Annotated in this window: 106 protein-coding genes, 6 tRNA genes and 2 pseudogenes; 44 read left to right on the forward strand and 70 right to left on the reverse strand. The window is 65.0% G+C overall.

All coding sequences use genetic code 11. The features are described from left to right. From pstA to QCE64_RS08720, 7 genes and pseudogenes are all read right to left on the reverse strand, one after another. Window positions 1-261, reverse strand: a pseudogene (gene pstA, locus QCE64_RS08690) (phosphate ABC transporter permease PtsA); the annotation flags it as partial. Continuing rightward, window positions 261-1,244, reverse strand: a complete 984-nt coding sequence (pstC, locus tag QCE64_RS08695; RefSeq protein ID WP_309809054.1) for a phosphate ABC transporter permease PstC — start codon at window positions 1,242-1,244, stop codon at window positions 261-263. The pseudogene pstA and the gene pstC, both read right to left, overlap by 1 nt. A gap of 123 nt (window positions 1,245-1,367) precedes the next feature. Continuing rightward, complete coding sequence (gene pstS, locus QCE64_RS08700; RefSeq protein WP_309917307.1) at window positions 1,368-2,399, reverse strand: phosphate ABC transporter substrate-binding protein PstS; 1,032 nt, start codon at window positions 2,397-2,399, stop codon at window positions 1,368-1,370. A 220-nt stretch (window positions 2,400-2,619) separates the two neighbouring features. Further along, window positions 2,620-3,981 carry a phosphoglucosamine mutase gene (glmM, locus tag QCE64_RS08705; protein ID WP_309917310.1) on the reverse strand — a complete coding sequence of 454 codons (1,362 nt, stop codon included), beginning with the start codon at window positions 3,979-3,981 and terminating at the stop codon, window positions 2,620-2,622. A 119-nt stretch (window positions 3,982-4,100) separates the two neighbouring features. Further along, complete coding sequence (gene folP, locus QCE64_RS08710; RefSeq protein ID WP_404987358.1) at window positions 4,101-4,901, reverse strand: dihydropteroate synthase; 801 nt, start codon at window positions 4,899-4,901, stop codon at window positions 4,101-4,103. Between the two features lie 194 nt (window positions 4,902-5,095). Beyond that, window positions 5,096-6,982 carry an ATP-dependent zinc metalloprotease FtsH gene (gene ftsH / locus QCE64_RS08715; protein WP_309809061.1) on the reverse strand — a complete coding sequence of 629 codons (1,887 nt, stop codon included), beginning with the start codon at window positions 6,980-6,982 and terminating at the stop codon, window positions 5,096-5,098. A gap of 186 nt (window positions 6,983-7,168) precedes the next feature. Next, complete coding sequence (locus tag QCE64_RS08720; protein ID WP_309811614.1) at window positions 7,169-7,831, reverse strand: RlmE family RNA methyltransferase; 663 nt, start codon at window positions 7,829-7,831, stop codon at window positions 7,169-7,171. 286 nt (window positions 7,832-8,117) lie between these two features. Between QCE64_RS08720 and QCE64_RS08725 the strand changes: the two genes are divergently transcribed. Then, window positions 8,118-8,654: a YhbY family RNA-binding protein gene (locus QCE64_RS08725; RefSeq protein ID WP_310003458.1), complete on the forward strand. Its 537-nt coding sequence runs from the start codon at window positions 8,118-8,120 to the stop codon at window positions 8,652-8,654. 64 nt (window positions 8,655-8,718) lie between these two features. On the opposite strand, the gene QCE64_RS08730 is transcribed toward QCE64_RS08725, so the two are convergent. The 7 genes and pseudogenes from QCE64_RS08730 to gloB all read right to left on the reverse strand — a co-directional run bounded on the left by QCE64_RS08730 (window position 8,719) and on the right by gloB (window position 18,626). Further along, window positions 8,719-9,234, reverse strand: a complete 516-nt coding sequence (locus QCE64_RS08730) for a DUF4149 domain-containing protein (protein ID WP_310003460.1) — start codon at window positions 9,232-9,234, stop codon at window positions 8,719-8,721. Further along, the gene (greA, locus tag QCE64_RS08735) at window positions 9,234-9,710 is read right to left on the reverse strand and encodes a transcription elongation factor GreA (protein ID WP_309809067.1); all 477 of its coding nucleotides are present in this window, start codon (window positions 9,708-9,710) and stop codon (window positions 9,234-9,236) included. Before greA ends, QCE64_RS08730 begins: the two co-directional genes overlap by 1 nt. A 120-nt stretch (window positions 9,711-9,830) precedes the next feature. Then, a pseudogene (gene carB / locus QCE64_RS08740) lies at window positions 9,831-13,082 on the reverse strand (carbamoyl-phosphate synthase large subunit); the annotation flags it as partial. 21 nt (window positions 13,083-13,103) lie between these two features. Further along, complete coding sequence (gene carA, locus QCE64_RS08745) at window positions 13,104-14,246, reverse strand: glutamine-hydrolyzing carbamoyl-phosphate synthase small subunit (protein ID WP_310003462.1); 1,143 nt, start codon at window positions 14,244-14,246, stop codon at window positions 13,104-13,106. A gap of 363 nt (window positions 14,247-14,609) precedes the next feature. Then, window positions 14,610-15,860, reverse strand: coding sequence for an MFS transporter (locus QCE64_RS08750; protein WP_310003465.1), 1,251 nt, complete (start codon window positions 15,858-15,860; stop codon window positions 14,610-14,612). 116 nt (window positions 15,861-15,976) lie between these two features. Beyond that, window positions 15,977-17,608, reverse strand: coding sequence for a transglycosylase SLT domain-containing protein (locus QCE64_RS08755; protein WP_309917328.1), 1,632 nt, complete (start codon window positions 17,606-17,608; stop codon window positions 15,977-15,979). 160 nt (window positions 17,609-17,768) lie between these two features. Next, window positions 17,769-18,626: a hydroxyacylglutathione hydrolase gene (gene gloB, locus QCE64_RS08760; RefSeq protein ID WP_309917331.1), complete on the reverse strand. Its 858-nt coding sequence runs from the start codon at window positions 18,624-18,626 to the stop codon at window positions 17,769-17,771. A gap of 27 nt (window positions 18,627-18,653) precedes the next feature. Between gloB and QCE64_RS08765 the strand changes: the two genes are divergently transcribed. The 4 genes from QCE64_RS08765 to QCE64_RS08780 all read left to right on the forward strand — a co-directional run bounded on the left by QCE64_RS08765 (window position 18,654) and on the right by QCE64_RS08780 (window position 20,871). Further along, window positions 18,654-19,487: a class I SAM-dependent methyltransferase gene (locus QCE64_RS08765; RefSeq protein WP_309917334.1), complete on the forward strand. Its 834-nt coding sequence runs from the start codon at window positions 18,654-18,656 to the stop codon at window positions 19,485-19,487. Continuing rightward, complete coding sequence (rnhA, locus tag QCE64_RS08770) at window positions 19,487-19,948, forward strand: ribonuclease HI (protein WP_309809081.1); 462 nt, start codon at window positions 19,487-19,489, stop codon at window positions 19,946-19,948. Before QCE64_RS08765 ends, rnhA begins: the two co-directional genes overlap by 1 nt. A 34-nt stretch (window positions 19,949-19,982) precedes the next feature. Beyond that, window positions 19,983-20,726 (forward strand): DNA polymerase III subunit epsilon, encoded by a 744-nt coding sequence (gene dnaQ, locus QCE64_RS08775; protein WP_309917336.1) that lies wholly within the window; start codon window positions 19,983-19,985, stop codon window positions 20,724-20,726. 70 nt (window positions 20,727-20,796) lie between these two features. Further along, window positions 20,797-20,871: transfer RNA gene (locus QCE64_RS08780), tRNA-Val, on the forward strand. An 87-nt stretch (window positions 20,872-20,958) separates the two neighbouring features. Here the strand turns inward: QCE64_RS08780 and QCE64_RS08785 are convergent. The 3 genes from QCE64_RS08785 to QCE64_RS08795 all read right to left on the reverse strand — a co-directional run bounded on the left by QCE64_RS08785 (window position 20,959) and on the right by QCE64_RS08795 (window position 23,653). Next, complete coding sequence (locus tag QCE64_RS08785; RefSeq protein WP_310003467.1) at window positions 20,959-21,441, reverse strand: DUF2214 family protein; 483 nt, start codon at window positions 21,439-21,441, stop codon at window positions 20,959-20,961. Window positions 21,442-21,516: 75 nt separating this feature from the next. Beyond that, entirely contained in the window at window positions 21,517-22,347 is an 831-nt protein-coding gene (locus tag QCE64_RS08790) for a hypothetical protein (RefSeq protein ID WP_309917342.1), read from the reverse strand. A gap of 241 nt (window positions 22,348-22,588) precedes the next feature. Next, window positions 22,589-23,653 carry a glycosyltransferase family 4 protein gene (locus QCE64_RS08795; protein ID WP_309917344.1) on the reverse strand — a complete coding sequence of 355 codons (1,065 nt, stop codon included), beginning with the start codon at window positions 23,651-23,653 and terminating at the stop codon, window positions 22,589-22,591. Between the two features lie 908 nt (window positions 23,654-24,561). On the opposite strand from QCE64_RS08795, the gene QCE64_RS08800 reads away from it, so the two are divergent. Beyond that, window positions 24,562-26,385 (forward strand): ABC transporter ATP-binding protein, encoded by a 1,824-nt coding sequence (locus QCE64_RS08800; protein WP_309917345.1) that lies wholly within the window; start codon window positions 24,562-24,564, stop codon window positions 26,383-26,385. Window positions 26,386-26,411: 26 nt separating this feature from the next. Here QCE64_RS08800 and otsA read toward each other — a convergent pair whose 3' ends face one another. Further along, window positions 26,412-27,815, reverse strand: a complete 1,404-nt coding sequence (otsA, locus tag QCE64_RS08805; RefSeq protein WP_310003470.1) for an alpha,alpha-trehalose-phosphate synthase (UDP-forming) — start codon at window positions 27,813-27,815, stop codon at window positions 26,412-26,414. Then, window positions 27,812-28,564 carry a trehalose-phosphatase gene (gene otsB / locus QCE64_RS08810; RefSeq protein WP_309809095.1) on the reverse strand — a complete coding sequence of 251 codons (753 nt, stop codon included), beginning with the start codon at window positions 28,562-28,564 and terminating at the stop codon, window positions 27,812-27,814. The genes otsA and otsB overlap by 4 nt, the downstream gene beginning before the upstream one ends. Window positions 28,565-28,828: 264 nt before the next feature. Here otsB and QCE64_RS08815 point away from each other — a divergent pair, with 264 nt between their 5' ends. Then, window positions 28,829-29,446 (forward strand): SCO family protein, encoded by a 618-nt coding sequence (locus QCE64_RS08815; RefSeq protein ID WP_309930462.1) that lies wholly within the window; start codon window positions 28,829-28,831, stop codon window positions 29,444-29,446. A 2-nt stretch (window positions 29,447-29,448) separates the two neighbouring features. Next, a complete protein-coding gene (locus tag QCE64_RS08820) occupies window positions 29,449-30,336 on the forward strand; it encodes a cytochrome c oxidase assembly protein (protein WP_309917351.1) in 888 nt (295 codons plus the stop codon). Here the strand turns inward: QCE64_RS08820 and QCE64_RS08825 are convergent. From QCE64_RS08825 to uvrC, 6 genes are all read right to left on the reverse strand, one after another. Next, window positions 30,331-30,831, reverse strand: a complete 501-nt coding sequence (locus QCE64_RS08825) for a GNAT family N-acetyltransferase (protein ID WP_309917353.1) — start codon at window positions 30,829-30,831, stop codon at window positions 30,331-30,333. The two genes, QCE64_RS08820 and QCE64_RS08825, sit on opposite strands and share 6 nt — an antisense overlap. Window positions 30,832-30,974: 143 nt before the next feature. Then, window positions 30,975-31,048, reverse strand: a tRNA-Cys gene (locus QCE64_RS08830). A gap of 75 nt (window positions 31,049-31,123) precedes the next feature. Then, a tRNA-Gly gene (locus QCE64_RS08835) sits at window positions 31,124-31,199 on the reverse strand. A 95-nt stretch (window positions 31,200-31,294) separates the two neighbouring features. Then, window positions 31,295-31,370, reverse strand: a tRNA-Gly gene (locus QCE64_RS08840). Between the two features lie 184 nt (window positions 31,371-31,554). Further along, a complete protein-coding gene (gene pgsA / locus QCE64_RS08845) occupies window positions 31,555-32,151 on the reverse strand; it encodes a CDP-diacylglycerol--glycerol-3-phosphate 3-phosphatidyltransferase (protein WP_309917355.1) in 597 nt (198 codons plus the stop codon). Between the two features lie 130 nt (window positions 32,152-32,281). Next, the gene (gene uvrC, locus QCE64_RS08850) at window positions 32,282-34,417 is read right to left on the reverse strand and encodes an excinuclease ABC subunit UvrC (RefSeq protein ID WP_309917359.1); all 2,136 of its coding nucleotides are present in this window, start codon (window positions 34,415-34,417) and stop codon (window positions 32,282-32,284) included. Between the two features lie 133 nt (window positions 34,418-34,550). Here uvrC and earP point away from each other — a divergent pair, with 133 nt between their 5' ends. The 4 genes from earP to QCE64_RS08870 all read left to right on the forward strand — a co-directional run bounded on the left by earP (window position 34,551) and on the right by QCE64_RS08870 (window position 38,780). Next, complete coding sequence (gene earP, locus QCE64_RS08855) at window positions 34,551-35,723, forward strand: elongation factor P maturation arginine rhamnosyltransferase EarP (RefSeq protein ID WP_310003472.1); 1,173 nt, start codon at window positions 34,551-34,553, stop codon at window positions 35,721-35,723. A gap of 308 nt (window positions 35,724-36,031) precedes the next feature. Continuing rightward, the gene (gene efp, locus QCE64_RS08860) at window positions 36,032-36,589 is read left to right on the forward strand and encodes an elongation factor P (protein ID WP_309917365.1); all 558 of its coding nucleotides are present in this window, start codon (window positions 36,032-36,034) and stop codon (window positions 36,587-36,589) included. 260 nt (window positions 36,590-36,849) lie between these two features. After that, window positions 36,850-37,191: a BON domain-containing protein gene (locus QCE64_RS08865; RefSeq protein WP_309917368.1), complete on the forward strand. Its 342-nt coding sequence runs from the start codon at window positions 36,850-36,852 to the stop codon at window positions 37,189-37,191. A gap of 182 nt (window positions 37,192-37,373) precedes the next feature. Next, a complete protein-coding gene (locus QCE64_RS08870) occupies window positions 37,374-38,780 on the forward strand; it encodes a sigma-54 dependent transcriptional regulator (RefSeq protein ID WP_309809117.1) in 1,407 nt (468 codons plus the stop codon). Window positions 38,781-38,861: 81 nt separating this feature from the next. Here the strand turns inward: QCE64_RS08870 and nagZ are convergent, their stop codons facing one another. The 22 genes from nagZ to QCE64_RS08980 all read right to left on the reverse strand — a co-directional run bounded on the left by nagZ (window position 38,862) and on the right by QCE64_RS08980 (window position 58,945). Next, window positions 38,862-39,890 (reverse strand): beta-N-acetylhexosaminidase, encoded by a 1,029-nt coding sequence (nagZ, locus tag QCE64_RS08875; RefSeq protein WP_310003474.1) that lies wholly within the window; start codon window positions 39,888-39,890, stop codon window positions 38,862-38,864. A gap of 37 nt (window positions 39,891-39,927) precedes the next feature. Further along, window positions 39,928-40,332, reverse strand: a complete 405-nt coding sequence (gene acpS / locus QCE64_RS08880; protein WP_309917373.1) for a holo-ACP synthase — start codon at window positions 40,330-40,332, stop codon at window positions 39,928-39,930. Between the two features lie 13 nt (window positions 40,333-40,345). Further along, window positions 40,346-41,119, reverse strand: a complete 774-nt coding sequence (gene pdxJ / locus QCE64_RS08885; RefSeq protein ID WP_310003476.1) for a pyridoxine 5'-phosphate synthase — start codon at window positions 41,117-41,119, stop codon at window positions 40,346-40,348. Then, window positions 41,116-42,015: a DNA repair protein RecO gene (gene recO / locus QCE64_RS08890; RefSeq protein WP_309917378.1), complete on the reverse strand. Its 900-nt coding sequence runs from the start codon at window positions 42,013-42,015 to the stop codon at window positions 41,116-41,118. The genes pdxJ and recO overlap by 4 nt, the downstream gene beginning before the upstream one ends. Before the next feature lie 30 nt (window positions 42,016-42,045). After that, window positions 42,046-42,909 (reverse strand): GTPase Era, encoded by an 864-nt coding sequence (gene era, locus QCE64_RS08895; protein WP_309811619.1) that lies wholly within the window; start codon window positions 42,907-42,909, stop codon window positions 42,046-42,048. A gap of 114 nt (window positions 42,910-43,023) precedes the next feature. Beyond that, the gene (gene rnc / locus QCE64_RS08900) at window positions 43,024-44,112 is read right to left on the reverse strand and encodes a ribonuclease III (RefSeq protein ID WP_310003478.1); all 1,089 of its coding nucleotides are present in this window, start codon (window positions 44,110-44,112) and stop codon (window positions 43,024-43,026) included. 168 nt (window positions 44,113-44,280) lie between these two features. Then, window positions 44,281-45,177 (reverse strand): signal peptidase I, encoded by an 897-nt coding sequence (gene lepB / locus QCE64_RS08905; RefSeq protein WP_309917384.1) that lies wholly within the window; start codon window positions 45,175-45,177, stop codon window positions 44,281-44,283. A 66-nt stretch (window positions 45,178-45,243) separates the two neighbouring features. Then, window positions 45,244-47,034 carry a translation elongation factor 4 gene (gene lepA, locus QCE64_RS08910; RefSeq protein WP_309917389.1) on the reverse strand — a complete coding sequence of 597 codons (1,791 nt, stop codon included), beginning with the start codon at window positions 47,032-47,034 and terminating at the stop codon, window positions 45,244-45,246. Window positions 47,035-47,181: 147 nt separating this feature from the next. Next, a complete protein-coding gene (locus QCE64_RS08915) occupies window positions 47,182-47,427 on the reverse strand; it encodes a glutaredoxin family protein (protein WP_310003480.1) in 246 nt (81 codons plus the stop codon). A 21-nt stretch (window positions 47,428-47,448) separates the two neighbouring features. Beyond that, on the reverse strand, window positions 47,449-49,008 hold the full coding sequence (locus tag QCE64_RS08920; protein WP_310003482.1) for a DegQ family serine endoprotease: 1,560 nt from the start codon (window positions 49,006-49,008) through the stop codon (window positions 47,449-47,451). Between the two features lie 22 nt (window positions 49,009-49,030). Beyond that, window positions 49,031-50,074, reverse strand: a complete 1,044-nt coding sequence (locus QCE64_RS08925; protein ID WP_310003486.1) for a MucB/RseB C-terminal domain-containing protein — start codon at window positions 50,072-50,074, stop codon at window positions 49,031-49,033. Window positions 50,075-50,078: 4 nt separating this feature from the next. After that, the gene (locus QCE64_RS08930) at window positions 50,079-50,708 is read right to left on the reverse strand and encodes a sigma-E factor negative regulatory protein (protein WP_309930474.1); all 630 of its coding nucleotides are present in this window, start codon (window positions 50,706-50,708) and stop codon (window positions 50,079-50,081) included. A gap of 84 nt (window positions 50,709-50,792) precedes the next feature. Beyond that, window positions 50,793-51,392 carry an RNA polymerase sigma factor RpoE gene (rpoE, locus tag QCE64_RS08935; protein ID WP_008342103.1) on the reverse strand — a complete coding sequence of 200 codons (600 nt, stop codon included), beginning with the start codon at window positions 51,390-51,392 and terminating at the stop codon, window positions 50,793-50,795. A 95-nt stretch (window positions 51,393-51,487) separates the two neighbouring features. Further along, window positions 51,488-51,955 (reverse strand): protein YgfX, encoded by a 468-nt coding sequence (locus QCE64_RS08940; RefSeq protein ID WP_309917403.1) that lies wholly within the window; start codon window positions 51,953-51,955, stop codon window positions 51,488-51,490. A gap of 29 nt (window positions 51,956-51,984) precedes the next feature. Continuing rightward, window positions 51,985-53,223, reverse strand: a complete 1,239-nt coding sequence (fabF, locus tag QCE64_RS08945) for a beta-ketoacyl-ACP synthase II (RefSeq protein WP_309917406.1) — start codon at window positions 53,221-53,223, stop codon at window positions 51,985-51,987. A 145-nt stretch (window positions 53,224-53,368) separates the two neighbouring features. Then, entirely contained in the window at window positions 53,369-53,608 is a 240-nt protein-coding gene (gene acpP / locus QCE64_RS08950) for an acyl carrier protein (RefSeq protein ID WP_004197638.1), read from the reverse strand. A 247-nt stretch (window positions 53,609-53,855) separates the two neighbouring features. Then, window positions 53,856-54,596: a 3-oxoacyl-ACP reductase FabG gene (fabG, locus tag QCE64_RS08955; protein WP_310003488.1), complete on the reverse strand. Its 741-nt coding sequence runs from the start codon at window positions 54,594-54,596 to the stop codon at window positions 53,856-53,858. A 20-nt stretch (window positions 54,597-54,616) separates the two neighbouring features. Next, entirely contained in the window at window positions 54,617-55,549 is a 933-nt protein-coding gene (gene fabD, locus QCE64_RS08960; RefSeq protein WP_310003490.1) for an ACP S-malonyltransferase, read from the reverse strand. A 129-nt stretch (window positions 55,550-55,678) separates the two neighbouring features. Continuing rightward, window positions 55,679-56,668, reverse strand: a complete 990-nt coding sequence (locus tag QCE64_RS08965; protein WP_309917415.1) for a beta-ketoacyl-ACP synthase III — start codon at window positions 56,666-56,668, stop codon at window positions 55,679-55,681. After that, complete coding sequence (gene plsX, locus QCE64_RS08970) at window positions 56,668-57,828, reverse strand: phosphate acyltransferase PlsX (protein WP_309917418.1); 1,161 nt, start codon at window positions 57,826-57,828, stop codon at window positions 56,668-56,670. The genes QCE64_RS08965 and plsX overlap by 1 nt, the downstream gene beginning before the upstream one ends. Window positions 57,829-57,966: 138 nt before the next feature. After that, window positions 57,967-58,146, reverse strand: a complete 180-nt coding sequence (gene rpmF, locus QCE64_RS08975; protein ID WP_035501683.1) for a 50S ribosomal protein L32 — start codon at window positions 58,144-58,146, stop codon at window positions 57,967-57,969. A gap of 127 nt (window positions 58,147-58,273) precedes the next feature. Then, entirely contained in the window at window positions 58,274-58,945 is a 672-nt protein-coding gene (locus tag QCE64_RS08980; RefSeq protein ID WP_310003492.1) for a YceD family protein, read from the reverse strand. Window positions 58,946-59,290: 345 nt separating this feature from the next. Between QCE64_RS08980 and QCE64_RS08985 the strand changes: the two genes are divergently transcribed. Both QCE64_RS08985 and QCE64_RS08990 read left to right on the forward strand, forming a co-directional pair. After that, a complete protein-coding gene (locus QCE64_RS08985) occupies window positions 59,291-59,908 on the forward strand; it encodes a Maf-like protein (protein WP_309917424.1) in 618 nt (205 codons plus the stop codon). After that, a complete protein-coding gene (locus QCE64_RS08990; RefSeq protein WP_309917426.1) occupies window positions 59,905-60,624 on the forward strand; it encodes an SAM-dependent methyltransferase in 720 nt (239 codons plus the stop codon). The genes QCE64_RS08985 and QCE64_RS08990 overlap by 4 nt, the downstream gene beginning before the upstream one ends. 27 nt (window positions 60,625-60,651) lie before the next feature. Here QCE64_RS08990 and QCE64_RS08995 read toward each other — a convergent pair whose 3' ends face one another. The 4 genes from QCE64_RS08995 to QCE64_RS09010 are packed head-to-tail and all read right to left on the reverse strand — an operon-like array spanning window position 60,652 to window position 63,687. After that, window positions 60,652-61,611 carry a S49 family peptidase gene (locus QCE64_RS08995; RefSeq protein WP_309917427.1) on the reverse strand — a complete coding sequence of 320 codons (960 nt, stop codon included), beginning with the start codon at window positions 61,609-61,611 and terminating at the stop codon, window positions 60,652-60,654. A 34-nt stretch (window positions 61,612-61,645) separates the two neighbouring features. After that, window positions 61,646-62,032, reverse strand: coding sequence for a Rieske 2Fe-2S domain-containing protein (locus QCE64_RS09000; RefSeq protein ID WP_309809164.1), 387 nt, complete (start codon window positions 62,030-62,032; stop codon window positions 61,646-61,648). Then, window positions 62,029-62,688 (reverse strand): HAD-IA family hydrolase, encoded by a 660-nt coding sequence (locus QCE64_RS09005; RefSeq protein WP_310003495.1) that lies wholly within the window; start codon window positions 62,686-62,688, stop codon window positions 62,029-62,031. Before QCE64_RS09005 ends, QCE64_RS09000 begins: the two co-directional genes overlap by 4 nt. Beyond that, entirely contained in the window at window positions 62,689-63,687 is a 999-nt protein-coding gene (locus tag QCE64_RS09010; protein ID WP_310003497.1) for an RluA family pseudouridine synthase, read from the reverse strand. 906 nt (window positions 63,688-64,593) lie between these two features. Here QCE64_RS09010 and QCE64_RS09015 point away from each other — a divergent pair. The 6 genes from QCE64_RS09015 to QCE64_RS09040 all read left to right on the forward strand — a co-directional run bounded on the left by QCE64_RS09015 (window position 64,594) and on the right by QCE64_RS09040 (window position 72,290). Continuing rightward, window positions 64,594-68,013, forward strand: a complete 3,420-nt coding sequence (locus tag QCE64_RS09015) for an Rne/Rng family ribonuclease (RefSeq protein WP_310003498.1) — start codon at window positions 64,594-64,596, stop codon at window positions 68,011-68,013. Between the two features lie 262 nt (window positions 68,014-68,275). After that, the gene (gene moaA / locus QCE64_RS09020) at window positions 68,276-69,382 is read left to right on the forward strand and encodes a GTP 3',8-cyclase MoaA (RefSeq protein WP_309917438.1); all 1,107 of its coding nucleotides are present in this window, start codon (window positions 68,276-68,278) and stop codon (window positions 69,380-69,382) included. 94 nt (window positions 69,383-69,476) lie between these two features. Then, window positions 69,477-70,031 (forward strand): molybdenum cofactor guanylyltransferase MobA, encoded by a 555-nt coding sequence (mobA, locus tag QCE64_RS09025; RefSeq protein WP_309919795.1) that lies wholly within the window; start codon window positions 69,477-69,479, stop codon window positions 70,029-70,031. Between the two features lie 121 nt (window positions 70,032-70,152). Further along, the gene (gene glp, locus QCE64_RS09030) at window positions 70,153-71,466 is read left to right on the forward strand and encodes a gephyrin-like molybdotransferase Glp (protein ID WP_309930491.1); all 1,314 of its coding nucleotides are present in this window, start codon (window positions 70,153-70,155) and stop codon (window positions 71,464-71,466) included. A gap of 66 nt (window positions 71,467-71,532) precedes the next feature. Continuing rightward, complete coding sequence (locus QCE64_RS09035) at window positions 71,533-71,808, forward strand: hypothetical protein (protein WP_309809175.1); 276 nt, start codon at window positions 71,533-71,535, stop codon at window positions 71,806-71,808. Then, window positions 71,805-72,290 carry a GNAT family N-acetyltransferase gene (locus QCE64_RS09040; protein ID WP_309930492.1) on the forward strand — a complete coding sequence of 162 codons (486 nt, stop codon included), beginning with the start codon at window positions 71,805-71,807 and terminating at the stop codon, window positions 72,288-72,290. Before QCE64_RS09035 ends, QCE64_RS09040 begins: the two co-directional genes overlap by 4 nt. Window position 72,291: 1 nt before the next feature. On the opposite strand, the gene QCE64_RS09045 is transcribed toward QCE64_RS09040, so the two are convergent. From QCE64_RS09045 to pncB, 5 genes are all read right to left on the reverse strand, one after another. Continuing rightward, a complete protein-coding gene (locus QCE64_RS09045; RefSeq protein ID WP_309930494.1) occupies window positions 72,292-73,761 on the reverse strand; it encodes a DNA recombination protein RmuC in 1,470 nt (489 codons plus the stop codon). Beyond that, window positions 73,758-74,741 carry a D-glycerate dehydrogenase gene (locus QCE64_RS09050; protein ID WP_309917448.1) on the reverse strand — a complete coding sequence of 328 codons (984 nt, stop codon included), beginning with the start codon at window positions 74,739-74,741 and terminating at the stop codon, window positions 73,758-73,760. The genes QCE64_RS09045 and QCE64_RS09050 overlap by 4 nt, the downstream gene beginning before the upstream one ends. 3 nt (window positions 74,742-74,744) lie before the next feature. After that, window positions 74,745-76,163, reverse strand: a complete 1,419-nt coding sequence (locus QCE64_RS09055; protein WP_310003500.1) for a sodium:proton antiporter — start codon at window positions 76,161-76,163, stop codon at window positions 74,745-74,747. 5 nt (window positions 76,164-76,168) lie between these two features. Then, the gene (locus tag QCE64_RS09060; RefSeq protein WP_310003502.1) at window positions 76,169-76,840 is read right to left on the reverse strand and encodes a lactate utilization protein C; all 672 of its coding nucleotides are present in this window, start codon (window positions 76,838-76,840) and stop codon (window positions 76,169-76,171) included. A 167-nt stretch (window positions 76,841-77,007) separates the two neighbouring features. Next, complete coding sequence (gene pncB, locus QCE64_RS09065; RefSeq protein WP_309917454.1) at window positions 77,008-78,198, reverse strand: nicotinate phosphoribosyltransferase; 1,191 nt, start codon at window positions 78,196-78,198, stop codon at window positions 77,008-77,010. A 373-nt stretch (window positions 78,199-78,571) separates the two neighbouring features. Between pncB and fdxA the strand changes: the two genes are divergently transcribed. The 4 genes from fdxA (at window position 78,572) to lpxO (ending at window position 80,361) form a co-directional block, all read left to right on the forward strand. Next, window positions 78,572-78,895, forward strand: a complete 324-nt coding sequence (fdxA, locus tag QCE64_RS09070) for a ferredoxin FdxA (protein ID WP_044041465.1) — start codon at window positions 78,572-78,574, stop codon at window positions 78,893-78,895. 134 nt (window positions 78,896-79,029) lie between these two features. Then, window positions 79,030-79,105 (forward strand) — tRNA-Asn (locus QCE64_RS09075). A gap of 102 nt (window positions 79,106-79,207) precedes the next feature. After that, window positions 79,208-79,283, forward strand: a tRNA-Asn gene (locus QCE64_RS09080). 175 nt (window positions 79,284-79,458) lie between these two features. Further along, complete coding sequence (gene lpxO, locus QCE64_RS09085; protein ID WP_309917458.1) at window positions 79,459-80,361, forward strand: lipid A hydroxylase LpxO; 903 nt, start codon at window positions 79,459-79,461, stop codon at window positions 80,359-80,361. 18 nt (window positions 80,362-80,379) lie between these two features. Here lpxO and QCE64_RS09090 read toward each other — a convergent pair whose 3' ends face one another. Genes QCE64_RS09090 through QCE64_RS09100 form a run of 3 tightly spaced genes read right to left on the reverse strand, consistent with a single transcriptional unit; the run spans window position 80,380 to window position 83,089 of the window. Then, window positions 80,380-80,961 (reverse strand): LUD domain-containing protein, encoded by a 582-nt coding sequence (locus QCE64_RS09090; RefSeq protein WP_309917460.1) that lies wholly within the window; start codon window positions 80,959-80,961, stop codon window positions 80,380-80,382. Then, complete coding sequence (locus tag QCE64_RS09095) at window positions 80,958-82,349, reverse strand: LUD domain-containing protein (RefSeq protein ID WP_310003504.1); 1,392 nt, start codon at window positions 82,347-82,349, stop codon at window positions 80,958-80,960. The genes QCE64_RS09090 and QCE64_RS09095 overlap by 4 nt, the downstream gene beginning before the upstream one ends. Continuing rightward, the gene (locus tag QCE64_RS09100) at window positions 82,346-83,089 is read right to left on the reverse strand and encodes a (Fe-S)-binding protein (protein WP_310003506.1); all 744 of its coding nucleotides are present in this window, start codon (window positions 83,087-83,089) and stop codon (window positions 82,346-82,348) included. Before QCE64_RS09100 ends, QCE64_RS09095 begins: the two co-directional genes overlap by 4 nt. A 142-nt stretch (window positions 83,090-83,231) precedes the next feature. Here QCE64_RS09100 and QCE64_RS09105 point away from each other — a divergent pair, with 142 nt between their 5' ends. The 7 genes from QCE64_RS09105 (at window position 83,232) to QCE64_RS09135 (ending at window position 87,758) form a co-directional block, all read left to right on the forward strand. After that, entirely contained in the window at window positions 83,232-83,969 is a 738-nt protein-coding gene (locus tag QCE64_RS09105; RefSeq protein WP_310003508.1) for an FCD domain-containing protein, read from the forward strand. 31 nt (window positions 83,970-84,000) lie between these two features. Beyond that, window positions 84,001-84,171, forward strand: a complete 171-nt coding sequence (locus tag QCE64_RS09110; protein ID WP_309917473.1) for a hypothetical protein — start codon at window positions 84,001-84,003, stop codon at window positions 84,169-84,171. An 82-nt stretch (window positions 84,172-84,253) separates the two neighbouring features. Further along, window positions 84,254-84,727 (forward strand): CreA family protein, encoded by a 474-nt coding sequence (locus QCE64_RS09115; protein WP_309917477.1) that lies wholly within the window; start codon window positions 84,254-84,256, stop codon window positions 84,725-84,727. Between the two features lie 46 nt (window positions 84,728-84,773). Then, complete coding sequence (locus tag QCE64_RS09120; RefSeq protein ID WP_309917481.1) at window positions 84,774-85,595, forward strand: AraC family transcriptional regulator; 822 nt, start codon at window positions 84,774-84,776, stop codon at window positions 85,593-85,595. Between the two features lie 130 nt (window positions 85,596-85,725). Then, complete coding sequence (locus QCE64_RS09125) at window positions 85,726-86,499, forward strand: AzlC family ABC transporter permease (protein ID WP_309919798.1); 774 nt, start codon at window positions 85,726-85,728, stop codon at window positions 86,497-86,499. Further along, on the forward strand, window positions 86,496-86,831 hold the full coding sequence (locus QCE64_RS09130; RefSeq protein ID WP_309930507.1) for an AzlD domain-containing protein: 336 nt from the start codon (window positions 86,496-86,498) through the stop codon (window positions 86,829-86,831). Before QCE64_RS09125 ends, QCE64_RS09130 begins: the two co-directional genes overlap by 4 nt. 165 nt (window positions 86,832-86,996) lie before the next feature. Next, window positions 86,997-87,758 (forward strand): DUF4088 family protein, encoded by a 762-nt coding sequence (locus QCE64_RS09135; protein WP_309809209.1) that lies wholly within the window; start codon window positions 86,997-86,999, stop codon window positions 87,756-87,758. A 13-nt stretch (window positions 87,759-87,771) separates the two neighbouring features. On the opposite strand, the gene QCE64_RS09140 is transcribed toward QCE64_RS09135, so the two are convergent. From QCE64_RS09140 to QCE64_RS09150, 3 genes are all read right to left on the reverse strand, one after another. After that, window positions 87,772-89,901 carry an ATP-dependent helicase gene (locus QCE64_RS09140; RefSeq protein ID WP_310003510.1) on the reverse strand — a complete coding sequence of 710 codons (2,130 nt, stop codon included), beginning with the start codon at window positions 89,899-89,901 and terminating at the stop codon, window positions 87,772-87,774. Window positions 89,902-90,066: 165 nt separating this feature from the next. Next, complete coding sequence (locus tag QCE64_RS09145; RefSeq protein ID WP_309917490.1) at window positions 90,067-90,327, reverse strand: hypothetical protein; 261 nt, start codon at window positions 90,325-90,327, stop codon at window positions 90,067-90,069. Between the two features lie 52 nt (window positions 90,328-90,379). Beyond that, window positions 90,380-90,844 (reverse strand): hypothetical protein, encoded by a 465-nt coding sequence (locus tag QCE64_RS09150; protein ID WP_309917492.1) that lies wholly within the window; start codon window positions 90,842-90,844, stop codon window positions 90,380-90,382. A 294-nt stretch (window positions 90,845-91,138) separates the two neighbouring features. On the opposite strand from QCE64_RS09150, the gene QCE64_RS09155 reads away from it, so the two are divergent. The 4 genes from QCE64_RS09155 to fumC all read left to right on the forward strand — a co-directional run bounded on the left by QCE64_RS09155 (window position 91,139) and on the right by fumC (window position 96,513). Next, window positions 91,139-91,360, forward strand: a complete 222-nt coding sequence (locus QCE64_RS09155) for an RNA-binding S4 domain-containing protein (protein ID WP_309917495.1) — start codon at window positions 91,139-91,141, stop codon at window positions 91,358-91,360. Window positions 91,361-91,597: 237 nt separating this feature from the next. Then, window positions 91,598-93,043: an MATE family efflux transporter gene (locus tag QCE64_RS09160; RefSeq protein ID WP_310003512.1), complete on the forward strand. Its 1,446-nt coding sequence runs from the start codon at window positions 91,598-91,600 to the stop codon at window positions 93,041-93,043. 357 nt (window positions 93,044-93,400) lie between these two features. Next, complete coding sequence (locus tag QCE64_RS09165) at window positions 93,401-95,080, forward strand: phospholipase D family protein (RefSeq protein ID WP_404987312.1); 1,680 nt, start codon at window positions 93,401-93,403, stop codon at window positions 95,078-95,080. A gap of 26 nt (window positions 95,081-95,106) precedes the next feature. After that, on the forward strand, window positions 95,107-96,513 hold the full coding sequence (fumC, locus tag QCE64_RS09170) for a class II fumarate hydratase (RefSeq protein WP_309917502.1): 1,407 nt from the start codon (window positions 95,107-95,109) through the stop codon (window positions 96,511-96,513). 28 nt (window positions 96,514-96,541) lie between these two features. Here fumC and QCE64_RS09175 read toward each other — a convergent pair whose 3' ends face one another. Then, complete coding sequence (locus QCE64_RS09175; RefSeq protein WP_309917505.1) at window positions 96,542-97,063, reverse strand: acyl-CoA thioesterase; 522 nt, start codon at window positions 97,061-97,063, stop codon at window positions 96,542-96,544. A 52-nt stretch (window positions 97,064-97,115) separates the two neighbouring features. Then, on the reverse strand, window positions 97,116-97,259 hold the full coding sequence (locus QCE64_RS09180) for a hypothetical protein (RefSeq protein WP_309917507.1): 144 nt from the start codon (window positions 97,257-97,259) through the stop codon (window positions 97,116-97,118). A 138-nt stretch (window positions 97,260-97,397) separates the two neighbouring features. Here QCE64_RS09180 and QCE64_RS09185 point away from each other — a divergent pair, with 138 nt between their 5' ends. Both QCE64_RS09185 and QCE64_RS09190 read left to right on the forward strand, forming a co-directional pair. Beyond that, window positions 97,398-98,147 carry a helix-turn-helix transcriptional regulator gene (locus QCE64_RS09185; RefSeq protein WP_309930512.1) on the forward strand — a complete coding sequence of 250 codons (750 nt, stop codon included), beginning with the start codon at window positions 97,398-97,400 and terminating at the stop codon, window positions 98,145-98,147. Between the two features lie 133 nt (window positions 98,148-98,280). Further along, window positions 98,281-100,581, forward strand: coding sequence for a DUF6600 domain-containing protein (locus QCE64_RS09190; protein ID WP_310003514.1), 2,301 nt, complete (start codon window positions 98,281-98,283; stop codon window positions 100,579-100,581). Between the two features lie 73 nt (window positions 100,582-100,654). Here QCE64_RS09190 and QCE64_RS09195 read toward each other — a convergent pair whose 3' ends face one another. Then, window positions 100,655-101,626, reverse strand: a complete 972-nt coding sequence (locus QCE64_RS09195; protein ID WP_309809228.1) for a thymidylate synthase — start codon at window positions 101,624-101,626, stop codon at window positions 100,655-100,657. A gap of 157 nt (window positions 101,627-101,783) precedes the next feature. Further along, window positions 101,784-103,163: a sigma-54 dependent transcriptional regulator gene (locus QCE64_RS09200; RefSeq protein ID WP_309917512.1), complete on the reverse strand. Its 1,380-nt coding sequence runs from the start codon at window positions 103,161-103,163 to the stop codon at window positions 101,784-101,786. A 720-nt stretch (window positions 103,164-103,883) separates the two neighbouring features. Here QCE64_RS09200 and QCE64_RS09205 point away from each other — a divergent pair. Both QCE64_RS09205 and QCE64_RS09210 read left to right on the forward strand, forming a co-directional pair. Beyond that, complete coding sequence (locus QCE64_RS09205) at window positions 103,884-104,039, forward strand: hypothetical protein (RefSeq protein WP_310003516.1); 156 nt, start codon at window positions 103,884-103,886, stop codon at window positions 104,037-104,039. Window positions 104,040-104,129: 90 nt separating this feature from the next. Then, complete coding sequence (locus QCE64_RS09210; RefSeq protein ID WP_309917518.1) at window positions 104,130-104,627, forward strand: dihydrofolate reductase; 498 nt, start codon at window positions 104,130-104,132, stop codon at window positions 104,625-104,627. A gap of 68 nt (window positions 104,628-104,695) precedes the next feature. Here QCE64_RS09210 and pmbA read toward each other — a convergent pair whose 3' ends face one another. Then, complete coding sequence (gene pmbA, locus QCE64_RS09215) at window positions 104,696-106,066, reverse strand: metalloprotease PmbA (protein ID WP_309917522.1); 1,371 nt, start codon at window positions 106,064-106,066, stop codon at window positions 104,696-104,698. A 212-nt stretch (window positions 106,067-106,278) separates the two neighbouring features. On the opposite strand from pmbA, the gene yjgA reads away from it, so the two are divergent. After that, a complete protein-coding gene (gene yjgA / locus QCE64_RS09220; RefSeq protein ID WP_309917525.1) occupies window positions 106,279-106,896 on the forward strand; it encodes a ribosome biogenesis factor YjgA in 618 nt (205 codons plus the stop codon). Beyond that, window positions 106,877-107,500, forward strand: a complete 624-nt coding sequence (mog, locus tag QCE64_RS09225) for a molybdopterin adenylyltransferase (RefSeq protein ID WP_310003519.1) — start codon at window positions 106,877-106,879, stop codon at window positions 107,498-107,500. Before yjgA ends, mog begins: the two co-directional genes overlap by 20 nt. Here mog and orn read toward each other — a convergent pair whose 3' ends face one another. Continuing rightward, window positions 107,501-108,136, reverse strand: a complete 636-nt coding sequence (orn, locus tag QCE64_RS09230) for an oligoribonuclease (RefSeq protein ID WP_309809245.1) — start codon at window positions 108,134-108,136, stop codon at window positions 107,501-107,503. 119 nt (window positions 108,137-108,255) lie between these two features. Between orn and QCE64_RS09235 the strand changes: the two genes are divergently transcribed. Genes QCE64_RS09235 through QCE64_RS09245 form a run of 3 tightly spaced genes read left to right on the forward strand, consistent with a single transcriptional unit; the run spans window position 108,256 to window position 110,767 of the window. Then, window positions 108,256-109,524, forward strand: coding sequence for a M48 family metallopeptidase (locus tag QCE64_RS09235; protein WP_309809247.1), 1,269 nt, complete (start codon window positions 108,256-108,258; stop codon window positions 109,522-109,524). After that, window positions 109,521-110,447, forward strand: coding sequence for a ribosome small subunit-dependent GTPase A (gene rsgA / locus QCE64_RS09240; protein WP_309917530.1), 927 nt, complete (start codon window positions 109,521-109,523; stop codon window positions 110,445-110,447). Before QCE64_RS09235 ends, rsgA begins: the two co-directional genes overlap by 4 nt. Next, a complete protein-coding gene (locus tag QCE64_RS09245) occupies window positions 110,444-110,767 on the forward strand; it encodes a DUF2007 domain-containing protein (protein ID WP_309917533.1) in 324 nt (107 codons plus the stop codon). Before rsgA ends, QCE64_RS09245 begins: the two co-directional genes overlap by 4 nt. A gap of 7 nt (window positions 110,768-110,774) precedes the next feature. On the opposite strand, the gene QCE64_RS09250 is transcribed toward QCE64_RS09245, so the two are convergent. Both QCE64_RS09250 and QCE64_RS09255 read right to left on the reverse strand, forming a co-directional pair. Next, window positions 110,775-111,713, reverse strand: a complete 939-nt coding sequence (locus QCE64_RS09250) for a CobD/CbiB family protein (protein WP_309917536.1) — start codon at window positions 111,711-111,713, stop codon at window positions 110,775-110,777. A gap of 124 nt (window positions 111,714-111,837) precedes the next feature. Next, entirely contained in the window at window positions 111,838-112,491 is a 654-nt protein-coding gene (locus QCE64_RS09255) for a CoA pyrophosphatase (protein WP_309917539.1), read from the reverse strand. Window positions 112,492-112,572: the final 81 nt, after the last annotated feature.

The raw sequence follows: 112,572 nt of genomic DNA on the forward strand, positions 1-112,572 counted from the left end.
GCCGACGATCGCATTGGCGAGACCGCCGCCATCGGTGTTCGGCGGCGGCGTGGACTGCGTGAAGAGATCGATCGACAGGCCGCCGATGCCGAGCTTGAGCGTCGTATAGAGAATCCACACGAGCCAGATCAGGCCGAAGGCCATGGCCGCGAGCGACAGCGTCAGCGCCACCGCATTGGTGCCGCGACGGCGGCTCTGCAGCTTCTGGCGAGTCGCCTGGAGGCGCGCCGGATCCTGGTTGAAAGCAGCGGGACGGCTCATTATTTACGGCCCTCCCCGCGTTCCATGCGCAGCAGCATCAGCTTGGAGAGCGCGAGTACGAAGAAGGTGATCACGAACAGAATCAGACCGAGTTCCATCAGCGCCGACGTGTGCAGGCCCGGGCTCGCTTCAGCGAACTCGTTGGCGAGCGCCGAGGTGATGCTGTTGCCGGGCGAGAACAACGAGACGTTGTCGAGCAGGTTGGTGTTGCCGATCACGAACGTGACCGCCATGGTTTCGCCGAGCGCGCGGCCAAGGCCGAGCATCACGCCGCCGATCACGCCGGCGCGCGTATAGGGCAGCACGATCTTCCACATCACTTCCCAGGTCGTGCAGCCGATGCCATACGCCGATTCCTTCAGCAGCACGGGCGTGACTTCGAAGACGTCGCGCATCACCGAGGCGATATACGGAATGATCATGATCGCGAGGATCACACCGGCGCACAGGATGCCGATGCCGATCGGCGCGCCCTGGAAGAACATGCCGATCACGGGCACGCCGCCGAGCAGCTTGCCGAGCGGCTTCTCGAAGTATTCAGCGAAGATCGGCGCGAACACGAGCAGGCCCCACATGCCGTAGACGATCGACGGGATCGCGGCGAGCAGTTCGATGGCGACGCCGAGCGGACGGCGCAGCCACGCGGGCGACAGTTCGGTCAGGAACAGCGCGATGCCGAAGCTCACCGGCACGGCGATGATGAGCGCGATCAGCGAGGTCGCGATGGTGCCGTAGATGGGCACGAGCGCACCGAAGGAATCGCTGGGTGGATCCCACTCGGCACGCCACAGGAACGACAGGCCGAACTTTTGGATGGTCGGCATCGACGCGATGAGCAGCGAAACGATGATGCCGCCCAGGAGAAGCAGCGTGATGACGGCTGCAAGCCGCGTCACGCCGCCGAAAATGATGTCGCCGAGCGGGCTGGGCGCGCGCTGCGTGTGCGCTGCTGGCACAGCCGACGATAAGTTGATGTCCGACATGGGAGCCTGGGTTTCGCTACGTGTCAGACCGCGCGACAGGCCTTTCGGCCTGCCGCACGGCTTGCTTTGCTGCTGACTGTCCGCCGCCTCAACAGCTTAGGACAGTTTCATACGGCAGGTGCCTTACTCTGCGACGGACTTGCCCGAAGCGTCCTTGACCTTCGCCTTCCATTGCGTCTTGATTTCGGCAACGACCGAATCCGGCAGCGAGATGTAGTCGAGGTCGTTGGCAGCCTGACCGCCGTTCTTGAACGCCCAGTCGAAGAACTTCAGCGTTTCCGTGCCTTGCGCCGGCTTGTCCTGCGTGGCGTGCAGCAGCACGAACGTTGCGCCGACGATCGGCCATGCGTTCTTGCCCGGCTCGTCCGTCAGGATCTGGTAGAACGACTTCGACCAGTCCGCGCCTGCAGCAGCGGCCTTGAACGTGTCCGTCTTCGGCTCGACAACCGTGCCCGCCGAGTTCTTCATGCCGACGTAGGTCATCTTGTTCTGCTTCGCGTAGGCCCATTCCACATAGCCGATCGCGCCCGGCAGACGCTGCACGAAGGCCGCGACGCCGTCATTGCCCTTGCCGCCCGTACCCGTCGGCCAGTTCACCGTCGAGCCTTCGCCGACCTTCGACTTCCAGTCGGCGTTGACCTTCGACAGGTAGTTCGTCCAGATGAAGCTGGTGCCCGAACCATCGGCGCGGCGGACCACGGCGATGTCGGTATCCGGCAGCTTCGCCTTCGGGTTCAGCGCAACGATCGCCGGATCGTTCCACTTCTTGATCTTGCCGAGGTAGATGTCGCCGAGCACCTGGCCCGACAGCGTGACTTCACCGGCCTTGACGCCCGGCACGTTGATCACGGGCACGACGCCGCCCACCACTGTCGGGAACTGGAACAGGCCGTCCTTGGCCAGCTCGTCGTCCTTCAGCGGAGCGTCCGAACCGGCGAAATCCACCGTCTTGGCGATGATCTGCTTGATCCCGCCCGACGAGCCGATGCCCTGGTAGTTCACCTTGCCGCCGCCGGACTTCTGGTAGGCATCCGCCCACTTGGTGTAGATCGGGGCTGCGAAGGTGGAACCCGCGCCGGTAAGGTCGGCTGCTTGGGCAGAAACGGCGAAGAGTGCACCAATCAAGCCAGCCAGCGCGGTGTGCATCAATTTCATTCTTGATCTCCAGTAGTGAGCGTGTGTCGTGTGCGTAGAGACGACACCGCGAAATATAGGAGGAGTTCGTGACAGTAATATGACTAATCGTGAAGGCCGCGTGTCATTACGCTTACGTGTTGAAAGTCTGATCCAGGCCGATTTGTCAAATGATTGATCGCAAATAAAAAAGCGGGCTGGCACCCGCTTTTAGCAAAATGTGACAAATTTCAGTAAACGCTCACGAAGTCGCTTCCTTCACCACCTGAGCAATCGTTTCCGCGTGCTGAACAGCGTCCTGCTGCGCGGCGGCTTCCACCATCACGCGCAGGACCGGTTCGGTTCCCGAGGCACGAATCAAGACCCGTCCGTGCGATTCGAGGGAACGCTCGGCTTGTTCGACCGCGCGACGAATTGCCTCGCTGCTCTTCCAGTCCGCGCCGGCGCTCATGCGCACGTTGATCAGTTTTTGCGGGAACAGACTGACGCCGTCGAGCAGCTCGGCCAGCGACTTGCCGCTGCGCTGGATCGCCGCCAGCACCAGCAGCGCCGAGACGATGCCGTCGCCGGTCGAATGGCGGTCCAGCGACAGGATATGGCCCGAGCCTTCGGCGCCCAGTTGCCAGCCGTTCTCGCGCAGCTTTTCGAGCACGTAGCGGTCGCCCACCGCGGCGCGCACGAACTGCACGCCCGCGTCCTTCAGCGCGACTTCGACGGCCATGTTGGTCATCAGCGTGCCGACCGCGCCCTGCACCTGGCCGTCGGTCGCGATGCGGTCCTTGACGAGCACGTAGAGCAGTTCGTCGCCGTTGTAGAGCCGGCCGGTCGAATCGACGATCTGCACGCGGTCGGCGTCGCCGTCGAGCGCGATGCCGAGATCGGCCTTGTGCTCCAGCACCGCGCGCACGAGCGCATCGGGCGCGGTGGCGCCGACGCCGTCGTTGATGTTGAAGCCGTTCGGCGCCACGCCGATCGACACGACTTCCGCGCCGAGTTCGTGGAAGACGTGCGGCGCGACGTCATAGGCGGCGCCATGAGCGCAATCGACGACGAGCTTGAGCCCGCGCAGGTCGAAATTCGCGGGAAACGTGCTCTTGCAGAACTCGATGTAGCGGCCGCCGGCATCGTCCAGACGCCGCGCCTTGCCGAGACGCTCAGAGGGCGCGCATTCCATCGGCTGCTCGAGCTGCTGCTCGATCTGCAGTTCGACTTCGTCGGGCAGCTTGTTGCCGTCCGCCGAGAAGAACTTGATGCCGTTGTCGTTGTAAGGATTGTGTGATGCGCTGATCACCACGCCCGCCGACAGGCGCAGCGCCCGCGTCAGGTAGGCGACGCCGGGGGTCGGCATCGGGCCGGCCAGCATCACGTCGACGCCCGCAGCCGAGAAGCCCGATTCGAGCGCCGCTTCGAGCATGTAGCCGGACACGCGTGTGTCCTTGCCGATCAGCACCGTCGGGCGATTGCCCTTTTTCTGATGGGCGCGATCCGCGCCGGCCAGCACCTTGCCGGCTGCGTAGCCGAGCTTGAGGACGAAATCGGGCGTGATCGGGGCCACGCCTACGCGCCCCCGCACACCGTCCGTACCGAAATATTGACGTGCCATTGTTGCTTGACCCTCCTCGCGGACATATGGCGCCTGTTATAGGCCCGCGGATGTGTTGACGTTCGTTCTAAACCGGTGCGTGCGCCTGCACCGTGATCCTTGCCGATTTAAGTCCGGTGTCAATCATGTCTGCCGGACGCGGCTTCTTGAGTGGCCTGCCAGACCTTGAGCGCATCGACGGTTTCCGCGACGTCGTGTACCCGGATGATCGCCGCGCCCTGCTCCGCCGCGCAGACGGCCGCCGCGAGACTCGCCGCAAGCCGTTCGCCGGCGCCGCGGCCAGTGACGGCGCCCAGCATCGATTTGCGCGACATGCCGGCGAGCAGCGGCACATTCGTGCCGGCAGGCAACGTCTGACGCAAGTGACCGAGCAGCGCGTAATTATGCGCCACCGTCTTGCCGAAACCGTAGCCGGGATCGAGCGCGATACGCGAAGCCGCGATGCCCGCGCTGCCGAGCGCGGCCAGGCGCGCTTCGAAGAAGCTGCGCACGTCGGCGACGACGTCCTCATAGAACGGCTCGTGGACCTGCATCGTGCGCGGTTCGCCGAGCATGTGCATCACGCACAGGCCGCAATCGCTGTCCTTCACGGCGTCGAGCGCGCCTTCCTGACGCAAGCCCCAGATGTCGTTGATCATGTCCGCGCCGGCATCGAGGACGGCGCGCATGACGGCGGGCTTGTAGGTGTCGACGGAAAGCGGCACGTTGACGGCGCGCAACGCCTCGACGATCGGCACCACGCGTTCCAGTTCCTCGTCGAGCGGTACCGGCGGCGCGCCAGGCCGGGTCGATTCGCCGCCGATGTCGATCATGTCGGCGCCATCGGCGAGCATTTTCCCAGCGCGGGCCAGCGCATCTTCACGCGACAGGAAGCGGCCGCCGTCCGAGAAGGAATCGGGCGTGATGTTGAGGATGCCCATGACGAGCGGACGTTCGAAGCGCAGCACGAAGCGGCCGCATTGCAGCGGTTCGGCCAATGGTGAAGATGCGTGCAAGTTGCTCAAGCTGAGTGGCCAGGACTATACAGGCTGAGGAAAGTACTGCATTCCGTGCCCGGAAATTGAAAATGGGCCGGCGTGCAAAGCACACCGGCCCATCAACGGAAGCGTGAAACTCAGGCCGTGGCCGGCGCGTTGCCCGGCTTGACCTCGGTGCCGCTGCTGCCGCCCGGAGGCGTGTCGCCCGACGGCGGCGGCATGTTCTTCGGCGGACGCGGCGGACGATCCGACATGATGTCGGTGATCTGGTCTGCGTCAATGGTTTCCCATTCGAGCAGCGCCTTCGTCATCGCCTCGACCCGTTCGCGGTTGTCTTCGAGCAGCCTGCGGGCGAGCGCATATTGCTCGTCGAGGATGCGGCGGATTTCCGCGTCGACCTTCTGCTGCGTCGCTTCGGACACCGACTTCGCGCCCATCTTGCCGAACATGCCGTTTTCTTCGGTATCGACGTACACCATCGTGCCGAGCACATCCGACATGCCGTAGCGCGTCACCATGTCGCGCGCCATCTTGGTTGCGCGCTCGAAGTCGTTGGAGGCGCCCGTGGACATCGAATTCAGGAACACTTCCTCGGCCGCACGACCACCGAACAGGATGGCGATTTCTTCCAGCATCTTGTCGCGGTACAGGTTCACGCGGTCATGTTCCGGCAACTGCCAGGTGACGCCCAATGCCCAGCCGCGCGGCATGATCGTGACCTTGTGGACCGGATCGGCGTGCGGCAGCAGCTTCGCCACCACAGCGTGGCCCGACTCGTGATACGCCGTGTTGCGGCGTTCTTCTTCGCGCATGACAGCCGACTTGCGCTCCGGACCCATGAAGATCTTGTCCTTCGCGTCTTCGAAATCCTGCATCTCGACGATGCGCTTGCCGCGACGTGCCGCAAACAGCGCGGCTTCGTTCACGAGATTCGCGAGATCCGCACCCGAGAAACCCGGCGTACCGCGCGCGATGACCGAAGCGTCGACGTCGTTGGCGATCGGCACCTTGCGCAGATGCACCTTCATGATGTGCTCGCGGCCGCGGATGTCCGGCAGACCAACGTACACCTGGCGGTCGAAACGGCCCGGACGCAGCAGCGCCTTGTCGAGCACGTCGGAACGGTTGGTGGCGGCAATCACGATGACACCTGAATTCGCCTCGAAGCCGTCCATCTCGACGAGCATCTGGTTCAGCGTCTGCTCGCGTTCGTCGTTGCCGCCGCCCATGCCTGCGCCGCGATGACGGCCGACCGCGTCGATTTCGTCGATGAACACGATGCACGGCGCATGCTTCTTGGCCTGCTCGAACATGTCGCGGACCCGGGCCGCGCCCACGCCGACGAACATTTCCACAAAGTCAGAACCCGAAATGCTGAAGAACGGCACCTTCGCCTCGCCGGCGATGGCGCGTGCCAGCAGCGTCTTGCCGGTACCCGGAGGGCCGACCAGCAGCACGCCGCGCGGAATGCGCCCGCCCAGCTTCTGGAACTTCTGCGGGTCGCGCAGGAAGTCCACCAGTTCGGACACTTCTTCCTTGGCTTCGTCGCAGCCGGCGACGTCGGTGAAATTGATTGCGTTGTTGTTCTCGTCGATCAGCCGCGCTCGCGACTTGCCGAACGAAAACGCCCCGCCTTTGCCGCCCCCCTGCATCTGCCGCATCATGTAGAACCAGAAACCGATGATCAGGATCGTCGGTCCGAGGTAATACAGTGCGGAAACGAGGGCGTTGGGTTCGTCGTCAGCCTTGCCGCTGACCTGAACGCCGTATTTCATGAGATCGCCGACCATCCAGATGTCGCCCGGCGACACGATCTGGTATTTCTGGCCATCTGCCGGAGTAACCGTGAGATTGCGGCCCTGAACGGTGACGTTCTTGACTTTGCCGTTTTTCGCGTCGTCCATGAACTGCGAATAGGACACCCCTTCCTGCACGCGTGGCTTGTCGAACTGCTTGAACACCGTGAACAGCACCAGTGCGATCACGAGCCACACTGCCGCCTTAGAGAACATATTGTTGTTCAAAGCACCACTCCTCACTCATAGACGGGCGCCTACATAAACCTTGCGACGCCACCGAAGCATTCTAATCCAGACCGCTAACCCCTGCCATAAGGTTTAACTACCGCATAAATAGCGGCAAGGGCGGTGTTTTCGGCATAATCGGCGAATATATCGCTCTTATTCGCCGATTTTGTTTAAGGAGCCCGATCAGCCCGGATGCTTGAGCCGGCGTCCGAGTATGAACGTCTCCGACGATTTGTCGCGAGACGCCTTCGGTTTGCGCGGCGCCACCACTTTGAACTGGTGTTTGAACTTCTCGACAATCTGACTATAGCCGCTGCCATGAAAACATTTGACCAGCAGCGCACCTTCCGGTTTCAGATGGTTCTGGGAGAACTCCAGCGCCAGATCGCAGAGATGTTCGATGCGAGCCGCATCCGCACTCGCAACACCAGAGAGGTTGGGGGCCATGTCTGAAATAACAAGATCCACCTGACGCTCGCCGACCATTTCATCGAGTTGCGCGAGCACCTCGTCCTCGCGGAAGTCGCCCTGAAGGAACGTGACGTCGGAGATGGGCTCCATCGGCAGGATGTCGAGCGCGATGATCGTGCCGTCGATGCCGCCCTGGCGCTCGGCGTCGCGCTTCGAGCCCTGCGCCAGCTTGTTGCGCGCGTACTGGCTCCAACTGCCGGGCGTCGAACCCAGGTCGACGATCACCATGCCCGGCTTGATGAGCTTGTCCTGCTCGTCGATCTCCTTGAGCTTGTAGGCAGCGCGCGCGCGATAACCTTCCCGCTGCGCCATCTTCACGTAGGGATCGTTGATGTGGTCGTGCAACCACGACTGATTGAAACGGTTCTTTGCCATTGAAACGAAAGTGAGGAGGCACCAGCGACGAAAGCGCGCTGCGCGCCGGTGCGTATTTTGCTGCATCGCGTGATGCTTTTAGCGGATAATACGCGGCTTGCTGGCCGGACCGGTCCTTGGGCGCTCGTGCGTTCCAAAACCCCGCTTCCGGCCTGTTTTGTTTTATGGTGGGCGACGGCGCGCGTCATGCGCTTCTGGTCACGGATCGCGTCGAATCGTCGCAACTGCGCACGCGTCGTTGCGTGTTACCTGGCCGCCCACATTTTAGTCGAGTCCCTATTTTCTCATGCCAGCCCTGAAACTCTCCCCCGCCGAGCGCTCCGAGCTGCGCTCCCAGGCCCATGCGCTCAAGCCCGTCGTGCTCGTCGGCGCGGAGGGTCTGACCGATGCCGTGCTCAAGGAAATCAACGTCCACCTCGAGGCGCATCAGCTCATCAAGGTGCGCGTATTCGGCGACGAGCGCGAAGCGCGCATTGCGGTCTACGACGAAATCTGCGACCGCCTCAACGCCGCGCCGATCCAGCATATCGGCAAGCTGCTGGTGGTCTGGAGGCCGGAAGGCGCCGCGCCGAAAAGCCGTACGACCCGCACCCGCAGCACCATGCCGCCGAGCGCGGGCGAAGCAGCCGAGCGTGAGACCAAGGGCCGCGCGCCGCGCATCGTCAAGGCCGTGAAGATCTCGCGCGACGCACCGGCCTTCAAGAAGCCGAAGAAGCAGACGCTGAAGGTACTGGGCAACGAGCGTGTCACGGCGGGCGGCAACGTCAAGCGCGCCAAGAAGCGTCAGCCGAGCACCAAGCGTCAGCATCAATCGTCGAAATGATGAACGGCGCGTGCGCTTCTCATGAAGCGTACGCGCCGCGCGAAACCAGCGCGCGTGAGTAAGGTCAGCTGCGCGCGCGTTTCGCGGCCATCTTCGCCGACTTGTTCTTCGGCACGATGGCCACCGGCGCCGCGCCCGGCAAGCGCCAGACGAGCGCGATGCCGAACAGGCTTTCGATCAGATAGATCGCACTGGAGATACCGTGCAGCACGCCGAACTGCTTCGCATACGGCGAATTTGCGAGGTCGGTGCCGGCTTCCTGCGCGGCCATGCGCAGCGAGTTCATGAACGGCTGCAGGCCGAAATAGCCGATCAGCACGCACAGCAGCATCATGGCGACGATCCAGCGCACGCGCTTGTAGTCGACGATGCCACTCTTCACGTAGCGATTGCCGATCAGGATGAGCACCAGTGCGCTCACCACGCCGATGATCGCTTCAATGCGAAACAGTTGCGCGGCCACCGAGGCGGCCTCGGTCCGGTCCAGCATCGAGAACAGGACCGGCGCTGCAATGAGGCCGAGGGTCAGCAAGCTGCCGACCCACACCATGGAAACGAGGCGAAAGACCCGGTGCGCCATCAGACGTAACGAACGGCGATGATTTCGTATTCGCGCGCGCCGCTCGGCGCCTGCACGGCCGCGACATCGCCCTCGGACTTCGAGATCAGTGCGCGCGCAATGGGCGAACTGACGGAGATGAGACCGTGATCGAGATCGGCTTCGTCGTCGCCGACGATCTGATACGTGACCGTGTTGCCCGACTCCAGGTCTTCCAGTTCGACGGTCGCGCCAAAGACCACGCGGCCTTCGGCTTCCACTTGCGTCGGGTCAATCACTTGCGCCGCGGCGAGCTTCGACTCCAGCTCCGCGATGCGGCCCTCGATGAACCCTTGCTTTTCTTTCGCGGCATCGTATTCCGCGTTTTCCGACAGATCGCCTTGCGCCCGCGCTTCGGCGATTGCGTTGATGACTGCCGGACGCTCGACAGCCTTCAGGCGTTGCAATTCGTCGCGCAGCAGCTCCGCGCCGCGCTTCGTCAAAGGAATCGTGCTCATAGACAACCCACAAACAAAAACAGCCGTAAAAAAATTACCGCGGTTAAGCGCGTCCCCCTTTGACGGGAGGACACCGCTTAACCGCGGCTCGTGAGGCTTGGACCTGTAATCGAAGCCGTAGTTTAGGCGAGCATGCAGGCCTTGTAAATCATAGACTTCCAAATCGCGGAGGTAACGCAAACCTTCCACCGCGGCCCGCGCACCCGACATGGTCGTGTAGTACGTGACCTTGTTGGCCTGCGCGCTCATGCGGATGGAACGCGAATCGGCGATGGCCGCGCGCGTTTCGTCGACCGTGGTGAACACCAGCGCGATTTCACCGTTCTTGATCATGTCGACGATGTGCGGACGGCCGTCCTTCACCTTGTTGACGACCTTCACCGGTACGCCTGCCGCAGCAATCGCCGCGGCCGTGCCCTTGGTCGCAACGATCGGATAGCCGAGTTCGTGCAGCATCTGCGCGACTTCGACGGCCTTCGGCTTGTCGGCGTCCATTACGGTCAGCAGCACCGTGCCGGACTCCGGCAGACGCGAACCCGCCGCGAGCTGCGACTTGAAGAGCGCTTCGCCGAACGTGCGGCCCACGCCCATCACTTCGCCGGTCGAGCGCATTTCCGGTCCGAGCACCGGATCCACCGCCGGGAACTTGACGAACGGGAACACGGCTTCCTTCACGCTGTAGTACGGCGGAATGACTTCCTTCGTCACGCCTTGCTGCTTCAGCTTCTGGCCGACCATCGCGCGCGCGGCGATCTTCGCGAGCGGCAGGCCCGTCGCCTTCGACACGTACGGCACCGTGCGCGATGCGCGCGGATTCACTTCCAGCACGTAGATGATGTCCTGCTTCGAGCCATCGTCCTGCGGCACTTGCTGGATCGCGAACTGCACGTTCATCAGGCCGATCACATTCAGCGCCTTGGCCATTGCGGCGGTTTGCCGCTTCAGCTCGTCGACAGTTTCCTTCGACAGCGAGTACGGCGGCAGCGAACAGGCCGAGTCGCCCGAGTGCACGCCCGCCTGCTCGATGTGCTCCATCACGCCGCCGATGAACACGTCGTCGCCGTCGGAGATGCAGTCGACGTCGCATTCGATCGCGTCGTTCAGGAAGCGGTCGAGCAGCACCGGCGAATCGTTCGACACCTTCACGGCCTCGCGCATGTAGCGTTCGAGGTCGCGCGGCTCGTGGACGATTTCCATTGCGCGGCCGCCGAGCACATACGACGGACGCACCACCAGCGGATAACCGATTTCCTCGGCCAGCTTGAGCGCTTCGTCTTCGGCGCGCGCGGTGCGGTTGGGCGGCTGGCGCAGGTCGAGATCCTGCAGCAGCTTCTGGAAGCGTTCGCGGTCTTCGGCTGCGTCGATCATGTCCGGCGACGTACCGATGATCGGCACGCCGTTCGCTTCGAGATCGAGCGCGAGCTTGAGCGGCGTCTGGCCGCCGTACTGCACGATCACGCCAACCGGCTTCTCCAGGTCGACGATCTCGAGCACGTCTTCGAGCGTCAGCGATTCGAAGTACAGACGGTCGGACGTGTCGTAGTCGGTCGAAACGGTTTCCGGGTTGCAGTTGACCATGATGGTTTCATAGCCGTCCTCGCGCATCGCGAGCGCGGCATGCACGCAGCAATAGTCGAACTCGATGCCCTGCCCGATCCGGTTCGGACCGCCGCCCAGCACCATGATCTTCTTCTTGTCCGTCGGGTTCGCTTCGCACTCTTCCTCGTAGGTCGAGTACATGTAGGCGGTCTTGGTCGCGAACTCGGCCGCGCACGTGTCCACGCGCTTGTAGACCGGACGCACTTTCATGTCGTGACGCTTCTTGCGCACGTCGGCTTGTTGCGAGCCGGTGAGCTTCGCGAGACGCCGGTCCGAGAAACCACTCTTTTTCAGATACAGCAGTTCGTCGCGCGTCAGGCTTTCGAGCGTGCGGCCTTCGAGCGCCTTCTCCTTCAGGATGATCTGTTCGATCTGTGCGAGGAACCACGGGTCGATGGAGGTCTCTTCGAAGATCTCTTCCATCGTCAGACCGAGACGGAAGGCGTCGCCGAGATACCAGATGCGGTCCGGGCCCGGCTCGCCGATCTCGCGAATCACTTCGTCGCGGCTCGTGGTCTTTTCATCGAGCCCGTCGACGCCGACTTCCAGACCGCGCAAGGCTTTCTGGAACGATTCCTGGAACGTGCGGCCCATGGCCATCACTTCGCCGACCGACTTCATCTGCGTCGTCAGGCGCGAGTCGGCTTCGCGGAATTTCTCGAACGCGAAGCGCGGCACCTTCGTCACGACATAGTCGATGGTCGGTTCGAACGAGGCCGGCGTCTGACCGCCGGTGATTTCGTTCTTGAGTTCGTCGAGCGTATAGCCGCAGGCGAGCTTCGCGGCAACCTTGGCGATCGGGAAGCCGGTGGCCTTCGAGGCCAGCGCCGACGAACGCGACACGCGCGGATTCATCTCGATGACGACCATGCGGCCGTCCTTCGGGTTGATCGCGAACTGCACATTCGAGCCGCCCGTATCGACGCCGATCTCGCGCAGCACCGCCAGCGACGCGTTACGCAGCACTTGATACTCTTTGTCGGTGAGCGTCTGCGCGGGCGCGACGGTGATGGAGTCGCCGGTGTGCACGCCCATCGGGTCGAGATTTTCGATCGAGCAGACGATGATGCAGTTGTCCGCGCGGTCGCGGACAACTTCCATCTCGTACTCTTTCCAGCCCAGCAGCGATTCTTCGATCAGCAGTTCGCGCGTCGGCGAGAGATCGAGACCGCGACGGCAGATTTCCTCGAACTCTTCCTTGTTGTACGCGATGCCGCCGCCCGAACCGCCCAGCGTGAACGACGGACGGATCACCGTGGGATAACCGCCGCTGCCCGTGGCCTCGGCGATCTGCGCTTGAACTGCGAGCGCTTCTTCCATCGAATGCGCGATGCCCGATTTGGCCGAACCGAGGCCGATCTTGGTCATCGCTTCCTTGAACTTCTGGCGGTCTTCCGCCTTGTCGATGGCTTCCGGCGACGCGCCGATCAACTCGACCTTGTACTTCTCCAGCACGCCGTGATGGAACAGGTCCAGTGCGCAGTTGAGCGCGGTCTGTCCGCCCATGGTCGGCAGGATCGCGTCAGGACGTTCCTTCGCGATGATGCGCTCGACCACTTCCCACGTGATCGGCTCGATGTAGGTGACGTCGGCCGTGTTGGGGTCGGTCATGATCGTCGCAGGATTGCTGTTGACGAGGATGACCTTGTAGCCCTCTTCACGCAGCGCCTTGCAGGCCTGCGCGCCCGAATAGTCGAACTCGCACGCCTGGCCGATGATGATCGGGCCCGCGCCGATGATGAGAATGCTCTTGATGTCTGTGCGCTTCGGCATAACTGTGCTCTGTGATGTTCTTTATGCGGTGACCTTCGTCGACTCCATCAGCTTGATGAAGCGGTCGAACAGATACGCGATGTCGTGCGGGCCGGGCGACGCTTCCGGATGGCCCTGGAAGCAGAACGCGGGCTTGTCGGTGAGGGCGAAGCCCTGCAGCGTGCCGTCGAACAGCGAGACGTGCGTGACCTTGGCGTTGGCGGGCAGCGTCGCGGCGTCGACTGCGAAGCCGTGGTTCTGCGACGTGATCACCACGCGGCCGTCTTCCATGTCCTTCACCGGATGGTTCGCGCCATGATGGCCGGTCTTCATCTTCATGGTCTTCGCGCCGACCGCGAGGCCCATGATCTGATGGCCGAGACAGATGCCAAAGGTGGGAATGCCCTTCGCGATGAACTCGCGCGTCGCGGCAATGGCGTAGTCGCACGGTTCCGGGTCGCCCGGGCCGTTCGACAGGAAGATGCCGTCCGGATTGAGCGCGAGCGCGTCAGCGGCGGTGGACTGCGCCGGCAGCACGGTCACGTGGCAGCCGCGCTCGGCGAGCATGCGCAGGATGTTGTACTTGACGCCGTAGTCGAACGCGACGACGCGGAACTTCGGCGCTTCCTGCTTGCCGTAGCCGCTGCCGAGACGCCATTCGGTCTGGGTCCACTCGTAGCTCTTCTCGGTTGACACGACCTTCGCGAGGTCCATGCCCGCGAGACCCGGGAACGAACGCGCGAGGCCGAGCGCCTTCGATTCGTCATCGCTGCCGGCGAGAATGCAGCCGTTCTGGGCGCCCTTCTCGCGGAGGATACGCGTGAGCTTGCGGGTGTCGATGCCCGAGATAGCGACGACGCCTTGCGCCTTCAGATAATCGGCGAGCGTCTGTTCGGAGCGGAAGTTGGAGGCGAGCACCGGCAGGTCGCGAATGATGAGGCCGGCGGCATGGACTTTGGTGGCTTCGACGTCCTCGGCGTTGACGCCGTAGTTGCCGATGTGCGGGTAGGTCAACGTGACGATCTGGCGGGCGTAGCTGGGATCCGTGAGGATTTCCTGATAGCCGGTGATGGCGGTGTTGAAGACCACTTCGCCGATCGTCGAACCGGGCGCGCCGATCGATTGACCACGAAAGACCGTGCCGTCGGCAAGTGCGAGAAGTGCGGGGGAAAATGACGGCAACACGGGAAGCTCCTTGGGGAACACCCTGTTACCGACCTGTCTGTCCGAAATTCAGGCTTGGCTTCCCGCTGCCCGAGGTACTCGGGCACTCGAGGCGCTCAAGGCGCGCGGGTTTCCTTCGCACAGTGACGGCGGCGGCTCGCGAGGCGCGCATCGCGGCTTGGACCGGCTCGCTCGCGCGCGGCAAGCGGGGTTTCGAAGCAGGCGAAGGGCGGCGTGCGGCGCGCGCTGGCTGGCGCAGCGAACGACGGTGAATGGGAGGTAGGCGCTAGGGTGCGGGTTGAAATGCTCAAACCTTCGAAGTATAGCGTGGAACAGTCATCTTCGCCAGATTCCGGATGCTTGCAGCCGCTTGCACGAGCGTTGTCACGAGAGCGGCTGGGGCGCTTCGGCGTCGTCCTTGCGCATCGTCCGGCCTGGCAGAAAGTACCAGGCCGCGCTCGCCGCCTGCAGCGCGATCAGGCCGATCCACACGGTGACGTGGGCCGTCGCCGGATAGCGGCTGCCGTCGGCATGCCATAGAGAAAGCATCGCGCCGACGCCGACCTGGAAACCGAAGATCAGCAGGAAGATCACGAGCGTGAGCGTCGTGTGCACTCGCCCGATCAGGTGCGGCGCGAAGTATTCCGCGGCGACCGCATAGCTCAGGATGCCCGTGCCGCCGAAAAACCCGTACGCCGCAAGCAGGACGGAAGGCGGCAGCGGCACGCGCAGCACCATCAGGATCTGCGTGGCGACGTACAGCACCATGCCGGTGCCGCAGAACGCGTACACCGACACCCCGCGCCGCTCCATGCCGCGCGCGGCCACGCCGAAACCGACGCAGCCGAGCATCATCGCCAGACCCAGCACGGATACCAGCGCCGCCGCATGCGGGGGCGTGAGATCCATCACGTCGAGCAGGAAGGGGCGGATCCACAGCGACTGCATCGCGAAGAAAACGCCTTGCGTGACGACCGAAAACGACGCGAGCTTCCAGAACACGCCGCTTTTCAGGATGCTCCAGGTGCCCCGGAACTGCGTGATGACGTCGGCGCGCTGGTGCGGGTCGGTTTCCCCGCGAGCCGGTGCACAGAACAGGATCGCCGCCGCGACCACGAGCGTGAACGCCACGAGGCCGAAGCACACTTCCCGCCACGTCGCGACGTGCAGCAGCGACGCCAGCGGCGCCCCGACCACGACGCCACCCAAACCGCCGACCGCCATCGTGAAGCCGTTCACCATCGGCAGGCGGGCGAGTGCGAAATGCTGCGCCGACGCCTTGAAGGCCGCGCTCAAACACACCGACACACCGACGCCGATCAACAGCCGCCCGATCATCAGCCCCACGATGCCGTGCGCCGCGCCGAACACGCCGATGCCCGCCGCCGCAAACACCAGCATGCCGGCCGTGACGCGGCGCGGCCCGAAGTGATCGAGCAGCACGCCGACAGGAATCTGCGCAACCGCGAAGCCGATGAAATAGAGCGAGGTCAGCAGGCCGAGATCGGCGGCGGAGAGGCCCAGGTCGTGGGTGATCAGCGGGGCGAAGCCGAGATTGACGCCGCGGAACACGTACGAGACGAAGTAGCCGGCGGCAAACAGGAAGAAGACGCGAAGACGGACGGAGGACAGCATGCGGAACCGGTATTTCCTGATTCTTCTGGACCGCCAGTTTAATCGGGGCCGGCAAAAGAAAACGCCGTCACCTTGGTGACGGCGTGGGATAGCGACCCGGCGACTCGCGCCCGACGCTACTTCTTCTTGCTCGTCTTCGTGCTCGTGGCAGCGTGCTTGACGGTGGTTTTCGCGGCGGCGGGCTTGGGTGCCGACACCTTGGTCACCTTGCCCGACGAATGCGCAGGCGCCTTGCCGCGCGACTTCGATTCCGGCACGCGCGTGCCGATCTTCGACACTCCGCCCGACGAGCGGCTCGACGCCGCCACCGTCTCGACCCGCACCGGACCCGGCTCGGCCGGCACCGGACGGCCGTACGGCACGTGCAGCACGACCACCTGCCCCGGCATGAACATGTCGCCGCGAGTGCGGTTCCAGGATTTCACCTGCGATGTGGATACATCGTAGCGGTCGGCCAGCGTCGACACCGACTGCTTGCGGCGCACGCGGATCACGAGCCGGCGCGTGTCGGGCACGTCGCGCTCGACGGCCAGCGTCGCGTTCGCGGCGACATCGGCGCTGATGTCTTCGTCGTCGTCATCGGTGCGCGGCACGACGATCGTCGAGCCAGGCTTCAGGCGCATGCCCGCCGGAATGCGGTTGACCGACATCAGCGTGTCCGCATCAACGCCGATCTTCTCGGCGATCGCAGTGGGACGCGCCCGCTCCGTGACGGTGTACGTGGTCCACGACGACAACGGCCCCGAATACGACGTCAGATTGCGCTGGAACGAAGCGGCGTTGTCGAACGGCAGCAGGATCTGCGGGTTGGTCGCGCCGAGAATCACCGGCTTCGCGAACGACGGATTCAGCGAGCGGAACTCCTCGACGCTCATGCTGGCGAGCTTCGCGGCCATCGTCACGTCGATGTCGCGTGCCGTCGTGACCGTCACGAAGTACGGGTGATTCGGAATGTCCGGCAGCGTGAGCCCGTACATCTGCGGATTGCTGACGATGTTCTTCACCGCCTGCAGCTTCGGCACGTAGTTCCGGGTTTCGTTGGGCATGCGCAGACTTTCGTAGTCGGTCGGCAGGCCCGCGGCCTCGTTCCGCGCGATCGCGCGCTGCACGTTGCCCTCACCCCAGTTGTACGCGGCGAGCGCGAGATGCCAGTCGCCGAACATGTCGTGCAGACGCGAGAGGTAATCGAGCGCGGCGCTGGTCGAGGCCAGCACGTCGCGGCGCTCGTCCTGCCACATGTTCTGCTTGAGGTTGTAGTCGCGGCCGGTGCCCGGCACGAACTGCCACATGCCGGCGGCCTTCGCCACCGAAAGCGCCTGCGGATTGAACGCCGATTCAATGAACGGCAGCAGCGCCAGCTCGGTCGGCATGTGCCGCTGCTCGAGCTCCTCGACGATGTGATACAGGTATTTCTGCGAACGGCCCGTCATGCGCTCGACATAGTCCGGGCGCTGCGCGTACCAGTTGACCTGCATGTCGACCAGGTCGCTCTGCAGATCGGGAATCTGGAAGCCCGCGCGAATGCGGCTCCAGAGATCGGCGGAACCGACCAGCGAGGTGACCGGAGTCTTGTCGACGTCGATGGTTTCCTTGGCGGCCGCGGTGCGACGGATGGTATCGGCTACTTTCTGCTGCTGTTGCTCGGAGGCTGTGGCGGGTGTGTTGAGAAGAGGATCAGACGCCGTCGGCCCTTGGCTCGCGCACGCGGCGAGCATCAGGACGGACAGCGCGCTAAGAATTAGTCGCATGGAACGTCTCGGCTTCCAAAGGATGAGGCTTGGAAATTTGCAGCCGATGGTACGGAACCACACCAAGTACGTCAATAAAAACGCACGCGAAAGCCCTGCAAAATCCGCGATCTAACAGCGTTTCCAACGTTTCGGATTAACTTGACCCGAAAAATCCGGCTCAACGGAACTTATCTTTCCAGCCGCGCATCATGCGAAATGCCTCCAGCCGGTCGGCGACCGGTGCGCCGAACTGCTCTGCCAGCCGCGTGTGAATGGCCGGGATGTCCGCGCGCAGGAACGGATTCACCGTCTTCTCGTGCGCGAGGGTGGTCGGCAGCGTCGGCTTGCCGGAGACCCGCAACGCCTGCGCGGCGGCGTCCCAGCGCGCGAGCGCGTCGTTGTCCGGCTCGACCGCGCGCGCAAAGCGGATGTTGGACAGCGTGTACTCGTGCGCGCAATGCACCTGGGTGGTGTCCGGCAGCGCGGCAAGCGCGTCGAGCGAGGCAAGCATCTGTTGCGGCGTGCCCTCGAACAGGCGGCCACAGCCGCTAGCGAACAGCGTGTCGCCGCAAAACAGATGGGGCGTGCCGTGCGGATCGGCCGCCTGGAAATACGCGATGTGGCCGGCCGTATGGCCCGGTACATCGATGACGGAGAACGCGAGCGCGGGGTGCGCGACGTTCACCGGGTCGCCGCCCGAGAGGCGCTGCGTCAGATGCTCGATGCGCTCGCTGGCCGGGCCGTAGACCGGAACGCCGCCCTCGGCCGATCGGCGATCGAGCAGCGCTTTCACGCCGCCGACATGGTCCTGATGATGGTGCGTGAGTAAAATAGCGGTCAGCCGCCAGCCGCGTTTGGCGAGATATGCCTCGACGGGCGCGGCGTCGCCCGGGTCGACCACCACTGCATCGCGGCCGTCCGAGACGAGCCAGATGTAGTTGTCCTCGAACGCCGGCACCGGCACGTACTCCAGTGCACCGTGAGCTGGCCCCTGAGCAGGCCCGTGAGCCCGCGAGCTTCCGTCAAGCGATTCCATAGCGATCATCTATGCGTCAACCCGAACATGTCTGACCGAGCGATTATAGACTGGCCCACCTGGACGAGCTCTGCGCCCGGGCGCTACGTGCTCGACTGGGAGCAGGCGCAGCTCGATCACGTGGTGTCCGACATCTTCGGCTATCACGCGCTGCAGCTCGGCATGCCGCAGCTCGACGCCTTGCGCGAGAACCGCATGACCGGCCGCGCGCTCGTGCTCGACGCCGAAAGCGCATCCAGTGCGCCATACATCCCGCCGCGCGCCACCACGCCCGGCGTCAGCGCCCTGCCCGCCGCCAGCGCGCCCGACGGCCGCAGCACCGTCTGGTGCGACCTGCTCGACCTGCCGTTCGAAGCACAGAGCGTCGACCTGCTGGTGCTGCCGCACACGCTCGAATTCTCGCCGGATCCGCATCGGCTGCTGCGCGAAGCCGAGCGCGTGCTGTTGCCGGAAGGCCAGCTGATCATCCTCGGCTTCAATTCGCTGAGTTTGTGGGGCGCGCGGCAATCGCTCGGCAAGGTGGCGGGCCGGCCGTTCGTGCCGTCGGCGCACGAGATGATCGCGTTCACGCGCATCAAGGACTGGATCAAGCTGCTCGGCTTCGACCTTGAACGCGGCCGCTTCGGCTGCTATCGTCCGCCGCTCGTCACCGACAAGTGGCTGCAACGCTATCAATTCATGGAGCCCGCCGGCGACCGCTGGTGGCCCATCTTCGGCGCGGCGTACATGATCACGGCCGTGAAGCGCGTGCGCGGCATGCGCCTGATCGGCCCGCGCAAGCTGAAAAAATCCGCGCTCGCCGCCGGCCTCGCGCCGGTCGCCGCTCCGCATACGCGCAACGAGACTTCCATCGAGCCTTGATGACTGACGAATCTGCATCGAACACCGTAATCGACATCTACACGGACGGCGCCTGCAAAGGCAATCCTGGTCCCGGCGGCTGGGGCGCCCTGCTGCGCTTCGGCACGCTGGAGAAGGAACTGTTCGGCGGCGAAGCCGCGACGACCAACAACCGCATGGAACTGATGGCGGTGATCGCCGCGCTCGAAGCCCTGAAGCGTCCGTGCCAGGCCGTGATCCACACCGATTCGCAATATGTCCAGAAAGGCATCAGCGAATGGATCCACGGCTGGAAGAAGAAGAACTGGATGACCGCCGCCAAGACGCCCGTCAAGAACGCCGACCTCTGGAAACGGCTGGACGCACTCGTGGCGCAGCATCGCATCGAATGGCGCTGGGTCAAGGGACACGCGGGCCATCCCGAAAACGAACGCGCCGACGCGCTCGCCAATCGCGGCGTGACCTCGCTCGCCGACAGCTAATCCGCAGCACGAATCACCGAATCCAAGACATCCCATGCGCCAACTGATACTGGATACCGAAACGACCGGCCTCAATGCACGGACCGGCGACCGGATCATCGAAATCGGCTGCGTCGAGCTGGTCAATCGACGGCTCACCGGCAATAACCTGCATCTCTACGTGAATCCGGAACGCGACAGCGACCCTGGCGCGCTCGCGGTGCACGGCCTGACGACCGAGTTCCTCAGCGACAAGCCGAAGTTCGCCGAGATCGCGGCGCAACTGCGCGACTTCATCGCGGGCGCGGAGCTGATCATCCATAACGCGCCCTTCGACGTCGGCTTCCTCGACGCGGAGTTTGCGTTGCTCGGCTTGCCGAAGGTGAAGGAGACGGTGGGCGGCGTGATCGATTCGCTCGCACAGGCCAAGCAGATGTTCCCTGGCAAGCGCAACTCGCTCGATGCGCTGTGCGACCGGTTCGGCATCAGCAACGCGCATCGCACGCTGCACGGCGCGCTGCTCGACTCCGAGCTGCTCGCGGAGGTCTATCTGGCGATGACGCGCGGGCAGGAAAGCCTCGTCATCGACATGCTGGGCGAACAGCCGGCGGCGGGTGCGTCCGCCACGCCGCGCGAAGCCTTCGACGATCTCGACCTGCCGGTGATCGCGGCAAGCGCGGACGAAGTGTCGGCGCACGAGGCCGTGCTCAACGAGCTCGACCGGGCCATCAAGGGCACGAGCGTCTGGCGGGTGGAACCCGCGCCGGCATCGGCGGAAGGCGATGCAGTCGCTGCGTGATTATTTTCGGATTTGCTTAAAGAGGGGCTAGACGAGATGCAGAACGCCTGACATAATCTCGTCTCTCTTCGGGTGGTTAGCTCAGCGGTAGAGCACTGCCTTCACACGGCAGGGGTCACTGGTTCGATCCCAGTACTACCCACCAGGATTCTGGTGTTGGTAAAGACAAGCACCGAAGATCAAAAAGGCTCAGGTTTCACGACCTGAGCCTTTTTTCATTTTCGCGTCGTCATCATCCGCCCGACGACGCCCAGATCCCGCGCGCCATGCCGCTCGCCGCGATCACCATCACCATCACGAGTCCCGCTTCCAGATCGCTTATCCACGCGAAACGCCGGGCGCGCGTGAGATCGATCGGCCCGCCCTGCGCCAGCGCCACGCGCCAGCGGATCAGCGCGAGCATCGGCGACACTTCGATCAGCAGGATCACGACGAGCGCCGTCATCTTCAGGTGGAACAGCGGCTCGTGCAGATAGTAGGCCGCGCCCTTTTCGAAGCCACCGAAGGCGCGCATCGCGCCGGTCACGATCAGCACGATCGCCGTGATGCCCCAGACCGTGTCGGAGCGGAAGACATCGCGCAGACGGAGTTCGTTGGCCTGGACGGACTGCGTGGCGTCGAGCCGCCGCAACGCACGCGCGCGCGCCAGCACGGAACCGAGCGCGAAGCCGAAACCCAGCAGATGAAGCGCGGCCAGCATCCAGCGTATCAGCATGCTTTCCTCCCACTGCAACAGAACAAGGCGAAAGACGTGTACGTACTTGCGGCGAGGCGAGGTAGGCGGCGCGCGTCAGATCTGGCGCAACGTCGTATCGAGCGAACGGGCGGCCTGGCGGTCGCTTTCACGAGCGATCGGCGCGCGAAACACCGTCGTGCGATTGTGCCCTGCCGCGGCCGGCGAATCCCACAGCAATTCGACTCGGGCGCGCCGCGCGAACAGGCCGCGCCGCACCTCGCCGCGCGCATGGACGGCGGGCGTGGCGGGTTCGGTGGCGGGTGCGAGCAGATTGGCCGAAGGCGCGGCGCGCTCGGGCGGCTCGGCCCACTTGAGGGAGAGTTCGCGCGCATCGTACTGGCCGAGCTTGCGGCTTTCGGCCCAGACGACGGCGGTGCGCGTCACGGGATCGAGCGAAATGGCGTAGCGGCCGATGGCGAAGCGGCGCGCCGCGATGTTGGTGCGCCACAGCGCGCGCGGACGGCAGATCCACATGACGACCGCATACAGCGCGGGGCCGACCAGCAGCCAGCCGTTCGTCTCCGTGAGCGCATGGATGAAGCTGCGTCCGCCGGACGCCCAGATGAAGGCGCCGACCGAGAACATGGCGAAACCGAAGGTCAGGAGCGCAAGCAGCCGCAGCGCTTGCCGCAGCCATTGCGGCAGCGGATGGAGCGGCCGCTCGAGCCGCGCTTTCGCGCCGGGCAGCACGACCAGCAGGAAGATCAGCACGACGTTCACGCACGCCCACGGCGACGAGGTCATGGCGCGCAGCGAGGACAGATAGCCCATCTGCGACATCGATAACGCCCAGCGCGCTGCCAGCACCAGTCCGATGGCGCGCAGTGCGAAGACCGTGCCGGCGCCGGGTGCGGGGCTCGCGCTGGTTTGCCTGGTTCTCGCCAAAAGAAACTCCTGTCCACGTACGATGCTGGGCTGCCCCGCGCAATGCGAAGTCCGGGCCATTATAGGGAGATTACGGATCTCGTCAGAGGTTTCCACGAGCGTAGCGCGGTCTGGCGCTCCAAGAACCTTGCCGTGCGCTCCCGACTGTGTCTGATTACGACAACGCCCCGCGTGCCTTGAGGCGCGCGGGGCGTTTTTTGCAACTTACGCCGCACCCGGGTGAAACCCGGGCGGCGCCCGTTTAGCTGGCGTTGACTTCGCGCAGCACGGTGCGGCGTTTCTGACGCAGCATCTCTTCGTACACGCTGACGTAGTTCGCCGCCATCACCTTCGACGAGAAGCGCGCTTCGAACGCGGCGCGGACTTTCTCGCGCGGCAGCGTATCGAGACGCTTGACGGCGGCGATCGCGCTCAGTTCGTCTTCCACGACGAAGCCCGACACGCCGTTCTCGATCACTTCCGGCACCGAACCGCGGTTGAACGCGATCACCGGTGTGCCGCAGGCCATGGCTTCGATCATCACCAGGCCGAAGGGCTCCGGCCAGTCGATCGGGAACACCAGCGCATGCGCGTTGCCGAGGAACTCACGCTTTTCGGATTCGCCGATTTCGCCGATGTACTCGACGTGCGGGAGCGCCATCAGCGGCTTGATCGTTTCTTCGTAATAGGCGCGGTCAGCCTTGTCGATCTTGGCAGCGACCTTGAGCTTCATGCCTGCCTGCCCGGCGATGCGGATCGCGCGGTCGAGGCCCTTCTCCGGCGAAACGCGGCCGAGGAACGCGAGGTAGCCCGGCTCCACATTGGGGATCGGCGTGAGCACGTTTTCCGGCAGGCCGTGATACACGGTCGACAGCCAGTTGGCCTGTTGCAGCGGCTGGCGCTGGTTGTCCGAAATCGAGATGACCGGCACGTCCTTGAACGTGTTGAAGATTGGCTGCAGTTCGGGCAGGTCGAGACGGCCGTGCATGGTCGTCAGGAACGGCACCGGCTGGCGCGCGAACAGCGAGAACGGGTAGTAGTCGATGTGGAAATGCAGCACGTCGAATTCTTCGGCGCGGCGGCACACTTCCTCGAGCAGCAGCATGTGCGGGGCCATCACGTCGCGGATGGTCGGGTCGAGGCGCAATGCCTGCGGCCAGAATGCTTCGAGCTTCGCGGACGTCTGCGAATCACCGCTCGCGAAGAGCGTGACATCGTGTCCGGCTTCCACGAGTGCCTCAGTCAGATAAGACACCACGCGCTCCGTGCCACCGTACAGCTTCGGCGGAACAGCTTCGTGGAGGGGCGCGATTTGAGCGATTCGCATGTCGTGAAACTCCTAATGAAAGGTCAGGCTAAAAACTACAGTCGTTTTGACGTCGGGAGCGAATCGCTCGGCTCGGGCGAAGCTTTCCGCGGCGCGTGGGCCGCGGCGCAAAGGCTGATGCTCGAGTGAAGAAGCGGGGTCGCTGTTCACTGGTTCCTGCGCGGTCGATCGGACAAAGCAAGTGCAGTTCCAGATCTCAAAGATGCCGCGCGCCTGCAATTAACGCGCTTGCAACTGGACGGTTGACGGCACTTGCAAAAAGCTGTCTACGGCCTAGGGAGAAACCCGGAGCGAATTATGGAGCTTTTTACACGCGCGTAGCGGCAGTCATTTCAACTTATTTACGTTGTTACAAGAGGGATACATTTTGCAAACCCCTGTTTATTAAGGTTGTTCTACATTGGAGGACGGGTTTTACAGGGTCTCCGGGAAAGGCGGTACGGCATGGCTGCTCCGGAGGCCGCGTCAGCCGGAGATTCAGTGCGAAGCCCGGCGCTGGCGCGCCACGTGCTTTTATCGCTGCTGGCCTCGCCGCTCGTTGCCGTCATGCGAGTGATTGGGCGCAAAAAGTTGCCCAAAGTACTTACAATGCCCGCCGACGCCCAATGCCGGACAGACGGTGAACCGGACAAAGGTCGGCAAACACTCGGCGCTGTCATTACCGATGGATCGCCACCCGAATTACCGCTGCAGCGATGTTCGGCGGCCCACATGGGCCGGATATCGGCGACCCGAAGACGCCTTGCCCGTCCGCGATACTGGCTACAATCCAGTGATGGAGACGGCGCAGCGTCGCTTGATTGACGTCGGTCGCCCCGTGGCGGGCCAGATTTCGAAAGCCGCGGAAGTTTCAGCGGACGTGCCCGAAGGCGCAACACGCTCAACCGCTCTACGACCAAAAAAGACCATTGGACCAACTCACCGTCTCCCAGCGTAACGCGTACAACGCGAAGCTTTCGAGCTACGCGCATCATCCGCTCGCGTTCCTGCTGCGCTACATCCGCCGGCATCCCGTCGCCCATGCGATCGTGCTCTTCAGCGTGTTCGCCGCGGTGGGCTGTGCCCTCGCCTCGCAATACGCGATCAAGCATCTGATCGACGTGCTCGGCCAGGGGCGCGGACACCCCGGCCCGCTGTGGGGCGCGTTCATGATCCTGGTGGGCCTGATCGCCGCCGACAACCTGCTGTGGCGGGTCGGCGGCTGGGTCGGCGCCCATGTGTTCGTGATCGTCACCGGCGATCTGCGCAAGGATCTCTTCTCCTATCTCTCCGGCCACTCGCCCACCTACTTCTCTGAGAAGCAGCCCGGCATGCTCGCCAGCCGGATCACCGCGACCTCGAACGCCATCTACACCGCCGAAAACGTCATGGCGTGGAACGTCCTGCCGCCGTGCATCGCGGTGCTGGGCGCCATCGTGATGATCGTCGCGGTGAATCCGTGGATGGCCGCTGGCCTGATGACCGCATCGCTGGTTCTGGCGCTGATCCTCTACCGCCTCGCCAAGCGCGGCTCGGCGCGGCATCACAACTTTGCGTCGAAGGCGGCGTCGGTGGATGGCGAACTCGTCGACGTGATCGGCAACATGTCGCTGGTGCGCGCGTTCGGCATGACGTTTCGCGAGCAAAAACGCTTCGGCTCGACCGTGAAAGCCGAGATGGTTGCGCGCCAGCAGAGCCTGCTGTACCTCGAAAAGCTGCGCCTGTTCCATGCGGTCGTCACGGCGATCCTCTCCGCCGGCCTGCTCGGCTGGGCCTTGTGGCTGTGGTCGAAAGGCCAGGCGACGTCGGGCGATATCGTGCTGGTCAGCTCGCTCGGTTTCACGATCCTGCATGGCACGCGCGATCTCGCCGTGGCGCTGGTGGATGTCACGCAGCACGTCGCGCGTCTCGCCGAAGCCGTGCAGACGCTGCTCGAGCCGCACGGCATGCCGGATCGCTCGGATGCAACGGAACTCGTGCCGCAAGGCGGGCGCGTCGACTTCGAAAACGTCACGTTCGCGTATCCGCGCCGCCGGCCGATTCTCGACAACTTCCAGCTGCATATCGAGCCGGGCCAGCGCGTCGGGCTGATCGGCAAGTCGGGGGCGGGCAAATCCACCGTGCTTGCGCTGCTGCAACGGTTCTACGAGACCCAGAAAGGCAGCATCAGGATCGATGGCCAGGACATCGGCTCGATCACGCAGGACAGCCTGCGCCATTCGATCGCGCTCGTGCCGCAGGATATCTCGCTGTTCCACCGCACCGTGTTCGAGAACATCGCCTACGGCCGTCCCGAGGCGAGCCGCGAGGAAGTGCTCGCCGCCGCCCGCGAGGCGCGCTGCACGGACTTCATCGAGGCGATGCCTGAAGGTTTCGATACGATCGTCGGCGACCGCGGCGTCAAGCTGTCCGGCGGGCAACGCCAGCGCATCGCGATTGCGCGCGCCATCCTGAAGAACGCGCCGATCCTGCTGCTCGACGAGGCAACTTCTGCGCTCGACAGCGCGTCGGAAGAGGCGATCCAGCAGGCGCTCGACCGCCTGATGGTCGGCCGCACGGTGATCGCGATCGCGCACCGTCTCTCGACCTTGCAAAACTTCGACCGCATCATCGTGATGAGCGCGGGCAAGGTCATCGACGACGGTTCGCCGCAAGAGCTGCGCGACCGTCCGGGGCTGTATCGCGAACTGCTCGCCAAGCAGCACGGCAAGCTGCCGTCGATCGTCTCGACGCCGCACAAGCAACCCGCCTGAGCGGGCTTGTCCCGCCTCAGCGGGCTTCAGCCCGCGTTGAGATCGTGCAGGAAGTTGTCGCGCCAGACCGAGACGTTGTTGTCGCGCAGCTGCTGCATCATCTCGTCGTAACGCGCGCGGCGCTCGGCCAGCGGCATCTTGAGCGCCGTGGCGAGCGCATCGGCCATGCCGTCGATGTCGAGCGGATTCACGATCAGCGCCGCCGTCAGTTCACGCGCCGCGCCCGCGAATTGCGACAGCACCAGCACGCCGGGATCGTCCGGATCCTGCGCCGACACATACTCCTTCGCCACCAGATTCATGCCGTCGCGCAAGGGCGTGACGAGGCCGACGTGCGCCTCGCGGAACAACGCGGCGAGCACCGGCCGCTCGTATTGCCGATGGATGTAGCGGATCGGCGTCCAGTCGAGCTCGGCGTAGCGCCCGTTGATGCGGCCCGACTCCGCTTCCAGCTGCAGGCGGATGTCGCGATAGGCATCGACGTCCGAGCGCGTCGGCGGCGCGATCTGCAGGAACGACACGTTGTTGCGCTGATGCGGATCGTGTTCGACCAGGCGTTCGAACGCGCGAAACCGCTCGACGAGACCCTTCGAATAGTCCAGCCGGTCGACGCTCATCACGAGCTTGCGATGATGCAGCGTCGCCTTGACGATCTCGACGTCGCGCCCGCTTTCGCCGTCCTTCGCCAGCGCGGCGATTTCATCGGGATAGACGCCGATCGGATACGCCGCCGCGCGCAGGCTCTGCCCGAACGCGCGAATCCCGGCGGGCTGCGCCGCGTTGCGCGTGACCGCGCCGCCCGCCTCCGTCACGATGTATTCGCAGAACGCCTGCAGATCGGGCTCGGTCTGGAAGCCGAGCAGATCGAACGCGCACAGCGCTTCCATCAGCTCGCCATGCCGCGGCACGGCAAGCAGGATCTGCGGCGCGGGAAACGGAATGTGCAGGAAAAAGCCGATGCGGTTCGTCACGCCATGCGCCCGCAATGCCTGGGCGAACGGAATCAGGTGGTAGTCGTGGACCCAGATGATGTCGTCGGGCTTGAGCAGCGGCGCGAGCTGCGCGGCAAGCCAGCGGTTCACGCGGCAATAGCCGTCGAATTCGTTGCGGTCGAACTCGATCAGGTCGGGCCGATAGTGGAACGCCGGCCACAACGTCGCGTTGGAAAAGCCGCGGTAGTACTGGTCGTAGTCGCGCCGCGACAGACCGATGGTCGCGAACGTCACCGGTCCGTGTTCCTCGAGCTTGATGCCAAGCTGATTGTGGGACTGGGCGTCCGTGGGTGAAGACAGCACGTCGCCGCTCCAGCCGAACCACATGCCGCCGGTTTCCTTGAGCGCGTCGTACACGCCGACCGCCAGGCCGCCCGCTGCCGGGCCGCCTTCGGAAATCGGCGCCACCCGGTTCGACACGATGATGAGCCGGCTCACGCGTGCTTCCCCGCCGTGCCCGAGATGACCTGCAGCCAGTCGAGCAGCAGTTCGACCGACTCGATGCGCGCCCGCGCAACGGTATCGCCGGGACCGACCTTGACCGAGAGACCGTCGAACTCGTTGACCACCGCGAAGCCTTTCTCGTCGGTGAGATCGTCGCCGATGAACACGGGCCGGCGTCCGGTGAACGGCGGCTCTGCCAGGAAGGCGCGCACGGCGCGGCCCTTGTCGACATCCTTCGGCTTGATCTCGTAGACCATCTTGCCCGGTTGCAGCACGTAGGCGTCGGCGTATTGCTGCACGAGGCGCTCGGTGGCGGCGCGCGCGGCGGGTTCGCGTTCGGCCGCATTGCGATAGTGCAGCGCCAGCGCCGCGCCCTTTATCTCGAGCAGCATGCCGGGGTTCGCGCTCACGACCTTCTCCAGCTCGTGTTCCATGCGCAGCAGGCGTTCGTCGTTGAAGCCGATGCGCTGCAGGTCGCCGTTGGCGTCGCGCCGCTCCGCGCCGTGCATGCCCGCGACGGGCAGGTCAGGCATGTGCAGGAAGGAGTCGATATTGTCGATGCCGCGCCCCGACACGACCGCCACCGCACCGTTGGTCGCGCGCCTGAGCGCCGCGAGGATGTCGGGCACCGAACGCGGCACGAAAATGCCGTCCGGTGTGGAGGCGAGTTCGACCAGCGTGCCGTCGAAATCGAAGAAGAAGGCAGTCTCGGCGAGCGAGAGGGAATCAGGGAGAATTTGCATCGATTTTGGGCCTGGTGTTTGGCTGGCGACACCCTCGACAGACGCCGCCAGACATGCGCGAAGTGTGGGCATCTTACCGCCTGAGGGCTTTCGGGCAAGCAAGCCGCTATCTTACAAATACCGGCGCAGGGTCTTTCAGCGCGCTTGAAACGTGCGGCAAATCGTCTCGAAAAAGCCGGGGCGACGTGATGTTTTGCCGGCCATCAAGCAAAAGGCGTGTATTTTGCGACGTTGTCCTCGAATCATCCTGCAAGACGAATCCCGATGCACGCTTCGTTCCCAGCCTTTCTTGTCCGGCGGTTCATCGCCGGCGTTTTGACCGTGTGCGCGCTCGCCGCCTGCTCGAAGCCCGCCGAACCCTGGCATCTGACCGATGTCTCGGGCCATCTGCCCGACCTGGACTTCTCGCTCGTCGATGACGGCGGCCAGCCCGTTACCGGCGCGTCCTTCACGGGCCGGACCACGCTGGTCTACTTCGGCTACACGCATTGTCCGGATGTCTGCCCGGAAACCATGGCGCGGCTGATGCAGGTGCTGGAGCGCGTCGGCCCGGACGCGGACAAGGCGCGCATCGTATTCATTTCCGTCGATCCCGCCCGCGACACGCCCGCGCTGCTGCGTTCCTATGTGCGCGCCTTCGACGACAAGCACGCCGTCGGCCTCACCGGCACCGACCGCGCCATCGAGCGGGTCGCGCAGCGTTATCGCGTGGCGTATCAGATGGAAAAGCGCGCACCGGACGGCGCGTACGAGGTCACGCACAGCTCCGCCGTCTACATCTTCGACGCCGCAGGCCACGCGCGCCTGCTCGCCACCGAGCAGGATTCCGCGGACGCCATCGCGACCGATCTGAAACGCGTGATCGACGCGAAGGCTTCCTGACCATGCACACCCTGCTCTACTGGCTCGACCCTTGGGAGCCGTCGCCGACGGTCGTGATCGCGGTGCTCGCCGCCGGCATCCTGTTCGCGCGCGGCGCGCGGCATGCGCGCGTGACGCTGGCGCGGCGCATCGCGTTCTGGTTCGGCCTGGGCGCGCTCTACGTGGCGCTGCACACGCGGCTCGATTACTTCTTCGAGCATGAGTTTTTCATGCATCGGCTGCAGCATCTGGTGCTGCATCACCTCGGGCCGTTCTTCATTGCGCTGTCGTATCCCGGCGCGGCGCTGCGCGCGGGCATTCCGTTCAATTGGCGCAGGCGCTGGCTGCGCCCGGCGGCTCAAAGCAGCGTGGCGCGCGGATTCTTCGCCGTCGTGTTCAATCCGGTGGTGGCGGTCGTGCTGTTCGTCGGGCTGATCTACTTCTGGCTGCTCTCGCCGATTCACTTCAAGGCGATGCTGGATGCCCGGCTCTATCGCGTGATGAACTGGAGCATGGTCATCGACGGCCTGCTGTTCTGGTGGCTTGTGCTCGATCCGCGTCCGGCGCCGCCCGCGCGTCTCGCGCCCGGCAGGCGGATCCTGATCGTGATCGCCGCGATTCCGCCGCAGATCATCCTGGGCGCGTATATCTTCTTCACGCCGCACGAGCTCTATCCGATCTATTCGATCTGCGGTCGCGCATTCACGTGGATCACGCCGATGCGCGACCAGCAGATCGGCGGCCTTCTGCTATGGATTCCGGGTTCGATGATGAGCGTGATCGGCGCGCTGATCGCGCTGCGTCACTGGATGCGGCTCTCGGCGCGCACGCGCCTGCGCAAGGAACGCGGACGCGGCGTCGATGCCGCGCCCGGCGGCGCGAAGGTCAAGACAGACGCGGTCGCGTCATGAGCCGAAGCCGGGACGGCGCATCCAGACGTGCGGGATGCCGTCCTCGTCGTGAATCCCCGACGACGCCACGAAACCGAACGCGCCATAGAAACGCTGGAGATGGGCCTGAGCGTGCAGGCTGATCGGCTCGTCGGGCCATTGCGCGAGGATGTGCTGGAGCGCGCGTTCGAGCATCGCGTTGCCGAGCTTGAGACCACGAAACTTGGCCGTGGTCAGCACGCGGCCGATGCGCACGTCTTTCTCGCTGTCGTCCGGCGTTCCCGGCAGCAACACGCGCAGATAACCCGCGAGCGCGGGACGCTGGCCGTTCTCGCCGGCGCCATAGGCCAGCAGGTGCCGTGCATCGATATCGAGACCGTCGATGTCGCCATACACGCAGTTCTGCTCGACGACGAACACCGCGCTGCGCGCCGCGAGCATGTCGTAGACCTCGGCGGTCGAGAGGTCGTCGAAGGCCTTCCAGCGCCATTCGAGTGAAGAGAGTCGGTCGGTCATGGGATTCCGGATGCGAGGAGTATCGCGATTATGCAGCGCGATGTGCGGCCGCGAATAAACCGTGACGCGGTCATGCGCGCAAGCTGATTGGCGAAAACCTGCAAGCAAAAAGAAAAAGCCCTGACGGATCAGGGCTTTTCGAGTGGAGGCGCGGACCGGAGTCGAACCGGTCTAAACGGCTTTGCAGGCCGCTGCATAACCGCTTTGCTACCGCGCCGTATGCGGTTCCGGCTGCCGGTCATACGCCGGCTTCTTCACCAAACAAAAAGGGAAGCTTGGCTTCCCCTTTGATTGGAGCGGGAGACGAGTCTCGAACTCGCGACCTCAACCTTGGCAAGGTTGCGCTCTACCAACTGAGCTACTCCCGCAATGTCCTGCAATGCTGCTGGTGTTACTTGTACGGCTGCTTCCGGCGTCACGCGCGCTTTGCTTCAGCGCTGACCACATCGGAAACCTTCTGATCTGGAGCGGGAGACGAGTCTCGAACTCGCGACCTCAACCTTGGCAAGGTTGCGCTCTACCAACTGAGCTACTCCCGCATTTTTACTGCTGCGCCTGCTGCACATTTTTACCGCACTTCGCTGGTTTGCGTCGTGCCGTGCATCAGAGAAACGAGATTATGTAGAAGCTAAAGAAGCCTGTCAACAGTTTTGTGAGAGGAATTTTCCGTTTCGACGCAATTTTCCGCATACACGCATCTGAGCCTCTTCCGCGACGGACGCCTCACAGCATGCCGCCCCGTTCGCGAATCTGCGGCCACGCGAGCTTCATGTAATAGAGCATCGACCAGACCGTGAGCACGGCGGCGACGTCGATGAGCCACAGCCCCCACACACGCGTGTCGATCATCCATTGCGTGCCGGTAATCCTGAGCGGACCGTAGAACAGCAGCATCGGGATGGCGACCATCTGGCACACGGTCTTGAACTTGCCGAGCTGATTCACCGCGACGCTCTTCGATGCGCCGATCTGCGCCATCCATTCGCGCAGCGCCGAGATGGTGATCTCACGTCCGACGATCACGAGCGCGATCACCGCGTTCAACCGCGACAGCTGCACCAGGACGAGCAAGGCGGCGGTCACCATCAGCTTGTCGGCGACAGGATCGAGGAACGCGCCGAATGCCGACGTCTGGTTGAGCTTGCGTGCAAGAAAGCCGTCGAACCAGTCGGTGAGCGCGGCGAGCACGAAGATCAGCATGCCGAGCAGGTTGCGGTGCTCCGGGCTCATCATCATGTCCGGCAGATAGAACACGCCCACGACGAGCGGAATCAGCACGATCCGCAGCCATGTCAGAAAGATCGGTAGATTGAACGGCATGGGCGCAGGCGAGTGAAGGACATGTAAGGGAGCCGCCATTGTGCCGCGTGGATCCCGCGCTCACAAGGCAGCGACCCGGGCCGGCGCGCCCCGCGACGGGTTTGCTGTCGCGAGGCGCGCCGGTGCCGGCTCAATGCAACTGACGATAGATCTGCTGTGCCAGCGCAAGCGAGATGCCTTCGACACTGGCCAGGTCCTCGACGCTCGCCGCCTGCACGCCGCGCAATCCGCCGAAGCGCGACAGGAGCCGCTGACGCCGTTTCGCACCGACGCCTTCGAGCTCTTCCAGCCGCGAAGTCTGACGGGCTTTCGCGCGCTTGGCCCGCATGCCGGTGATCGCGAAGCGGTGAGCTTCGTCGCGGATCTGCGCGACCAGCATCAGCGCTGCGCTTTCCTTGCCCAGTTCGAGCGCGGGGCGGCCGTCGGCGAAGATGAGCGTCTCCAGTCCGACCTTGCGCCCTTCTCCCTTCGCGACGCCGACCAGCATGCCGTGATCGAGACCGAGTTCCGAGAACACCTGTCTGGCGATTTCCACCTGGCCCTTGCCGCCGTCGATCAGCACGATGGTCGGCAGCGTGCCGCCCGCCGCGACCGGCTCGGCGCCATCGGGCGTGACGGTGGGATCGGCGGCATCGCCGGGCTGCAGGATGGCGGCTTCGTCGGTGGCGTTGGCGGCCGCCTGCGCGACCATCTTCTCGTAGCGGCGCGTGAGCACCTGGCGCATCGCGGCGTAGTCGTCGCCGGGCGTGATGCCGGTGATGTTGTAGCGGCGATACTCGCCCGACTGCATCTTGTGATGATGGAACACGACACACGACGCCTGCGTGGCTTCGCCCATCGTATGGCTGATGTCGAAGCACTCCACCCGCAGTTGCGCGAGGTCGTCCATCTCCATGCCGAGCGTGTCGGCGAGCGCGCGGGTGCGCGCCTGCTGCGAACCCTGCTCCGACAGCAGCCGCGCGAGCGCGAGCCGCGCGTTCTGCTCGGCCATCGAGAGCCATACGCGCTTCTGCCCTTGCGGCTGGCGCAGCAACGTGACCTTGTGGCCGGCCTGCTCGATCAGCAGGTCGACGAGATCGCGGCTCGACGGCGCGTGACTCACGACGAGCACCGGCGGGACACGGTTGCCGATGTAGTGCTGCGCCATGAACGCTTCCAGCACTTCGGCTTCGAGCGCGTTTTCGCGGGGTTGCGAGTCGGCTTCGGCTTCGGCTTCGGCTTCGTTCTCCACGGCGGCGGCATCCGCTTCGAGCTCCGTCACGGCCGCTTCAACCGGCGCAGCGGCAGGTTCAGCGGCCGCCTCCACCGGCGCGTCTTCGAGCAGTTCGGGCAACTCCGACAATTCGTCCTCGTCGCCCAGCGACAACGCGCTTTCAACATGCGTCGGAAAATAGGCCTTGTCGCCGAGATGCCGGCCACCGCGCACCATCGCCAGATTCACGCAGACCTTGCCGCCCAGCGCGACCACCGCGAGGATATCGACATCGCTCTCGCCGCCCACTTCGATCGCCTGCTGATGCAGCACCGTCGACAGCGAGCTCATCTGGTTGCGCACCGCGGCGGCCTGCTCGAACTTGAGATCGGCGGCGAAGGCGTGCATCTTCTGCTCGAGTTCCTTCATCACCTCGCCCTGCCGTCCGAGCAGGAAGCGCGACGCATTGGCGACATCGCGCGCGTAATCCTCCTCGCTGATGAGTCCGGTGCACGGCGCGGTGCAGCGCCCGATCTGATGCAGCAGGCAGGGCCGCGTGCGGTTGCTGAACACCGAGTCCTCGCAGGTCCGCAACTGAAACACGCGCTGCAGGATCTGGATGCTCTCGCGCACCGCCCACGCGCTCGGAAACGGTCCGAAATACTGGTTCTTCTTGTCGACCGCGCCGCGGTAGTACGCCATGCGCGGAAACGTGTGGCCGGTGAGCTTGAGGAACGGATACGACTTGTCGTCGCGGAACAGGATGTTGTAGCGCGGCGCGAGCGCCTTGATCAGGTTGTTCTCGAGCAGCAGCGCTTCGGCTTCGGAACGCGTGACGGTGGTTTCGATCTTGCGGATGCGCGTCACCATCATCGCGATGCGCGGCGAATGCAGCGTCTTCGTGAAATAGCTCGACACGCGCTTCTTCAGATTGCGCGCCTTGCCGACGTACAGCACGTTGCCGCCGCCGTCGTAGTAGCGGTACACGCCCGGCAAATGGGGCAGTTGCGCAAGGGTCTTCTTCGGGTCGAACTCCGCGTCGGAAGCGGATTCGTGTGCGGCGGAGTCAGTCATGCAGCGAAAGTCGCGAGTGTCCCGCGCGAGGAGCGGCGCGAAGCCTGGATGGGGAGGCGCGCGCGGGCGCCAGGGCCGCGGTCGTTGTCTTAGAATCGCCAGTTTAGAACATTACGCCGCGCGCCAACGCCCCATGTCCGAGCAGCCGCCCACGCCGTCCGCCACCCCGGAACTCGCCTGCGACATCTTTTGCGCGGTCATCGACAATTTCGGCGACATCGGCGTCTGCTGGCGGCTCGCTCGGCAGCTGCAAGCGGAATACGGCTGGCGCGTGCGGCTCTTCGTCGACGATCTGAAAGTCTTCCATGCCCTCTGTCCGGCCGTCGACGCCACGCTTGCGCGACAGGAAGCCTTGGGCGTCGTGATCGAGCACTGGCACGATCCCGCGCATGCCGGCGACAGGCTCGACATCGCGGACGTCGTGATCGAGGCGTTCGCGTGCGAACTGCCGCCCGCCTATGTCGCCGCGATGGCGCGGCGCGCGCGCAAGCCGGTCTGGGTGAATCTGGAGTACCTCAGCGGCGAAGACTGGGTCGCGGACTTTCACACGCGGCCTTCGCCGCATCCGCGTTATCCGCTCGAAAAGACGTTCTTCTTTCCCGGCCTGGGCGCAGGCACGGGCGGCGTACTGAAGGAACGCGATCTCGACGCGCGACGCCTGGCCTTCGATGCGCCCGCCTGGTGGCGCGAACACGTGCAAGGTGAGCCGCCGGGCGCCGACAGCACCGTCATCTCCCTGTTCGCTTACGAGAACCCTGCCGTCGACAGCCTGCTCGCGCAGTGGCGCGACGGCGCCGAGCCGGTCGTGCTGCTCGTGCCAGAAGGACGCATCTCCGGCGCGCTGGCGCGCTTCTTCGGTGTGCCGCGGTTCGCGGCGGGCACGACGGCACGCGCGGGCGCATTGCGGGCGCACGCGCTGGGATTCGTCGAGCAGCCGCGTTTCGACGCCTTGCTATGGGCCGCCGACATCAACTTCGTGCGCGGTGAGGATTCGTTCGTGCGGGCGCAATGGGCGTGCAAGCCGTTTGTCTGGCACATCTATCCGCAAGCCGACGACGCCCATCTCCCCAAACTCGATGCCGCTCTGGCCCATTACACGCAGGCGCTCGATGCCTCGGCGCGGGCTTCGACGGAACGCTTCTGGCACGCGTGGAACGGCGCGGGAACGCCGGACTGGGCCGATTTCTCGCGTCATCGCCGGGCGCAGGAGGCCCGCGCTGCGAGCTGGGCCGGTGAGCTGGCGGCTATCGGCGACCTGGCAGCGAATCTCGTCACGCATGTGCTTGCGCGCCTGCCTCGCGGGTGAGAACTCCGACGCCGCCCGCGCCCTGCCTTGCGCTGCGTCCTTCGTGCGCGTCATCCGACTGGCCCAACGGGCAAAAACTCAGTTAAAATAAGCGGTTATCCGAGGAAGCAAGCGCGAGTAGGCAACGGACAGGCGGTTGCAGGTTCTGGCCAGCGCACCGGTATCGCGCGGCAGTCAAAGCAACGGGATACGTCGCCCGGCAAGCAGCCTTCCTCGTTGACAAGCATTCACGCGTGGCGGCAGAGCGCCGCTGCCGGATCGAATCATCCAGGCATTCAGCCCTATCCATTCGTACAGGACCCAGTTTTATGAAGACCGCACAAGAACTCCGCGTCGGCAACGTCGTCATGATCGGCAGCGATGCCATGGTGGTGCAGCGCGCCGAGTACAACAAGTCGGGCCGCAACGCCGCGGTCGTCAAGATGAAGTTCAAAAACCTGCTGACGAACTCCGGCATGGAAACGGTCTACAAGGCGGACGACAAGTTCGACGTCGTCGTGCTGGATCGCAAGGAAGTGACCTATTCCTACTTCGCTGACCCGATGTACGTCTTCATGGACGCTGACTACAACCAGTACGAAGTCGAAGCCGAAATGATGGGCGACGCGCTCAACTACCTCGAAGACGGCATGGCCTGCGAAGTGGTGTTCTATAACGAGAAGGCCATCTCGGTCGAACTGCCCACCACGCTCGTGCGCGAAATCATCTACACGGAACCGGCCGTGAAGGGCGACACTTCGTCGGGCAAGGTGCTGAAGACCGCCAAGCTGAACACCGGTTTCGAACTGCAAGTGCCGCTGTTCTGCAACATCGGCGACAAGATCGAAATCGACACGCGCACGAACGAGTACCGCAGCCGCGCTTAAGCGTCGCACGGCACCCAGGAGCCTCGCACGCAGCAACCTCCGCGACGGCTCCCTGAACAAGCGCCCTTCCACGGGCGCTTTTTCTTTTGCATGAATTTTTTGACAAATTCAGGCAAACTTTACCGCTCGGGCCCTCATTCGATGAGAGCGCCTCCGACGAGCCAATCCCCGCAAAGGCTACCCGTCCGGCCACGATCGGAAAAATCAACCGCGTGGCACGGTTTCTGCTAAAAAGCTGCGATAACGATTTCAGAGCCGACATGCCAAGACCGCGTCCCATCACGAACCGGTTGTTGATTGTGGCGGCACTCGCGCTGCCGCCCTTCGCGTTGCCGGGATGCAAGTCGACGCCGCCGGCCGCAGCGCCCGCTTCCAGCCAGCCGGCGCCCGATGACGCGACCTTGGCTGCCCGCGTGAAGCAGGCATTGGCCGCCGATCCGCAGCTGAGATCGTTGCCGGTGAGCGTCGCGACCTATCGCGGCGTGGTGCAGGTTGCGGGATATGTGGAATCGGATGCGCAGATCGAGCGCGCCCTGGCCGTGGCCCGTGGCGTGCCGGGCGTGCGCTCCGTCAGCAATGAGCTGCATCTCAGGCCGCGTTGAGGCGGTCACCGGGGAACAGATGACACACGAGTAACGCAGGACGAGAACCGCAGCGGGTCGGGCGCCGGAGTCAGACAACGGCAGCGCCGCCCGCCCACGAAACACCGGAGTCCCGTGCAGCGCCGTTGCGGCCGGCACGCAGCGATGGTGCATTACAGTCCACTTTGAGACATTGGTCAGCCATGCCACACGCCCTGATTGTCGAAGACGATCCCAATAGCCTCTCAGGTTTGTCCGCGATCCTGTCGGCGGATGGTTTTTCCGTCGACACGGCGACGACCCTTGCCGAGGCACGCTCCGCGCTGACGCGCTTCATCCCTGATGTCGTGCTGATCGACCTGAATCTTCCGGACGGCAGCGGCCTCGATCTGCTGCCGAGCCTGCCCTCGCAACCGCCCGACGGCGCGTTGCCGGTGATCGTCATGACCGGCAACGCGACCGTGGAAAGCGCGATCGAGGGTCTGCGGCACGGCATCTGGGACTATCTGCTGAAGCCGGTCAACATTCCGCGCCTGCGCAGCCTGCTCGCGCGCATCCCGCGTCCGTACGAACTCACCGAGGAAGTGCAGGCGCTGCGCTCCACGCTGCGCGAACTCGGCCACTTTGGCGACATGACCGGACGCAGTGCGGCGATGCAGCACGTCTACGATCTCATCGAACACACCGCGCCGACCGAGGCGGCCGTGTTGATCTGCGGCGAGCCGGGCACGGGCAAGAAGATCGCGGCGCGCACGATTCATCAGCTGAGCCGTCGCCGCAAAGGACCGTTCGTCACCTTCGACTGCTCCGCGTACCGTCATTCCGGCACGGCCGGCGAGGCGCCGCAGCGCACGATGGAAAGCATCCTCTTCGGCCATGAGCGCAATGCCTACGCGGGCGCGGAGCATCGCGAACCGGGCCTGCTCGAACAGGCGGGCGGCGGCACGCTGTTCCTCGACCAGATCGATTCCCTGCCGGCGCCGCAGCAGGAGGCGCTGTTGCGCGCGCTCGATTCGCAGACCTTCATGCGGGTGGGCGGCAGCAACCGGATCATGACGGACTTCCGCCTGATCGCCGCGTCGCGCACGCCGATGCGCGAGGCCGTCGCGAGCGGTGCGATGCGTGAAGACCTGTTCCAGCGGCTGTCGGCCTCGTCGATCCTGTTGCCGCCGCTGAGCGAACGCGACGACGACATCGCGCTCATCGCCGAAGCGCTCGTCGACGAGCTCAACCGCGAGAATCACATTGCCGGGATCACGAGCGGATCGCCGAAGCGCGTCAGTCCCGCGTTCATCCGCGAGTGCTTCGCGACCGAATGGCCAGGCAACGTTCGCGAGATGCGCGAGCGCGTGCGGCGCGCCTATCACGCGTCGGGTGAAACCATCGAGACCTTGCGCGTCGATGAACCGGGCGGACTCGGCGGACGCGGCCTGAACGGCAGCAGCGTGCAGGTGACGGTGGGCACGGCGCTGGCCGACGTCGAGGACATGCTGATCCGTGCGACGCTCGAGGCGGTCGGCGGCACGCGCCATCGCGCGGCGACGCTGCTGGGCATCAGCCCGAAGACGCTCTATAACAAGCTGCAGCGGATGAAGCTCGAGCCGTCGTGATGCTTTGACTGCTTTAACGAAGCTCGAAAAAAACGCCACGATCGTGGCGTTTTTTTTTCATCTGAATCGTCCGGGAAGGAATCAGCCGAGTGTGTCCTCGATGAGCGCGCGTGCCGCCCGATACTCCACCTGGCCCTGCAGTTTGTCCCAGCGCAGCGCCTTGCCGCGCGGCCGCATCTGCCTGAGCCGTTGGGCCGACGCCTTCGACGGCACATGGCGCAACTGCTTCAGCACCCGTCCCGCCTCTTCCGGCTGATTGCAGATCAGCACCATGTCGCAGCCCGCCGCGAGCGCGGCGCTCGCCGCTTCGGTGAGCGTGCCGCCGGCGCGGGCCGCTTCCATCGAGAGATCGTCGCTGAAGATCGCGCCATTGAAGCCGAGCCTGGCGCGCAGGATGTCCTGCAGCCAGATGCGCGAAAAGCCGGCGGGCTTGTCGTCGACCTGGGCGTAGATGACATGCGCCGGGATCACCGACGCCAGCGACATGCCGAGCCAGTCATACGGACGCACGTCGGCGGCGAGGATGTCTTCGAGCGCGCGGTCGTCGGTGGGCAGGGCCACGTGCGAATCGGCGGATGCGAAACCGTGACCCGGGAAGTGCTTGCCGCAGTTCGCCATGCCCGCGAGCGCCAGGCCGTGATTCAGGCTCTTCGCGAGCATCGTCACGACGCGCGGATCGCCATGCAGCGCGCGATCGCCAATCACCTTCGACTGCCCGTAGTTCAGATCCAGCACCGGCGTGAAGCTCATGTCGATGCCGCACGCGCGCAACTCAGACGCCAGCACGTAGCCGAACGCGGTCGCGGTCTTCGTCGCGGCGAGCACGTCACGATCCCACAGCTCGCCGAGCCGGCCAGGCGCGGGCAGCACCGTGAAGCCATCGGTGCGGAAGCGCTGCACGCGCCCGCCTTCGTGATCGACGGCGATCAGGATGTCCTCGCGCACGTCGCGGATCGCATCGGTCAGTGCGACCAGCTGCGCGCGATTCTCGAAGTGCCGCGCGAACAGGATGATCCCGCCGGTCATCGGATGCGTGAGGCGGTCGATATCGGCGTCGGACAGCGTCGTGCCGGCGACGTCGAGCATGACGGGGCCGGGAATGCGTTTCATCGATTTCAATGGGAGCCCTGAATGGATGGAATGGAGGTCAGACGCGCTCGGGCGTCTCGGCGATCACGAACGACACCGCGTAGTCGCGCTCGTCGCTGACCGTGACCTGCGCGGTGATGCCGCGCTGCGCGAGCCATTCGGCCAGTTCGCCGGACGCGACGCACACGGGCTTGCCGCTCGGCTCGTTGAGCGTTTGCAGCGCGCGCCAGGTCATCGGCCAGCGCATGCCGAGGCCGATCGCCTTCGAGAACGCTTCCTTGGCCGAGAAACGCGTGGCGAGGAACGCGAGGCCGCGCACTTCCGAGCGCGCGCGCCGGGCGTGATAGATGCGCAGTTCGTCCGGGCCGAGCACCTTCTCGGCGAAACGTCCCCTGGTGCGCTCCATCACCGCCGCGATGCGGCTGACCTGCGCGATGTCGGTGCCGATTCCGTAGATCGCCATGTGAACCCGCGCTTCAGCGTGCGTGGCCGGCGGCAAGACGCGAGGCGACCATGATCGCCTTCATCTCGCGCACTGCGTTGTCCCAGCCGGCGAAGATCGCATGCGCGACGATCGCGTGACCGATGTTCAGTTCGACGATCCCCGGCAGCGCGGCGATCGCCTGCACGTTGGTGTAGTGCAGCCCGTGTCCGGCATTGACCTTGAGGCCCAGCGCATTGCCGAAGTCGACGCTCCGTGCCACGCGCTCGAATTCGTCCTGCTGCGCGGCTTCGTGGTGCGCCTCGGCATAGCGGCCAGTGTGCAGTTCGATGACGGGCGCGCCTGCTTCCTGCGCCGCGCGAACCTGCGTCTCGTCCGGGTCGATGAACAGCGACACGCGCGCGCCCGCATCGGCCAGTTGCCGGCACGCGGCCTTCACCTCTTCGAAGCGGCCGGCGACGTCGAGGCCGCCTTCGGTCGTGACTTCCTGACGCTTCTCCGGCACGAGACAGACATCGTGCGGCTTGATCTCGCAGGCGATGTCGAGCATCTCGCGCGTCACCGCGCACTCCAGGTTCATGCGCGTTTTGAGCAGCGGACGCAGCGTGCGCACGTCGGCGTCGACGATATGGCGGCGGTCCTCGCGCAGGTGCAGCGTGATGGCGTCGGCGCCCGCTTCCTCGGCGGCCAGCGCCGCGCGGATCGGATCGGGATAGGACGTGCCGCGCGCGTTGCGCAGCGTGGCGACGTGATCGATGTTCACGCCCAGATCGATCACGTTCGCAGGCGACGAGAGAAAGAAGCTCATAGTTTTTGCAGGTCGATCAGTATCTGACGGGTGGCGAGCGGCGTGCCGCCCAGGTAATGATTCAGCAGGAAGCGCATCAGCGTCTTGCTCTGGGCCGCGGTCTGCGGGCTGGCGAAGTCGTCGCGCTCCATGTCGAGCAGCGTCTGGCCCGAGATTACCGGCCATGGCGGCGGAAGATCATCGGATGCTTCGCGCACGCCGCGGTCCGGATCGAACACGTAGCGGCCGTCGGGCGTCACCGGCTGGCGCGTCACGGTGCGCATCAGGTTCATCGCATAGCCGGTTTCGCGCAGCAGCACGCGTTCGAACGAGCGCAGCACCTGCACGGCGGGTTCGTCGTGGGCCAGGCGCGAGAGCGTCAGCACATAGTGATTGAAGAGCGCGGGATGCGCGTCCTCGCGGGCACAGAACTTCACCAGCAGTTCGTTGACGTAAAAGCCGCACAGCAGCGCGTCGCCCGCGAGCGGCAGCATGCCGCCGACCCACTCTGCCGTCGTCAGCGTGCGCACTTCGCCCTTGCCGGTCCACGACAGCCCGAGCGGCTGGAAGGTCTGCAACACGCCGCGCAGCGCGGAATGCGGACGCTTCGCGCCCTTCGCGACGAGCGCGACGCGGCCGTGATCGCGCGAAAACACGTCGATGATCAGGCTCGTCTCGCGATACGGATAGCTGTGCAGCACGAAGCCCGGCTGCTCGGCAATGCGGAAGTCGGAACGCGGCGCGGCGCGCGGACGTTTCTCCGTGCCTTCGTTCGCCGACGCGCTTGCGCCGGACGCGGCCCCGCGCGTGCGCTTCTTCGCGACGCGCGCGACCGGACGCTCGGTCGCGTCGAAATCGTCGTCAGGACGATCGTCGGCGGACGGCGTCATCCACGCGTCATTGGTGCCGTCGTCCATGAGTGGTGGCTCATCCGGTTCGGTCGCGGTTTATTCGTAGCCGTAGGCGCGCAGGCCGGCTTCGTTGTCGGCCCAGCCGCTCTTCACCTTGACGAAGGTTTCCAGATACACCGGGCCGTCGAACAGCTTCTCCATGTCGAGGCGCGCTTCGGTGCTGATCTGCTTAAGCTTTGCGCCCTTCTGGCCGATGATCATCGCCTTGTGGCCGTCGCGGTCCACCATGATGGTCGCGAACACGCGGCGCAGCCGGCCTTCGGTCTCGAACTTGTCGATCAGCACGGTGCTCGTGTACGGCAGTTCGTCGCCGGTCCAGCGGAACACTTTTTCACGCAGGATCTCCGCCGCGAGGAAGCGCTCGCTGCGGTCGGTGAGATCGTCTTCGCCGTAGATCGGCTCGCCTTCGGGCAGATACGGCTTGAGCACGGTGAGCAGACGCTTGATGTCCTCAGGCTGCTTCGCCGCGAGCGGCACGATCTCGCGGAAATCGCGCAACGCCGACATCTGCTGCATGAACGGGAACAGCGAATCCTTGTCGCCGACCCGGTCGAGCTTGTTGGCGATCAGCAGCGTGGGCGTGCCGGGCGGAATCAGATTGAGCACTTGCTGGTCGTCCGGTCCGAAACGGCCGGCTTCGATCACGAACAGGATGGCATCGACGGAAGTGAGCGTCGAGGTCACCGCGCGATTCAGCGAGCGGTTGAGCGCGCCGCTGTGGCGCGTCTGGAAGCCGGGGGTATCGACGAAGATGTACTGCGCGTCGCCGATGGTGTTGATGCCGGTGATGCGATGGCGCGTGGTCTGCGCCTTGCGCGAGGTGATGCTCACCTTCTGGCCGACGAGCCCGTTCATCAGCGTCGATTTGCCGACGTTCGGCCGGCCGACGATGGCGATCATGCCGCAGCGGAAACCGGGGGATACGGAAGTGTTCATAGTCGTGTGCAGCAAGGTTTCGTTGGAGCGCGGCGGAGCAAGCCGGGCCCGGGCGCGCGGCGGCGCGTGTCAGTGGCGTCAGTGGCCGGCGTCGGCGGCGCGCGCGACGCGGCCCGCGGGCGCGTCGGCGGCGGTGCCTGCGTCCGCGGCCGGTTCGGCATGCACGGCCTGCTCCGCCGTGGCCGTCTCGCTTTTCACGACTTTCTCGGGCTTGTGGATCACCGCGCGCTCGGGCTTGTCGGCGGCGGCATAGGCGCCCGCCGACGGCTCCACGTGCGTCGCCCGGATGACCGCGAGCGGCGGCGTGACTGCGTTGACAGCGGGACGTTCGTCGGCGGCATGCGGCACGCCGTGGCTGCCGTGCTGACGCTCGCGCCGGTCGGGCGAACGCAGGTCGAGCGCGGCCTGGATGCCGGTGACGCCGGGCACCACTTCCTGTTCAGCCAGCTTGGCCGAACGCGCGCCTTTGCGCTTCGGCTTGACGCCGAGCGTGGGCGCGGCGGCAGCGACTTCGTCGAGCGCCTTCTTGGCCGCCGCCTGCTCGGCCGCGCGACGGCTGGCGCCGGAGCCGGACACCTTGACGTCGAGCTTCGGCACCGAACATTCCACCTCGAACTGCTGGTTGTGCGCGGCGCCGTGCGTTGCGACGACGGTATAAGTCGGCAGCGCGATCTTGTGACCTTGCAGGTATTCCTGGAGCAACGTCTTGGCGTCCTTGCCGATGGTGCGCGGATCGATGTGATCCAGCACCGGCGTGTACAGACGCTTGATGACGGTCGCGGCGGCGTCGAAGCCGCCGTCGAGGAAGATGGCGCCGAAAATGGCTTCGAGCGTGTCGGCCAGAATGGACGGGCGACGGAAGCCACCGCTGCGCAGTTCGCCTTCACCGAGCCGCAGCCCTTCCGAGACGTTCAGCGCTTGCGCGATTTCGTAGAGGGATTGTTGCTTGACCAGATTCGCGCGGACGCGGGAAAGGTCGCCTTCGTCGAGTTTGCCGAATCGTTGAAACAAAAGCGCAGCCACCACGCAATTTAGAACGGAATCGCCGAGAAATTCGAGCCGTTCATTGTTCGTGGCACTGTGACTGCGGTGGGTCATCGCCTGGCGCAGCAATTCCGCATTGCGAAATTCGTACCGCAGCCGGCTTTCCAGCGGAGAAGAGGGCATGGAGAGAGTATAACGCGGGCGCGACGGGCGACGATTCCGCCACCCGTCGCCGGAAAACGCGCGCGGAGACGGTGTTAGCCGCGCTTCTTCACGCCGTTTCGAAGCTTTAGTTTTAATGTTTTCGCAACGCGCCGGCTGCCATTGAATGACGAGCCGGCGCAACGCGCGTCACTCGAACGAGCCGATGCGTTTCAGATTGCCGAAGTTCATCCAGATGAAGAACGCACGCCCCACGATGTTCTTGTCCGGCACGAAACCCCAGTAACGGCTGTCCGCGCTGTTGTCGCGGTTATCGCCCATCATGAAGTAGTTGCCCGGCGGCACCTTGCAGGTCACGCCCTGCGCGTTGTAGTTGCAGTTGTCGCGGAACGGAAAATCTTCGGCGCCCATGATGTACGGAGGCACCTGCGGATTGTTCAGGATCGCGTTCTTGCGTCCATTGCCGAGGTCTTCCATGAACTGCTTCGAGTATCCGATGCTCTCGCTGTCGAAATAATCGGGCATCGGCGTTTCGGGCACCGGCTTGCCGTTGATGGTGAGCTTCTTGTCCTCGTAGGCGACCGTGTCGCCCGGCAGGCCGATCACGCGCTTGATGTAGTCGACCGATTCGTCTTTCGGATAGCGGAACACGACCACGTCGCCCCGTTGCAGCGGACTGCCCTGCGTGATCTTGGTGTTGCTGATCGGCAGGCGCAGACCGTACTCGTACTTGTTGACGAGGATGAAGTCGCCGACGAGCAGCGTCGGGATCATGGAGCCGGACGGAATCTTGAACGGCTCGATGATGAACGAGCGCACCACGAAGACCGCCAGGATCACCGGGAAAAAGCTCGCCGTGTATTCGAGCCACCACGGCTGGCGCAGCTTGTCGTCGCGCAGGCGGGCGCGCGTCTGGTCAGCGTTCTCGTCGGCGAAACGCTCGCCCACGCGCTCCTGCTGGCGGTCGAATTCGGTGACCGCGGCCTCGGCGGCGCGGCGCCGTTGCGGCAGGAAGACCAGCTTGTCGAGCACCCACGCAATACCCGTCAGCACGACGAGAATCAAAAGAATCAATGCAAAATTCATCAATCGCTTCCGGTTGTTATCGTTGTTTGCCCGACGGACGCGCCGCCGGGCGGAACGGCGCGGACGTCATTCGTCCACGCGCAGGATGGCCAGGAAGGCTTCCTGCGGAATCTCGACCGAGCCGACCTGCTTCATGCGCTTCTTGCCGGCCTTCTGTTTCTCGAGCAGCTTCTTCTTGCGCGAGATGTCGCCGCCGTAGCACTTCGCCAGCACGTTCTTGCGCAGCGCCTTGATGTTCTCGCGCGCGATGATGTTCGAGCCGATGGTCGCCTGAATCGCCACGTCGTACATCTGGCGCGGAATCAGCTCGCGCATCTTCGACGCCACTTCGCGTCCGCGATACTGGCTCTGCGAACGGTGCACGATGACGGACAGCGCATCGACCTTGTCGCCGTTGATGAGCATATCCACCTTGACCACGTCGGCCGCGCGATATTCCTTGAACTCGTAATCCATCGACGCATAACCGCGCGACGTGGACTTCAGGCGGTCGAAGAAGTCGAGCACGATTTCCGCCATCGGGATCTCGTACGTGAGCTGCACCTGGCGGCCGTGATACTGCATGTTGATCTGCGAGCCGCGCTTGGCCGTACACAGCGTGATGACCGAGCCGACATATTCCTGCGGCATGTACAGGTTCACGGTGACGATCGGCTCGCGCACTTCGTCGATCTTCGGCGGCTCCGGCATCTTGGCCGGATTCTCGACCATGATGATGCTGCCGTCGTTCTGCAGGACCTCGTAGATCACCGTGGGCGCCGTGGTGATCAGGTCCATGTCGAACTCGCGCTCGAGCCGCTCCTGCACGATTTCCATGTGCAGCAGGCCGAGGAAGCCGCAGCGGAAACCGAAGCCGAGCGCCTGCGACACTTCCGGCTCGAACTGCAGCGAGGCGTCGTTGAGCTTCAGCTTTTCGAGCGACTCACGCAGCGCGTCGTACTGGTTCGCTTCGACCGGATAGAGGCCGGCGAACACCTGCGGCTTCACTTCCTTGAAGCCCGGCAGCGGTTCGGTTGCCGGACGGGTCGCGACGGTGACGGTATCGCCGACCTTCGCGGCCGTCAGTTCCTTGATGCCCGCGATCACGAAGCCCACCTGCCCCGCCGACAACTCCGGGAGGTTGGTCGACTTCGGCGCGAACACGCCGACGTGCTCGACCGGATACTGCGCACCGGTCGCCATCATCTTGATCTTGTCTTTCGGCTTGAGCACGCCGTTGACGATGCGCACCAGCATCACGACGCCGACGTAGTTGTCGAACCACGAGTCGATGATCAGCGCCTGCAACGGGGCTTCGGGATCGCCCTTGGGCGGCGGCACCTTTGCGATCAGCGATTCGAGCACGTCCGCCACGCCGAGGCCGGTCTTCGCGCTGCAATGCACGGCGTCGGTGGCATCGATGCCGATCACGTCCTCGATTTCGGTGATGGCGTTCTCGGGGTTCGCCGCCGGCAGGTCGATCTTGTTCAGCACCGGCACCACTTCCACGCCCAGTTCGATGGCCGTGTAGCAGTTGGCGACGGTCTGCGCCTCGACGCCCTGGCTCGCGTCCACCACCAGCAGCGCGCCTTCGCACGCGGACAGCGAACGGCTGACTTCGTAGGAGAAGTCGACGTGTCCGGGGGTATCGATGAGGTTCAGGTTGTAGACCTGGCCGTCGCGCGCCTTGTAGGTCAGCGCCGCGGTCTGTGCCTTGATGGTGATGCCGCGCTCGCGCTCCAGGTCCATCGAATCGAGCACCTGCGCTTCCATCTCGCGGTCGGACAAGCCGCCGCACAACTGGATGATGCGGTCGGCGAGCGTCGACTTGCCGTGGTCGATGTGCGCAATGATCGAGAAATTACGAATATGGTCCATTCAGTGCCGCAAGCCAGAAAAAGCGAAAAAGGCGCGCCCTCAGCAACCCGGAGCACGCCTTGAAAATTTCGGGGAAAACTTCGGCATTTTAGCCGAAAACGGGTTCGACCCGCCGGTTTTCGGCGCGCCGCGAGCGCAAGCGCCGCGTCATGCGCGACGGGCCGCCAGTGCGGCGTCCACTGCTTCGGCATCGAGCCGGTAGTGACACAGCTCGGCGCCGTCCAGCACCAGGACGGGCACGAGCTCGTCGTAGCGGGCTTCGAGCGCCAGATCCTGATCGATGTCGATCCATTCGATCGCCGCGCCGTGCCGGGCCGCAATCGGCTCCAGCGCGGCGCGCATCTCCTCGCACAGATGACACCAGGCGCGGCCGTAGAGCATGAGGGCCGGCATCGGCACGGCGGCGCTTACTTCTTACTTCTGCGCCGGCACGCGCGGACGCAGCGGCACGAACTGCGTGTTGTCGCCGCGCCGCACGAGCACCGCGATCATCTTGCTGGCGTCGAGATTCTGCGCGACCGCCTCGAATTGCTTCGCGCTCGTGATGTCGGTGTCGCCCACGCGCAGGATGATGTCGCCCTTCTGGAAGCCCGCGCGCGCCGCCGGACCTTCCACTGCGTCCACCTGCACGCCGTTGTTCAGCTTGAGCGTCTTCTTCTGCTCGGCGGGAATGTCGCTCACGGCGAGCCCGAGCGAGTTGCTCGCGCGTTCCTTCGGCTGCGGCGCCTTCTTCTGCTCGGTCTTCGCGACCTTGTCCGGCTGCATCTCGGCCACGACGATCGGCAGATCGCGCGTCTGGCCCTTGCGCCAGACCGTGATCGTGGCCTTCGTGCCGGGCTTGGTGTCGCCGACCATGCGCGGCAGGTCCGTCGCGGTCTCGACGCTCTGGCCGTTGAAGCGGGTGATGATGTCGCCCGGCTGCACGCCGGCCTTGTCCGCCGGACCGCCCGATTCGACGCTCGACACCAGTGCGCCCTGCGCCTTCGGCAGCCCGAGCGAATCGGCGACGTCCTTCGTCACCTCGCCGATCGCCACCGCGATGCGGCCGCGCGTCACCTTGCCGGTGGTCTTGAGCTGATCGGCCACGCGCATCGCTTCGTCGATCGGAATCGCGAACGATATGCCCATGAAGCCGCCGGTGCGGCTGTAGATCTGCGAGTTGATGCCGATCACCTCGCCCGCCATGTTGATCAGCGGACCGCCCGAATTGCCCGGATTCACCGCGACATCGGTCTGGATGAACGGCAGGTAGTCGCCGGTATCGCGGCCTTTCGCGCTGACGATGCCCGCGGTCACGGTGTTGTCGAGGCCGAACGGCGAGCCGATCGCGAGCACCCATTCGCCGACGCGCACCTTGTTCGAATCGCCGATGGTGATGGCCGGCAGGTTCGTCGCGCTGATCTTCACCACGGCGACATCCGTGCGTTCGTCCACCCCGACGAGCCGCGCCTTGAATTCGCGCTTGTCGGTGAGCGTGACGTAGATGGTGTCGGCGTCATCGACGACGTGAGCGTTGGTCATCACGTAGCCGTCGGTGGACAGGATGAAGCCCGAGCCGACGCCGCTGCTCTGTTCCGAATTGTCCTGGCTGTCGTCGGGCGCGTTGCGGCTGCCGCCCTTGCCCTGATCGCCCTGGCTGCTGCCGCCGTTGTTGCCGCCACCGTTATTGCCACCGCCGCCGCCGCCGCCGCCGCCGCGGGGCGGCTGGCCGGGCATCGGAATGCCGAAGAAGCGGCGGAAGAATTCGGACATGTCGCCGTCGTCCATGCCGGGCGGCAGGCCGCGCAGGTCGCTGCCGGAACCGACGCGCGACGTGGTGCGGATGTTCACGACCGACGGACCGACCTTGTCGACGAGCGTCGTGAAGTCCGGCAGATTCACCGTGGGCACCGCCGCCGCCGTTTGCGAGATGAACGGCAGGCACACGGCGAGCGCCGCGGCCGCGATGAACTTGCGCAGCGAGTAATGGCTCATGAGCGGGAGACCGGAATCCGGATTACTTGGAAGGCTTGTATTCTATGGTAGAAGCAAATTGCTGCAACGTGGCTTGCGGCACCTCGCCCAGCAAAGTGATCCAGAAATCCCCGCGCCGTTTCACCAGCACATGCGTGGCGCCGCTGTTGCCCGCGCCTTCCTTGCGGGTATTTTTCTCGACCGGCTCCACAAAAACCGAAATGGTCGCCAGACCGTCCGAAAACACCGCCTGGTCGACGGGTATCGGCGGCTGTCCCGGCTGGCTCGACGCCATCGGCCGGCGCAGTTCGCGAATCTTGCGGAACCCGGCGATGTTCGGCGTCAGCTGCCAGCCTTGCGCCTCCATGTCGACCGGCTGCACCGGCGGCCGGACGACGGTCCAGCCGGACGTACTGCGGATGCCGTTGGCGATCGGCGTCTTGTCGCCCGGACCGCCGATCTTCACCTGCGAGAACGACAGCTGTTCGAGCACCTGGCCGTCGGCGTCGAGCGTCTGCGCGCGCAGCAGCAGGCCGGTCTTGGCATCGGCCCAGAGCTTGTAGGCGAAACGATAGGAATCTTTCGGATCGAGTTCGAGCACCGTGGTGTCGAGGCCCGCGACGCGGTCGTTGCCGAGCAGCTTCGGCTCGTAGGCGGCGAGCACCTGGGCGCCGCTCGTAGAAAGCAGCGCCGGGAAGGAATCGCGATTCTGCCGGTGTTCGACCACCAGCAAATGACGCTCGGGCACGAACGTGAACATGTCGTCGTCGTGGCGCAGCATCTTGCGCGGCGCACCGTCCAGGCTTTCGAGCGATTCATATTCGCCGTCGCCGCGCGTGGCGACATGCGTAATGCGCGACGACTGCACCGTCGCGCCGCGCTGGTAGACGAACGTGCCTTCGTAATTCTGCTGCTGCGCCGCTTCGTGAATGCGGTCGAGCAGCGTGGCGGCTGATTTGCGCGCGGCGGCGGGATCGTCTCCCTGGGCGAAACTGCCCGATGCCGCCGTCAACAACACGGCTGCGCAAAGCATGAATGCCGGCAGCCGTCCCCAATGGTTCGTTTTGTTCAACCGCACACTCGGCATCAAATTATTGGTCCTGCGAGGTAGCCGCCGCGCGAATCAAGGGCATCGAACCGGGCATTACAGGCTGTTGGGAAAACTGCTGGTGCGCTTCCAGATACTGGTCCAGATTGGCGTCGCGAATGATGTTCGCCTCGACGATCGGCGAGCGCGTGGTAGCAGCCGGCACGGATGCCATGGCGACGCGCTGCATCGAATTGGCCGGGGTGACGCTGGCCACTTGCGCGCCGCCGTGGCTGTCCACGCCCTGCAACTGCGGCACGACGATCCACGTCAGCGTGGCGGCCGCCGCGGCGACCGCGAATGCCGGCATCACGCGACGGCGCAGCATGCCGCCGCGCGCTTTCGCCGCAGGCAGCGCAGCCGGAGCCAGCACATGCGCCTCGGCTTCGAAACGTTCGGAGAAGGCGGCCATGAACGCGCTGCTGCGCGCCGGGCTGACCGCGAGATCGTCGGAGCGCAGCGCGTCTCCGATCAGGTGATATGCCGACCACGCCGCGCGGTCGTCGTGTTTCAGTTCCGCGAGAAACTGGCCGAGGTTGCCAATTTCGTCGACCGACTCACCGTCGACAAATGCCGACATGCGTTCGCCGCGCGAACCTGCTTGCGTCTGATTTTGCACCGAGACCGACCCCATGATGCTCCCCATCTCTTTGACCCACACCCGTAGTGACACCAACTGACCCAGTTATCGCGTCCCTGTCCCGTGGATGACCGCCGCTTACCAGCGTTTGCCTTCGGGAGTGTCCAACAACGGACGCAATTTTGCCGCAATGGCTTCTCGAGCACGAAAAATTCTCGACCTGACGGTGCCGATGGGGCAATCCATCATCTCGGCGATTTCCTCGTAACTCAATCCTTCGATTTCCCGGAGCGTGATGGCGGTGCGAAGCTCCTCGGGCAACAGCGCCATCGCAGCATTGACCGTCTGTGCGATCTGCTTGCTCATCAACATCGACTCGGGCGTGTTGATATCCCTTAGTTGGTCGGCGTCGGAGAAAGTTTCCGCTTCTTCGGCATCTGCTTCGGTAGAAGTGGGCGCCCGGCGTCCTTGCGTGGCAAGGTAGTTCTTTGCCGTATTGACGGCGATGCGATACAGCCAGGTGTAGAACGCCGATTCACCCCGGAATTGCGGCAGCGCACGATAAGCCTTGATGAAGGCGTCCTGGGCGACGTCCTCGACCTCGGCGGGGTCGCGCACGAGGCGCGAGATCAGTCGAATGATCTTGCGGTGGTATTTGGCGACCAGCAGTTCGAACGCGGCCTTGTCACCCTTCTGCACACGTTCGACCAGCAATTGGTCGATTTCTTTTTCGCTCACCTGGGAAATCCGTTTGACTTTGGTCTGTTGCGCGGAGGGCTATTGTAACGGCCCCGCTTGCAGGCAACTGGAACGCTCATCAGACGTTACAGTCGTTACAGGTGGGAAGCCGCGCTGCGGCGGGCTTGTACGGCGAGCTGGCGGAAAGTTTCGGGGTCGATGCAATCCGCCGCAACGAGCAGCGTTCCGGCCTTTCTGTGTGCGCTCGCGAGACGCAGCGCGAGCAGCCAGCCACCCCATTGAGCACAGCGCGTGATGCGCGCATGACGGATTCCGCCGTCCGCATGCAAGAGCGCGAGCCCGTCAGCATGCAAGTGCAAAGCCGCGGGTTGGGCGCGCATCCATCGGTACGATCCGAGTCCGAGCACCGCCGCGGTCAGCGCGCACGCCACCGCCGCATGACCCGCGTGGTCCGTGTGAGCGAAGACGCTCTGAAACACCGTGGCACAGGCAAGCGCCAGAAAGCCGGCCAGCGCCGCACGCAGAAAGCGCGACGGCCGCAGCGGAATGCCCGGCACGAAGCCGGTTTCCCGATGCGGCCGGATCACGCGCGCGCTCGTCATCCCGATTGCCCTGACGGCGCGAGGCAGACTCAGTGACGCTTGAAGACGAGCGAGCCGTTCGTGCCGCCGAAGCCGAACGAGTTCTTCACCGCCACGTCGATCTTCATGTCACGCGCGGTATTGGCGCAGTAGTCCAGGTCGCACTTCGGATCCTGGTTGAAGATGTTGATGGTCGGCGGCGACACCTGGTTGTGGATGGCCAGCACCGTGAACACCGATTCCAGGCCGCCCGCGCCGCCCAGCAGGTGGCCGGTCATCGACTTGGTGGAGTTCACGACGGCCTTCTTCGCCTGATCGCCGAGCGCACGCGTGATGCCGATGGTCTCGGCGATGTCGCCGAGCGGCGTGGACGTGCCGTGCGCGTTGACGTAGTTCACTTCGTCGGGGTTGACGCGCGCGTTCTTCATTGCGTTGACCATCGCGCGGCGGCCGCCGTCGCCGTCTTCCGGCGGCGCGGTCATGTGATAGGCGTCGCCGCTCATGCCGTAGCCGAGCACTTCAGCGTAGATCTTCGCGCCGCGCGCCTTCGCGTGTTCGTACTCTTCGAGCACCATCACGCCCGCGCCCTCGCCCAGCACGAAGCCGTCGCGGTCCGTGTCCCACGGACGGCTGGCGGTGGCGGGATCGTCGTTGCGCTGCGACAGCGCGCGCGCCGCCGCGAAACCGCCGATGCCGAGCGGCGACACGGTAGCCTCCGCGCCGCCGGCGATCATGACGTCGGCGTCACCGTATTCGATGAGACGCGACGCCTCGCCGATGCAGTGCAGGCCGGTCGTGCAGGCGGTGACCATCGACAGATTCGGGCCCTTGAAGCCGAAGCGGATGGACAGATGGCCGGAGATCATGTTGATGATCGAGGCCGGCACGAAGAACGGCGAGATGCGGCGCGGGCCGCGATTGAGCAATTCGGTCTGCGTGACTTCGATCATCGGCAGGCCGCCAATGCCCGAGCCGACCACCACGCCCACGCGTTCCGCGTTGTCCTCGGTGATCTCGAGGCCGCTGTCCTGCATGGCCTGGACGCCTGCCGCGAAGCCGTAATGGATGAAGGTATCCATATGGCGCGCTTCCTTGGCGGGCATGTAGTCCTCGATGTTGAAGCCCTTGACTTCCCCCGCGAAACGCGTGGAGAAGTTCGTGGCGTCGAACTTCGTGATGTTGGCGATACCCGACTTGCCCGCGACCAGATTGGCCCAGCCGTCGGCAACGGTATTGCCGACAGGCGAAACGAGCCCCAGGCCTGTAACAACAACTCGACGACGGCTCACGGTAACCCCTTATCCATAGAATGACGAAATACAAAAGCCACAGCGGCCACAGGAAACCGCCCTGTGTGCCCTGTGGCTTTCAAACTGGTCTTTGCAGCGACTGAGCATCTAGCTGTTCAGCGATGCGCCGCTGGCCCTCAGTACCTCAGGCCTTGACGTTGGCGCGAGCGTAATCGATCGCTTGCTGCACCGTGGTGATCTTCTCGGCTTCTTCATCCGGAATTTCCATGCCGAATTCGTCTTCGAGCGCCATCACCAGCTCAACGGTATCGAGCGAGTCAGCGCCCAGATCGTTCACGAACGACGCTTCGTTCTTGATTTCAGCTTCCGCCACGCCGAGTTGTTCGGCGACGATCTTCTTCACGCGCTGTTCGATGTTGTCCATGCAGCCCTCCGAGGGGAAAAAAGTTCAAAAATACGAGTGCGCGCATTTTATCAGGTTTGGACCCGCAAAATACGGCGCTTCAGTTCCATGCTCCGCTGTCCGGCGCGCTTCCTCAAGCGGGCTGCCGGGGCTTTGCAATGATTCCTTGCCGCCGCGCGGCAGCGGTGCGCACGATGCTTTCCAAAGCATATAGCGCGCCCGTCCGGCGCGGATATTAAGCGAAAACGGGCAAAATTCCTATTCAACCTTACATGTACATGCCGCCATTCACGTGCAGCGTCGTGCCCGTGATATAGCCGGCGTACGGCGAGGCCAGGAATGCCACAGCATGCGCGATATCTTCCGGGCTGCCCAGTCGGCCAAGTGGTATGGATGCGGTCAGCGCGGCACGCTGCTCTTCGGGCAGCACCTTGGTCATGTCGGTGTCGATGAAACCCGGCGCGATGCAGTTCACCGTGATGCCGCGGCTGCCGATCTCGCGCGCCAGCGCCCGCGTCATGCCCGCGACGCCAGCCTTGGCCGCCGCGTAGTTGGCCTGGCCGGGATTGCCCGACGAACCGACCACCGACGTGATGTTGATGATGCGGCCGCTGCGCGCTTTCATCATCGGGCGCAGCACCGCGCGCGACAGACGGAAGACGGCGCGCAGGTTGGTGTCGATGACGGCGTCGAACTCGTCGTCCTTCATGCGCATCGCGAGCTGGTCCTTGGTGATGCCCGCGTTGTTCACGAGCACGTTCAGGCCGCCGAATTCCTTCACGATGCCGTCGATGAAGGCGTCGCCCGCTGCGTCGTCGTTGACGTTCAGCACCGCGCCGCGGCCCTTGCCGCCCGCCTGCGCCAGCGCCTCGCCGATGCTCGCCGCGCCGCTTTCGCTTGTGGCCGTGCCGATGACCGTCGCGCCCTGCTTCGCGAGTTCGAGCGCAATCGCCCGTCCAATGCCGCGCGACGCGCCCGTCACGACGGCTACCTGGTTTTCAAGGCTCATGGTGTCGTTCCTTATGTCGTTCAGCCAGCAATCAACCTGCGTGTGTCTTCGAGCGAGGCCGGATCGAAGACGGAAGCGCCGGTCAGATTGCCGTCGATGCGCTTCGTCAGACCCGCGAGCACCTTGCCCGGACCGCATTCCACGACGTGCGTGACGCCGTCGCGGGCCATCGCCTGCACGCATTCCACCCAGCGCACCGGGCCCGCGGCCTGGCGCACGAGCGCGTCCTTGATCGCGGCGGGATCGGAGACGACGGCGACGTCGATGTTATTGATCAGCGGAATCTGCGGCGCCTTGATCTCGATCTTGGCGAGATAGTCGCGCAACTGGTCGGACGCGGGCTTGAGCAGCGACGAATGGAACGGCGCCGACACCGGCAGCGGCAGCGCGCGCTTGGCGCCCTTCGCCTTCGCGACTTCGCAGGCCTTCTCGACCGCCGCCTTCGAACCGGCGATCACGACCTGCGCGGGCGCATTGAAGTTCACCGCTTCGACCACGCCCGCCGATGCCGCTTCGGCGCACACGGCGCGCACGGTGTCGTCGTCGAGACCGAGGATCGCGGCCATGCCGCCCTGGCCCACCGGCACGGCGTTCTGCATCGCCTGCGCACGGAAACGCACGAGCGGCACGGCGTCCGCGAACGCCAGCGCGCCGGCCGCGACCAGCGCCGTGTATTCGCCCAGGCTATGGCCCGCGACGAGCGCCGGCTTGAGTCCGGTCTCCTGCTCCCACACGCGGTAGATCGCGTATGCGGCCGTCAGCATGACCGGCTGGGTGTTGGTCGTCAGGTTCAGGTCTTCGGCGGGGCCTTCGGCGATCAGCTTGCCGAGATCCTGGCCGAGCGCGTCGGACGCCTGCTGCAGCGACTCGCGCACGATGGCGTGGTCAGCGAATGCGTTCAGCATGCCGATCGATTGCGAACCCTGCCCGGGGAAAACGAACGCAAATTTCATATCGTCCTCGTTGTCTGGAATGCGCCACGATGCCTTCGCGGACCGCGCGCTGCATGGGCGCGCGGGGTCTGTCACGAAGGGGAATCAGCAGCGGATAGGTGAAGTGATTGGAGAAGTGCGGCCGGGGAATCAGTAGCGGATGACCGATGCGCCCCAGGTGAAACCGCCGCCCACGCCTTCGATCAGCAGATGGTCGCCGCGCTTGATGCGGCCGTCGCGCACGGCGACGTCGAAGGCGAGCGGAATCGACGCCGCCGACGTATTGCCGTGCTCGCCGACCGTCACCACCATGCGCTCGGGCGGCAGGTGCAGCTTGCGGGCCGTGCTTTGCATGATGCGGATGTTGGCCTGATGGGGGATCAGCCAGTCGATGTCTTCCGGCGTGAGCTTGGCGCGCTCGAGCGCCTCGACGGCGACCTTCTCCAGCACGTTGACGGCGAGCTTGAAGACGGCCTGGCCATCCATGTGCAGGAAAGCGCTGCCTTCGACCACGCCGCCGTTCACGTTGCCCGGCGTGCAGAGGATGTCCGAATGGCTGCCGTCCGCGTGCAGCGCGCTCGACAGCACGCCCGGCTCTTCCGACGCCTGCAGGATGATGGCGCCGGCGCCGTCGCCGAACAGCACGCAGGTGGTGCGGTCCTTGAAGTCGAGGATGCGCGAGAAGGTTTCCGCGCCGATCACGAGCGCCGTGCGGGCAAGACCGCTGCGGATGAAGCTGTCCGCGGTGGCCACGCCGTAGGCGAAGCCGGAGCAGACGGCCTGCACGTCGAACGCGGCGCCGTGATTGCGGATGCCGAGCTTGTTCTGCAGCAGGCAGGCCGTGCTCGGGAACACGAAGTCCGGCGTGGACGTGGCGACGATGATCAGATCGATCGACTGGGGGTCGATGCCGGCGGCCTCGATGGCCCGCTGCGAGGCGATCAGCGCGAGGTCGCTCGAGGTCTGGTTCGGCGCCGCGAAGTGGCGCGCGTGAATGCCGGTGCGGGCGACGATCCATTCGTCGCTGGTCTCGACGCCCTGTTTCGCGAGACGATCGGCCAAGTCCTGATTCGTGACGCGCTCGTCCGGCAGATAGCTGCCGGTGCCCAGCACGCGGGAGTAGAGATTGGTTTGAGCCATTATGCCTTCGAATGTAGCGCAGTTCCGGACTCGCCCGGCGGGTTCGGCTGCGAGTTGGGCTGTATAGCGGGCTGTGTGTCTGGTTGCGCGTCTTGCTGTGAAGCCGCCTGCGGTTGTTCCGCGGCAGCAGCGACGCCGGCTGCGAGCGACGCGGCGGGCGCATTCTCTTCCATCGCGCGCACCAGGCGTTCGAGCACGCCATTTTTGACGGCATCATACCCGCGTTTGATCGCCCACTCAAAACCGAAGGCCTCGGCCGAGCCATGGCTCTTGATGACGAGCCCGCGCAGGCCCAGCAAGGCTGCGCCGTTGTATTGCGCGGGATCGACACGGCGCTTGAAGCGCTTGAGCACCGGCAGCGCGACGAGCGCCATCAGCTTCGAGGCGAACGAGCGGCTGAACTCTTCCTTGATGATGTCGGCGAGCATCTTCGCGAGACCTTCCGAGGTCTTCAGCGCGACATTGCCGACGAAGCCGTCGCACACGACGACATCCGTCGTGCCCTTGTAGATGTCGTTGCCTTCCACGTTGCCGTAGAAGTTGAGCGTGCTCGCCCGCAGCAGTTCGCCCGCGCGCTTGATGGTCTCGTTGCCCTTGATGACTTCTTCGCCGATATTGAGCAGACCGATGGTCGGCCGCTCGCGGCCCTCGATCGCCGACACCAGCGCGTGGCCCATCTCGGCGAACTGCAGCAGATGCTCGGGTTCGCAATCGACGTTGGCGCCGAGGTCGAGCACCGTGGTGTAGCCCTTCTGGCTCGGCATGGCGAACGCGATGGCCGGCCGTTCGATGCCGGCGAGCGTCTTCAGCACGTAGCGCGAGACGGCCATGAGCGCGCCGGTGTTGCCGGCGGAAATGCAGGTCTGCGCCGCGCCTTCCTTGACGAGGTTGAGCGCGACGCGCATCGACGAATCTTTCTTCTTGCGCAGCGCCACTTCGACCGGGTCGTCCATGGCGACGACTTCGCTCGCGGCGACGATGCTCAGGCGAGGGTCGTCAAGTGCCTTGCACTTCTTGAGCTGGGCGCGGATGGGCTGCTCGAGACCGACGAGCATGAGATGCGCGTCGGGATGCGAGCGCACGAAACTGACGGCAGCGGGAACGGTCACGGCCGGACCGTGGTCGCCCCCCATGCAGTCGATGGTGATCTTTACAGTCATGGAACGCGACGAATTTCGGACACAAAAAAGCGGCAGTGAAATGCCGCCTTCTTGTCGTACCGGGAAAGTGTCAAGAGCGAATTGCGCCCGAGCGCCCGCAGAATGGTTTCCGCGAGCCGGACGGGCGACGGGGAACGCTTAGTCGTTCTTCGTCTTGATGACTTTCTTGCCACGATAGTAGCCATTCGGGCTCACGTGGTGGCGGAGGTGCACTTCACCCGTGCTCGGCTCGACAGCCAGCGGAGCCGTCGTGAGGAAGTCGTGGGAACGGTGCATGCCGCGCTTCGACGGCGACTTCTTGTTTTGCTGAACTGCCATGATTACTCCAGAAAAATTTTGCGAATTCTAACACAGCCCGATCCGCCGACAGCCCTCGGCCGTACGGCCATCGGGTGCGCACATCGCGCTACCTGTTTGTTGCGTGCTACAAAACCTGTTCAGTGCATCAGTGCTTGCCGCCGCCGGAACCGCCCGGCTTGAGCTTTTCCAGCACCGCAAACGGATTCGGCTTGTCTGCCGCATCCGCCGCACTGTTTTCTTCCGACTCGTCGTCCGCGCTGCCTTCGGCACTGCCCGAGAGCAGGCTTTCGTGCACCTCGGGACACACGGTGTGCTTGGGCACGAGCGGCAAGGACAACAACAACTCCTCTTCGATCAAGTCGATGAGATCGAACTGGCGCGAGCCCACGATCACTTCGACTTCATCGTCGTCGAGCGGATATTCGTCCGCTTCTTCCTCCGTCGCAACGATCCGATAGGTGGCATCGACATCGAGATGCTGCGAATACGGCGAAAGACAACGCTGACACCTGAGCCATACCGAGCCGTGGACCGCGAGGCGCAGATATGGTTGCGGCGCTTCCACGCCGTCGTCCTGCAATTCCGGCTGAGTCGAGCCCTCGGCCTGCCAGGTGAAAACCGTATCGTCCTCTCCTGCTGCCGGATTGCCCGACGCATCCGACGCATCCGACACATCGGAAGGCACTTCGGCTAACATGCGCGGCATCTGCGATATGCGCAGTGCGCCGGCTGCCTGCCTGCCGCTGGTGGCGAATTCGAAAATGTCGAGCGCGCGCAGATCGGCGGGGCTCGCAGGTTTGCCAGGATTCCGGGTCATGTGCGCTCCTGCTGGTGCCTTGCCTGGAACGAGTTCAGGCCTTGCGGGTTAGTGCTTCCGATGAGCGCCCAGTATGCACCGCGATGCCGCATTCGGTCAGGCGTGGCTTGCCCGAATTTGCATCGGGCTGGCTTTCATGCTTCTCCTGCCTTTGCCTGCCTGTGCCTGCCGGAGCCCTGCTCAGAAAGCGTCTCACCGGATTCATCGGCCTCGAGCGGAGAAAGCTGCTTGCGCACCGACCGATGAAAAGCCCAAAATCATATCGGCTTTATTCTTTCGAGTCAAATACTTAAGCGCCGCACCGCGCACCGCCGTTTTTTCCTTCTTTTTTACTGATTTCCCTTCATGTCCGACGCTTCAACTCCCCTTCCGCGCCTGATTCTGGCGTCGAGCTCACCGTACCGGCGCGCGTTGCTGGAGCGCCTGCGGGTGCCCTTCGAGGTCGTCGTGCCGGCGATCGACGAAACGCCGCTCGAAGACGAAACACCGCAGGCGACGGCGCTGCGCCTCTCCGCCGCCAAGGCGCGCGCGGCGGCGCAGCGTGTCGCGGAATCCGGCGCGCTGCTCGTAATCGGCTCGGATCAGGTCGCGACCTTCGATGGCCGGCAGATCGGCAAGCCCGGCACGCACGACAAGGCCGTCGAGCAACTGCGCGCGATGCGCGGCCGGAGCGTCGAGTTCCATAGCGCGCTGTGCGTCTTCGACAGCCGCACGAACGACACCCAATCCGCCGATATCGTCACGCGCGTGCGCTTTCGCCACTATTCGGATGCGCAGATCGAAACCTATCTGCGCGCCGAAACGCCCTACGATTGCGCCGGCAGCGCGAAATCCGAGGGCCTGGGGATTGCATTGCTGGAAGCGATCGAATCCGACGATCCCACCGCGCTGATCGGCCTGCCGCTGATCGCGCTGACGGGCATGCTGGCCCGCGCCGGCTTGCCGGTACTGGGGGTGCAATGAGCGGCGTCCTCTATCTGATTCCGAACACGCTCGGCGAAGGCGACGCCGCCGCGCTCGCGCAGGTCCTGCCCGAACCGGTGCGGGCCCGGGCGGCCGCGCTGGGGTACTACATCGGCGAAAACGCCAAGACGACGCGCGCGTTCCTCAAGAAAGTCGGCACGGAACGGCCGATCCAGGAGATCGACGTGCGCGAGTTGAACGTCAAGACGCCGCCTGGCGAGATCGACAGACTGCTCGCGCCGATCCTCGCCGGCGCCGACGCCGGGCTGGTCTCCGAGGCGGGCTGCCCGGCCGTCGCCGACCCGGGCGCACTGCTGGTGCGGCGTGCGCACGATCGCGGCGTGAAGGTGGTACCGCTCGTCGGACCGAGCTCGATCCTGCTGGCGCTGATGGCCTCGGGCATGAACGGCCAGAGTTTTGCGTTCAACGGCTATCTGCCCGTCGATGCCGCCGAGCGCGGCAAGCGCCTGCGCGAACTCGAGCAACTGTCGCGCAAGGCCAATCAGACGCAGATTTTCATCGAAACACCGTATCGCAACCGCGCGATGCTCGACACGCTGATCGCCGCCTGCGCACCCTCGACGCTGATCTGCGTCGCCGTGGATCTGACCTTGGGCGGCGAAACCATCGTCACGCGCACGGCGGCCGATTGGAAGAAGAAAGCCGCGCCGGACCTGCAGAAGCGTCCGGCGATCTTCCTGCTGCTCGCGTCCTGATGTCCTGATGTCCTGACGTCCTGACGCTCAGCGCAACTGGAACCGGCCGCCTAGCGTCAGCGCGCGCACGGCGGCATCGCCCGCCGATGCGCCGAAGCGCCGCACCACGCGCTCGCTGATGCTTTCCTTCTGGGTGTAGTCGACGATGTCCGGCTGCTTGATGACTTCGCGCGCGACATAGCCGGCGTCGCCGAAATCGTCCGCGAGGCCGAGCGCGACGCTCTTTTCGCCGGTCCAGATCAGGCCGGAGAACATCTCCGGATCGTCTTTCAGGCGCTTGCCGCGGCCCTGCTTCACGGCGTCGATGAACTGCGCGTGGATCTGGTCGAGCATGTCCTGCGCGTGGGCAGTCATCGCGGGCGTTTCGGGCGAGAACGGATCGAACTCGCCCTTGTTGGCGCCCGCCGTGTGCAGGCGCCGCTGCACGCCGAGCTTGTCCATCAGGCCGGTGAAGCCAAAGCCGTCCATCAGCACGCCGATCGAGCCGACGACGCTCGCCTTGTTCACGTAGATCTTGTCAGCCGCCGCGGCGACGTAATAGCCGCCCGACGCGCAGATATCGTCGACGACCACGTACAGCGGCGTTTTCGGATATTTCGCGCGCAGGCGCTTGATCTCGCCGTAGATGATGCCCGCCTGCACCGGACTGCCGCCCGGGCTGTTGATGCGCAGGATCACGCCGGCCGTGTTTTCGTCCTCGAAGGCGCTTTGCAGCGCGCCGTCGATGTTGTCGGCGCTGGCGTCGCCGGTAGCGGAAATCTCGCCCTGCAGGTCGATCAATGCCGTGTGCTTGCCGGCCTTCGCGGCCCGGTCGCCGGTGAAATCGAACACGCCCCAGGCAACCAGCGCGATGACGATCAGAAACAGGAAGCGGAAGAAGATGCGCCAGCGCCGGGCGGCGCGCTGCTCGCGAATCGCGGCCAGGGCGATGCGCTCGAGCGCTTCGCGCTCCCAGTTGTCGTTGCCGCGAGGAAGGTTGTCGGACATGCGTGGTTCAGGCGAGTGAATGGATCGGGGTGTTTCAGGCGGGCTGCAAGGACGCATCGGGGAGCCAGAAGACCGCGCGGCCTTCAGGCGTGTCGCGTTCCTCGACCGTCACGGCGCGCAGACGGGCGCCGCGGCACGGACCGCCGACGCATTTGCCGGTGTCGGGCTGGTAGATCGCCCCGTGGGTCGCGCACATCAAGTATAGGCCCGAGCTCTCGAAGAACTGACCCTCGTTCCAGTCGAGCTCCATCGGCACGTGCGCGCAGCGGTTCAGATAGCCGTACGGCTTGCCGTCGTAGCGCACAAAGAAGACGACCGCCTCGCCGGCGGCGTCCGTCGCCGGCACGCGGACGCCCGCGCCGCCGTCGACGAGTGCTTCCGCTGCGCACACGCGCACCGCGTCCCGCGCCGCTTCGCTCATGCGTGCTCCCTGAGCCAGCCGGCCAGCGACGCGACACTGTCCGCGCAGAAATGCGGCTTGAGCACCGCGAGCGAATCCGCCGGATGCGCGCCATAACCCACGCCGACGCCCGCCGCGCCCGCGTTGATCGCCATCTGCAAGTCGTGCGTCGTGTCGCCGACCATCACGGTGCGCCCGAGATCCTGGCCGAGTTCGCGCGTGAGCTCGTGCAACATGGCGGGGTGCGGCTTGGAGAAGGTCTCGTCGGCGCAGCGCGTGCCGTCGAAGGCGCTCGTCAGGCGCGACTGATCCAGCGCGCGATTCAGCCCAACCCGGCTCTTGCCCGTCGCGACCGCGAGGAAATAACCCTCGTCGCGCAGGTCCTGCAGCATTTCGCGCACGCCGGAAAACAGCTCGGTTTCCTGCCCTTTCGTCAGGAAATGGAAGCGATAACGCTCGGCCAGGCGCGGATAGTCGGCGGGATCGAGGGTCGGCGCGCAAATTTGCAGCGCATCCTTGAGCCCGAGGCCGATCACATAGCTGGCGGATTCATCGGCGGGAACCGGCAGGCCCAGGTCGCGGCAGGCGGCCTGAATGCTGCGCGTGATGTGGACGGTCGAATCCATCAGCGTGCCGTCCCAGTCGAAAACGATCAGATCGAATTGCTTCCGCGGCATTTACGGTGTCTCACGATTTTTGAGTTGTTCGATGAAGCGCCGGCACTCGGCGGGCAGCGGCGCTTCGAACTGGATCGGTTCGCCGCTCGCCGGATGGGTGATCTTCAGCCGGTAAGCGTGCAGAAACATGCGTTTCAGCGACGCTTTCGCGCTCGGACGCGCCAGATCCTTGTTCAGCGCGAAGTCGCCGTACTTGGCGTCGCCCGCGATCGGCAGGCCGATGCTCGTCATGTGCACGCGGATCTGATGCGTGCGCCCGGTCTTCAGTTCCGCCTCGACCCACGCGTATTCGTCCCAGCGTTCGATCAGATTGAACACCGTGTGCGACGGCAGGCCGTTTTCCTGGATGCGCACGCGGCGCTCGCCGTCGGCGGCGACGTATTTGTGGAGCGGCGCCTTCACGATGCGCCGGCGGCCCCAATCGGCGGGCCAGTCGCCATGACCGACCGCGTAATAGCGCTTGTCGACGCGATTTTCCCGAATCTGCTCATGCAGATTGACCAGCGCGGCGCGTTTCTTCGCGAGCATCAGCACGCCGGAGGTTTCGCGGTCCAGCCGATGCACCAGTTCGAGGAACTTTGCGTGCGGCCGGGCGTTGCGCAGCTGCTCGATCACGCCGAACGCCACGCCGCTGCCGCCGTGCACCGCGACGCCCGAGGGTTTGTCGATGACGATCAGATGCTCGTCTTCGAACAGGATGGGAAATTCGGCGGCCGGCGCGTTCGACGACACCGGCGTTTCGTCCGTCTGGGCTGTGCGGATGGGCGGCACGCGCACCAGATCGCCCATTTCGAGACGGTACGCGGCGTCGATGCGGCCCTTGTTCACGCGTACTTCGCCGCTGCGGAGAATCCGGTAAATATGGCTCTTTGGCACGCCTTTACAGACGCGCAGCAGGAAATTGTCGATCCGCTGACCGGCGGCAGTCTCGTCGACTTCGATCATCGACACCTGTTCGCTCGCGACCTGTTTCTGGGAAGTTTTGCCTAACTCATTCATTCTGAATATAATTTGCGAGCAGTCTGAAAAGGTTGGTGCTTTAGATCAAGCACTGGCCGCGATTGATCAGACTGTACAGGTGCAAGCGATAAACCATCATTTTACTTGCGCCCAAGGTCGGTTGCTCACCCTGAATACAGAGAGCAGCGAGTTGCACGCACGGCGATATCACCGGCAGGGACGAAGCCCACAGGCGCGTTCGGTCGAGTCGATCGGCGGTCGGTAACGGATTTCTGGTCAAAAAGAATTTTATCGGCGAGAAGCGAAGGCGCCCGGCAACAACCGGTCGCCGCCTGAATCGGTCCTGCGCGAAATTGCGCATGAGCAGGAGAAACAGGCAATCTACGCTCGCCGGTTTTGCGAACAATTGCCGGCGGAATCGCTGCTGCGCTGTAATCTGCGAAGCGCGATCACGCCGCCATGAGGCGAGACACACGGCAGCCGGCTGACGGGCGCGATACAAGGCCCGCGGCGGCGCCGGCGCGGCCTGGCCGCAGGAAGAACCGGTTATGCAGCATCGCGCCGGTGTGCGCGAGACCGCTCTTCCGCGGCCACCGTTGGGAGGATTCAGGCGCTGCAAAGCGCGTCGGGCGGGCAGCGCGTCGGGTCGTTTCGGACTTCCCGGACGTCCGTCCGCCACGCCGCCGTCCATCCTCGCCACGCGCCGCGCGGCTCGACTTCGCCTCGCCGTTGTTTCGCAGGTGCCCCATGGCACGGCCGCCGCGCTGGCGGCTGTCGCCTGCTTTCGGCAATTCTCCCGCCAGAAATCCCGCTCCAGCGTGCTTTGTGACAACACACAAAAAAGCGCGGCTCGCCCGCCTTCCCGCCTCGCGCGCGTGACCTTCATCCGTCACTGACGCCGATTCGCCTGACGAGGGAGGACGAAAGCCGCTCTGGAGCCGTTCCATGAAACGCATGCTGTTTAACGCGACGCAGCAAGAAGAATTGCGCGTCGCCATCGTCGATGGGCAGAAACTCATCGACATCGACATCGAAACCGCCGGGCGCGAACAGCGCAAAGGCAACATCTACAAGGGAGTCGTCACCCGCATCGAGCCGTCGCTCGAAGCCTGCTTCGTCAACTACGGCGAGGACCGCCATGGCTTCCTGCCGTTCAAGGAAGTCGCCCGCCAGTATTTCCGCGACGGCGTCGACATGCGCTCCGCGCGCATCCAGGACGCGCTGCGCGAAGGCCAGGAACTCATCGTCCAGGTCGAGAAGGAAGAGCGCGGCAACAAGGGCGCGGCGCTGACCACGTTCATTTCGCTGGCCGGCCGCTATCTCGTCCTGATGCCGAACAACCCGCGCGGCGGCGGCGTGTCGCGCCGCATCGAGGGCGACGAGCGTCAGGAACTGCGCGAAACCATGGCGCAGCTCGAACTGCCGGAAGGCATGAGCATCATCGCGCGCACGGCGGGCATCGGCCGTTCGGCGGAAGAGCTGCAGTGGGACCTGAACTACCTGATGCAGCTGTGGCGCGCGATCGAAGCCGCTTCGCAAAGCGGCGTCGCCGGCCAGCCGATGCTGATCTATCTCGAATCCAGCCTCGTCATTCGCGCGATCCGCGATTATTTCCAGCCGGACATCGGCGAAATCCTCATCGACACGACCGAAATCCATGACCAGGCGCGCGCCTTCATGGACATCGTGATGCCCGACAACCTCTCGAAGGTGAAGCGCTATCACGACGACGTGCCGCTGTTCTCGCGCTTCCAGATCGAGCACCAGATCGAAACCGCGTACTCGCGCACGGTGCCGCTGCCCTCGGGCGGCGCGATCGTGATCGATCACACCGAGGCGCTCGTCGCCATCGACGTGAACTCGGCGCGCGCGACCAAGGGCGCCGACATCGAGGAAACCGCGACGCGCACCAATCTCGAAGCCGCCGACGAAGTCGCGCGCCAGCTTCGTCTGCGCGATCTGGGCGGCCTGATCGTGATCGATTTCATCGACATGGAATCGGCCAAGAGCCAGCGCGAAGTCGAGCAGCGTCTGAAGGACGCGCTCAAGCACGACCGTGCCCGCGTACAAATGGGCAAGATTTCGCGCTTCGGCCTGATGGAACTGTCGCGTCAGCGGCTGCGTCCGGCGCTGTCGGAAGGCAGCCACGTGACCTGCCCGCGCTGCAACGGCACGGGCCATATCCGCGACACCGAATCGTCCGCGCTGCAGGTGCTGCGGATCATTCAGGAAGAAGCGATGAAGGAACACACCGCGGCGATTCATTGCCAGGTGCCGGTCGAGGTGACCGCCTTCCTGTTGAACGAAAAGCGCTCGGAAATCAACAAGATCGAATCGCGCTTCAAGGTCAATGTCGTCCTGATTCCGAACAAGCATCTGGAAACGCCGCATTACAAGCTGGAGCGCCTGCGTCACGACGACGCACGCCTCGACGAGCCGCGTGCATCGTGGAAGATGGCCGTGGAAGCCGCGACGGAACTCGAATCCGAGACCGGCTACAGCAAGCGCGCGGAAGAGGTGAAGCCGAAGCAGGAAGCCGCGGTCAAGGGCATCACGCCCGAGAAGCCCGCGCCGAGCGCGCCGGTCAAGGCTGCTCCGGTCGAGGCCGCGCCCGTTGCGGCGCCGGTGCCGGCGAGCGGCGGGTTCATCGCGTGGATCAAGAACCTGTTCGGCATCCAGCCGGAAGTCAAGCCCGCCCCGGCTCCGGTCGAGGCGCAACCCGCCGCGCGTCCGCAACGTGAGCGCAGCGAACGCGCGGGCAGCGGCGATCGCAATCGCAACCGCCGCAGCGGCGGCGCCGGCCGTGATGGCGCGCAGGCAGGCAGCGCGAGCAGCGGCAATGGCAGCACGGGCGGCAACGGCGCAGGCCGGCAAGGCGCGCGCCGTGAAGATCGCGAAGCGCGTGGCGGTCGTGAGGGACGCGAAGGTCGCGAGCTGCGTGAAGTGCGCGAGCCGCGTGAGGCACGTGAAGCCCGCGAGCCGCGCGAGGGCCGCGAGCCGCGCGAGGGCCGCGAGCCGCGTGAAGGCCGTGAGCCGCGTGAAGGCCGTGAGCGCAACGCCGAACGCGCCCCGCGTCCGGAAGCAGGCGAACGCCAGGAACGTCGCGAACGTCCGGATCGTGGTGAACGCGGTGCCGAGCGCGCCGATCGTTCTGAACGCGCCGATCGTCCCGAACGTGCAGAGCGCGGGGAACGGCCGGATCGTGGCGAACGCCGCAAGCCGCAGCCGGAAGCCGCCGTCGAAGCACTGACGCAAGGCGAAACGGTGGTATCGGAAATCGTCGAGTCGGCGCAGGTCGATGTGGACGCCGCAGGCTTCGACGCAGGATCCGCCGATCAGGGCGCGCGTGACGGCGAAGAGCGTCGCCGCCGTCGTCGTGGCCGTCGTGGCGGCCGTCGCGAACGCGAGGAAGACGGCATCACCGTGAATCACGCGGCTGACGTCGCGGAAGCCGAAGGCGCAGCGGACAGCTCCTCCGCACAGGCCGGCGTGTTCGACGCCGAAGCCGCGCAGGAAGTGTCGGCGCGTCGCGAAGCGCGTCCGGCTGTGGAATCGGCCGAAGCAGCGGCAGTGGCACCGGCACCGGTCGAAACCGTTGCCGCGCAACCGGTTGAAGCGCCGGTTGAAGCGCCGGTTGAAGCGCCGGTCGAAGCGAAGCCCCAAGCGCCCGCGCCTGTCGTCGCTGAAGAAGCGCCGGTGGCCGAGGCTCACAAGGCTGAACCGGTCGAAGCGAAGGCGTCGACGCCCGAAGCAGCCGGCTTCGACATGTTCGCCAAGCCGGCGCCGTCGGTCGACAACCCGTTCGGTCCGTCGCCGAAGGTTGCCGAAACGAAGCCTGTCGATCCGTTCGCGCCCGTCGCCGACGAAGCCAGGCCGGTCGAGGCCGCGCCCGCTCCGGTGGAAACGCCGGCTCACGTGGAAACGCCGGCTCCGGCCGCTGCCGAAGCCGTACCTGAAGCAGTTCCGGCGCCTGCCTCCGTGGAAGCCGAAGTGGCCGAACCGCTGAAGGCCGCCGCCGTTGCGCCGACGCCCGAAGCAACGGCCGTCGAACCCGTGCCGCCGCTCGAACCCGCCGAGGCGCAGGCGCCGGTCGCAGCGGAACCGGTGCAGGCAGCCACACCCGCCGCCCCGACAGCACCCGCCGCACCCGCGACGGCCACGCCGATCGCCGCGGAAGCGCTCCAGCCGATGCTCGAACGTGCCGGCCTCGTGTGGGTCAACACGGACGCGACCAAGCTGCGTGAAGCCGATGCCGCCGCCGCCCGCCTGCCCGCGCCGGTGCGCGTGCCGCGCGAACGCAAGGCGCTCCCGCCGGCCGACACCACGCCGATGCAGCAGGTGGAAACCGGCAAGGGCACCCATTGAGCGATCATTGAGCGCTCTGCCGCCCGGCACGGCTTCGCGCCGTGTGCCGGGCGGACGCTGACAAAACGCCATCGACCCACATCGATGGCGTTTTTTTTCGTGCACCCGCCGCGCAGCGCTGCAAGAAAAGCGGGAAAACCAGACCCCGCGCGGGTATCCCCCTTGCGACTCCAATGAGAAGCTTCCGTTAAAATGGCAGCGTCATAGAACGATTCGCAACCCTCGAACAAGACCGCAACGGTCGAGCCGAAACCCAATCACCATGTCCCGACGCATCATCCCCGTGACCGACATCAGCGCGATTCCGGCCTTCGCCGGCGTCGCTGCTGCGCCATCGGGGCTGCTCACGGACACGCTCGCGCGTCCTTTGCGCGACCTGCGCATCTCGGTGACCGACCGCTGCAACTTCCGCTGCGTGTACTGCATGCCGCGCGAGGTGTTCGACAAGCACTACTCGTTTCTGCCGCACGCCGCCCTGCTCTCCTTCGAGGAAATCGAGCGGCTGGCGCGCGTGTTCGTCGCGCACGGCGTCGAAAAGATTCGCCTGACGGGCGGCGAACCGCTTTTGCGCAAGAACATCGAATTTCTGATCGAGCGGCTGGCGCTGCTGCGCACGCCCGAAGGCCGCCCGCTCGACCTCACCCTGACCACCAACGGTTCGCTGCTCGCGCGCAAGGCCCGCTCGCTGAAAGACGCGGGGCTGTCGCGCGTCACGGTCAGCCTCGACGCCCTCGACGACGCGCTGTTCCGCCGCATGAACGACGCCGACTTCGCGGTCGGCGACGTGCTCGAAGGCATCGCCACGGCGCAGGCGGTCGGGCTCGCGCCGCTCAAGGTGAACATGGTCGTCAAGCGCGGCACCAACGACCAGGAAATCGTGCCGATGGCGCGTCATTTCAAAGGCAGCGGCGCGATCCTGCGGTTCATCGAATACATGGACGTCGGCGCCTCGAATGGCTGGAACATGAGCGAAGTGCTGCCGTCGGCGCAGGTGGTGGAGCGCATCGACGCGCATTTCCCGCTCGCACCGCTCGAAGCCCATACCGACGCCGAAACCGCGCAACGCTGGGGCTATCGCGACGGCAGCGGCGAAATCGGCGTGATCTCCAGCGTCACGCGCGCGTTCTGCGGCACCTGCACGCGCGCGCGGCTCTCGACAGAAGGCAAGCTGTACCTCTGTCTTTTCGCCGTCGCCGGACACGATCTGCGCGGGCTGATCCGCGGCGGCGCCAGCGACGAGGAAGTCGCCACGTCCATCGCGCGCATCTGGGAAGCGCGCGGCGACCGCTATTCGCAATTGCGCGGCAGCGCGGCGGCTGAGTCGCGAAGCGACGGACCGCGCGTCGAAATGTCGTACATCGGCGGCTGACGCAGGCCAACCGACCGTGCAGGCCACGCCCCATCCTCATGCTTTCTCCGACGACATCACGGCGCTCGTGCTGGCGGGCGGACGCGGCTCGCGCATGGGCGGCATCGACAAGGGCATGCAGCCGTTTCGCGGCGAAGCGCTCGCGCTGCACGTGATGCGGCGTCTCGCACCGCAGGCCGGCGCGATGCTGGTCAGCGCCAACCGCTCGCTCGATGACTACGCGCGTCTCGGCGCGCCGTTCAACGCGCGCGTCATCGCCGATACCCGCGGCGAACATCCCGGACCGCTTGCCGGCATCGCGGCCGCGCTGCGCGAGGCGCGCACCGGCTTCGTGCTGACCGCGCCCTGCGACGCGCCGTTCGTCGACGAACACCTGTGCGCCGCGCTGCGGCAGGCGCTCGAAACGAAGGGTGTCGACATTGCGTATGCGGCGACGGTCGAGGCCTCCGGCGACGTGCAGGCGCATCCGGTGTTCGCGCTGCTGCGCACCTCGCTCGCCGACGATCTCGACGCCTGGCTGGACGCCGGCGAGCGCAAGGTGCGCGCGTGGTACGCGCGCCACACGGCGGCCGAAGTCCAATTTCACGATGTACGTGCGTTTTACAATGTCAACGATTTGCAGCAGCTGGCCGAGCTGGAGCGCGACTGACCGCTCAACCCGCTGTTCGCTCGCGTCCGCCCATGCGGCCTGATCCTTCCGGGCTGCTCGTTCTCTCCGCTGCCGTGGCATGGTCTCACCGCCCGACGCAGGCCGCGATCCACTCCGATTCATGACCACGCCCAAGGAACTCTTCGCCTCCGTTGCTCAGTACGATCCGAATGCGCTGCCCGTCGAGGCCGCGCAGGACATCGTGCGTCAATGGGCGATGCCGCGCGGAGCAAACACGCCATCCGAACGCGTGAGCCTGCACGACGCGCTTGGCCGCGTGCTGGCGGAGGACGTGATTTCTCCCATCGACGTCCCCGCCTTCGACAATTCCGCCATGGACGGCTACGCGTTCGCGGCTACGGCAGTAACGGCGGTGACGGGCGGCGGCGCAACGGTCGAACTTCCGGTCGCGGGCACGGCGTTCGCCGGCCGTCCCTTCGTGGCCACGTCCGGCGGGCGCGAATGCGTGCGCATCATGACCGGCGCGCTCATGCCGCCGGGCTACGACACGGTGGTGCCGCAAGAGCAGGTCACCCGCGAAGGCGACACCATTCGCTTCGCCGTGACGGGCATCCGCGCGGGACAGAATCGCCGGCTGGCGGGCGAGGATCTCGCCAAGGGCAAGCCCGCGCTGACCGCCGGACGCATCGTGCGGGCGTCGGACCTCGGGTTGCTCGCGTCGCTCGGGATCGGCGAAGTCGCGGTGCGCAAGCGGCTCGTCGTGGCCTTCTTCTCGACCGGCGACGAATTGCGCTCCATCGGCGAAACACTGAGCGCGGGCAGCGTCTACGACAGCAATCGCTACACGCTTTTCGCGATGCTCCGGCGCCTGGGCGTCGACACCCTCGATCTCGGCATCGTGCGCGACGACCGCGCCTCGCTCGAAACCGCGCTGCGTCACGCCACCCACAGTGCGGATGTCGTCATCAGTTCAGGCGGCGTCTCAGTGGGCGATGCGGACTTCACGCGCGACCTGCTGAATTCGCTCGGCGAAGTCGCCTTCTGGAAGATCGCAATGCGCCCCGGCCGGCCGCTGGCGTTTGGCCGCCTGTGGTCGGGCGAGCGCGCGGGCGCGGGCAGCTCGGCGCTGTTCTTCGGCTTGCCGGGCAATCCGGTCGCCGTGATGGCGACCTTCTACTTCATCGTGCGCGAGGCCTTGCTGGCCATGTCGGGTGCGCAGCGGCAGGCGCTCACGGCCCTGCGCGCCCGCGCCGCGGAACCGATGAAAAAACGCGCGGGCCGCACCGAATTCCAGCGCGGCATCGCGACACGCGAGGCCGACGGCGGCTGGCGCGTCGTCACGACCGGTCCGCAAGGCTCGGGCGTGCTCAGCTCGATGAGCGAAGCGAATTGCTTCATCGTGCTCGAGCATGCTCGCGGTGACATAGACGCCGGCGACGATGTCGAGATCGTGCCGTTCGACGGCCTGATCTGATAGCTGCGCCACGCGCGCGTATCGCCGTAACCCTCATTCCTATATCGACAGACGGGGCACCCTTCCATGAAAAAACAGATTTCGTTCATCGCACCGGGACAGACCGCCAAGGCGCTGATCCTCGTTTATCTGACCTTCAGCGTGCCGATCGTGCTGCTGGGCGTCGTGGTCGCGTTCGTGCGCTATGGCTCGGTGGAAGTCAGCACGGTCACGAGCGCGCTGCTGCTCAACGCGATACTCGGCTTCATCCTGCTGTGGATTGCCTGTCACGCGTACAACTGGGTGGCGTCGCGTTTCGGCGGCATTGAGATCACGCTGTCCGACGCGCCGGAGGAAGCATGAGCGCCGCCCTGATCCGCGCGGCGACGCCCGCCGATGTCGGCGCCGTGTTCGCGCTGATGCTCGAACTGGCCGAGTTCGAGAAGCTGACGCATCTGTTTATCGCCACCGAGCAGGACGTGCACGATGCGTTGTTCGGCGCGCGCCCGGCCGCCGAAGCGCTGGTTGCCGAACAGAACGGCGAGATCGTCTCGTATGCGTTGTTCTTCCAGAATTTCTCGACCTTCCTGGGCAAGCGCGGGCTGTACCTCGAAGACCTCTACGTACGTCCCTCGATGCGCGGCAGTGGCCTCGGCACGCAGATGTTGAAGAAGCTGGCCGCGCTCGCAGTGGAGCGTCAATGCGGCCGCTTCGAATGGTCGGTGCTCGACTGGAACCAGAACGCCATCGACTTCTACGAAAAGATGGGCGCGACCGTGCTGCCCGACTGGCGCATCGTGCGCGTCACGGGCGAGCCGCTCGAACGGCTGGCTGTGTCTTCGTAGGTCACTCGTCTTCTTCACCTTCGGGCGGGGGTGCGTCACCCGACGCCTCGCCCAGCAGCCCCGCCGCCCGCTCTCCCGGCAACGCTTCCACGTCGCGAAGCCGCTTGTTCATCTGCCGCGTGCGCGTCTGCGCCGCCTCGATCGAGCGCGTGACCGTTTCCAGCTGCGACTTGGTCCGCGCCAGCACGTCGCCGAACTTGCCGAACTCGGTCTTCACCGCGCCCAGCACCTGCCAGACCTCGCTGGAACGCTTCTCGATGGCCAGCGTGCGGAAGCCCATCTGCAAGCTGTTGAGCAGCGCGGTCAGCGTCGTCGGCCCGGCAATGCTCACGCGATAGTCGCGCTGCAACGCATCGCTCAGACCAGGGCGACGCAGCGCTTCGGCATACAGACCTTCGGTCGGCAGGAACAGCAGCGCGAAGTCGGTGGTATGCGGGGGCGCGACGTATTTCTGCGCGATCGCCTTTGCCTCCGCGCGCAACCGGCCTTCGAGCGCGCGTGCGGCGTCCTCGACCGCGGCCGGATCGGCACGTTCCTGCGCGTCGATCAGACGCTCGTAGTCCTCGCGCGGAAACTTCGCGTCGATGGGCAGCCACACAGGCGTGGCGGCTTCATCGGATGTCGAGGACGCTCCCGGCGCGTCATGACGGCCTGGGAGCTTGATCGCGAATTCCACGCGTTCGTTGCTCTTCGGCACCGTAGCGACGTTCTTGGCGTACTGCTCCGGCGTGAGCAGCTGCTCCAGCAGTGCTTCGAGTTGCACTTCGCCCCAGGTGCCGCGCGTCTTGACGTTGGTCAGCACCTTCTTCAGGTCGCCGACGCCCGCCGCGAGTGTCTGCATTTCGCCCAGTCCGCGATGCACCTGCTCCAGCCTGTCCGACACCAGCTTGAACGACTCGCCCAGCCGTTGCTCCAGCGTGGCGTGCAGCTTTTCATCGACGGTGCGGCGCATTTCGTCGAGCTTCGTCGCGTTGTTCGCCTCGATGTCCTTGAGACGCGCCTCGAGCGTCGCGCGCACCTCGCCGAGCCGCCGTTCGTTCGCCTCCGACAGCTGCGCGAGATGCAGCGAGATCGAATCGGCGAAGCGCTTCAACGCGTTGCCCTGATCCTCGCGCGCCTGCTGGCTCTGTTGCGCCAGTTGTTGCGCAAGCGCGTCGAACTGGGCGTTCTGCACGTTCGCTGTACTCGCCAGTTGCGTCGACAGCGTCTGATGGAACTGCGCGAAGCCGCTCTGCGCTTCCATGCGCGACACCCGCCCGCTTTCGGCGATATCGCCGCGCAGGCCGCGTTCGAGCCGTTCCTGCGCGCGCGCATGCGCCTCGCCCATATCGTTGACGCGATCGGTGAGCGCCTCGAACTCGTCATGCATGCCGCCGTGCGACGGACGCCGCAGCGTCACGACCAGCGCGATGAGCGCAATCACCAGCGCGAGCGCCAGCACGGCGACCGCGCCCACCAGCAGTTCCATCATTTCTTCAGTACGCCCGGGTTGATCGGGTTCGGCGGATTGCCCGCGCGCGGGCCTTCGCCGAGCGCGGCGATCAGGTTGTCGGCGGCGAGATTGGCCATGGCGCGGCGCGTGGCCTCGGTTGCGCTGGCGATGTGCGGCGTCAGCACGACGTTGTCGAGCACCAGGAAGTCAGGATTGAAGTTCGGCTCGCCTTCGAAGACATCGAGGCCCGCCGCGGCGATGCGCTTGTCACGCAAAGCGGCGATCAGCGCGGCATCGTCGACGATGCCGCCGCGCGCGATGTTCGTGAGCGTCGCGGTCGGCTTCATCAGCGCGAGCTCGGCCGCGCCGATGGTGTGATGGCTCTCCTTCGAATACGGCACGACGAGCACCACGTGATCCGCGCGCTTCAGCAGATCTTCCTTCGACGCGTACTCCGCATTCAGCGCGGCCTCGATCTCGGGCGCGACGCGCGAACGGTTGTGATACAGCACGCGCATGTTGAAGCCGCTGGCCCGCCGCGCGAGCGCCTGCCCGATGCGTCCCATGCCGATCACGCCGAGCGTCGAGCCGTAGACGTCCGCGCCGAGGAAGGAATCGAAGGACCATTTCTGCCACTGGCCCGCGCGCAGGAAATGCTCCGACTCGGTCACGCGGCGCGCGGCCGCCATCATCAGCGCCCAGCCGAAGTCGGCGGTGCTTTCGTTGAGCACGTCCGGCGTGTTGGTGCCGAGCACGCCGTGTGCGTCGAACGCCTGCATGTCGAAGTTGTTGTAGCCGACCGCCATGTTCGCAACCACTTTCAGCTTCGGCGCGGCCGCGAGTTCGGCGTCGCCGACGCGCTCTCCGGCCGTGAACGCGCCGTCGCAGTTGGCGAGACGCCGGACGAATTCATCCTGCGGAAGGACATCGCCCAGGTTGGCGTCCACATCGAAGTATTGTTTCAGCCGCTCGATCACATCAGGGAACGTGGATCGTGCGACAAGCACTTTCTTCTTCATTGCCTACTCCCGGAAAAATAGCCAGCCCAGCATGGCGAAAAGCGGCAGCAAGACGACGCCCGACCACGCGATATAGCCGAAGAAACTCGGCATGCGCACGCCGCGCGACTCGGCGATCGCCTTGACCATGAAATTCGGCGCATTGCCGATATACGTGTTCGCGCCCATGAAGACCGCGCCCGCAGAAATGGCGGCGAGCGTGGTGGCGTCGGTGGTCATGAGCGTGCGGGCGTCGCCACCCGCGAGATTGAAGAACACGAGATAGGTGGGCGCGTTGTCGAGGAATGACGACAACAGGCCCGTGGCCCAGAAGTACGCCAGGTCCACCGGCTTGCCGTTCGCGTCCGACACCGCGTGCACGATGCCCGCGAACGCGCCGTCCGCGCCCGCGCGCAGGATGGTGATGACCGGCGCGATGGTGACGAAGATCGCGGCGAACAGCCTGGCCACTTCCGCGATGGGCGCCCAGTCGAACGCATTGCCCTCGCGCGCACTGTTCGGCGTCCATGCGAGCGATGCCAGCAGCACGCCGGCAAGCAGCACATCGCGCACGAGATTCTGCAACTGCACCTGCGTGCCGAACACATTGAACGCGATGCCGGGCTTCCACACGCCGCTCATCAGCACCAGCGCGACGATGGCCGCGAGCAACGCGAAGTTGATCTTGCCGTCGACGCCGAGCGACGGCGTATCGGGCGTCGGGTCGAGTGCCGGCCGGCGAGCATCGTGCTTGCGCCAGTAGTGGCTGTCGAGCAGATAAAACAGCGCGAGCAACGCGACGCAAAGCACCAGCATGGGCAGTGGGAGATGCAGCGTGGTCCAGAAAAATCCGACGCCGTTCAGGAAGCCCAGGAACAGCGGCGGATCGCCCAGCGGCGTGAGCGAGCCGCCCGCATTGGCGACCAGAAAGATGAAGAACACGACCACATGCACGACGTGCTTGCGGTTGTCGTTGGCGCGCAACAACGGCCGGATCAGGAGCATGGCCGCGCCGGTCGTGCCCATGAGGCTCGCGAGCACGGTGCCGAGCGCGAGCAATCCGGTGTTGAGCCGCGCCGAACCATGCAGGTTGCCGCGCACGCAGATGCCGCCCGCCACCGTATAGAGCGCGGCCAGCAGGATGATGAAGGGAATATATTCTTCGAGCAGTGCGTGCAGCAGCACGCCGCCGGCAGTGCCGGCCCCGAACGCGACGGCGAACGGCACGAGAAACGCGAGCGTCCACGCGGCCGCGATCTTGCCATAGTGGTGATGCCAAACCTTCGCGGCCACGAGCGGAAAGACCGCGATGGACAGCAAGACGCCGATGAACGGCAGTCCCCACGCGGCCGAGAGCGTTGCGCCGTCGAGCGTGGCCGCCGCCGCGGGATTCGTGACCGATGTCAATACAGCGAGCAGGATACCGCCAGCGAGAAGCCGCATAAGACTCAGGCTCCGCGCACGACGATGACATGCACGCGATACGGCCCGTGCGCGCCGAGCACGATGGTCTGTTCGATATCGCCGGTGCGCGACGGTCCCGAGACGAAATTGACCGCGCGCGGCAGTTCGCCCCGCTCGGCGCGGATGAGCGCGAAGGCGTCTTCGTGCGCCGCGACGATGCGCGACGCCGGCACGATGGCAATGTGGGTGGCAGGCAGCAGCGCGCCGGATGCGGGCGTTTCGGCGCTGGACAGCAGCACGAGCGAGCCGGTTTCGGCGGTGGCGCAGAAACAGCCGGTGATGCCGACGAGATCGGCATCGGCAGGCTTGCGCAATGACACGTGCAGGCCGGCTTCGGCAAACGGCAGGTCAGCGAGCGCGGGCCACGCGACGACCTCGGTCGGGAGATTCAGCGCATGAAGATAGCGCGCGGCTTCGGCAGGGGTTTCGGCCAGCGACTCGACTTCGGCGACGGTGGTGGCAAGACGCTCGGCCTCCAGCCTGAACCGCGCGACGAGTTCTTCGCGCGTCTGCGGCAAAGGCGGACGCGGGCCTGCCGGATGCCGCTCGACATACTCCTGCGCCGCCGCGCGCTCGGCGTCCGTCGGCTCGCCGTGACGACCCTGCGCACTGCGGATGCGCGCGAGAATGGTGCGGCGCGCGGCCGATGTATCCATGGTGCCGTCCTCTTTCCTCTGCGATGCTGGGTGAATGCGTGAATGCGTAGATGTGTGAGCCGAATCGATCAGCGACGCGTCGGATTATAGCGAGCGGGGTTTGCGCGCGAACCTCGGCCGGACGGCCTGGGCCGGCGCCGCGAACAAGGCACTCAACAAGGTACGCGTCAGAGTTCGCCCACCGGCTGCTCGATGCCGAACACCTGGCGCAGGTAGGCAAGATAGGCGCGGTCGTCGCACATGTTCTTGCCCGGCGAGTCCGAGAGCTTCGCCACCGGCTGCCCGTTGCAGCGAACCATCTTGATGACGATCTGCAGCGGCTGATAGCCGAGGTCGTTGGTGAGATTCGTGCCGACGCCGAACGCGAGCTGGCAGCGGCCACGGAAACGTTCGTAAAGCTGCAGCACCTTGGGGATATCGAGCGCGTCCGAGAACACGAGGATCTTGGTGCGCGGGTCGCAGCGGTTCTCTTCGTAATGGCGCAGCAGGCGCTCGCCCCAGTCGAAGGGATCGCCCGAGTCGTGCCGCGCGCCGTCGAAGAGCTTGCAGAAGTACATGTCGAAGTCGTTCAGGAACGCCTTCATGCCGTACACGTCCGACAGCGCGATGCCCAGGTCGCCGCGATATTCCTTGGCCCACATCTCGAAGCCGTAGATCTGCGAATCGCGCAGGCGCGGACCCAGCGCCTGGCACGCCTGCAAGTACTCATGCGCCATGGTGCCGAGCGGGCGCTGGCCGTGCTTCATCGCGTAGTAGACGTTGCTCGTGCCGGCGAACTGCGCGCCCAGGCGTTCCTTGAGCGTCAGCACGACTTCCTCGTGCCACTGCTTGGAGAAGCGGCGGCGCGTGCCGTAGTCGGCGATCTTGCAGTCGGAATATTCGGGCGGCGTGGCGAGCAGCTTGATCTTCTCGCGCAGGCGTTCGCGGCCGGTTTCGTATTCGGGCTTGCGCTGGGTGTTGCGGAAGTAGACCTCGTTGACGATCGCGAGCACCGGAATCTCGAAGAGGATGGTATGCAGCCAGGGTCCTTCGATGTCGATATCGATCTCGCCGTTATTCTTCGCCGAGGGCGCGATGCGAATGGACTTCTCGTTCAGATGGAACAGCGCGAGGAAGTCGATGAAGTCGCTCTTGATGAAGCGCATGCGCCGCAGATAGTCGAGTTCTTCTTCCTTGAAGCGCAGATTGCAGAGCTGACGGACTTCGTCGCGAATTTCGTCGATGTACGGCGTGAGATCGACATTCGGCGTGCGGCAGCGAAAGCGATACTCGGCGTGCGCGGCCGGAAAATGATGCAGCACGACCTGCATCATCGTGAATTTATAGAGGTCGGTGTCGAGCAGCGAAGTGATGATCATGGTTCTGGCTGAAACATCCACGCGAAAAGACGACGCACCGGTTCGAGCCGCCTGCCCCGCTGGCCCGATGCTGTCTCGATGTGCATTGATGGCGGCCGGGCTTGCGTCAAACAGACTCTGACCCGATTACGCCCCGCAGGTCATGTTACCCGAATGTGCGCGCCGGCATGGGGCATGGACGCCCTTTCAAGCCCGCTGCAAAGGCTTCCCGTACCGCATATACCCACATCACGAATCGATATAAGGCAGGCGTTGCGGGCGCTCGCGTCCGTTTTTCCTATTACGCTACAATACGCGTTTCCGCAAGCGCACCTCCCGGCCCATGCAGCCGCCCAGGGCGCAGCCCCCACGAATTCCGCATGCAGGAGCCTGAATGACTCACGTTGTGACCGAAAGCTGCATCAAGTGCAAGTTCACCGATTGCGTGGACGTGTGCCCGGTGGATTGCTTCCGCGAAGGTCCCAACTTTCTCGCGATCGATCCGGACGAGTGCATCGACTGCGCCGTGTGCGTCGCCGAATGCCCGGTCAACGCGATCTACGCCGAAGAAGATGTACCCGGGGATCAGCAGCACTTCACTGAACTGAACGCCGATCTCGCCCGCAACTGGCCGAGCATCACCAAGACCAAGGCGCCGTTGCCGGAGTCGGACGAGTTCAAGGACGTCAAGGACAAGCTGAATCTGCTCGAGCGCTGATACGTTCAGCGACGTCCGGCATCGCCCGGCGTTTCGTGTGAGATTCGCGCCCCTTCTTCAGGTAATCGAATGAAGATTGGGCGTTGACAGCAAAGCACCACCCCCCTATAATTTCGCTTCTCTGCTGTAGATGTTCCCCGATAGCTCAGTCGGTAGAGCGCCGGACTGTTAATCCGTAGGTCCCTGGTTCGAGCCCAGGTCGGGGAGCCAAGAGCTTCAACACGAAGTTTCTTCAAAAGCTCCAGCAAGCGTTGTTCAAAACCCAGTCTCTTGGCTGGGTTTTTCATCTCAGCTTCAGATGTTGTCAGTTGTTCCCCGATAGCTCAGTCGGTAGAGCGCCGGACTGTTAATCCGTAGGTCCCTGGTTCGAGCCCAGGTCGGGGAGCCAAAAAGGCTTCATCGCAGGATCCAGCAAAAGCCCAGTCTTTCGACCGGGCTTTTTGTTTTTGCGCGCCGGTTCTCTCCCCGCTACGCGTCGTCACCGTCCAAGCGGAGTTCGTTTAACCGTTTGTATAATCTACCGGGTCGATCGATGAATTCGATAGTCGACAAGGAGAGAAACGATGCGCTGGGTCATCCTGTTGATCTTCATCGTCTGCGCGGCCTACACGCACTGGCGCGGCAAGGTTCGCCACGGTTTCTTCCGGCAGCTCTCCGATCATTCGACCTTCATGTCGCCGGTGAACGGCTTCGTCTATCTGTTCTCGCGCGTACCGTCCACGCCGTATCTCCACACTTCCCTCTTTCCCGAACTCGCGCCGCTCAAGACGCACTGGCAAACCATCCGCGCCGAAGCCATGGCGCTGCACGAAGCCAGCAAGATTCAGGCGGCGGCCCATTACAACGACATCGGTTTCAATTCATTCTTCCGACGCGGCTGGCGGCGCTTCTATCTCAAATGGTATGACCGCCCTCATCCGTCGGCCGTGGTGCCGTGCCCGCAGACGCTCGCGATCCTGCAAGGCATTCCCACCGTCAAGGCGGCGATGTTTGCGATGCTGCCGCCCGGCGGCACGCTGACGCTGCATCGCGATCCCTACGCGGGTTCGCTGCGCTATCACCTGGGCCTCGTCACGCCGAACAGCGACGGCTGCGCGATCGTCGTCGATGGCGAGCGCTATGCGTGGCGTGACGGCGAGGAAGTCGTGTTCGACGAAACCTTTCTGCACTGGGCGGAGAACAAGACCGACGTGGAGCGCATCATCCTGTTCTGCGACATCGAACGGCCGATGAAATACCGCTGGGCGCAGGCGGTCAATCACGTGGTCGGCGGCTTCCTGATGCGCGCGGCGGCGTCGCCGAACGAAGTCGGCGACCGCACCGGCGGCTTGAATCACGCGTTCAAGTATCTCTATTCGATCCGGCTCGTCGGCAAGCGCCTGAAGGCGTGGAACCGGACCGTGTACTACATCGTCAAGTGGCTGCTGTTCGGCGGCATCGCAGTGGCGATCTTCTGGCGTTACTGACGCTCCACACAAGCCGCTTCACGCGAGCCACACCAGCGTGAGCGAGCGCACGCCCTGCGCGCCGCGAATCAGCACGCCCTCGATATCCGCCGTCGCCGACGGCCCGGTCACCAGCACCGCATAGCGCGCCGTCCTGAAGTCATCGCGCCGGTAGACCTGCTGCAAGCCTTCGACGAGCTGCGCCGGATCGAGCAGCACGACGAGATGCTGGGCCAGATAGCCGATCGAGTTCACGACATACTCCTGCTCGCTGAACCACACCGAGCCGGTTTCCGCGACACCGAAGCGCCCCCTGACGACCGCGACATCGACGTCCTGGAGCGACGCCGGCACCGTGTCCGCTGCGAGCGGCCGGTTGCCCGCGACACCCGGCACGGCCGAGGCGATCACCTTCGCTTCCGCAAAGCGCGCGGCGATCAGCGCATTCACGTCCTGCACACTCGATGCCTCGACACAAGTGCCGCCCATCGCGGCAAGCGCCGTGCTGAAGCGCTCCTTCAGGTCGCCCGGCGGCGCCGCAAACAGCGGCACCTCCGGCCGCGGACGCGCGGCGGGCTGCGCCGCGCGGATCTTCGAGAGAAAGGCTTCACGACTCGTCATTTGGCCGGCTTCCGGTTTTTCCTGTACCACTCGTGAAAGGTCTCGGCGGGCGCCTCGGGCAGTTCGCGCTGGCGTCCCCAGATGTTGAGCGGGTTGTAGAGCACGAAGTTGGGCAGACGCTTGAGCGCGCCGCCCAGCGATGCCACGCTCGCGCGATACAGCGTCGGGCTCGCCAGCAGCCGCCCCGCCATCTTGAGCACTTCCTGCTTGACGAAGGGCACCTCGTGCTTTTCAGCGATCACCTCGCGCCACTTGTAGATCTGCTCGTGGATGTTCACCTTCACCGGACACACGTTGGTGCAGCTGCCGTTCATCGTCGAGGCGAACGGCAGCGCGCTGTAGCGCTTCAGGTCGTGGGTCGGATTGATGATCGCGCCGATCGGTCCGGAATACGTGCCGCCGTACGACAGCCCGCCGCTCCTTCGATACACCGGGCACGTGTTCATGCACGCGCCGCAGCGGATGCACTTGAGCGAAAACCAGAAGTCGTCCATCGCCAGGCGCTCGGAGCGGCCGTTGTCGACGAGGATGAAGTGCATCTCCGTGCCCGGCCGCGGCTGGCGGAAATGCGAGGTGTATTGCGTGATCGGCGAGCCGAGCGCGCTGCGCGACAACATGCGCACGAACACGCCGAGATCCACGATGGTCGGAATGATCTTCTCGATGCCGATCGATGCGATATGCAGCGGCGGCACGTTCGCCGACAGGTCCGCGTTGCCCTCGTTCGTACACACGACGACCGTGCCCGTCTCCGCGACCGCGAAGTTGCAGCCGGTCATGCCGGCGGTCTTCTCGCGCACGAAGTACGGCCGCGTGTTCATGCGCTGGCTTTCCGCGAGATAGTGGATGTCGCTGTTCGCGGGATCGGTGCCGATGGTGCGCCCGAACAGTTCCGCCACGTCCGCGCGCAACTTGTGGACGGCCGGCACCACCATGTGGCTCGGATCCTGGTGATCGAGCTGCTGGATGCGCTCGCCGAGGTCCGTCTCCATCACCGTGATGCCGCGCGGCTCGAGATAGTCGCGCATGTAGCATTCGTCGGTGAGCATCGACTTGCTCTTCACGAGGGCGGTCATGCCGCGCTCGCTCATCAGCTGGTAGACGAGCTCGTTGTGTTCCTGCGCGTTCGCCGCGAAATGCACGGTCACGCCGTTCTTCTCGGCCTGATCGGCGAACTGCGCGAGGTAGTCCGCGAGATGCGACAGCGTGTGTTCCTTGATGCCCGACGCCAGATCGCGCATCGTTTCCCATTCGGCGATGCCGTGCGCCTGCGCATCGCGCTTGGTGCGCAAGTCCCACAGGCGCTTGTCATGGAACGCGACGTGATCCGGTTTCTGCAGGAACGCGCTGGCTGCCTTCGCGTGATCGATACGGATGGTCTTGCTCATGCGCGCGCTCCGTTCAGCACCTGCGCGATATGGATGAACTTCGCCTCTACTTTCATGCGTTCCGCGCAGCCCTGCTGGTGCATCAGGCACGACATGTCGCCCGACACGATGTACTCCGCGCCCGCGCCGACGTGATCGCTCACCTTGTCCTGCCCCATGCGCACGGAGACGGCCGCCTCGGTCACGGAGAAGGTGCCGCCGAAGCCGCAGCATTCGTCGGGACGCGCGGGCGTGACGAACTCGATGCCCTTCACGCCTTCCAGCAACGCGCGCGGCTTCGAGTACGGCGTGCCCGCGACTTCGGAATTCGACGTCTCTCGCAGATGCCGCACCGCGCTGCAACTGTTGTGCAGCCCGACGCGGTGTGGAAACTCGGCCCACGGAAACTCGCGCACGCCGAGCACGTCGTGAAGGAACTCGACCAGTTCGAACGTGCTGCGCCGCACCTTCTGCACCGCGCTGGTCTGCTCGATCGCGGTGAAGTGCTCGCGCACGTGATGCGTGCAGCTCGCCGACGGCCCCACCACGTAGTCACAGTCGGCGAAATTGCGCGCGAACACGCGTTCCGCGCCGGCGGCGTCCTTGTGTGCGCCGCTGTTGGCCATCGGCTGGCCGCAACAGGTCTGGTCCTGCGGATAGTCGACATCGAGCCCGAGCCGTTCGAGCAGTTCCAGCGTGGCGATACCGACTTGCGGATAGAAGGCGTCGATGAAACAAGGCACGAAGAGGGCGACTTTCATGAGGACCGATGGCGGATATCGATTGCGGGAACGGGGACGAGTCTTTTTGGTAAGCTTGGTCTGACCAAGACTTTAAAGAGATGCGTGTTTCGTGTCAAACTCGGGCACCTCCGAGTTTTCCACGTCCCGTCTGCATCAATCGATGACCTTCCAGCCCGTCCAATCGCATTCCTACGCCCGCGTGCGCATCTCGGACGTCGTGTCCGGACAGATTCGCGAGTTGATCTCGAACGGCACGTTGCTGCCCGGCCAGCGCCTGCCCGCCGAACGCGACCTCGCCGAACAGCTGAACGTGTCGCGTCCGTCGCTGCGCGAGGCGCTGATCCGGCTGGAATCCGATGGCTTCATCCGCGCGGCGGGGCGCGGAGGTTTCGTCGTATCGGATGTGACGGCGCCGCTGGTGTCGCGCCCGCTTGCCGCGTTGCTCGATCAGCAGCCGGACGCGAGCGCCGACGTGCTGGAACTGCGTCACGGGCTGGAGACCCTGTCCACGGCCTACGCCGCCGAGCGCGCCACCGAGGCCGATCTGGCGCGTATCGCCGCCGCGTTCGGTGCGCTCGAGGCCGCGGTGGCCAGCAAGAGCACGCGCATCGCGGAGAAGGACGCGGCCTTCCATCTGGCCATCGCCGATGCCACGCACAACGTCGCGCTGACGCACGTCATGCATGGGTTGAACGAGCTGGTGCGCGAATCGATGCTGACGTCGCATCGGCTGGTCGACTACGACGACGAAGTCGAGGCCAACCTGATGGCGCAGCATCGCGCGATGTTCGATGCGATCGTCTCGCGCAACCCTTCACGGGCGCGGGAATGCGCAGGCGAGCATCTGGACTATGTGCGGACGCTTTATCGCGATCGTCCGGCGCGCAAGCGGGCTTAAGCGTAATGATTACGTAAGCTCGAGATAGGACATGACCTACAAAGCTTTCGGACTTGCACGGCTAACGTGCATGCGCCGCCTTCGCGATACTGGAACCGTCAAAAACAAACACGCGAAGGAGGACAACATGCCTTACTTGCTCGGATGGCTGCTCGGCGTGCCGGTGGTGGTTCTGGTGATTCTCTACCTGATCTTCCATTGAACGGACCCGATGTGCGACACATCGAAAGAACCCAGGGGCGTCGATACAATACGACGCCCCTCTTCTTTTCCGGATGATGTCGATGAAGCGTCCCGTCCTCGCTTTCGCACTGCTGGCCTCCTTCTACGGCGCGGGACTCGCGCATGCCGAGGAAATCGCCAGCGTCAATACCAACTTCCGTTTCACAGGCTCTGACCGCGTCACCGTCGATGCCTACGACGACCCGCTCGTGCAAGGCGTGACCTGCTACGTTTCGCGGGCGCGCACGGGAGGCGTGAAGGGCACGCTGGGCATCGCGGAAGATCCGACCGAAGCGTCGATCGCATGTCGCCAAGTCGGCCCGATCAGATTCTCCCAGCCGCTCAAGCAGAAGACCGACGTCTTCTCGGCGGGCATGTCGTTCATCTTCAAAACCCTGCACGTGGTGCGCGTGGTCGATACGAAGCGCAACACGCTCGTCTATCTCACTTACAGCGACCGCATCGCGACCGGCAGTCCGAAGAACAGCGTAACCGCCGTGCCGGTGCCGGAAGGCACGACCATACCGGTGAAGTGACAACGTTATAGACTGACGGTTTCCCTCCTTTACCCGCCCTTACGCCATGAACGCCGCCCATTTCCGCGATGCCGCACGCTACTGGCGCTCGCCGCTCGTGCCGGACGCGGACATGGTGACCGCGGAATACTACGACCACGAATTCACGCCGCACTGGCACGACGCCTACACGGTGCCGGTGATCGAGGCCGGCGCGGAATGCTTCGACTATCGCGGCGCGCACCACGTGGCGGAAACCGGTTCGGTGCCTGTGATCAATCCGGGCGAAGTGCATACGGGCGCGCGGGCAGTCGATGTCGGCTGGCGTTATCGCGTGTTCTATTTGCCGGTGCCGTTCGTCGAGGACCTGGCGCACGATCTGTGCGGACAGCGCGCCGTCGCGCCCCGGTTTCCGGATCACATCATCCGCGACGCCGATCTCGCGCGCCGCCTCGTGCATGCGCATCGCCTGCTGGAGCGCGGCGCGGATCCGCTCGAGGCCGAACTGGCTCTCGTCGATGCCGTCACCACGCTGGTCGGCCGGCACGCGCTGGAACATGTGGGGGCGCCGTCGCTCGCCGCCGACGCGCAGCGCGTCGAAACCATGAAGTCGCGTCTCGCCGACGACCTGCTCGAACCCGTCACGCTCGCCGAACTGGCGCGCACGGTGGGCCTGTCGACCTTTCACGCCGCCCGTCTGTTCGCGCGCACGACCGGTCTCGCGCCGCACGCCTGGCGCAACCAGATGCGTATCGTGCGGGCGCTGCCCGCGCTGCGGTCGGGCGCGTCGGTCACCGACGTCGCAGCCGCCAGCGGCTTCACCGACCAGAGTCACTTCACGCGCCACTTCAAGCGCGCGTTCGGTGTGCCGCCGGGCCGCTGGCGCTGAGCGTCCGGCAACCAGCCACAGCGGAAGCGCCGGCAAGCGCAAGAACGTACAAGCCATCCGGACACCGCGTTGCGTATCCTCGCTGCCACAGGAGGAAATCTTGAAGGCAACATCCGCACAATCGTCCGCCATGCAGTCCGCACGGCACGCTACTCGACCATCCACGCCGCCATCCGGCCAGGCACTGCGCGAATTCGCCGCCGGCGCCCGCGACACCCTTCCAATGATGATCGGCGCCGCGCCCTTCGGCGTGATCTTCGGCACGCTCGTCACGGCCAGCCCGCTCTCGCTGTGGCACGGGCAGCTGATGTCGCTCGCCGTGTTCGCCGGATCGGCGCAATTCATCGCGGTCGGGTTGATCGCGTCGCATGCGAGCTTCGCCGTCATCTGGGCGACGACGCTCGTCGTCAATCTCCGTCATGTGCTCTATTCCGCGACGCTTGCGCCGTATGTCGCGCATCTGCCGCAACGCTGGCGCTGGGCGCTCGCCGCCGTGCTCACCGACGAAGTCTTCGCCGTCGCCTACGCGCACTATCAGAAGCGCAATCCCGGTGAGATCGGACCGCACTATTTCTTCGGCTCCGGCGTCGCGATGTATCTGAACTGGCAGGCGTGGACGCTCATCGGCCTGCTGTTCGGCGCGGCGTTTCCCGGCCTCAAGTCGCTCGGACTCGACTTCGCGATGGTCGCCACCTTTATCGCGATCATCGTGCCGCAGCTCGTCGCGGTGCGTTTCGTCGCGGCGGCGCTGGCCTCGGGCGTGCTGTCGTTCGCGTGGCAGGACTGGCCGTACAAGCTGGGCCTGCTCGCGGCGGTGCTCGTGGGCGTGGCGGTCGGCATGATGCTCACGCTGCGGGACCAGCGCGTGCAACGCAAGCAAGCTTCGAGGGAGCACGCGCAATGAATGCGGCCTCGAACTACGTGCTGCTCATTCTCGGCATGGCCGTGGTCACCTTCACGATCCGCGCCGCGGTGTTCGTGCTCGGCGAGCGCCTGCCCTTCCCGCCCATTGTGCGCACCGCGCTTTCGTTCGTGCCCGTGACGGTGCTGACCGCCATCATCGTGCCAATGACGGTTTCGCCGCACGGCGCCGGCGCCGAGATCACCTGGCGCAATCCGCAGCTGGTGGCGGCGCTCGTGGCGGTCATCGTATGCGTGCTGAGCAAACGGCCGCTGTTGACGATTGCGGTGTCTCTGATCGTGTTCTTCGTCTGGCAACTGCTGGTGTTGCGCTAACATTTTCCCTCCATCGGCCGGCAAATCGCTTTCAAAAAGCGTGAAAAAAGCCTCAAGTTCCCGGAACCCGCGCCGATATCAGAAGCGAATGGCCTCCGCCCACAGAAGCGGGGCCACCAGCATCACCCGCTTCCGGCGCATCCGGAAGCGGAACCGGGAACCAACATGCGTCAAATCACCCTTTCGCTCCGCGAAGAGACGATCGCTTCCTTGCAGCGCGACTTCGACGCCTTCCTGCGTCTGTCGCTGAAGCTGGATCCGCAGTTCGTCACACCGTCGTTCGAAGACTTCCTGCGGGCGATCCTGCTCGACAACCACACGCCGCTCACCGAGCAGGCCGTGCAGCGCATGCTCTCGCACGGCCAGTACGCGTGGGCCAAGCGCGCGCTCGACAAGGAGTTTCCGGATGTCGTCGAGATCCTGATCCGCCAAGCGGCCGAACATGGCTTCGCGTTCGCGATTCGCGCCGACTGGACCGCGGAAGATCTCGTCAAGGCGTCGCGCGAATGGGCGGCGGCCATCGTCACCGAAGCCAAGGGCGACGTGTCGCAAGTGGACATGCTGGCCTCGCAGATCAAGTCCGCGGCGGCGGACATTCGCGAAGTGGAAGAGAAGATGCAGACGCCCGCATGGCGCCTCGCCGATTCGCTGCGCCAGCGCGTCTACGAAATGAAGATTTCGGTGGAAACGAGCATCGGCTCGACGGCGCGCGAGAAGCTCGGTGAACTGCGCTGCCTGCTGCGGCTCGGCATCGTGTATGGCTCGATCCAGAAACAGGAAGCGCAGCAAGTGCTCGAAATGCTGCGCTCGCTGCGCCCGGAATTGTTTGTCGAAGAGCCTTACGACGGCTACACGCGCTTCGCCGCCTGGCTGCGCAGCATCTTCTCGCCGCCGCGCACGCCGCGCGCCTCGCGCGCGCAGCGCTGATCGCGCGCCCTTCTTACTCCCACATTCCCTTAAGGCGCGCCGCGATATCCAGCTTGGCCTTCGCGGCTGCCGCCAGCCCCGCCGCCGTCGGCGCCGCGGGCGCGACGACCGGCGGCCAGGCCGCCGCCTCGAAATGCGGCAGCAGATGCGGCGGAATGAAGCGCGTACGCTGCGCCCACACGTGGCGGTCGCCGAGATGCGTCTGGTTGTGCACGTAGAAGCGCTGCGGCGTGATGACATGCAGGTCTTCCTTCGCACGCGTCATCGCGACATACAACAGGCGCCGCTCTTCATCGATTTCCTCGTCGCTGCCAGTGCCCAGGTCGGACGGAATGCAGCCGTCCACGCCATTGAGCACGAACACGTTGCGCCATTCCTGGCCCTTGGCCGAATGGATGGTCGAGAGGATCAGATAGTCCTCGTCCAGCAGCGGCACGCCGGATTCGTCGCTGGTCGCGTCGGGCGGATCGAGCGTGAGTTCGGTGAGGAAACGTTCGCGCGTCGGATACGTCGACGCAATGCTCTCCATCTGCAGCACGTCGCCGATACGGATCGCCGCGTCCTCGTGATTGCGTTCGAGATGCGGCTCATACCAGCGGCGGATCATTTCGAACTCGGCCGGCCAGCCCGATTCGCGGCCGCACAGCTTCGCCATCAGCCCGACGAACCGCGGCCAGTCCTCGCTGGCGCGCGCCGGCGCCTGAAAACCGGCAATGGCCTGCGACGCCACCGCCTGCGGCGCGCTCACACTGTCGAGTAGCCGCCCGGCCAGCGCCGGCCCGATGCCCGGCAGCAACTGCGCAACGCGAAAGCCCGCGACGCGGTCACGCGGATTCTCGGCCCAGCGCAGCACGGCGAGCACGTCCTTGACGTGGATCGAATCGAGGAACTTGAGGCCGCCGAACTTCACGAACGGAATGTTGCGCCGCGTGAGCTCGATTTCGAGCGTGGCGCTGTGATGCGCCGCGCGAAACAGCACCGCCTGCGACTTGAGCTTCATGCCGCCTTCGCGCGCCTCCAGCACTTTCTCGACGACATAGCGCGCCTGATCGGCTTCATCGGCGACGCTGACGACGCGCGGCTTCTGCGCCGACGCCTTGTCGGTCCACAGGTTCTTCGTGTAGCGCTCGGACGCAAGCCCGATCACTGCGTTCGACGCCTCGAGGATCGGCTGTGTCGAGCGGTAGTTGCGATCCAGCGTGACGCTGGCGGCGGGCGGGTTGAAGTGGCCGGGGAAGTCGAGGATGTTGCGCACCGTCGCGCCGCGAAACGAATAGATGGACTGCGCATCGTCGCCGACGACGGTCAGGCCGCGTCCGTCCGGTTTCATCGCGAGCAGGATGGACGCCTGCAGGCGGTTGGTGTCCTGGTATTCGTCGACGAGCACGTGATCGAAACGGCTCGACAAGTCCGCCGCAACCGACGGCTCCGCCGCGAGATGCGACCAGTAGAGCAAGAGGTCGTCGTAGTCGAGCACGCTTTGCGACTGCTTGGCGTTGACATACGCGGCGAACAGGCGCTTCAGGTCGGCTTCCCACTCGCGGCACCAGGGGAACGACTGGTCGAGCACCGTGGCCAGCGACGCGCCGGTGTTCACGACGCGCGAGTAGATCGAAAAGCAGGTGGACTTGGCCGGAAAGCGCTTCTCCTTCGATGACAGGCCGAGCTCGTGGCGCACGAGATTCATCAGGTCGGCGGAGTCTTCGCGGTCGTTGATGGTGAACGACGGCGCGAGGCCGACGAGATCGGCGTAATCGCGCAGCAGCCGCGCGCCGACGCTGTGGAAGGTGCCCGACCAGGTCAGTCCCTGCGCGATGGCGCTGCGCGTGCCGAGCGCCTGGGTGGCGATGCGCGTCACGCGCCGGGTCATTTCGAGGGCGGCGCGGCGCGAGAACGTAAGGAGCAGGATGCGATGCGGATCGGCGCCTTTCACGAGCAGGTGCGCGACGCGATGCGCGAGCGTATTGGTCTTGCCGGATCCCGCGCCCGCGATGACCAGCAGCGGCCCGCCACGGCGATCGGGTTCATCGACACCGAATTCGACGGCCTGGCGTTGTGCCTCGTTGAGCTTCGCGAGATAGTCCGCGACTTGTCTGGCGGCGGCATCGGCAGCGGTGTCGGCGGTATCGGGGAGCGTGAGCACGGGAGATGGGACTGGCGGCAAAAGAGTGACGCACACTGTATATCCATACAACCTTCGCGCGCAAGTCTTTGCCACGGCTCAGCTTTTGGCCCCCAAAGACAAACGAGCCCGGTCCAACAGGAACCGGGCTCATGGCTCATCACGCCGATCAACGCGTTCAGACGATCAGTCAGCCTTCTTCGCGTTCTTCAGCTTGGCGTCCGCAGCGGCTTCGTTGGCTTCGGACTGGGCTTCGGTCTTCTTCTTGTCGGCCTTGGCCTGCGCGACAGCGGCGTCCTTGTCGGCCGACGCCTGCTTCTTCGCCGCCTTCTGATCGGCCTTCGTCATCGGCGCGTCGCTGGTGGTCTGCGCGAACGAAGCTGCGCTCGCGCTGGCCAGCGTCGCCGCGACAAGCGCGGCCATGAATGCCTTCGATCCTTGCTTCATAAGTCCTCCCTTGAACGTTTCCGCCTGGACAGCGACCCGCTTAGTGATCCGCTTAGTGCTGCAGTCCCGTGTCCTTCGGCGTGCTCGGCTCAGTGGCGTTCAGTTCGGCCTTGGCGGCGTCCTTGTCGGCCTTGCGATTGATCTTCGCATTCTTGACCTCTTCCTTGTAGTCGGCCTTGGCCTGCTGGCGCTGCGCCTTCAGTTCGGCCTTCGACGCCTTCTTCGACGCGCGATATTCCGCGTTGGCCTGTGCGTTGGCGTTGCGGCGCTGCACGAGCGGGTCCGTCGGAGCGGGTGCGACGAGGTTCTGCGGCGCCGGCGTTGCCGGTTGCTGGGCCTGCGCGGGCATCGCGTTGCCCGGCATCTGATTCGACATCTGGCCCGGCGCCGGCTGCATGGTCTGCGCCTGCGCGGGCGGGGGCGTCATGGGGGCCGGCTGCGTGCTTTGCGCGAAGGCGCTCGAAGCAGCGAGCGTGGCAATGGCGGTACCGATCAACAGATTGCGAGCTTGAGTCATGAGCGTGTCCTCTCTCTGGTTTGTGTGCCGCCGGAATGCGGTCCGCGCGGCGTTTGTCGATTTGGAAAGATGACCGAAGCTGTTTCAGTCAAACCGTCGGACCCGTCGGTGCGCGGACGAGTTCTCCAAAAGCTGTCATTGTTACCGACGGTTTCATCTGGCTACATTTGCCAACCAGACTGCTTTCGAACCGTTTACCGGGGTCCCGTTTGCGAAGAGCACGGCGCATGCCCGGCGCGCGGCGCCGGTGGTTTATGATGGACGCCTACTTCCTGCAATCCTGCTTCGCCCGTCATGCCGTCACTCCAATTCACCCTCACGGGCGACTTCGTCGAACTTCACAACCTGCTGAAGCTGATGGGTCTCGCGGACAGCGGCGGCTCCGCGAAAGCGCGCGTCGCCATGGGCGAAGTCACCGTCGACGGCCACGTGGAACTGCGTAAGACCTGCAAGATCCGCGCGGGCCAGGTCGTGAAACTCGACGGCCGGACCATCCGCGTGCGCGCCCCCGCGTGACGCATCGCGAAGCTTGAGCGCACGCGTCACGCGCTTGCCAAAAGCCCGGCATAAGCCGGCGCGTCATCGACAGGCCGCACGCGACGCAATAAGCTTGTCATCTTTCGTTTCGCGGCCTGGCCCCGGGAACGGCGCGGAATAATCCTGACGTCGGCACGGTCAGGAAGCTTGCGTCCCCACGCCGCGCCGCCACGCCGCCACGCCGCCGTGTCCTCTCCGTTTGATTCGCTCTCAACCATGCAAGCCCAGACCACGCGCGCGCAGCGCGCGCATCAAGGACCGCCGAGCCTCACCCGTCACGCCGCCGACACCGCGCGCCTCGCGGCGCCGCTCGCCATCGCGCAGCTCTCGCAGATGGCAATGGGCGTCACCGACACCATCCTGCTCGGCTCGCTCGGTCCCGATGCGCTCGCCGCCGGCGGCCTCGGCGCGAATCTCTTCTTCGTCGTCGTGACGCTGCTGCAGGGCGTGCTGACGTCGGTGTCGGTATCGGTCGCGCACGCACGCGGCGCCAACGCCGACGAGCGCGTGCCGAGCATCTACTGGACCGGCTTCGTGCTCTCGCTGCTGCTCGCAGTGCCCGCCTTCGTGCTGCTGTCCTATGCCGAAGCCATCCTGCTCGCGTTCCACGAACCGGCGCTGCTGGCGAAGAACGTCGGCGAATACTGCGCGGTGTTGCGCTGGGGCACGCCCGGCAGTTTGATCGGCGTCGGCATGATGCGCGCGTTCCTGCCGGCCATCGGTGCGGCGCGCAGGCTGCTGTGGGTGTCGATCGGCGGCGTGTTCGTCAACGGCTTCCTCAACTACGGCCTGATTCACGGCGCCTACGGCCTGCCGCGCGAAGGCTTTCTTGGCTCCGCCGCCGCGACCACCATCACCGTCTGGCTGATCGCGCTCGCACTCGTCGCGTTCCTGCATCTGCGGCCGCGCTATCGCCATTTCGTCACGCGCACGCGGCCGCGCCTGCCGCTGATGAGCGAACTGTTCAGCATCGGCTGGCCGGTTGCGATCACCTACGGCGTCGAATCCACGCTCTTCCTCGCCACCGGCATGATGGTCGGCCTGCTCGGCGAAGCGCCGCTGGCCGCGCACCAGATCGCGCTCAACGTGGCGTCGGTGGCGTTCATGGTGCCGCTCGCGATCGGTCAGGCGGCGAACGTGCGGGTCGGCTACTGGGTCGGCGCGGGCGTGCCGGTCGCCGCGCGCCATGCGGGCTTCGTCGCGCTGGCGCTGGGCGTCGGCTTCATGATGTGCTCCGGCCTCGTGCTGATCACGGTGCCGCACGCGATCGTCGGCCTGTATCTGAAACTCGACGATCCCGCCAACGCCCGGACCGTCGCGCTCGCCGCGTCGCTGCTCGGCGTGGCGGCGGTGTTCCAGATCGTCGACGGCATGCAGACCGTCGGCTCGGGCTGCCTGCGCGGCCTGCGCGACACCCGCGTGCCGATGCTCGCCGCCGCGTTCGGCTACTGGGGCGTCGGCTTTCCGACGGGCTATGTCCTCGCGTTCCATTTCGAACTGGGCGCGAAGGGCCTGTGGTGGGGACTCGCCGCCGGGCTCGCAAGTGTCGCCGCGCTGATGACGCTGCGGTTTCACCGCATCAGCCGGCGCTTCATCGAAACCGGCACGGCCCCGAACCCGGACGCCGCCGATGCCAGCGCCGCCCCGCACGGCCACGCGTGATGCCTGATAAGCAAATGAGCCACGTGACGAAATGCATGGCACGAATGCTTGGTTGGTGCGCGGCCCGTCCATGGTTAGGATGAATCCGTCTCCTCCTTGAGACATCTGTGACAGGGGTTGTCAGCCCGCCTTCGACCAGGCGGGCTTTTTTTTGTCCGGCCCTTTTGCCGCCCTCCTCGTTCGCCATGCCACCGACGTCGACAGGGCTGCCTCACGATTCCCCTTAGAATTGTTTCGATGACGTGGCGGGAGAACGCTTCTTGCTACGACGCTTCGTCCGCCACGTACACCAGAACGCAAGCGACGGACCAGTCGAAACAACGAGAACGAGGAATCGAAGTGTCGGAAAGCCGGGGAATGCAGCGAGCAGCACGGCGTGGCGCGCCGGGCGTGCGAAAGGATCGGCGCGTTGCGCCGCGAGGAATCATGTCAGGCGTGCGCGGCCTGGCCACGGCGCTGCTGGCCGCGACGCTGCTCGCCGCCTGCGCCACGCGCCCGCCCGCGACGGCGTTCGACCGTCCGGCAAGCCAGGCGCTCCCGCCCGACACCGCGACGCCGCTCGAAACCGCGCTGACGCCGCTCGAACGACAGCATCCGGAGCAATCCGCGGTGCGCCTGCTGCCGACCGGCACCGACGCGCTTCAGGCCCGCATCGCGCTCGCCCGCGCGGCGACGAAGACGCTGGACATGCAGTACTACATTGCCGAGGAAGACAACACCGGCAAGCTGCTGCTGGGCGCGGCGCTGTATGCGGCGGATCGTGGCGTGCGCGTGCGCATGCTGGTCGACGACCTGAATTTCAAGGACATCGACCGGATCATGGCGGCGCTCAATTCGCACGACAAGATCGAGATCCGTGTCTTCAACCCGTACGGCAGCGCGCAGCGCAGCTTTGCCGAGCGCACACAGAATTTCTTCACGAACCTGAATCACTTCACGCGCCGGATGCACAACAAGGCGATGATCGCGGACAACCAGATCGCGATCGTCGGCGGCCGCAATCTCGGCGACGAATACTTCAGCGCGAGCCCGACGCTGCAGTTCCGCGACCTGGACGTCTTCGCCGCCGGTCCGGTCACGCAGAAGATCTCCGCGAGCTTCGACGACTACTGGAACAGCCCGCTCTCCTACCCGCTGCGCGCGCTGAACAAGCAGAAGTTCGACCCCGCCGAGCTCGACAAGACCCGCGACGACCTGCGCGCGCACTGGCGCGCCCAGGCGGACCCGCTGAACGCCAAGCCCCTCAACGCGACGCCGCTGGCCCGGCAGATCGCGCGCGGGGAAATGGGCCTGGTGTGGGCGCCGACGGAATTCTGGGTGGATTCGCCGTCGAAGATCGAGCATCCGAGCGACGACTACCAGAGTCCGCCGATGAACCGCCTCGCGGAACTGCTCAAAGAAGCGCAGCGCGAGTTCCTGATCATTTCGCCCTACTTCGTGCCGCACGACGCCGGCGTGAACATCCTCTCCGAGGTGACGAAGCGCCGCGTGCGCGTCGCGGTGCTGACCAATTCGCTTGCCGCAACCGATGCCGTCGCGGTGCAGGCAGGCTACGCGCCGTATCGGATTCCGCTGTTGCAGCACGGCGTGGAACTGTACGAATTCAAGCCGCTGCAGGTGGCGGGCGAAGGCAGTCCGCGCGCGGGTCTGTTCGGCTCGCAGTCGCGCGCCAGCCTGCATGCCAAGGCCTATGTGATCGATCGGAGTATCCTCGTGATCGGCTCCATGAATCTCGATCCGCGCTCGGCGAAACTGAACACCGAACTCGCGCTCGTGATCCACGACGCGTCCATCGCCAGCCAGGCCGCCCAGCTGTTCGACCACGGCACCGATCCGAAAGTCAGCTGGCGGGTCCAGCTCGCCAGCGCGGCCGTCACCGAGGAGCTGCGGCGCACGGGAGCCCCGCAATCAGGGCTCATGTGGACCGCCGAGCAGGACGGCAGCCTCGTCACCTGGAATTTCGATCCCGAAGCAGGGTTATATCGCAATGCGATGACAGGCCTGTTTATGCTGTTGCCCGTCGACAAGCAGCTTTGATCCAACTTCGTAAGGACTTTCGAGCCATGACACAGAACGCGCAAGGCGACGTACGGATGGAGAAGGACACGTTCGGCGAGATCGCCGTGCCGAACGCCAAACTCTGGGGCGCGCAGACGCAGCGCTCGTTGCAGAACTTCAAGATTTCGACGGAAAAGCAGTCGCCCGAGCTGATCACGGCGCTCGCCGTCATCAAGCACGCCGCCGCCGAGGTGAACGACGAGCTGAAGCAGCTCGACTCGAAAAAGGCGAAGGCGATCATGCAGGCCGCGCAGGAAATCATCGACGGCAGGCATCCCGACGAATTTCCGCTCGCCGTGTGGCAGACCGGCTCGGGCACGCAGACCAACATGAACCTCAACGAGGTCATCGCGAACCGCGCGAGCGAGATTCTCGGCGGTGCGCGCGGTGAAGAGCGTCTCGTGCATCCGAACGACGATGTCAACCGCGGCCAGTCGTCCAACGACGTCTTCCCGACCGCGATGCATGTCGCCGCCGCCTACGGCATCGTCAAGCATCTGGTGCCGGCGCTCAAGACGCTGCGCAACACGCTCGACGAGAAATCGAAGGCGTTCGCGAAGATCGTGAAGATCGGCCGCACGCATTTGCAGGACGCGACGCCGCTCACGCTCGGCCAGGAGTTCTCAGGCTATGTCGCGCAGCTCGACCAGGGCATCCGCCACGTCGAGGCGACTTTGCCGCACCTGTACCAGCTGGCGCAGGGCGGCACGGCGGTCGGCACGGGGCTGAACGCGCATCCGCAGTTCGCGGGCAAGGTGGCGGCGGCGATCGGCAAGCTCACCGGCCTGCCCTTCGAGACCGCGCCGAACAAGTTCGAGGTCATGGCCGCCGCCGATGCGCTCGTCGCCGCGCATGGCGCGCTGAAGACCGTCGCGGCGAGCCTGATGAAGATCGCCAACGACGTGCGCTGGCTCGCGAGCGGTCCGCGCTGCGGGCTGGGCGAACTGTCGATTCCCGAGAACGAGCCGGGCAGTTCGATCATGCCAGGCAAGGTCAACCCGACCCAGTCCGAAGCCGTGACCATGCTGTGCTGTCAGGTCTTCGGCAATGACGTCGCGGTGAATTTCGGCGGCGCGAGCGGCAACTTCGAACTGAACGTGTTCCGGCCGATGATCGCGCACAACGTGCTGCAGTCCATCCGCCTGCTTGCCGACGGCGCGCACAGCTTCAACGACAACTGCGCAGTGGGCATCGAGCCGAATGAGAAGCGCATCGACAGCCTGCTCAACGAATCGCTGATGCTGGTGACGGCGCTGAATCCGCATATCGGCTACGACAAGGCCGCGAAGATTGCGAAGAAGGCGCACAAGGAAGGCACGACGCTGAAAGCGTCCGCGCTCGCGCTCGGCTTTGTGACCGAGCAGCAGTTCGACGAATGGGTCAAGCCGGGCGACATGGTCGGCGAGCCATAACGCGCGTCGTTCCGGCCATGCGGCGGGTTCAGACCTTGCCCGCCGCGACTTCCTCCGGCTTCAGCTCGACGATCGCATCGAGCGCGTCCTTCACGTCCATCGCATAGCGGGCGAGGCGCTGTTCCTCGTCGGTTTCCGGCACGAATGGAGGCACGGGCGTCGGGCTGCCTTTTTCGTCGACGGCGACGAACACCATCAGGCAATCGGTGGTCTGCTGCAACTCGCCGACTTTCGGATCGCCCGCGTGCACGGAGATATGGATGTGCATGCTGGTGCGCCCCGTCGCGACCACGCGCGCCCGCAGTTCCACCAGATTGCCGACCAGGATGGGCCGCCGGAAGCGGATATTGCCGACGCTCACCGTCACCGCGTAACGTCCCGACCACATGGCCGCGCAGGCATAGGCGGTTTCGTCGATCCATTTCATCAGCGCGCCGCCGTGCACCTTGCCGCCGAAATTCACGGAAGTCGGCTCGGCAAGAAAGCGGAAAGTGGTTTCGGCGCGGCTTTTCGGGGCAGCGGGGATGGGCGTTACGGCGGGCGTGTTCATGGGCGTCATCGTTGGAAGCGTGTGACGCCGATTATACGAAGCGAAAATGCGGCTAGTCGTGGACGGTGATGCCCTGGTCGACGGTGCCGTACATCGTGATGCTGCCGCCTCCGCCCGCCGATGACGACGGCCCGCCCGCACAGCCCGCGCACAATATCGCGAAGCCGAGGAGGCTCGCGAGAATCAGTCTGGTCATGGGAAATCTCCTGCTTTGAAATGCCAGCGGTCATTCTAGCGCCGCACGCATGCAACGACATTTCGGGATGCAGTGAAACATCGGTTGCGAAGTCGCGCTAGAGTGAACCGGTCCGGTCAACGGTTTCGAATCCACGCCATGAATACCGCACTCGATGTCACCGACGCGCGCACACGCCATTTTCCGGGGCTGTCGCGCATCGGCGCGCTGCTCGCCGATCCGGGCCGCGCCGCGATGCTCTGGTCGCTGATGGACGGCACCGCGCGTCCCGCAGGCGAACTGACGATGATTGCGGGCCTGTCGCCCTCGGCGGCCAGCGGGCATCTCGCGCGCCTCACCGAAGGCGGGCTGCTGGCGCTCGAAGTGAGCGGGCGGCATCGCTACTATCGGATTGCGACACCCGACATCGCCGCGGCCATCGAGGCGCTCGCCAATCTGGCGCGGGCCAGCGCGCCGCAGCGCACGCCCGAACGGCCGCCCTCCGCCGTGCCGCTCGAGATGCGCTACGCGCGCACCTGCTACGACCATCTGGCGGGAGAACTGGCCGTGCAGTTGTTCGACGGCATGCTCGCGCGCCACTGGCTTGCCGCTGTGGCCGGCCCGACCGAGGCTCCGGGCCCCACCGCCCTCGAGGCGACGCCTGACGGAGCCGAGGCGTTCGCGGCGCTCGGCATCGACCTGACGGCGCAGCGGGCGCGCAGGAGACGCTTTGCGTGTACCTGCATCGACTGGAGCGAGCGGCGGCCGCATCTCGGCGGCGCGCTCGGCGCGGCGTTCCTGACCGCCTGCGAGACGCGCGGCTGGATCGAACCGACGGCGAAGCGTCGCGTGCTGCGCGTGACGCCGTCCGGCCAACGTCACTTCGAAGACTTCCTCTCCCGCCGATAAGCTTTGTTACGCGCGCCTGTGCGCCGTTACAAACCGCATCGTACGGATACACGGCCGGGCGATACATTGATCCGACAGGCCGCGCGCACGGAAGGCGCCCGCATGGCGCACGGCGCGGCTGGCGGAGAAAACAATGAAGACCAGGACCATGTCGGCCGCGACACTTGCCGTGTGCGCGCTGTTGTCGCAGGCGGGGACGGGCGCGTTCGCACAGACGCCCTCGATGGCCGCCGCGCCGCAGAACGACTCCGGCGATCCGCCCGGACGCATCGCGCGGCTCAACTACATGGCCGGCACCGTGACGACCGAACCCGCCGGCGCCTCCGACTGGTCCTACGCGCAGATCAACCGCCCGCTCACGACCGGCGATCAGCTCTGGAACGACGAAAACGCACGCTCGGAGCTGCATGTCGGCTCGACGGCGGTGCGGCTGGGATCGTCCACCGCGTTGACGGTGCTCGCGCTCGACGACAACACCGCGCAGCTCAAGATCGCGCAGGGCACGCTGTCGACGCGCGTGCGCGAAGTGCCGCCCGGCTCGAACTATGAGATCGACACGCCGAACATCGCGCTGACCGTGACGACGCCGGGCGGCCTGCGCGTGGACGTCGCGCCCGATGGCCGCGCCACCACCGTCACGGTGCGCAGCGGCGGCGTGACCGTGTATGGCGACGGCGGCGCGATGCAGCTCGGCGGCGGCCAGCAGATCACCTTCGAAGGCACGAATCTCAGGCAGACGGCGGCGAACGCGGCGCCCGCGCCCGATGCCTTCGATCAATGGGCCGCGAGCCGCGATGCCGCCGAGGATCGCTCGGTCTCGGCGCGCTATGTATCGCGTGACATGCCCGGCTATCAGGATCTCGATGCCAACGGCACCTGGCGCACGGATCCGTCGTATGGGCCGGTGTGGGTGCCGAATGCCGTGTCCGCCGACTGGGCGCCATATCGGCAAGGACTCTGGGCGTGGCAGGATCCGTGGGGCTGGACCTGGATCGACGATGCACCGTGGGGCTTCGCGCCGTATCACTATGGCCGCTGGGCATTTGTCGGGTCGCAGTGGGCGTGGGTGCCGGGTCCGGATGCCGTTGCCGCGCCGCCGGCCTACGCGCCGGCGCTGGTCGGCTTCGTCGGCGATGGCGACGGCGGCGTCGACTGGAACGTCGCGCTTGTCGTGGGCGGCGTCGCGGCGGCGGGGCTCGCGTGGTTCCCGCTCGGGCCGGGCGAGCCGTGGCATCCGCATCGCGACGGGTGGAGCCCGCGCTACTACGAGCGGGTGAACCGGCATGTGTATGTCGATCGCTCGGTTCACATCAACAACACGTACATCAATTATCGCGAGCGACGCGGACTCACCGCCGCGCCGGCGAACCTGTTCGTGCGTGGCCAGCCGGTCGGACGCCAGCCGTATGCCATCGATCCGTCGCGTCTGCGCAATCCGCATTTCTTCGCGGGCACGCCGGGCATCGCGCCGACCCGCGACAGCTTCGCGCCGGGCGCGCGGCGTGCGGACTATCGGCCGCCGCAGGGCGGTTACACGCGTCCCGTCGTGGCGACACGCGCGCCGGTTGCGCCGCCCGCGTTTCAGGGCCGTTTTCCGCAGCATGGCGATGCGCGGGCCGTCGTGCCGCGTAATGAACCGGTACATCTCGTCGCGACACATGGTCCGGCTCGACAAGTGATCGCCGGTGGGGCTGCATTCAATGCGGCGCATGCACCGAATGGGTCGAACGCAGCGCATGGGCCGAATGCACCGAACTCGCCGCCGCCCGGCGCGCCGCAGCGGCCAGGATTCGCTGCTGCAGCGGTCGTCGGACAGCCGGTTCAGCAGCACGGCAATGGCGTGCCGCATCCGCCGCAACAGGCACAGTTCGGCGGCCCATCGCACGGATCACACGGCGATGCCGCATCAGGACATCCGTTCATCAACGCGCCTCATGCGCCGGCGCCACAGCAGGCACAAGTACAAGCACAAGCGCCTGCGCCGCATGCGCCGCAGGTCTATCGCGGCGCACCTCAAACGCCGATGCAACCGCAAGCGAGCTTTGCTCAACACCCGCCGACTCAGGCGCAGCCGCAGGCGCCGCAAGCGGGGTTCGCCCAGCACGCGCCGACGCAGCCGCAAGCACCCATTGCTCAGCACGCGCCACAGCCACAGCCGCAACCACAGCCTTATCACCCGACTCACGTCGAGCAGCCGCACGCGCCGACGCCGACGCCGATGCCGCAGCAGCAAGTCCAACGGCCGCCGGAGTTCCATCCCGCGCCCCAGCGTCAACCGATGCATCAGGAGGTGCGCCAGGCACCGCCACAGATGCAGCAACCGCATCGCGAACCGCCGCAAGCGCAACAGCAGCCCCATCCGCAATCGCAGCCACAACCGCAGCAAGCCCAGCAGCCTCAACACGGCGGCGGCAACGATCATCATCGAAGCTGAGCGTCGTCTGAAATGAAAAACGCGCGGCCGAAGCCGCGCGTTTTCCGAACCTCGGACCGCTTGAAACAGCCGCTTACACCGCCATCGGCGCGGTGAGCGGCTCGTGGTGCCGATAGCCTTCGAGCGCGAAGTCCGTCGGCTCGATCTTCTCCAGCCATTCGGGCTCGTAGCGCTTCGTGACCGCGTAGTCCGGCACACGGTCCGAGATGATCAGCTGCGGCGACGGATACGGCTCGCGCTTCAATTGCTCCTGCAGCATGTCGAGCTGGTTTTCATAGATGTGCGCATCGCCGATGAAATAGCTGAACCAGCGCGGCGTGTATCCCGTCAGCCGGCCGACCAGATGCAGCAGCGCCGCGCCCTCGGTCAGATTGAACGGTGTGCCGAGGCCGACATCATTGCTGCGGATATACAGGCACAGCGAAATCTCGCGCGTGGTCGCGTTGGGAATGAACTGGTACAGCAGGTGGCACGCGGGCAGCGCGATTTCGTCGAGCTTGGCGGGATTCCATGCGTGAAACAGGATGCGCCGGTCGGTCGGACGCTCGATGATCGTGTCGAGACACTGGCGCAGCTGATCGATTGCCTTGTACAGCAGCACCTGTTCGCGCCCGTTCTCGCTGAAGCTCGTGACGAGCTGATAGCCGCGGTTGGTGGCATCGGCAATCTGGTCGCCGGAACGCGCATCGACCAGCTTGTAGGCGGGCCACTTGCGCCACTGCACGCCGTAGACATCGCCGAGATCGTCCGGGCCCTGACGATAGGGATTCTCGAGCCACTGCGGATTGTCGTTGGCGTTGGCGTCCCACACCTTGCAGCCGAGCGCGCGGAAATCCGCCGCGCTCTTCGACGCGCGCAGGAAACCGACCAGCTCGCCGATCGCCGACTTGAACGCGAGCTTCTTGGTGGTGACGGCGGGAAAGCCTTGTTGCAGGTCGTAGCGCAGCATGGCGCCGGGGATGCTGATCGTGCGAATGCCCGTGCGGTTTTCCTGCCACGTGCCGGTATCGAGGATCGTCTGGACGAGCTCGAGATACTGTTTCATTCGATGTTCCTTGGGAATGCCGCGCGCCCTCGCGAACGGAAGGCGGAAAGAGCGATTCTACCAAGCGCGCAGACACCACGCTCGCGATGCCATGCCGCCGACGCGGCAATGCAAAACGGGCGCCGTGGCGCCCGTTCGAGGAATTCGGCGGCGGCAGTCAGCCGCGTGTCGCGTGCTCCGGAGGCACGTCGACTTCGATATGACGCATGCCGTGCGCGCTCAACAAGCGATACAGCGTCACGCGCGAAATGCCCAGTTCATGCGCCGCATCGCCGAGACGCCCGCGGTGCCGCAACAGCGCAAGTTCAATCGCCTGGCGCTCGGCCGCCTCGCGCGCCTGCGCCAGCGATACCGGCGCGACTTCCACGTATTCGCCGAGTTCGAGATCGCGCGCGGTGATCTGGCGCCCTTCCGACATCACGATGGCCCGCCGCACGCGATTGATCAACTCGCGCACGTTGCCCGGCCAGCCGTAGTTATGGATCGCGGCGATGGCGTCCGGCGAAAAACCCCGCAGACGACGGCTCGCGTCCTTCTTGAAGCGATCGAGCATGTGCTTTGCCAGCAATTCGATGTCCTTGCCGCGCGCCCTGAGCGGCGGCTCGTCGATCTGCAGCACGCACAGCCGGTGATACAGGTCGGCGCGGAAACGCCCTTCGATCATTGCCGTCTGCATGTCGACGTGCGTCGCCGAGATGATGCGCACGTCCACCGGCGTCGAGCCGTGGCCGCCCAGGCGTTCGACCTTGCGTTCCTGCAGGAAGCGCAACAGGCTCGCCTGGCTTTCGAGCGGCAGGTCGCCGATTTCGTCGAGGAACAGCGTGCCGCCGTTGGCTGCTTCCACCCGGCCGATCTTGCGCTGATTGGCGCCGGTAAAAGCGCCGCGTTCATAGCCGAACAGCTCCGATTGCAGCAGATGCGCGGGAATCGCGCCGCAGTTGATCGCGACGAACGGCTGGTCGCGGCGCGCGGAACGTTCGTGGATGGCAACGGCAGTGAGTTCCTTGCCGGTGCCCGATTCGCCGGAGATGAAGACGGGCGCGTCGGTCATCGCGACCTTGCGGATGGAGCGGAACAGCGCCAGCATCGCGTCGCACGAGCCGACCATCTCGCCTTCCGCGCGGCCTTCGCTGCGCGCGTCGTTGGACGCCGCATCGTGCAGCGCCACCATGCCGTACGCATGCCCGACGGAATCGACGACACGGTCGTTCGACGTCGGCAGCGTGACGTAATCGAAACAATAATCGCGAATCAGGCGCCGTACGGCGGAGTCTTCCAACTGGCCCGCGACGGTCGCCGCCACCCAGCCCACATTGGTCATGGTCAGCGACGATTCGAACGCCGCCAGTTCATGCGATTCGAAATGGCTCGACAGATCGAGCAGACCGCCTGTTGCCACGTCATTGCGCAAGGCCTTGCGCGTGTCGCGCGCGCTCGCGACGATTTCGATGTGCCAGCCGCGCTCCTCGAAACGCGCGCACAGCGTCTCGCTTGGATCGCGAGTCACGTATATGAGTTGCCGCCGAGCGACGTCCATTATTCAGATCCTTAGTTCAACGTTCGTTGAAAAGGTCGCGTAGTCAAGGCTCGCGCTACATCGCAGACTTCGTTGTCCTCGCATGTTTGCCAGTGCATTTTCAGCAGGACTTGCAGTTCGATACGTCGCCCCCGGGACTTGGCGCGGAACCCCTTGCACCCTTCCACGAAACCCTTTATGTCTGATTCTGTGCCGTTTTTGAGAGACTACTATAACCCAGAAACCCCGAAAACAAATATCGCCCGAGGCGAACGAAAGCGCCACAAAACCCTGACAGGACGGGCTTGGCAAGAATTTCTCACATATTTATTAAAAGCTTTGCGCACAATTTGATACGACAAAATCTTATACCGGAATCGCACGGACTTCAGGTTTTTCTGACGTGACGTTTCACCATTGAAACGTTTTCGCGTGTTATTCAGGTGGCATTTCCCGCAATATTTCCGACCCGCTTTACCCCTCAACGGATCCGCCCGGATGGCACGCATCTCGCATAAGTTGCGCAGTGTCGGAGCGTAAAAACATCATATTTGCCGAACGTGCGTACAAAACTCATACGACTATCATCGTTCGCATAATCGCCTTTACCGACGCGATGATTACTTTATTTCCAGATGTCTTCCGAGTCCGGGAATAGTTACCTTGGGTTATGTCGTCAAGATGGCACTCGATAGTTCATTCCAGCGCGCCGATTCCCGCGATACGCATTCAAGCGATCCATTGGAAAACGACGATCCGCAATCGTTGCACGCCGCCGTCCGCCCGGGCGGCGCCGGCATCAGCGTGAGGCTGTGGGACGAAGCCCCTCCGGCGTCGGACGCGCCTTCGGCGCCGCTCGCGCCCATGGCGTTCGATGACGAACCGCCGCCGTCCTGACGTCCAACGCCCGCACGGGATCGGTCGGTTAGAATCGAAGGCCCGGCAGCGCGGACCGCGCGCGCCGCTTGCCTCGACTCCGACCTTCCCATGACGACGCTGACCCTGATCGTCGCCCGCGCACGCAACGGCGTGATCGGCCGCGACAACCAATTGCCCTGGCGCCTGCCCGAAGACCTCGCCTTCTTCAAGCGCACGACGATGGGCGCGCCCATCATCATGGGCCGCAAGACGCATGAATCGATCGGCCGGCCGTTGCCCGGGCGGCGCAACATCGTGGTGTCGCGCGATGCCACGCGGCGTTACGAAGGCTGCGACGTCGTGACGAACCTGGAAGCCGCGCTCGCGCTCGAACCGGCGCAGGAAGCCTTTCTGATCGGCGGCGCGCAGTTATATCAGGACGGCTTCGCACGGGCGGACAAGCTGATCGTCACCGAGATCGACGCCGATTTCGACGGCGACACCCGCTTTCCCGCGCCCGATCCCGAGTTGTGGCGCGAAGTGTCGCGTGAGCCGCATCGCGCGGCGGCGCCGAACGACTTCGCGTTTGCGTTCGTGACCTACGAGCGCATCGCGCCGTCGGAATGACAAGATGACGAAATGACAAAGCCCCGGCATGACCGGGGCTTTGTCTTTGCAGCGTCGAAGCCGGACAGTTACTGACCGGCCACCGTCATCCGCTCGATCAGCACCGAACCGATCTCCTTCGTGCCGCGCACCACGGTGTCCGCGCCGATCGCCTCGATGTGGCGGAACATCTCCTGCAGCGTGCTCGCCACGGTGATTTCCTCGACGGCATGCACGATCTTGCCGTTCTCCACCCAGAAGCCCGACGCGCCGCGCGAATAATCGCCGGTCACGTAGTTCACGCCCTGCCCCATCAGTTCGGTCAGCAGCAGGCCCGTGTCGAGTTTCTTGAGCATCGCCTCGAAATCGTCTTCCGGCTTCGTATGCGAGCTGCGCATGCTCAGGTTGTGCGAGCCGCCGGCGTTGCCGGTGGTCCGCATGCCGAGCTTGCGGGCCGAGTACGTCGACAGGAAATAGCCCTGCACGACGCCGTCGTCCACGACGTTGCGGCGCTGCGTGCGCACGCCTTCCTCGTCGAACGGCGCGCTGCCCATGCCGCCCTTCACGTGCGGATCCTCGACGATCTGGATATGCGGCGCGAACACCGGCTTGCCGAGACTGTCGACCAGGAACGTGGTCTTGCGATACAGCGCGCCGCCGCTCACCGCCTGCACGAACGCGCCGAGAATGCCGGCCGCGAGCGGCGCCTCGAACAGCACGCGGCATTTGCGCGTGTCGAGGCTCTTCGCGCCGAGACGCGCGAGCGCGCGTTCCGCCGCGTAGCGTCCCACCGCTTCCGGCGCGGCGAGGCTGGCGGCGTCGCGCTTCGACGTGTACCAGTCGTCGCGCTGCATGTCGCGGCCCGCTGCGGCAATGGGCGCGCACGCGATGTAGTGCCGCGAGTACGGATAGCCCGCCATGAAGCCGCGCGAGGTGGCGAGCACGAACTGCGAGTGCTGCGCGGAGACGCTCGCGCCTTCCGAATTGGTGACGCGCTTGTCGACAGCGAAGGCCGCGGCCTCGGCGCGGCGGGCGATGTCGGCGGCTTCTTCGGCGTCGACGTCCCACGGATGATAGAGATCGAGATCCTGCGGCGACTGCTCGAGCAGTTCCTCTTCGGCAAGACCCGCCGCGCTGTCCTCGGCCGTGAAGCGCGCGATGTTGTACGCGGCGGCGACCGTGTCGCGCAGCGCGTCGCGGGTGAAGTCGGCGGTGCTCGCGTTGCCGCGCTTCTTGCCGATGAACACCGTCACGCCGACCATCTTGTCGCGGTTGTGTTCGATGGTTTCGACTTCGCCGCGCCGCACGCTCACCGACAGGCCGTCGCCTTCGGAGATTTCAGTGGCGGCATCGCTTGCGCCGAGCTCTTTCGCGTAGCGCAGGATGTCGGAGGCGATCTCCTTCAGTTCGTCCTGCGTATGCGGGAAATAGCGTTGCTTGACGTCCATGTCTGCTGCCATGTTGGTTGCCTTTGGAAGTCGGGCGCCGCGCGCCCGCGCATGTCGTGGTTGCTTCGGATTTCCCGGACTGACGCGCGTTGAAGCGGACGTCGGACAGCGGGACTGGCGTATCCCGCGATCATAGCAAGGAGCGCGCGCATTCACCCGCAGGTATCGCGGCTGTAGGGTGCGGGAGCGCCGGGCGCCGCACGGCTGCAAGCTACAATGTCGGGATGAACCGTAAAACCCGCATTCAACCGATCGATGCCGGCCGCGACGACGCGCCCGACGCCGACGAAAACGGCTACGACCGTCCGAGCAAATCCCAGCTGAAGCGCGACATGCACGCGCTGCAGGAGCTGGGCGCGGCGCTCATTGCATTGCCGAAAGACGCGCTGAAACGCATGCCGATGCCCGAGGCGCTCGGCGACGCCGTGCGCGAGGCGCGCCGTATCACCGATCACGAAGGCAAGCGCCGTCAGTTGCAGTATGTCGGCAAGCTGATGCGCTCGCTGCACGACGACGAAACCGCCGCGCTGCGCACGGCGCTGGACACCTTCCGCGGCGTGAACAAGAGCGAAACGGCGCGTCTGCACTGGATCGAGCGCACGCGCGAGCAACTGCTCGCCGACGATGCCGCCTTGACCGAATTCATCCGCAATCATCCGGGCGTCGATCCGCAGGAAGGCCGCACGCTGATCCGCAATGCACGCAAGGAGCGCGAGCAGCAGAAACCGCCGCGCTATTACCGCGAGCTGTTCCAGTGGATCAAGACGGCGGCGGGCGTGGACGAAGATGAAGACGACAGCGAGCGAGACGAGGACGGCCGTGATGACGACACCGAAGCGTAATCACCCGGACGAGCTGATCGTCGGCCTGGTGTCGATCAGCGACCGCGCGTCGCAGGGCGTCTATGAGGACAAGGGCCTGCCGTCGCTGGAAGCATGGCTCGGCGAAGCGCTTGCCACGCCCTTTCGCGCCGAAACCCGCCTGATCCACGACGACGAAGCGACCATCTCGGCGACGCTCGTCGAACTCGTCGATACGCTCGGCTGCGATCTCGTTCTGACCACGGGCGGCACCGGCCCGTCGCGGCGCGACGTCACGCCGGAAGCCACGCTCGCTGTCGCCACGAAGCCGATGCCCGGCTTCGGCGAACAGATGCGTCAGATCAGTCTGAATTTCGTGCCCACGGCGATACTGTCGCGCCAGGTCGCGGTGATCCGCGAGACGGCGGATCATGCCGCGCTGATCATCAACCTGCCGGGCCAGCCGAAGTCGATCCGCGAAACGCTTGAAGGCTTGAAGGACGCTGACGGCACGCAGATGGTGCCGGGCATTTTCGCGGCGGTGCCGTATTGCATCGATCTGATTGGCGGGCCGTATATCGAGACGCGGCCCGACGTGGTGACCGCGTTCCGTCCGAAAAGCGCGCGGCGCGCGCCGCAGGCGTGATTACGGCGTGCCGGCCGCGGACGCGGATGCCGACGCCGCCGGAATCAGGAAGTGCTGGCGGTAGTACTTGAGTTCGTCGATGGACTCGTGGATGTCGGCGAGCGCCGTGTGCATCGCGCGCTTCTGGAAGCCCTTGTAGATGGCCGGCTGCCAGCGGCGGCACAGTTCCTTGAGCGTGCTGACGTCGAGATTGCGGTAATGGAAGAACGTTTCCAGCTCGGGCATCCAGCGCGCCATGAAGCGGCGGTCCTGGCAGATGGAGTTGCCGCACATCGGCGACTTGCCCGGCGGCACGTACTGGCCGAGGAACTCACGAATCTGCCGCGTGGCTTCGGCTTCATCGACGGTCGACGCCTTGACGCGCTCGATCAGCCCCGAGCGGCCGTGCGTGTTGCGGTTCCACTCGTCCATGCGGCCGAGCGTTTCGTCGGACTGATGGATGGCCAGCACCGGCCCTTCCACGAGCTTGTCGAGCGTCGAATTCGTCACGACCACCGCGATCTCGATAATCTTGTCGTTGTCGGGATCGAGGCCGGTCATCTCCATGTCCAGCCACACGAGATTCATGTCGCTGCGCACGAGCGTGTTGTCATCGGCGGGCTGCGCGGAGTCTGGAGCGGCGGAGAGTTCGGTCATGAAAGCGGCCTGAAGGAGAGAAAGCCGCGACGGAACGGCATCGGAATCCTTGCAGGATGTGACAACGCCGGCGCAGCCAAGAACCTATAATTCTCGCATAGTTCAATCGGAATTCCCGGATGGCCAACCTCACTCTCGCTTTCTCGACGCTCTTCGTCGTCGCCCTGGTCGGCATGGTCGCGACCAAGCTCTGGCTGGCGTCGCGCCAGATCCGCTACGTCGCCGGGCATCGCGAGAGCGTGCCGGCGCAATTCTCGGGAACCATACCGCTCGCGGCGCACCAGCGCGCGGCGGATTACACGGTCGAACGCACCCGCCTCACGATGATCGAGGTCGTCACGAGCGCGGTCGTGCTGGTCGCGCTGACCTTGCTCGGCGGCGTGCAGGCGCTCGATCTCGCCATCTCCGGCTGGCTCGGCCGCGGCTATCTCGGGCAGATCGCGCTGGTGGCGTCCGTGATCGCGATCACGAGTCTCATCGACCTGCCCTTCGACTACATCCGTCACTTCGTGGTCGAAGAGAAGTTCGGCTTCAACCGCATGTCGAAGAAGCTGTTCTTCATCGATCTCGTGAAGGGCACGGTGCTCGCCGTCGTGATCGGCGCGCCGCTGCTGCTGCTCACGCTCTGGCTGATGGACCGCGCCGGCGCCTACTGGTGGCTCTGGACCTGGATGGTCTGGGTCGCCTTCCAGCTGCTCGCGATGATCATCTATCCGAGCTTCATCGCCCCGCTCTTCAACAAGTTCGAACCGCTGAAGGACGAAGCGCTCGTCGCACGCATCACGAACCTGATGTCGCGCACCGGCTTCGCCGCCAAGGGCCTGTTCGTGATGGACGGCAGCCGCCGTTCGGCGCACGGCAACGCCTATTTCACGGGCTTCGGCGCGGCCAAGCGCATCGTCTTCTTCGATACCCTGCTCGCGCGCCTGTCCGGCAGTGAGATCGAGGCCGTGCTCGCGCACGAACTCGGCCACTTCAAGCGCCGTCACGTGCTGAAGCTGATGATCGTGATGTTCGGCATCAGCCTCGCCATGCTCGCGCTGCTCGGCTGGCTCGTGCAGACCGTCTGGTTCTATGAAGGGCTCGGCGTGCGGCCGTCGCTCGTCGGCAGCAACAACGGCCTCGCGCTCGTGCTGTTCATGCTCGTGCTGCCGGTGTTCATGTTCTTCATCACGCCGCTCGGCAGCCTGACCTCGCGCAAGAACGAGTTCGAAGCCGATGCCTTCGCCGCCAGCCAGACCGATCCGAAAGACCTCGTGAATGCGCTCGTCAAGCTCTACGAGGACAACGCGTCGACGCTCACGCCCGATCCGCTCTACACCGCGTTCTACTACTCCCATCCGCCCGCCTCGCAACGCATCGACCGTCTGATGCAGCACGCCGCATGACGCGCGGCTCCGGGCGCCCGGACGCGGGCGCGCGCTTCGAAGGCACGGTGATCGCGGCGCACGGCCGTCACTATCTGGTGACGCCCGATCACGGCGGTCCCCTGCTGCAATGCTTCCCGCGCGGCAAGAAAAGCGAAGTGGCCGTCGGCGATCACGTGATCTGCGAGCAGTCGTCGGCGGATCAGGGCGTGATCGTCGAGATTGGCGAGCGGCGCAATCTGCTGTATCGCTCGGATCAGTTCAAGTCGAAGCTCTTCGCGGCGAATCTCGATCAGCTCATGATCGTGCTCGCCACCGAACCGCACTTCAGCGAAGACCTGCTCGGCCGCGCGCTGATCGCGGCGGAGGCGCACGGACTGGACGCGCTGATCGTGCTCAACAAGATTGACGTGGAAGCCGCGCTGCCGCTCGCGCGCGAACGGCTCGCGCCGTATCGCGAACTGGGTTACGCGGTGGTCGAATTGTCCGCGAAGCACACCCCCGGCAACGTGCATCCGCTGCTCGACGAGCGCCTCAAGGACCGCGCGACCATCCTGCTCGGCCAGTCCGGCATGGGCAAATCCACGCTGGTCAACCTGCTGGTACCCGATGCCGACGCCGCCACCCGCGAAATCTCCTCCGCGCTCAACAGCGGCCGCCACACGACCACCTTCACGCGGCTCTATGGCCTGCCCGGAGGCGGCGCGCTGATCGACTCGCCCGGCTTCCAGGAGTTCGGCCTGCATCATCTGAGCGAAGGCCAGCTCGAACGCGCCTTCGCGGACTTCCGGCCGTATCTCGGCGAGTGCCGCTTCTACAACTGCCATCATCTGCATGAGCCGGGCTGTGCGGTGCTCGAGGCAGTGGAAGCCGGCAAAATCCGGCCCGAGCGACACGCGCTCTACGCGCAACTGGTGCACGAAGCGAGTCAGATCGTTCGATGAAGCGTCTCACGCGCGCCCCGAACCTCATCACGGCGCAGCACTGGGTGAACGTGCTGGCGACCGCGGGCGTGCCGTGCGAATTGCACAACCGCTATCTGAATGGCGCGATGGGCGAGATTCCGGCGGATCAGTGCGCGCCGGAAATCTGGATCACCGACGACCGCGACGAAGCCCTGGCGTTGCGCCTGCTGGAGCGCGCACGAAAAGGGCCGGACGCGAACGCCCGGCCCTGGAGATGCAAGCAATGCGGCGAATGGCTGGAGCCGCAATTTACGGTGTGCTGGCAGTGCCAGACGCCGCGCGATCCGCTCGACGATTGAAGACTGATTACGCCAGCCAAACGGCGATGGTCAGCATGAGCAGCAACAGCATCCACAGGATCACGGCGCGCCATACGAGTCCGACCGCCGATTGCAGCGTGCGCGGCGTGCAATCGTCGCCGACGGGCAGCGGACCGGCCTCGCCCACAGCCAGCGCCTCGACCGACAGCGGTTCGGCGAGCGGGCCCGCGAGCCGCGCACCGAGCGCGCCGCTGCCGGCCGCGAGCAGGACGCCTTCGTTCGCATCCGGCCATTGGCGGGCGTGATTGCGCCATGCGTAGATGGCGTCCTCGAAGTTGCCGACGATCGCGAAACCGAGCGACGTCAGCCGCGCCGGCACCCAGTCGATCACGAAGAACGCGCGCTGCGCGAACGAGGAGAACTCGACGGTGCGCTCGGGATCCGGCTTCGACCACGCGCGCGCCAGATATTCGGCAATGCGATACAGCACGGCGCCTGCCGGACCGATCGGAATCAGGAACCAGAAGAACACGCCGAACACGTGCCGATGCGACGCCACCACCGCATGCACCAGCGTATGACGCACGATTTCGCTGACGGGCATGTCGACCGTATCGATGCCGGTCCACTCGGTCAGCACTTCGCGCGCGCGCGGCACGTCGTCGTTGTTGAGCGCGAGATGGATGTCGGTGAAATAGTGGCTGAACTGGCGAAAGCCCAGCGTGAAGTAGACGATGACCACGTTCCACAGGAACGCGAGCACGAAGTTGATGCGGTACAGGACGTAGTAGATCAGTCCGACGACGAGCGTCCAGGGCAGCACGACCACCAGCCACGCGACGATGCCGTGCTTCTGCTTGCCGGCATCGAAACCATGCGCGGTGGATTCCGCATGGTATTGGAGCAACGCCGCGACCGGATTGTGCGGCTTGAGCGCGCGTACCTGCTCGAGGATGAGAGCCAGCAATACAGAGAAAAAAGTCATGCCAAGCGCCGAAACAGTCGGTTAGTTCGAGTTTCGCGTAACGATAGCACAGCGTTTGCGGCCTTCCACGCACGACGTCATCGCGCGCGCCCGCGCTGCGCCTGCCGGCTGAGCGCGTTGACGTTCAGGCCGCGAGGAAGCGGTAGAAATTGCGCAACATGCCGGCCGTTGCGCCCCAGATGAAATAGGGCGCCTTTCCTTCGCCCGGCACGTAGGGCATGGCAAAAAAACGACGCTCGCCGCCTTCCCAGCGAAAGACACGCACTTCGTGATTCGCGGGAGTCATCAGCCAGGCGAGCGGGACTTCGAAGATGTCGGCCACTTCGCATGTGTCGGCCTGCAACGTGAACGGCGGCGAGACCAGCGCGACCACCGGCGTCACCCTGAAGCCCGTGCCCGTCAGGTACTCGGGCATCGCGCCGATGACCTCGCAATGTTCGGCGTCCAGCCCGACCTCTTCCTTCGCCTCGCGCAACGCGGTGGCGGCGGCATCGACGTCTTCCGGCTCGCGGCGGCCGCCCGGAAAACTGATCTGGCCGGCGTGGTCCGACAGGTGATCGGCGCGTTGTGTCAGCAGCACGGTCAGGCCGCCCTCGCGCTTGACCAGCGCCACCAGCACCGACGCCACGCGCGGGTCGCCGCCGATCGCCTTGATGCGCTGTTCGCGTTCCTCCTGTTGCCAGTCCAGCTGCACGGCGAAACGCGCGCGCAGGCCTTCCGGCGTGAGGCGCTCGGGTGCGATGGGCGGGAGCGCTTCGCCCGTCGTCGCGACAGGCATTTTTTCGGGTTCGAGGATGCGCGGAGTCGAAGTCTTGCCGGTGGACACGGGTGGATTACGGGTAAGGGACGATAAGGAAAC

Origin of the sequence: Caballeronia sp. LZ043 (genome assembly GCF_031451075.1) — a bacterium.
Lineage (GTDB): Bacteria > Pseudomonadota > Gammaproteobacteria > Burkholderiales > Burkholderiaceae > Caballeronia.

Coding starts and splice junctions, on each gene's coding strand:
- mobA (WP_309919795.1), top strand. CDS start 69,477: ATGGGCGGCATCGACAAGGGCATGCAGCCGTTTCGCGGCGAAGCGCTC.
- yjgA (WP_309917525.1), top strand. CDS start 106,279: ATGAACCGTAAAACCCGCATTCAACCGATCGATGCCGGCCGCGACGAC.
- fumC (WP_309917502.1), top strand. CDS start 95,107: ATGACACAGAACGCGCAAGGCGACGTACGGATGGAGAAGGACACGTTC.
- pmbA (WP_309917522.1), bottom strand. CDS start 106,066: ATGGCAGCAGACATGGACGTCAAGCAACGCTATTTCCCGCATACGCAG.
- QCE64_RS09125 (WP_309919798.1), top strand. CDS start 85,726: ATGCAGTCCGCACGGCACGCTACTCGACCATCCACGCCGCCATCCGGC.
- QCE64_RS09190 (WP_310003514.1), top strand. CDS start 98,281: ATGAAGACCAGGACCATGTCGGCCGCGACACTTGCCGTGTGCGCGCTG.
- QCE64_RS08725 (WP_310003458.1), top strand. CDS start 8,118: ATGCCAGCCCTGAAACTCTCCCCCGCCGAGCGCTCCGAGCTGCGCTCC.
- lpxO (WP_309917458.1), top strand. CDS start 79,459: ATGCGCTGGGTCATCCTGTTGATCTTCATCGTCTGCGCGGCCTACACG.
- QCE64_RS08985 (WP_309917424.1), top strand. CDS start 59,291: ATGTCCGACGCTTCAACTCCCCTTCCGCGCCTGATTCTGGCGTCGAGC.
- pstC (WP_309809054.1), bottom strand. CDS start 1,244: ATGTCGGACATCAACTTATCGTCGGCTGTGCCAGCAGCGCACACGCAG.
- fabG (WP_310003488.1), bottom strand. CDS start 54,596: ATGAGCCTTGAAAACCAGGTAGCCGTCGTGACGGGCGCGTCGCGCGGC.
- QCE64_RS09040 (WP_309930492.1), top strand. CDS start 71,805: ATGAGCGCCGCCCTGATCCGCGCGGCGACGCCCGCCGATGTCGGCGCC.
- QCE64_RS09050 (WP_309917448.1), bottom strand. CDS start 74,741: ATGAAGAAGAAAGTGCTTGTCGCACGATCCACGTTCCCTGATGTGATC.
- QCE64_RS09255 (WP_309917539.1), bottom strand. CDS start 112,491: ATGCCTGTCGCGACGACGGGCGAAGCGCTCCCGCCCATCGCACCCGAG.
- QCE64_RS09005 (WP_310003495.1), bottom strand. CDS start 62,688: ATGCCGCGGAAGCAATTCGATCTGATCGTTTTCGACTGGGACGGCACG.
- QCE64_RS08920 (WP_310003482.1), bottom strand. CDS start 49,008: ATGAGCCATTACTCGCTGCGCAAGTTCATCGCGGCCGCGGCGCTCGCC.
- QCE64_RS09160 (WP_310003512.1), top strand. CDS start 91,598: ATGCAAGCCCAGACCACGCGCGCGCAGCGCGCGCATCAAGGACCGCCG.
- QCE64_RS08965 (WP_309917415.1), bottom strand. CDS start 56,668: ATGGCTCAAACCAATCTCTACTCCCGCGTGCTGGGCACCGGCAGCTAT.
- QCE64_RS09200 (WP_309917512.1), bottom strand. CDS start 103,163: ATGGACGTCGCTCGGCGGCAACTCATATACGTGACTCGCGATCCAAGC.
- acpP (WP_004197638.1), bottom strand. CDS start 53,608: ATGGACAACATCGAACAGCGCGTGAAGAAGATCGTCGCCGAACAACTC.
- glp (WP_309930491.1), top strand. CDS start 70,153: ATGACCACGCCCAAGGAACTCTTCGCCTCCGTTGCTCAGTACGATCCG.
- QCE64_RS09235 (WP_309809247.1), top strand. CDS start 108,256: ATGGCCAACCTCACTCTCGCTTTCTCGACGCTCTTCGTCGTCGCCCTG.
- lepA (WP_309917389.1), bottom strand. CDS start 47,034: ATGGACCATATTCGTAATTTCTCGATCATTGCGCACATCGACCACGGC.
- QCE64_RS09035 (WP_309809175.1), top strand. CDS start 71,533: ATGAAAAAACAGATTTCGTTCATCGCACCGGGACAGACCGCCAAGGCG.
- QCE64_RS09010 (WP_310003497.1), bottom strand. CDS start 63,687: ATGAATGAGTTAGGCAAAACTTCCCAGAAACAGGTCGCGAGCGAACAG.
- QCE64_RS08820 (WP_309917351.1), top strand. CDS start 29,449: ATGCACACCCTGCTCTACTGGCTCGACCCTTGGGAGCCGTCGCCGACG.
- QCE64_RS09145 (WP_309917490.1), bottom strand. CDS start 90,327: ATGAAGCAAGGATCGAAGGCATTCATGGCCGCGCTTGTCGCGGCGACG.
- QCE64_RS08915 (WP_310003480.1), bottom strand. CDS start 47,427: ATGCCGGCCCTCATGCTCTACGGCCGCGCCTGGTGTCATCTGTGCGAG.
- QCE64_RS08940 (WP_309917403.1), bottom strand. CDS start 51,955: ATGACGAGCGCGCGCGTGATCCGGCCGCATCGGGAAACCGGCTTCGTG.
- QCE64_RS08925 (WP_310003486.1), bottom strand. CDS start 50,074: ATGCCGAGTGTGCGGTTGAACAAAACGAACCATTGGGGACGGCTGCCG.
- rnhA (WP_309809081.1), top strand. CDS start 19,487: ATGACTGACGAATCTGCATCGAACACCGTAATCGACATCTACACGGAC.
- QCE64_RS09090 (WP_309917460.1), bottom strand. CDS start 80,961: ATGACGAGTCGTGAAGCCTTTCTCTCGAAGATCCGCGCGGCGCAGCCC.
- QCE64_RS09245 (WP_309917533.1), top strand. CDS start 110,444: ATGAAGCGTCTCACGCGCGCCCCGAACCTCATCACGGCGCAGCACTGG.
- fdxA (WP_044041465.1), top strand. CDS start 78,572: ATGACTCACGTTGTGACCGAAAGCTGCATCAAGTGCAAGTTCACCGAT.
- QCE64_RS08995 (WP_309917427.1), bottom strand. CDS start 61,611: ATGTCCGACAACCTTCCTCGCGGCAACGACAACTGGGAGCGCGAAGCG.
- QCE64_RS08765 (WP_309917334.1), top strand. CDS start 18,654: ATGTCTGACCGAGCGATTATAGACTGGCCCACCTGGACGAGCTCTGCG.
- QCE64_RS09115 (WP_309917477.1), top strand. CDS start 84,254: ATGAAGCGTCCCGTCCTCGCTTTCGCACTGCTGGCCTCCTTCTACGGC.
- mog (WP_310003519.1), top strand. CDS start 106,877: ATGACGACACCGAAGCGTAATCACCCGGACGAGCTGATCGTCGGCCTG.
- efp (WP_309917365.1), top strand. CDS start 36,032: ATGAAGACCGCACAAGAACTCCGCGTCGGCAACGTCGTCATGATCGGC.
- pstS (WP_309917307.1), bottom strand. CDS start 2,399: ATGAAATTGATGCACACCGCGCTGGCTGGCTTGATTGGTGCACTCTTC.
- QCE64_RS08730 (WP_310003460.1), bottom strand. CDS start 9,234: ATGGCGCACCGGGTCTTTCGCCTCGTTTCCATGGTGTGGGTCGGCAGC.
- QCE64_RS09250 (WP_309917536.1), bottom strand. CDS start 111,713: ATGACTTTTTTCTCTGTATTGCTGGCTCTCATCCTCGAGCAGGTACGC.
- QCE64_RS09155 (WP_309917495.1), top strand. CDS start 91,139: ATGCCGTCACTCCAATTCACCCTCACGGGCGACTTCGTCGAACTTCAC.
- plsX (WP_309917418.1), bottom strand. CDS start 57,828: ATGACTGTAAAGATCACCATCGACTGCATGGGGGGCGACCACGGTCCG.
- folP (WP_404987358.1), bottom strand. CDS start 4,901: ATGGGCATCCTCAACATCACGCCCGATTCCTTCTCGGACGGCGGCCGC.
- QCE64_RS09045 (WP_309930494.1), bottom strand. CDS start 73,761: ATGATGGAACTGCTGGTGGGCGCGGTCGCCGTGCTGGCGCTCGCGCTG.
- orn (WP_309809245.1), bottom strand. CDS start 108,136: ATGACCGAACTCTCCGCCGCTCCAGACTCCGCGCAGCCCGCCGATGAC.
- QCE64_RS09150 (WP_309917492.1), bottom strand. CDS start 90,844: ATGACTCAAGCTCGCAATCTGTTGATCGGTACCGCCATTGCCACGCTC.
- QCE64_RS08865 (WP_309917368.1), top strand. CDS start 36,850: ATGCCAAGACCGCGTCCCATCACGAACCGGTTGTTGATTGTGGCGGCA.
- otsB (WP_309809095.1), bottom strand. CDS start 28,564: ATGCAAATTCTCCCTGATTCCCTCTCGCTCGCCGAGACTGCCTTCTTC.
- QCE64_RS08815 (WP_309930462.1), top strand. CDS start 28,829: ATGCACGCTTCGTTCCCAGCCTTTCTTGTCCGGCGGTTCATCGCCGGC.
- QCE64_RS09180 (WP_309917507.1), bottom strand. CDS start 97,259: ATGACCAGACTGATTCTCGCGAGCCTCCTCGGCTTCGCGATATTGTGC.
- recO (WP_309917378.1), bottom strand. CDS start 42,015: ATGGACGACGGCACCAATGACGCGTGGATGACGCCGTCCGCCGACGAT.
- QCE64_RS08720 (WP_309811614.1), bottom strand. CDS start 7,831: ATGGCAAAGAACCGTTTCAATCAGTCGTGGTTGCACGACCACATCAAC.
- QCE64_RS09120 (WP_309917481.1), top strand. CDS start 84,774: ATGAACGCCGCCCATTTCCGCGATGCCGCACGCTACTGGCGCTCGCCG.
- QCE64_RS09135 (WP_309809209.1), top strand. CDS start 86,997: ATGCGTCAAATCACCCTTTCGCTCCGCGAAGAGACGATCGCTTCCTTG.
- fabD (WP_310003490.1), bottom strand. CDS start 55,549: ATGAAATTTGCGTTCGTTTTCCCCGGGCAGGGTTCGCAATCGATCGGC.
- pncB (WP_309917454.1), bottom strand. CDS start 78,198: ATGATCATCACTTCGCTGCTCGACACCGACCTCTATAAATTCACGATG.
- QCE64_RS09110 (WP_309917473.1), top strand. CDS start 84,001: ATGACCTACAAAGCTTTCGGACTTGCACGGCTAACGTGCATGCGCCGC.
- QCE64_RS08785 (WP_310003467.1), bottom strand. CDS start 21,441: ATGCTGATACGCTGGATGCTGGCCGCGCTTCATCTGCTGGGTTTCGGC.
- greA (WP_309809067.1), bottom strand. CDS start 9,710: ATGAGCACGATTCCTTTGACGAAGCGCGGCGCGGAGCTGCTGCGCGAC.
- rsgA (WP_309917530.1), top strand. CDS start 109,521: ATGACGCGCGGCTCCGGGCGCCCGGACGCGGGCGCGCGCTTCGAAGGC.
- nagZ (WP_310003474.1), bottom strand. CDS start 39,890: ATGAAACGCATTCCCGGCCCCGTCATGCTCGACGTCGCCGGCACGACG.
- QCE64_RS08755 (WP_309917328.1), bottom strand. CDS start 17,608: ATGCGACTAATTCTTAGCGCGCTGTCCGTCCTGATGCTCGCCGCGTGC.
- gloB (WP_309917331.1), bottom strand. CDS start 18,626: ATGGAATCGCTTGACGGAAGCTCGCGGGCTCACGGGCCTGCTCAGGGG.
- QCE64_RS09130 (WP_309930507.1), top strand. CDS start 86,496: ATGAATGCGGCCTCGAACTACGTGCTGCTCATTCTCGGCATGGCCGTG.
- QCE64_RS09015 (WP_310003498.1), top strand. CDS start 64,594: ATGAAACGCATGCTGTTTAACGCGACGCAGCAAGAAGAATTGCGCGTC.
- glmM (WP_309917310.1), bottom strand. CDS start 3,981: ATGGCACGTCAATATTTCGGTACGGACGGTGTGCGGGGGCGCGTAGGC.
- earP (WP_310003472.1), top strand. CDS start 34,551: ATGTCCGAGCAGCCGCCCACGCCGTCCGCCACCCCGGAACTCGCCTGC.
- QCE64_RS09095 (WP_310003504.1), bottom strand. CDS start 82,349: ATGAGCAAGACCATCCGTATCGATCACGCGAAGGCAGCCAGCGCGTTC.
- pgsA (WP_309917355.1), bottom strand. CDS start 32,151: ATGCCGTTCAATCTACCGATCTTTCTGACATGGCTGCGGATCGTGCTG.
- rpmF (WP_035501683.1), bottom strand. CDS start 58,146: ATGGCAGTTCAGCAAAACAAGAAGTCGCCGTCGAAGCGCGGCATGCAC.
- QCE64_RS09185 (WP_309930512.1), top strand. CDS start 97,398: ATGAATACCGCACTCGATGTCACCGACGCGCGCACACGCCATTTTCCG.
- lepB (WP_309917384.1), bottom strand. CDS start 45,177: ATGAATTTTGCATTGATTCTTTTGATTCTCGTCGTGCTGACGGGTATT.
- QCE64_RS09210 (WP_309917518.1), top strand. CDS start 104,130: ATGACGACGCTGACCCTGATCGTCGCCCGCGCACGCAACGGCGTGATC.
- QCE64_RS08870 (WP_309809117.1), top strand. CDS start 37,374: ATGCCACACGCCCTGATTGTCGAAGACGATCCCAATAGCCTCTCAGGT.
- moaA (WP_309917438.1), top strand. CDS start 68,276: ATGTCCCGACGCATCATCCCCGTGACCGACATCAGCGCGATTCCGGCC.
- pdxJ (WP_310003476.1), bottom strand. CDS start 41,119: ATGAGCTTCTTTCTCTCGTCGCCTGCGAACGTGATCGATCTGGGCGTG.
- QCE64_RS08990 (WP_309917426.1), top strand. CDS start 59,905: ATGAGCGGCGTCCTCTATCTGATTCCGAACACGCTCGGCGAAGGCGAC.
- QCE64_RS09105 (WP_310003508.1), top strand. CDS start 83,232: ATGACCTTCCAGCCCGTCCAATCGCATTCCTACGCCCGCGTGCGCATC.
- QCE64_RS08930 (WP_309930474.1), bottom strand. CDS start 50,708: ATGGGGTCGGTCTCGGTGCAAAATCAGACGCAAGCAGGTTCGCGCGGC.
- QCE64_RS08750 (WP_310003465.1), bottom strand. CDS start 15,860: ATGCTGTCCTCCGTCCGTCTTCGCGTCTTCTTCCTGTTTGCCGCCGGC.
- QCE64_RS09060 (WP_310003502.1), bottom strand. CDS start 76,840: ATGGATACATCGGCCGCGCGCCGCACCATTCTCGCGCGCATCCGCAGT.
- QCE64_RS08795 (WP_309917344.1), bottom strand. CDS start 23,653: ATGCGAATCGCTCAAATCGCGCCCCTCCACGAAGCTGTTCCGCCGAAG.
- QCE64_RS09000 (WP_309809164.1), bottom strand. CDS start 62,032: ATGAGCGAAGCGGCGCGGGACGCGGTGCGCGTGTGCGCAGCGGAAGCA.
- QCE64_RS09055 (WP_310003500.1), bottom strand. CDS start 76,163: ATGCGGCTTCTCGCTGGCGGTATCCTGCTCGCTGTATTGACATCGGTC.
- dnaQ (WP_309917336.1), top strand. CDS start 19,983: ATGCGCCAACTGATACTGGATACCGAAACGACCGGCCTCAATGCACGG.
- QCE64_RS09100 (WP_310003506.1), bottom strand. CDS start 83,089: ATGAAAGTCGCCCTCTTCGTGCCTTGTTTCATCGACGCCTTCTATCCG.
- QCE64_RS09165 (WP_404987312.1), top strand. CDS start 93,401: ATGCAGCGAGCAGCACGGCGTGGCGCGCCGGGCGTGCGAAAGGATCGG.
- QCE64_RS09195 (WP_309809228.1), bottom strand. CDS start 101,626: ATGAAACAGTATCTCGAGCTCGTCCAGACGATCCTCGATACCGGCACG.
- rnc (WP_310003478.1), bottom strand. CDS start 44,112: ATGCCCTCTTCTCCGCTGGAAAGCCGGCTGCGGTACGAATTTCGCAAT.
- QCE64_RS09175 (WP_309917505.1), bottom strand. CDS start 97,063: ATGAACACGCCCGCCGTAACGCCCATCCCCGCTGCCCCGAAAAGCCGC.
- acpS (WP_309917373.1), bottom strand. CDS start 40,332: ATGGCGATCTACGGAATCGGCACCGACATCGCGCAGGTCAGCCGCATC.
- QCE64_RS08980 (WP_310003492.1), bottom strand. CDS start 58,945: ATGACCCGGAATCCTGGCAAACCTGCGAGCCCCGCCGATCTGCGCGCG.
- QCE64_RS08825 (WP_309917353.1), bottom strand. CDS start 30,831: ATGACCGACCGACTCTCTTCACTCGAATGGCGCTGGAAGGCCTTCGAC.
- era (WP_309811619.1), bottom strand. CDS start 42,909: ATGATCGCCATCGTCGGCCGGCCGAACGTCGGCAAATCGACGCTGATG.
- uvrC (WP_309917359.1), bottom strand. CDS start 34,417: ATGACTGACTCCGCCGCACACGAATCCGCTTCCGACGCGGAGTTCGAC.